109 protein-coding genes and 1 riboswitch (2 of these 110 running past the window's edge) are annotated in these 110,955 nt (G+C 72.8%); of the genes, 57 read left to right on the forward strand and 52 right to left on the reverse strand.

Features of this window, described 5'->3' with window-relative positions:
• A protein-coding gene (locus ACQEU6_RS38830; RefSeq protein WP_499338681.1) for an aminotransferase class V-fold PLP-dependent enzyme crosses the window boundary here: on the reverse strand, positions 1-976 show its 5' portion. 284 nt of this gene lie to the left of the window's left edge; only the first 976 of its 1,260 coding nucleotides appear in the window; it begins with the start codon at positions 974-976; its stop codon lies off the left edge, out of view.
• A gap of 41 nt (positions 977-1,017) precedes the next feature.
• Positions 1,018-1,134: riboswitch (SAM riboswitch) on the reverse strand.
• 49 nt (positions 1,135-1,183) lie between these two features.
• On the opposite strand from ACQEU6_RS38830, the gene ACQEU6_RS38835 reads away from it, so the two are divergent.
• Positions 1,184-1,558, forward strand: coding sequence for a DUF8711 family protein (locus ACQEU6_RS38835; protein ID WP_499338682.1), 375 nt, complete (start codon positions 1,184-1,186; stop codon positions 1,556-1,558).
• 81 nt (positions 1,559-1,639) lie between these two features.
• Here ACQEU6_RS38835 and ACQEU6_RS38840 read toward each other — a convergent pair whose 3' ends face one another.
• The 3 genes from ACQEU6_RS38840 to ACQEU6_RS38850 all read right to left on the reverse strand — a co-directional run bounded on the left by ACQEU6_RS38840 (position 1,640) and on the right by ACQEU6_RS38850 (position 7,031).
• On the reverse strand, positions 1,640-4,636 hold the full coding sequence (locus ACQEU6_RS38840) for a transglycosylase domain-containing protein (protein WP_499338683.1): 2,997 nt from the start codon (positions 4,634-4,636) through the stop codon (positions 1,640-1,642).
• A gap of 214 nt (positions 4,637-4,850) precedes the next feature.
• Positions 4,851-6,002: an FKBP-type peptidyl-prolyl cis-trans isomerase gene (locus ACQEU6_RS38845; RefSeq protein WP_499338684.1), complete on the reverse strand. Its 1,152-nt coding sequence runs from the start codon at positions 6,000-6,002 to the stop codon at positions 4,851-4,853.
• A 222-nt stretch (positions 6,003-6,224) separates the two neighbouring features.
• The gene (locus ACQEU6_RS38850; protein ID WP_499338685.1) at positions 6,225-7,031 is read right to left on the reverse strand and encodes a hypothetical protein; all 807 of its coding nucleotides are present in this window, start codon (positions 7,029-7,031) and stop codon (positions 6,225-6,227) included.
• 147 nt (positions 7,032-7,178) lie between these two features.
• On the opposite strand from ACQEU6_RS38850, the gene ACQEU6_RS38855 reads away from it, so the two are divergent.
• The 4 genes from ACQEU6_RS38855 to ACQEU6_RS38870 all read left to right on the forward strand — a co-directional run bounded on the left by ACQEU6_RS38855 (position 7,179) and on the right by ACQEU6_RS38870 (position 9,544).
• Positions 7,179-7,586, forward strand: coding sequence for a hypothetical protein (locus tag ACQEU6_RS38855; RefSeq protein WP_499338686.1), 408 nt, complete (start codon positions 7,179-7,181; stop codon positions 7,584-7,586).
• Between the two features lie 50 nt (positions 7,587-7,636).
• Positions 7,637-8,356, forward strand: coding sequence for a hypothetical protein (locus ACQEU6_RS38860; protein ID WP_499338687.1), 720 nt, complete (start codon positions 7,637-7,639; stop codon positions 8,354-8,356).
• A gap of 20 nt (positions 8,357-8,376) precedes the next feature.
• Positions 8,377-9,210 carry an exodeoxyribonuclease III gene (locus tag ACQEU6_RS38865; protein WP_499338688.1) on the forward strand — a complete coding sequence of 278 codons (834 nt, stop codon included), beginning with the start codon at positions 8,377-8,379 and terminating at the stop codon, positions 9,208-9,210.
• A gap of 103 nt (positions 9,211-9,313) precedes the next feature.
• A complete protein-coding gene (locus tag ACQEU6_RS38870; protein ID WP_499338689.1) occupies positions 9,314-9,544 on the forward strand; it encodes a hypothetical protein in 231 nt (76 codons plus the stop codon).
• Positions 9,545-9,655: 111 nt separating this feature from the next.
• On the opposite strand, the gene ACQEU6_RS38875 is transcribed toward ACQEU6_RS38870, so the two are convergent.
• The 8 genes from ACQEU6_RS38875 to ACQEU6_RS38910 all read right to left on the reverse strand — a co-directional run bounded on the left by ACQEU6_RS38875 (position 9,656) and on the right by ACQEU6_RS38910 (position 17,109).
• Positions 9,656-10,237 (reverse strand): methyltransferase domain-containing protein, encoded by a 582-nt coding sequence (locus ACQEU6_RS38875; RefSeq protein WP_499338690.1) that lies wholly within the window; start codon positions 10,235-10,237, stop codon positions 9,656-9,658.
• 10 nt (positions 10,238-10,247) lie between these two features.
• Positions 10,248-11,009, reverse strand: coding sequence for a class I SAM-dependent methyltransferase (locus tag ACQEU6_RS38880; RefSeq protein WP_499338691.1), 762 nt, complete (start codon positions 11,007-11,009; stop codon positions 10,248-10,250).
• 26 nt (positions 11,010-11,035) lie between these two features.
• Positions 11,036-12,082: a hypothetical protein gene (locus ACQEU6_RS38885; protein WP_499338692.1), complete on the reverse strand. Its 1,047-nt coding sequence runs from the start codon at positions 12,080-12,082 to the stop codon at positions 11,036-11,038.
• A 112-nt stretch (positions 12,083-12,194) separates the two neighbouring features.
• Entirely contained in the window at positions 12,195-13,028 is an 834-nt protein-coding gene (locus ACQEU6_RS38890) for an SAM-dependent methyltransferase (RefSeq protein ID WP_499338693.1), read from the reverse strand.
• The gene (locus ACQEU6_RS38895) at positions 13,013-13,516 is read right to left on the reverse strand and encodes an ATP-binding protein (protein WP_499338694.1); all 504 of its coding nucleotides are present in this window, start codon (positions 13,514-13,516) and stop codon (positions 13,013-13,015) included. The genes ACQEU6_RS38890 and ACQEU6_RS38895 overlap by 16 nt, the downstream gene beginning before the upstream one ends.
• Before the next feature lie 275 nt (positions 13,517-13,791).
• On the reverse strand, positions 13,792-14,589 hold the full coding sequence (locus ACQEU6_RS38900) for a methyltransferase domain-containing protein (RefSeq protein ID WP_499338695.1): 798 nt from the start codon (positions 14,587-14,589) through the stop codon (positions 13,792-13,794).
• Positions 14,590-14,621: 32 nt separating this feature from the next.
• Positions 14,622-15,659, reverse strand: a complete 1,038-nt coding sequence (locus ACQEU6_RS38905; RefSeq protein WP_499338696.1) for a restriction endonuclease subunit S — start codon at positions 15,657-15,659, stop codon at positions 14,622-14,624.
• On the reverse strand, positions 15,652-17,109 hold the full coding sequence (locus ACQEU6_RS38910; protein ID WP_499338697.1) for a type I restriction-modification system subunit M: 1,458 nt from the start codon (positions 17,107-17,109) through the stop codon (positions 15,652-15,654). The genes ACQEU6_RS38905 and ACQEU6_RS38910 overlap by 8 nt, the downstream gene beginning before the upstream one ends.
• 87 nt (positions 17,110-17,196) lie before the next feature.
• On the opposite strand from ACQEU6_RS38910, the gene ACQEU6_RS38915 reads away from it, so the two are divergent.
• From ACQEU6_RS38915 to ACQEU6_RS38925, 3 genes are all read left to right on the forward strand, one after another.
• A complete protein-coding gene (locus ACQEU6_RS38915) occupies positions 17,197-18,402 on the forward strand; it encodes a glycosyltransferase (RefSeq protein WP_499340494.1) in 1,206 nt (401 codons plus the stop codon).
• Between the two features lie 84 nt (positions 18,403-18,486).
• Complete coding sequence (locus tag ACQEU6_RS38920) at positions 18,487-19,740, forward strand: lipase family protein (RefSeq protein WP_499338698.1); 1,254 nt, start codon at positions 18,487-18,489, stop codon at positions 19,738-19,740.
• 58 nt (positions 19,741-19,798) lie between these two features.
• On the forward strand, positions 19,799-20,188 hold the full coding sequence (locus tag ACQEU6_RS38925; RefSeq protein ID WP_499338699.1) for a DUF6221 family protein: 390 nt from the start codon (positions 19,799-19,801) through the stop codon (positions 20,186-20,188).
• Here ACQEU6_RS38925 and ACQEU6_RS38930 read toward each other — a convergent pair.
• Positions 20,185-20,814, reverse strand: a complete 630-nt coding sequence (locus tag ACQEU6_RS38930) for a nucleoside/nucleotide kinase family protein (protein WP_499338700.1) — start codon at positions 20,812-20,814, stop codon at positions 20,185-20,187. The genes ACQEU6_RS38925 and ACQEU6_RS38930 overlap by 4 nt on opposite strands.
• A gap of 169 nt (positions 20,815-20,983) precedes the next feature.
• Between ACQEU6_RS38930 and metH the strand changes: the two genes are divergently transcribed.
• From metH to ACQEU6_RS38960, 6 genes are all read left to right on the forward strand, one after another.
• Positions 20,984-24,589, forward strand: a complete 3,606-nt coding sequence (metH, locus tag ACQEU6_RS38935; protein WP_499338701.1) for a methionine synthase — start codon at positions 20,984-20,986, stop codon at positions 24,587-24,589.
• A gap of 96 nt (positions 24,590-24,685) precedes the next feature.
• Positions 24,686-26,005, forward strand: coding sequence for a HEAT repeat domain-containing protein (locus ACQEU6_RS38940; protein ID WP_499338702.1), 1,320 nt, complete (start codon positions 24,686-24,688; stop codon positions 26,003-26,005).
• A gap of 42 nt (positions 26,006-26,047) precedes the next feature.
• A complete protein-coding gene (locus ACQEU6_RS38945) occupies positions 26,048-26,692 on the forward strand; it encodes a formylglycine-generating enzyme family protein (protein WP_499340495.1) in 645 nt (214 codons plus the stop codon).
• Positions 26,693-26,851: 159 nt separating this feature from the next.
• Positions 26,852-27,835 carry an SRPBCC family protein gene (locus tag ACQEU6_RS38950; protein ID WP_499338703.1) on the forward strand — a complete coding sequence of 328 codons (984 nt, stop codon included), beginning with the start codon at positions 26,852-26,854 and terminating at the stop codon, positions 27,833-27,835.
• Positions 27,836-27,911: 76 nt separating this feature from the next.
• Positions 27,912-28,766 carry a hypothetical protein gene (locus tag ACQEU6_RS38955; protein ID WP_499338704.1) on the forward strand — a complete coding sequence of 285 codons (855 nt, stop codon included), beginning with the start codon at positions 27,912-27,914 and terminating at the stop codon, positions 28,764-28,766.
• Entirely contained in the window at positions 28,763-29,020 is a 258-nt protein-coding gene (locus ACQEU6_RS38960) for a hypothetical protein (RefSeq protein ID WP_499338705.1), read from the forward strand. The genes ACQEU6_RS38955 and ACQEU6_RS38960 overlap by 4 nt, the downstream gene beginning before the upstream one ends.
• A 162-nt stretch (positions 29,021-29,182) precedes the next feature.
• Here ACQEU6_RS38960 and ACQEU6_RS38965 read toward each other — a convergent pair whose 3' ends face one another.
• Both ACQEU6_RS38965 and ACQEU6_RS38970 read right to left on the reverse strand, forming a co-directional pair.
• Positions 29,183-29,737 carry a hypothetical protein gene (locus ACQEU6_RS38965; protein WP_499338706.1) on the reverse strand — a complete coding sequence of 185 codons (555 nt, stop codon included), beginning with the start codon at positions 29,735-29,737 and terminating at the stop codon, positions 29,183-29,185.
• Between the two features lie 250 nt (positions 29,738-29,987).
• Entirely contained in the window at positions 29,988-30,887 is a 900-nt protein-coding gene (locus tag ACQEU6_RS38970) for a transposase (RefSeq protein ID WP_499328793.1), read from the reverse strand.
• A gap of 74 nt (positions 30,888-30,961) precedes the next feature.
• Here ACQEU6_RS38970 and ACQEU6_RS38975 point away from each other — a divergent pair, with 74 nt between their 5' ends.
• Positions 30,962-31,759 (forward strand): NUDIX domain-containing protein, encoded by a 798-nt coding sequence (locus ACQEU6_RS38975; protein WP_499338707.1) that lies wholly within the window; start codon positions 30,962-30,964, stop codon positions 31,757-31,759.
• A gap of 191 nt (positions 31,760-31,950) precedes the next feature.
• Here ACQEU6_RS38975 and ACQEU6_RS38980 read toward each other — a convergent pair whose 3' ends face one another.
• Complete coding sequence (locus tag ACQEU6_RS38980) at positions 31,951-32,379, reverse strand: ATP-binding protein (RefSeq protein ID WP_499338708.1); 429 nt, start codon at positions 32,377-32,379, stop codon at positions 31,951-31,953.
• Between the two features lie 102 nt (positions 32,380-32,481).
• On the opposite strand from ACQEU6_RS38980, the gene ACQEU6_RS38985 reads away from it, so the two are divergent.
• Together ACQEU6_RS38985 and ACQEU6_RS38990 are read left to right on the forward strand one after the other, a co-directional pair.
• Positions 32,482-33,297 carry a helix-turn-helix domain-containing protein gene (locus ACQEU6_RS38985; protein WP_499338709.1) on the forward strand — a complete coding sequence of 272 codons (816 nt, stop codon included), beginning with the start codon at positions 32,482-32,484 and terminating at the stop codon, positions 33,295-33,297.
• Entirely contained in the window at positions 33,294-33,488 is a 195-nt protein-coding gene (locus ACQEU6_RS38990) for a DUF397 domain-containing protein (RefSeq protein WP_499338710.1), read from the forward strand. The genes ACQEU6_RS38985 and ACQEU6_RS38990 overlap by 4 nt, the downstream gene beginning before the upstream one ends.
• A gap of 246 nt (positions 33,489-33,734) precedes the next feature.
• Here ACQEU6_RS38990 and ACQEU6_RS38995 read toward each other — a convergent pair whose 3' ends face one another.
• On the reverse strand, positions 33,735-34,295 hold the full coding sequence (locus tag ACQEU6_RS38995) for a hypothetical protein (protein ID WP_499338711.1): 561 nt from the start codon (positions 34,293-34,295) through the stop codon (positions 33,735-33,737).
• Between the two features lie 275 nt (positions 34,296-34,570).
• Here ACQEU6_RS38995 and ACQEU6_RS39000 point away from each other — a divergent pair, with 275 nt between their 5' ends.
• Entirely contained in the window at positions 34,571-34,933 is a 363-nt protein-coding gene (locus tag ACQEU6_RS39000) for a metalloregulator ArsR/SmtB family transcription factor (RefSeq protein ID WP_499338712.1), read from the forward strand.
• The gene (locus tag ACQEU6_RS39005; RefSeq protein WP_499338713.1) at positions 34,930-35,448 is read left to right on the forward strand and encodes an SRPBCC family protein; all 519 of its coding nucleotides are present in this window, start codon (positions 34,930-34,932) and stop codon (positions 35,446-35,448) included. Before ACQEU6_RS39000 ends, ACQEU6_RS39005 begins: the two co-directional genes overlap by 4 nt.
• Before the next feature lie 119 nt (positions 35,449-35,567).
• On the opposite strand, the gene ACQEU6_RS39010 is transcribed toward ACQEU6_RS39005, so the two are convergent.
• Positions 35,568-36,107, reverse strand: coding sequence for a hypothetical protein (locus ACQEU6_RS39010; RefSeq protein WP_499338714.1), 540 nt, complete (start codon positions 36,105-36,107; stop codon positions 35,568-35,570).
• A gap of 283 nt (positions 36,108-36,390) precedes the next feature.
• On the reverse strand, positions 36,391-36,789 hold the full coding sequence (locus ACQEU6_RS39015; RefSeq protein WP_499338715.1) for a hypothetical protein: 399 nt from the start codon (positions 36,787-36,789) through the stop codon (positions 36,391-36,393).
• Positions 36,790-36,936: 147 nt separating this feature from the next.
• Between ACQEU6_RS39015 and ACQEU6_RS39020 the strand changes: the two genes are divergently transcribed.
• Positions 36,937-37,854 carry a LamG domain-containing protein gene (locus ACQEU6_RS39020; RefSeq protein ID WP_499338716.1) on the forward strand — a complete coding sequence of 306 codons (918 nt, stop codon included), beginning with the start codon at positions 36,937-36,939 and terminating at the stop codon, positions 37,852-37,854.
• Positions 37,855-37,990: 136 nt separating this feature from the next.
• Here ACQEU6_RS39020 and ACQEU6_RS39025 read toward each other — a convergent pair whose 3' ends face one another.
• A complete protein-coding gene (locus tag ACQEU6_RS39025) occupies positions 37,991-38,371 on the reverse strand; it encodes a nuclear transport factor 2 family protein (protein ID WP_499338717.1) in 381 nt (126 codons plus the stop codon).
• A 111-nt stretch (positions 38,372-38,482) separates the two neighbouring features.
• Here ACQEU6_RS39025 and ACQEU6_RS39030 point away from each other — a divergent pair, with 111 nt between their 5' ends.
• The 3 genes from ACQEU6_RS39030 (at position 38,483) to ACQEU6_RS39040 (ending at position 40,897) form a co-directional block, all read left to right on the forward strand.
• On the forward strand, positions 38,483-39,118 hold the full coding sequence (locus ACQEU6_RS39030) for a TetR/AcrR family transcriptional regulator (RefSeq protein ID WP_499338718.1): 636 nt from the start codon (positions 38,483-38,485) through the stop codon (positions 39,116-39,118).
• Between the two features lie 77 nt (positions 39,119-39,195).
• Positions 39,196-39,681, forward strand: coding sequence for a peptidase inhibitor family I36 protein (locus tag ACQEU6_RS39035; RefSeq protein WP_499338719.1), 486 nt, complete (start codon positions 39,196-39,198; stop codon positions 39,679-39,681).
• A gap of 247 nt (positions 39,682-39,928) precedes the next feature.
• A complete protein-coding gene (locus tag ACQEU6_RS39040) occupies positions 39,929-40,897 on the forward strand; it encodes a suppressor of fused domain protein (protein ID WP_499338720.1) in 969 nt (322 codons plus the stop codon).
• Here ACQEU6_RS39040 and ACQEU6_RS39045 read toward each other — a convergent pair.
• Positions 40,894-42,846 carry a SpoIIE family protein phosphatase gene (locus ACQEU6_RS39045; RefSeq protein WP_499338721.1) on the reverse strand — a complete coding sequence of 651 codons (1,953 nt, stop codon included), beginning with the start codon at positions 42,844-42,846 and terminating at the stop codon, positions 40,894-40,896. The two genes, ACQEU6_RS39040 and ACQEU6_RS39045, sit on opposite strands and share 4 nt — an antisense overlap.
• A 272-nt stretch (positions 42,847-43,118) precedes the next feature.
• On the opposite strand from ACQEU6_RS39045, the gene ACQEU6_RS39050 reads away from it, so the two are divergent.
• Positions 43,119-44,543: an MFS transporter gene (locus ACQEU6_RS39050; protein WP_499338722.1), complete on the forward strand. Its 1,425-nt coding sequence runs from the start codon at positions 43,119-43,121 to the stop codon at positions 44,541-44,543.
• Positions 44,544-44,690: 147 nt separating this feature from the next.
• On the opposite strand, the gene ACQEU6_RS39055 is transcribed toward ACQEU6_RS39050, so the two are convergent.
• Together ACQEU6_RS39055 and ACQEU6_RS39060 are read right to left on the reverse strand one after the other, a co-directional pair.
• Positions 44,691-46,847: a TerD family protein gene (locus tag ACQEU6_RS39055; protein ID WP_499338723.1), complete on the reverse strand. Its 2,157-nt coding sequence runs from the start codon at positions 46,845-46,847 to the stop codon at positions 44,691-44,693.
• Between the two features lie 69 nt (positions 46,848-46,916).
• A complete protein-coding gene (locus ACQEU6_RS39060) occupies positions 46,917-48,188 on the reverse strand; it encodes an acyltransferase family protein (RefSeq protein WP_499338724.1) in 1,272 nt (423 codons plus the stop codon).
• Between the two features lie 131 nt (positions 48,189-48,319).
• On the opposite strand from ACQEU6_RS39060, the gene ACQEU6_RS39065 reads away from it, so the two are divergent.
• Both ACQEU6_RS39065 and ACQEU6_RS39070 read left to right on the forward strand, forming a co-directional pair.
• Entirely contained in the window at positions 48,320-48,847 is a 528-nt protein-coding gene (locus ACQEU6_RS39065) for a VOC family protein (RefSeq protein ID WP_499338725.1), read from the forward strand.
• A gap of 57 nt (positions 48,848-48,904) precedes the next feature.
• Positions 48,905-49,573 carry a nitroreductase family protein gene (locus ACQEU6_RS39070; protein WP_499338726.1) on the forward strand — a complete coding sequence of 223 codons (669 nt, stop codon included), beginning with the start codon at positions 48,905-48,907 and terminating at the stop codon, positions 49,571-49,573.
• Between the two features lie 279 nt (positions 49,574-49,852).
• Here ACQEU6_RS39070 and ACQEU6_RS39075 read toward each other — a convergent pair whose 3' ends face one another.
• Complete coding sequence (locus tag ACQEU6_RS39075) at positions 49,853-50,944, reverse strand: cellulose binding domain-containing protein (protein ID WP_499338727.1); 1,092 nt, start codon at positions 50,942-50,944, stop codon at positions 49,853-49,855.
• Positions 50,945-51,357: 413 nt separating this feature from the next.
• Between ACQEU6_RS39075 and ACQEU6_RS39080 the strand changes: the two genes are divergently transcribed.
• Complete coding sequence (locus ACQEU6_RS39080) at positions 51,358-51,762, forward strand: Fur family transcriptional regulator (protein ID WP_499340496.1); 405 nt, start codon at positions 51,358-51,360, stop codon at positions 51,760-51,762.
• 30 nt (positions 51,763-51,792) lie between these two features.
• Positions 51,793-54,009 (forward strand): catalase/peroxidase HPI, encoded by a 2,217-nt coding sequence (gene katG / locus ACQEU6_RS39085; RefSeq protein ID WP_499338728.1) that lies wholly within the window; start codon positions 51,793-51,795, stop codon positions 54,007-54,009.
• An 83-nt stretch (positions 54,010-54,092) separates the two neighbouring features.
• Here the strand turns inward: katG and ACQEU6_RS39090 are convergent, their stop codons facing one another.
• Entirely contained in the window at positions 54,093-54,527 is a 435-nt protein-coding gene (locus tag ACQEU6_RS39090; RefSeq protein WP_499338729.1) for a Fur family transcriptional regulator, read from the reverse strand.
• 126 nt (positions 54,528-54,653) lie between these two features.
• Complete coding sequence (locus tag ACQEU6_RS39095) at positions 54,654-56,222, reverse strand: cellulose binding domain-containing protein (RefSeq protein ID WP_499338730.1); 1,569 nt, start codon at positions 56,220-56,222, stop codon at positions 54,654-54,656.
• Positions 56,223-56,465: 243 nt separating this feature from the next.
• Here ACQEU6_RS39095 and ACQEU6_RS39100 point away from each other — a divergent pair, with 243 nt between their 5' ends.
• From ACQEU6_RS39100 to ACQEU6_RS39110, 3 genes are all read left to right on the forward strand, one after another.
• Positions 56,466-57,230, forward strand: a complete 765-nt coding sequence (locus ACQEU6_RS39100; protein WP_499338731.1) for a hypothetical protein — start codon at positions 56,466-56,468, stop codon at positions 57,228-57,230.
• 110 nt (positions 57,231-57,340) lie between these two features.
• Positions 57,341-58,267, forward strand: coding sequence for an NAD-dependent epimerase/dehydratase family protein (locus tag ACQEU6_RS39105; RefSeq protein WP_499338732.1), 927 nt, complete (start codon positions 57,341-57,343; stop codon positions 58,265-58,267).
• Between the two features lie 451 nt (positions 58,268-58,718).
• A complete protein-coding gene (locus ACQEU6_RS39110; RefSeq protein ID WP_499338733.1) occupies positions 58,719-60,263 on the forward strand; it encodes a class I adenylate-forming enzyme family protein in 1,545 nt (514 codons plus the stop codon).
• A 110-nt stretch (positions 60,264-60,373) separates the two neighbouring features.
• Here the strand turns inward: ACQEU6_RS39110 and ACQEU6_RS39115 are convergent, their stop codons facing one another.
• Positions 60,374-60,904: a hypothetical protein gene (locus ACQEU6_RS39115; protein ID WP_499338734.1), complete on the reverse strand. Its 531-nt coding sequence runs from the start codon at positions 60,902-60,904 to the stop codon at positions 60,374-60,376.
• Between the two features lie 315 nt (positions 60,905-61,219).
• On the reverse strand, positions 61,220-62,662 hold the full coding sequence (locus ACQEU6_RS39120; RefSeq protein ID WP_499338735.1) for a purine-cytosine permease family protein: 1,443 nt from the start codon (positions 62,660-62,662) through the stop codon (positions 61,220-61,222).
• A gap of 104 nt (positions 62,663-62,766) precedes the next feature.
• On the opposite strand from ACQEU6_RS39120, the gene ACQEU6_RS39125 reads away from it, so the two are divergent.
• Positions 62,767-63,948, forward strand: a complete 1,182-nt coding sequence (locus tag ACQEU6_RS39125; protein WP_499338736.1) for a PucR family transcriptional regulator ligand-binding domain-containing protein — start codon at positions 62,767-62,769, stop codon at positions 63,946-63,948.
• Positions 63,897-64,322: a PucR family transcriptional regulator gene (locus tag ACQEU6_RS39130; protein WP_499338737.1), complete on the forward strand. Its 426-nt coding sequence runs from the start codon at positions 63,897-63,899 to the stop codon at positions 64,320-64,322. Before ACQEU6_RS39125 ends, ACQEU6_RS39130 begins: the two co-directional genes overlap by 52 nt.
• Positions 64,323-64,341: 19 nt before the next feature.
• On the opposite strand, the gene ACQEU6_RS39135 is transcribed toward ACQEU6_RS39130, so the two are convergent.
• Genes ACQEU6_RS39135 through ACQEU6_RS39145 form a run of 3 tightly spaced genes read right to left on the reverse strand, consistent with a single transcriptional unit; the run spans position 64,342 to position 67,014 of the window.
• Complete coding sequence (locus ACQEU6_RS39135; RefSeq protein WP_499338738.1) at positions 64,342-65,208, reverse strand: polysaccharide deacetylase family protein; 867 nt, start codon at positions 65,206-65,208, stop codon at positions 64,342-64,344.
• 34 nt (positions 65,209-65,242) lie between these two features.
• Complete coding sequence (locus ACQEU6_RS39140; protein WP_499338739.1) at positions 65,243-66,373, reverse strand: oxidoreductase; 1,131 nt, start codon at positions 66,371-66,373, stop codon at positions 65,243-65,245.
• A 47-nt stretch (positions 66,374-66,420) separates the two neighbouring features.
• Positions 66,421-67,014 carry a DUF1989 domain-containing protein gene (locus tag ACQEU6_RS39145; protein WP_499338740.1) on the reverse strand — a complete coding sequence of 198 codons (594 nt, stop codon included), beginning with the start codon at positions 67,012-67,014 and terminating at the stop codon, positions 66,421-66,423.
• Between the two features lie 339 nt (positions 67,015-67,353).
• On the opposite strand from ACQEU6_RS39145, the gene ACQEU6_RS39150 reads away from it, so the two are divergent.
• The 17 genes from ACQEU6_RS39150 to ACQEU6_RS39230 all read left to right on the forward strand — a co-directional run bounded on the left by ACQEU6_RS39150 (position 67,354) and on the right by ACQEU6_RS39230 (position 82,905).
• On the forward strand, positions 67,354-68,187 hold the full coding sequence (locus tag ACQEU6_RS39150) for an STAS domain-containing protein (RefSeq protein WP_499338741.1): 834 nt from the start codon (positions 67,354-67,356) through the stop codon (positions 68,185-68,187).
• A complete protein-coding gene (locus ACQEU6_RS39155; RefSeq protein ID WP_499338742.1) occupies positions 68,187-68,573 on the forward strand; it encodes an STAS domain-containing protein in 387 nt (128 codons plus the stop codon). The genes ACQEU6_RS39150 and ACQEU6_RS39155 overlap by 1 nt, the downstream gene beginning before the upstream one ends.
• Positions 68,570-68,980 (forward strand): ATP-binding protein, encoded by a 411-nt coding sequence (locus ACQEU6_RS39160; RefSeq protein WP_499338743.1) that lies wholly within the window; start codon positions 68,570-68,572, stop codon positions 68,978-68,980. The genes ACQEU6_RS39155 and ACQEU6_RS39160 overlap by 4 nt, the downstream gene beginning before the upstream one ends.
• Positions 68,968-70,023, forward strand: coding sequence for an ATP-binding protein (locus tag ACQEU6_RS39165; protein WP_499338744.1), 1,056 nt, complete (start codon positions 68,968-68,970; stop codon positions 70,021-70,023). Before ACQEU6_RS39160 ends, ACQEU6_RS39165 begins: the two co-directional genes overlap by 13 nt.
• 4 nt (positions 70,024-70,027) lie before the next feature.
• Entirely contained in the window at positions 70,028-71,752 is a 1,725-nt protein-coding gene (locus ACQEU6_RS39170) for a sensor histidine kinase (RefSeq protein ID WP_499338745.1), read from the forward strand.
• Positions 71,749-73,329, forward strand: coding sequence for a SpoIIE family protein phosphatase (locus ACQEU6_RS39175; protein WP_499338746.1), 1,581 nt, complete (start codon positions 71,749-71,751; stop codon positions 73,327-73,329). Before ACQEU6_RS39170 ends, ACQEU6_RS39175 begins: the two co-directional genes overlap by 4 nt.
• Before the next feature lie 180 nt (positions 73,330-73,509).
• Positions 73,510-74,454, forward strand: a complete 945-nt coding sequence (locus ACQEU6_RS39180; RefSeq protein ID WP_499338747.1) for an urea transporter — start codon at positions 73,510-73,512, stop codon at positions 74,452-74,454.
• Between the two features lie 34 nt (positions 74,455-74,488).
• Positions 74,489-74,797, forward strand: a complete 309-nt coding sequence (locus ACQEU6_RS39185) for an urease subunit gamma (protein WP_499338748.1) — start codon at positions 74,489-74,491, stop codon at positions 74,795-74,797.
• On the forward strand, positions 74,797-75,627 hold the full coding sequence (locus ACQEU6_RS39190; protein WP_499338749.1) for a sirohydrochlorin chelatase: 831 nt from the start codon (positions 74,797-74,799) through the stop codon (positions 75,625-75,627). The genes ACQEU6_RS39185 and ACQEU6_RS39190 overlap by 1 nt, the downstream gene beginning before the upstream one ends.
• Positions 75,617-76,048: an urease subunit beta gene (gene ureB / locus ACQEU6_RS39195; protein ID WP_499338750.1), complete on the forward strand. Its 432-nt coding sequence runs from the start codon at positions 75,617-75,619 to the stop codon at positions 76,046-76,048. Before ACQEU6_RS39190 ends, ureB begins: the two co-directional genes overlap by 11 nt.
• 6 nt (positions 76,049-76,054) lie before the next feature.
• A complete protein-coding gene (gene ureC / locus ACQEU6_RS39200; RefSeq protein ID WP_499338751.1) occupies positions 76,055-77,776 on the forward strand; it encodes an urease subunit alpha in 1,722 nt (573 codons plus the stop codon).
• The gene (locus ACQEU6_RS39205; protein ID WP_499338752.1) at positions 77,773-78,483 is read left to right on the forward strand and encodes an urease accessory protein UreF; all 711 of its coding nucleotides are present in this window, start codon (positions 77,773-77,775) and stop codon (positions 78,481-78,483) included. The genes ureC and ACQEU6_RS39205 overlap by 4 nt, the downstream gene beginning before the upstream one ends.
• A 24-nt stretch (positions 78,484-78,507) precedes the next feature.
• The gene (gene ureG / locus ACQEU6_RS39210) at positions 78,508-79,143 is read left to right on the forward strand and encodes an urease accessory protein UreG (RefSeq protein WP_499338753.1); all 636 of its coding nucleotides are present in this window, start codon (positions 78,508-78,510) and stop codon (positions 79,141-79,143) included.
• Positions 79,125-80,093 (forward strand): urease accessory protein UreD, encoded by a 969-nt coding sequence (locus ACQEU6_RS39215; RefSeq protein ID WP_499338754.1) that lies wholly within the window; start codon positions 79,125-79,127, stop codon positions 80,091-80,093. The genes ureG and ACQEU6_RS39215 overlap by 19 nt, the downstream gene beginning before the upstream one ends.
• 8 nt (positions 80,094-80,101) lie before the next feature.
• Positions 80,102-80,617, forward strand: coding sequence for a FluC/FEX family fluoride channel (locus ACQEU6_RS39220; protein ID WP_499338755.1), 516 nt, complete (start codon positions 80,102-80,104; stop codon positions 80,615-80,617).
• Complete coding sequence (crcB, locus tag ACQEU6_RS39225) at positions 80,614-80,970, forward strand: fluoride efflux transporter CrcB (protein WP_499338756.1); 357 nt, start codon at positions 80,614-80,616, stop codon at positions 80,968-80,970. The genes ACQEU6_RS39220 and crcB overlap by 4 nt, the downstream gene beginning before the upstream one ends.
• A gap of 3 nt (positions 80,971-80,973) precedes the next feature.
• A complete protein-coding gene (locus ACQEU6_RS39230; RefSeq protein WP_499338757.1) occupies positions 80,974-82,905 on the forward strand; it encodes an FUSC family protein in 1,932 nt (643 codons plus the stop codon).
• A gap of 24 nt (positions 82,906-82,929) precedes the next feature.
• Here ACQEU6_RS39230 and ACQEU6_RS39235 read toward each other — a convergent pair whose 3' ends face one another.
• Entirely contained in the window at positions 82,930-84,144 is a 1,215-nt protein-coding gene (locus ACQEU6_RS39235; RefSeq protein WP_499338758.1) for an ammonium transporter, read from the reverse strand.
• 169 nt (positions 84,145-84,313) lie between these two features.
• Positions 84,314-85,081: a peptidoglycan recognition protein family protein gene (locus tag ACQEU6_RS39240; RefSeq protein ID WP_499338759.1), complete on the reverse strand. Its 768-nt coding sequence runs from the start codon at positions 85,079-85,081 to the stop codon at positions 84,314-84,316.
• Positions 85,082-85,285: 204 nt separating this feature from the next.
• Between ACQEU6_RS39240 and ACQEU6_RS39245 the strand changes: the two genes are divergently transcribed.
• Positions 85,286-86,209, forward strand: coding sequence for an NBR1-Ig-like domain-containing protein (locus ACQEU6_RS39245; protein WP_499338760.1), 924 nt, complete (start codon positions 85,286-85,288; stop codon positions 86,207-86,209).
• A 52-nt stretch (positions 86,210-86,261) separates the two neighbouring features.
• On the opposite strand, the gene ACQEU6_RS39250 is transcribed toward ACQEU6_RS39245, so the two are convergent.
• The 3 genes from ACQEU6_RS39250 to ACQEU6_RS39260 all read right to left on the reverse strand — a co-directional run bounded on the left by ACQEU6_RS39250 (position 86,262) and on the right by ACQEU6_RS39260 (position 89,063).
• Positions 86,262-87,206 (reverse strand): peptidase inhibitor family I36 protein, encoded by a 945-nt coding sequence (locus tag ACQEU6_RS39250; protein ID WP_499338761.1) that lies wholly within the window; start codon positions 87,204-87,206, stop codon positions 86,262-86,264.
• A gap of 34 nt (positions 87,207-87,240) precedes the next feature.
• Positions 87,241-88,131 (reverse strand): peptidase inhibitor family I36 protein, encoded by an 891-nt coding sequence (locus ACQEU6_RS39255; protein WP_499338762.1) that lies wholly within the window; start codon positions 88,129-88,131, stop codon positions 87,241-87,243.
• Positions 88,132-88,202: 71 nt separating this feature from the next.
• Positions 88,203-89,063 (reverse strand): peptidoglycan-binding domain-containing protein, encoded by an 861-nt coding sequence (locus ACQEU6_RS39260; protein ID WP_499338763.1) that lies wholly within the window; start codon positions 89,061-89,063, stop codon positions 88,203-88,205.
• A gap of 222 nt (positions 89,064-89,285) precedes the next feature.
• On the opposite strand from ACQEU6_RS39260, the gene ACQEU6_RS39265 reads away from it, so the two are divergent.
• Entirely contained in the window at positions 89,286-90,062 is a 777-nt protein-coding gene (locus tag ACQEU6_RS39265) for an aldo/keto reductase (RefSeq protein WP_499338764.1), read from the forward strand.
• A gap of 41 nt (positions 90,063-90,103) precedes the next feature.
• Here the strand turns inward: ACQEU6_RS39265 and ACQEU6_RS39270 are convergent, their stop codons facing one another.
• Entirely contained in the window at positions 90,104-90,538 is a 435-nt protein-coding gene (locus ACQEU6_RS39270; protein ID WP_499338765.1) for an NAD-dependent epimerase/dehydratase family protein, read from the reverse strand.
• Between the two features lie 24 nt (positions 90,539-90,562).
• On the opposite strand from ACQEU6_RS39270, the gene ACQEU6_RS39275 reads away from it, so the two are divergent.
• Positions 90,563-91,081 (forward strand): helix-turn-helix transcriptional regulator, encoded by a 519-nt coding sequence (locus tag ACQEU6_RS39275; RefSeq protein WP_499338766.1) that lies wholly within the window; start codon positions 90,563-90,565, stop codon positions 91,079-91,081.
• Between the two features lie 9 nt (positions 91,082-91,090).
• On the opposite strand, the gene ACQEU6_RS39280 is transcribed toward ACQEU6_RS39275, so the two are convergent.
• The 9 genes from ACQEU6_RS39280 to ACQEU6_RS39320 form a co-directional block, all read right to left on the reverse strand.
• The gene (locus ACQEU6_RS39280) at positions 91,091-91,963 is read right to left on the reverse strand and encodes a helix-turn-helix domain-containing protein (protein WP_499338767.1); all 873 of its coding nucleotides are present in this window, start codon (positions 91,961-91,963) and stop codon (positions 91,091-91,093) included.
• Positions 91,964-91,988: 25 nt separating this feature from the next.
• Complete coding sequence (locus ACQEU6_RS39285; protein ID WP_499338768.1) at positions 91,989-92,798, reverse strand: alpha/beta fold hydrolase; 810 nt, start codon at positions 92,796-92,798, stop codon at positions 91,989-91,991.
• A 115-nt stretch (positions 92,799-92,913) separates the two neighbouring features.
• Positions 92,914-93,495, reverse strand: coding sequence for an alkaline shock response membrane anchor protein AmaP (locus ACQEU6_RS39290; RefSeq protein WP_499338769.1), 582 nt, complete (start codon positions 93,493-93,495; stop codon positions 92,914-92,916).
• Positions 93,492-94,100: a DUF6286 domain-containing protein gene (locus ACQEU6_RS39295; protein WP_499338770.1), complete on the reverse strand. Its 609-nt coding sequence runs from the start codon at positions 94,098-94,100 to the stop codon at positions 93,492-93,494. Before ACQEU6_RS39295 ends, ACQEU6_RS39290 begins: the two co-directional genes overlap by 4 nt.
• Positions 94,097-94,450, reverse strand: a complete 354-nt coding sequence (locus ACQEU6_RS39300) for an Asp23/Gls24 family envelope stress response protein (RefSeq protein ID WP_499338771.1) — start codon at positions 94,448-94,450, stop codon at positions 94,097-94,099. The genes ACQEU6_RS39295 and ACQEU6_RS39300 overlap by 4 nt, the downstream gene beginning before the upstream one ends.
• Positions 94,447-94,650: a hypothetical protein gene (locus ACQEU6_RS39305; protein WP_499338772.1), complete on the reverse strand. Its 204-nt coding sequence runs from the start codon at positions 94,648-94,650 to the stop codon at positions 94,447-94,449. The genes ACQEU6_RS39300 and ACQEU6_RS39305 overlap by 4 nt, the downstream gene beginning before the upstream one ends.
• Before the next feature lie 30 nt (positions 94,651-94,680).
• A complete protein-coding gene (locus tag ACQEU6_RS39310; protein ID WP_499338773.1) occupies positions 94,681-95,175 on the reverse strand; it encodes a hypothetical protein in 495 nt (164 codons plus the stop codon).
• Positions 95,172-95,654, reverse strand: coding sequence for an Asp23/Gls24 family envelope stress response protein (locus ACQEU6_RS39315; protein WP_499338774.1), 483 nt, complete (start codon positions 95,652-95,654; stop codon positions 95,172-95,174). Before ACQEU6_RS39315 ends, ACQEU6_RS39310 begins: the two co-directional genes overlap by 4 nt.
• A gap of 96 nt (positions 95,655-95,750) precedes the next feature.
• On the reverse strand, positions 95,751-96,356 hold the full coding sequence (locus ACQEU6_RS39320) for a TetR/AcrR family transcriptional regulator (protein ID WP_499338775.1): 606 nt from the start codon (positions 96,354-96,356) through the stop codon (positions 95,751-95,753).
• 69 nt (positions 96,357-96,425) lie between these two features.
• Here ACQEU6_RS39320 and ACQEU6_RS39325 point away from each other — a divergent pair, with 69 nt between their 5' ends.
• On the forward strand, positions 96,426-97,571 hold the full coding sequence (locus ACQEU6_RS39325; protein WP_499338776.1) for an FAD-dependent monooxygenase: 1,146 nt from the start codon (positions 96,426-96,428) through the stop codon (positions 97,569-97,571).
• A 19-nt stretch (positions 97,572-97,590) separates the two neighbouring features.
• Here ACQEU6_RS39325 and ACQEU6_RS39330 read toward each other — a convergent pair whose 3' ends face one another.
• Positions 97,591-98,766, reverse strand: coding sequence for an FxsB family cyclophane-forming radical SAM/SPASM peptide maturase (locus tag ACQEU6_RS39330; protein WP_499338777.1), 1,176 nt, complete (start codon positions 98,764-98,766; stop codon positions 97,591-97,593).
• The gene (locus tag ACQEU6_RS39335) at positions 98,763-100,145 is read right to left on the reverse strand and encodes an HEXXH motif domain-containing protein (protein ID WP_499338778.1); all 1,383 of its coding nucleotides are present in this window, start codon (positions 100,143-100,145) and stop codon (positions 98,763-98,765) included. The genes ACQEU6_RS39330 and ACQEU6_RS39335 overlap by 4 nt, the downstream gene beginning before the upstream one ends.
• A gap of 195 nt (positions 100,146-100,340) precedes the next feature.
• Between ACQEU6_RS39335 and ACQEU6_RS39340 the strand changes: the two genes are divergently transcribed.
• The 3 genes from ACQEU6_RS39340 to ACQEU6_RS39350 all read left to right on the forward strand — a co-directional run bounded on the left by ACQEU6_RS39340 (position 100,341) and on the right by ACQEU6_RS39350 (position 104,766).
• Positions 100,341-101,297 carry a hypothetical protein gene (locus ACQEU6_RS39340; RefSeq protein WP_499338779.1) on the forward strand — a complete coding sequence of 319 codons (957 nt, stop codon included), beginning with the start codon at positions 100,341-100,343 and terminating at the stop codon, positions 101,295-101,297.
• On the forward strand, positions 101,294-102,304 hold the full coding sequence (locus ACQEU6_RS39345; protein WP_499338780.1) for a hypothetical protein: 1,011 nt from the start codon (positions 101,294-101,296) through the stop codon (positions 102,302-102,304). The genes ACQEU6_RS39340 and ACQEU6_RS39345 overlap by 4 nt, the downstream gene beginning before the upstream one ends.
• A 62-nt stretch (positions 102,305-102,366) precedes the next feature.
• On the forward strand, positions 102,367-104,766 hold the full coding sequence (locus ACQEU6_RS39350; protein WP_499338781.1) for a hypothetical protein: 2,400 nt from the start codon (positions 102,367-102,369) through the stop codon (positions 104,764-104,766).
• Positions 104,767-104,783: 17 nt separating this feature from the next.
• Here the strand turns inward: ACQEU6_RS39350 and ACQEU6_RS39355 are convergent, their stop codons facing one another.
• The 4 genes from ACQEU6_RS39355 to ACQEU6_RS39370 form a co-directional block, all read right to left on the reverse strand.
• Positions 104,784-105,722 (reverse strand): hypothetical protein, encoded by a 939-nt coding sequence (locus ACQEU6_RS39355; protein ID WP_499338782.1) that lies wholly within the window; start codon positions 105,720-105,722, stop codon positions 104,784-104,786.
• Between the two features lie 27 nt (positions 105,723-105,749).
• Positions 105,750-109,643, reverse strand: coding sequence for an FxSxx-COOH system tetratricopeptide repeat protein (gene fxsT, locus ACQEU6_RS39360; RefSeq protein ID WP_499338783.1), 3,894 nt, complete (start codon positions 109,641-109,643; stop codon positions 105,750-105,752).
• Positions 109,644-109,741: 98 nt separating this feature from the next.
• The gene (locus ACQEU6_RS39365) at positions 109,742-109,912 is read right to left on the reverse strand and encodes an FxSxx-COOH-like cyclophane-containing RiPP peptide (RefSeq protein ID WP_499338784.1); all 171 of its coding nucleotides are present in this window, start codon (positions 109,910-109,912) and stop codon (positions 109,742-109,744) included.
• A gap of 203 nt (positions 109,913-110,115) precedes the next feature.
• Positions 110,116-110,955, reverse strand: partial view of a hypothetical protein gene (locus ACQEU6_RS39370; protein WP_499338785.1) — the 3' portion only. It continues 423 nt past the right edge of the window; 840 of the gene's 1,263 nt are visible here — the last part of the coding sequence; its start codon lies off the right edge, out of view; it ends in the stop codon at positions 110,116-110,118.

The raw sequence follows: 110,955 nt of genomic DNA on the forward strand, positions 1-110,955 counted from the left end.
CCAGACCCGACCGCAGCCGTCCGACCAGCGCTTCCTCGCGGACGGCCAGGTCGTCCCAGACCGGGGACAGCGTCGCGCACGCGGCGGCCAGCGCGAGGGCGCCGAGGACGTTCGGGGAGCCCGCCTCGTGCCGCTGCTCGGCGGAGGGCGCCCACCGGGTCGTCTCCCCGACCGAGGCGCTGGCGCCGCCGCCCCTGAGGTAGGGCTCGGCGGCGCGCAGCCAGTCGGCGCGCCCGGCGAGCACGCCCGCGCCGAACGGCGCGTACAGCTTGTGCCCGGAGAACGCGACGTAGTCGAGGCCCAGCGCGGTCATGTCGAGGGGGCGGTGCGGGACGAGCTGCGCCGCGTCCACCGCGATGCGGGCGCCGTTGCGGTGCGCGACGTTCGCGAGCTCCTCGATCGGCCACAGCTCGCCGGTGACGTTGGACGCGGCGGTGACGACGAGCAGCCGCGACCCGATCGGGCACGCGCGCAGCGCGCGGTCGGCCGCCGCGAGGGCCTCGGCCGGGGTGGCGGGCGCCGGGAGGCGCACGGCGCGCTTCCACGGCAGGAGCGACGCGTGGTGCTCGCTCTCGAAGACGACGACGCTCGTCCCGGCGGGGACGGCGTGCGCGAGCAGGTTCATCGAGTCGGTGGTGTTGCGCGTGAACACCACGGCCGACCGCCGCCACGCGCCGAGGAAGGACCGCACGGTCTCCCGCGCGTCCTCGTAGGCGGACGTCGTGACCTGGGACGCGTACCCCGCGCCGCGGTGGACGCTGCTGTAGTACGGCAGCGCGCGGGCGACGGCCTCCTGCGCCGCCTCCAGACAGGGCGCGCTGGCCGCGTAGTCGAAGTTGGCGTAGGGGACGTGGCGGCCGTCCCGCACCGGAACCGGGACGCCGGCCCCGATGACGCGGGGAAGCGGCCGAACCCGGACCCCCTCGGGGCGCGTCACAGCAGGAGTGATGGGGGAGCGGGCGAGCAGCGTGGGCATGCGTGGACCTTCCGGGTCAGGGACCCCGGGACGTCCGTCGGGATCCGCGCTTGCCGGAACGCGGTTCCGCGTCCGGCCAGGTCCTCACCCAGGGCACCCCATCGCGGACGAAGGGTTGCCGGCCAGCAAGCCGGGGCTTTGCGCTGGCGCTCATGACCTCATGCGGAAGTATATGCGGAGCCGATCGGGGATCAAGGGGAGGGTGCGATGCGGTACCGGGTGGTTCGGACGCTGGCCGGCGGCGCGCTGGTGCTCGGCGCCCTCAGCGGGTGCGGGGCGATGGGCGGCGGAAACTCCGGCCAGGTGTGCGCCGACACGAAGAAGGCGTTCCAGCAGTACGTCACCCAGGTGCGGGGGCTTCCGGCGGCGGAGCCGTCGCCGTGGCGGCAGGCGACCGAGCAGCTCGCCGGGCGCGTCGACGGGCTCGCGAAGCAGGCCGACGACGCCGACCTGGGCAAGGCGCTGAAGGCCGAGGCGGGGCGGCTCCGCGCCGCCGCGACCGGGGTCGGCGACGGCGACGTCTCCCAGCTCGACAGCGTGATCAGGGAGACGCCGGCCGCCATCGGCAAGGCCTGCGACTGACCGGCCGCCCGGGTCCAGGGCCCGTCCCGAAGCGGCCTCGGCCACGTGCGCGAACGCGTGACCTGCCCGGTGCGCCGCGGCCTACCCGCCGGTTCCGGGGCGGCCGAGCGGTCCGTCGCCCGTTCCGCCCCCGGGGCCGCCGGTCCCGCCGTCGCCGTTGCCGTCGCCCCCGTCGCCGCCGCCGGGCTGCTGCGGCGGGATGATGGTCGGCAGGTCGGTGGGGGGCGTCGGGACGTCGGGCCGCTTCGTGGACGGCGGCGGCTCGACCGGGCCGCCCGTGTCCGGCGGCTGGGTGTCGCCCGGGGGGACGTCCTGCGTCGGCCCGCTCCAACCGCCGCCGGGCGTCATCGACGGCTCGCCGAACGACTCCGGCTCGTAGCCCTTGATGTTCACCGCCTCCGACATGTACGAGCGCCACATCTGTGCGGGCAGCTGCCCGCCGTACGCGCCGTAGCCGGGGATGTTCAGCGGTTTGCCGTCGCTGCGGAACATCGAGACCGTCGTCGCCATCTGCGGGATGAAGCCGTTGAACCAGATCGCGCGGCCCGCGTCGGTGGTGCCCGTCTTGCCGGCGACGTCGCGGCCGTCGGGCAGCTGCGCGCCGGTGCCGGTGCCGCCCTGCACGACCTTCTGCATGGCGTAGGTGGCGTCACGGGCGACCTGCTGGCTGAACGCCCGCTCGCCCTTCTCGGTGAAGGTGCGCTTGTGGTTCTCGTTGTCGGTGACGGTCTTCACCACGAACGGCGTCCGGTGCACGCCCTCGGAGGCGAACGTCGAGTACACGCCCGCCTGCTGGACGGGGTGCAGCGACACGATGCCGAGGGGGAAGGTGGCGGCGTCCCGCTGCTCGGGTTTCATCTGCGAGGCGGGGATGCCCATCTTCTCGGCCATCGCGGCGATCTTCTTGTTGCCGATGTCCTGGCCGAGGTTGATGTAGGCCGTGTTGATCGAGTGCTCGGTGGCGGTCACGAGGTTGACCGTTCCGAAGTTCTCGTTGCTGTCGTTGCGGATGGGCGCGCCGTGGAAGTACTGCGGGGAGCTGCCGTCGTAGCTGGTGGACAGCGTCTTGCCGTCGTCCAGCGCGGCCGCCAGCGCGATCGGCTTGAACCCCGACCCGGCCTGCGCCCAGTCGCCGAAGGCGCTGCTCAGCGCCTCCTCCAGGTAGCCGCGGCCGCCGTAGAAGGCGAGCACCTGCCCGGTCTTCGGGTCGACCGACACCGCGCCGGTGCGGATCTTCTTGCTCATCCCGTTCGGGGCGTTGTTCGCGACGGCCTGCTTCATCGCGTCCATCAGCCGCTTGTCGAACGTCGTGGTGATCTTCAGCCCGCTGCGGTTGATCTCGTCCTCGCTGTAGCCGCGGCGCTCGGTGAGCTCCTTCTTGGCCACGTTCACCATGTAGCCGCGCTGGCCCTTGAGGACGTCGGTGATCTTCTCCTTGCCGGGGGCCGGGAAGGTCAGCGAGGCCGCCTCGGACGGGGTGAGCGCCCCGTCCCGGACCATGTTGTTGACGATCGCGCGCCACCGCTGCTCGGAGTAGGCGCGGCGGGAGCCGGTCGGGTCGGAGAAGTTGCTCGGCTGCTGGATCGCGGCGGCGAGGTAGGCGCCCTCCGCGGGCGTCAGCTTCGAGACGTCCTTGTTGTAGTAGGCGTGCGCGGCGGCCTGCACCCCGTAGGCGTCCCGGCCGAAGTAGATGGTGTTGAGGTACTGCTCCAGGATCCAGTCCTTGTCCTTCTCCCGGCCCACCTTCAGGGAGACCATGATCTCCTTGAGCTTCCGGGTGACCGAGCGGTCCTTGCCGATGCCGCCGTAGTAGTTGCGGACCATCTGCTGCGTGATCGTCGAGCCGCCCTGCAGCTGCTTGCCGGTGGCGGTGGACCACAGCGCCCGCGCGGTGCCCTGGACCGACACCCCGGGGTCGTCGTAGAAGCTGCGGTTCTCCGCCGCGATCACCGCGGCCCGGGTGCTCTCGGGGATCTTGTCGAGCTTGACCGCGTCCCGGTTCACACCGGTCTTGGCGATCTGCGTCTTGCCGTCGGAGTAGTAGAACGTCGGCCCCTGCGCGATCGCCTGCTCCTGCGCGGACGGCACCGGCGTGAACAGGTAGGCGACGCCGAACGCGGCGATGCAGAAGCCGATGAAGCCGAGCATCAGGAACAGCGTCCGCCGCAGGAACCGCGCCCTGCGGCTGCGCGGCGGCTTGCCGGGCCCCTTGCCCCTGCCGCTCCCACCGCGCCCGGGCCCGGACCCTGGCGGCGGGCCCCCGGCGCGGGAGCCGCGCTGGGTCGAGTCGAGCTTGGAGGCGGCGGCCATGCTCTTGGTATCTCCGGTCCCCGCCGTCTCGACACCATCAACCGCACTGACATCGCCGGACGCGCCGGCCCCGTCTACCGCGCCACTCCCGACAGAACCGACAACCCCCCCGGTAACACCAGCCTCATCGGACGCACCGCCACCGTCCGCCGGCTCGCCCTTGCCGGCCTCGCCGTTCGACGCGACGTCCGCGTCAGTCGCGACGGCCAGGTCGCGGGCGGTGGCCTGGTCGGTCGGGGTGGCTTGCTCGGACGTGCCGTCTTCGCCGGGCGCGGCCTCATCGCCGGGCGCGGCCTCATCGCTTGGCGCGACGTCCTCGTCGGGCGTGCCGGTCTCGCTGGGGGCGGTCGGCTGGCCGGCGGCGGTCGCTTCGTCGGACGTGCCGACGTCGTCCGAGGGGGTGGTCTCGGTCGAGGGGGCGGCTTCGGCGGGCGCGTCGCCGCCGTCGGCGGTGGAATCCGCGGGGGTGTCGGTGGAGGTCGTGGCGTTATCGGCGCCGACGGCCTTATCCGCGGGCCGCGATTCGGCACGGTCGTCCGCGTCGTCGACCTCTTCGCGATCCTTATCTTCGTTTCGAGATATGTCGCCCTCGTCGACGAATTCGGCGTCCCCGGCGGATTCTCCGGCGGCGGATTCGGCGTCCGCGGTCAGCGTGGCGGTCGCGGGACCGTCCTTGCCGGCCGGCTCCCCGGCCTCGGTTTCGTGCCGGTCCGCCTGGCCCGTCCCGGAGCTTTCCTCGCGCTCCGGGATCTTCTCGCTGTCGCTCACAAGCCCCCCGTGATTAATGCGTTACAGACGATACCTGAGGGATTCCGTGCACCGACCGCCAATGCGCGTCCGCGGTCTCCCAAAGGAGGACGGGCAATCCGCCTCCCCGGTTGTCGTGACGGATGTCGCAGCGGGGGACTTTCGGGAAAAGCCGAGCGGCGGGGACCCGACCGGGTGCCCCGCCGCTCTCGCGCACGGCCGCGCCTCGGTCAGCTCACTTGTAGACCTTCGCGAGGATGTCCACCACGAAGACCAGGGTGTCGTCGCCCTTGATCTTGGGCGGACTGCCCTTCTTGCCGTAGCCCTCGTCCGGCGGCAGGACGAGCAGCACGCGGCTGCCGACCTTCGCGCCGGTGAGCCCCTTGTCGAAGCCCGGAATGGTCTGCCCGGTGCCGATGGGGAACGTCGCGGGCTGCTTGTTGTCCCAGCTGGAGTCGAACTTGTCGCCGGACTTCCAGATCTTGCCGGTGTAGTTGACGACCGCCTCGTCGCCCTTGGCCAGCGCGGGCCCGTTGCCCGCGACGAGGGTCTCGGCCTGGAGCTTCTTGGGCGCGTCCTTGTCCGGGACGGTCACCTTGGGCTCCTTGCCGGCGCCCTTGTCCTCGACCTTGGGCAGCGACTTGTCGTCCAGCTTCTGGGCGGCGCCCTGCGGCTGCTGGCTCTTCGGGACGACCGCCTGGACGTCCATGATGAACAGGATCGCGTCCTTGGCGGTGATCTGCTGCGGGCTCAGCTGGGTGAGCTCCTTGGACGGCGGGAGCTGCATGACGAGCCGGCTGCCGGCGGACTTGCCGACGAGGCTCTTGTCGATGTCCTTGAGGCCGCTCTTGCCGATGACGAGGTGCATCGGGCCGCCGCCGCCCTGCTGCTGCTGGCCCTCCTCGTAGGACGAGCGGACCTTCTCGCTGGAGCTCTTCACCCGCGAGTTCTCCTCGTCCTTGTCCTTCGACCACTTGTAGGTGGCGAACTGGACGTAGACGGTGTCGCCCTCGGCGGCGACGGGGCCGCCGCCCTTGATCGGCGTGCTCACCTTGAGCGTCTTGGTCGGCTCCAGCTTCGTCGGGATCTCGACCTTGGGCTCGGCGGCGAACTTGCCGGTCACCTGGACCTTCGGGCCGGGGCGGCTGACCCACCAGAACACCCCGCCGGAGACGGCGAGCGCCGCGACCACGATGCCGGCGATGACCATCAGCCGGCGCTTCTTGGCCTCCTTGGCGGTCAGCGCGGACGGCCGGTTCAGCCCGCTGCCGCGCCCGGCGCTGATCCCGTGCGGGGTGAACTCGGGGCTGCGGATGCTCTGGGCGTTCGGGATCTTCGCCTTCGCCTTGACCGCCGGCTTGCCCCGGGGCTTGTCATCCTCGGACATGTTTCCTCACTTGCTCCGGGTTCGACGACACCACGAACGTGACCACCCTTCCAGGGCCGGCCTAAGCACAGCGTGAAAACCGGGTAAAGGAGGCCGACCCGCAATCTACCGGTCACGCACAAGGAGCGGTGTCGTCTGGCAGGGGACAGGGGAAGGCGTCAGGATATCCCTGCCGGACGCGTGACTCACGCCTCCACGCCGCCGGGAACGGCCAGGGGACGCTCAGATCCATCCGCGGCGCCCGGCGGTGATCGCGGCTTGGAAACGGCTCGTGGCGCCGAGGAGGGCGAGCAGTTCACTGACCCGGCGGGCGTAGGTGCGCGCCGACAGGCCGAGGCGTGCGGCGGCGGCGTGGTCGGGCAGGCCGTCCCGCATGCAGACCAGTACCGCGGCCAGGTGGGCCGGCGGCCGGTCCGGGTCGCCGTCGGCGGCGAGGGCGTCGCCGGACCCCCACGAACCGCGGTGCAGGCGGGTCAGCGCCTGGACCACCGCCGGGTCGCGGATGACGAGCATGCCGTTGTAGAACACGTCCAGGTCGAGCGGGATGACCGCCGTCGCGCGGTCGAAGACGGCCAGGCGGACGGGGATCTCCTCGATCAGGCGTACCTGGCCGCCGTTGCGCCACTGGATGGTGTCGAGATCGGTGTCGTGGGCCAGACCCTGGGGAGAGGTGATCTGGCGGAGGGTGGGGACCTGGGTGGCCGCCCGGCGAACGCAGTCGGCCGCGTGCCGGAGCATGCGCTCGGGCACGCCCTGCCTGACGCAGCCCGAAGGGTCGTCGAAGGTCAGCAGTTCCTGGCGGGTGGCGGCGGTCAGGCGTGCGACCACGGCCCCCACCCTGGGCGGATCCACTCGCTGGGCCGCGGGCCGCAGGCCCCGGGCGGCGTAGAAACCGGCTTCCTCCAAGGTCTGGCTCACGGCCTCGCGCGCCTCGGCGCGCCGCAGGGGTCCCGCCCTGTCGTCGCCCGACCGTGTCATCTGGCGGCCCTCCACCTTCGGCATCGCGTTGAGGGCGGCCCCGCGGCTCACCGGCCTTGACCCTTCAACCACTGGCATCTCCACGCCATGAGATTGCCTGTTCACTCTATGTAGTCGCAAAGTGGGAGTGCAAGGCGCTCCCGCCCGTCCGCGCGACGGGCCGGGCGCGTCCCGGACCGGCTCCAGTGGGGGACGCCCATGTTGAAGATCGTTAGTGCTCTGGCCGCCGCGGTCGCCGCGATCCCGGCCACGCCCGCCGCGGCCGCCGGGCCGCAGGCCGCTCCGGTCGTCCGGCGGGCCGACGCCCCGGCACGCGTCGCCGACATCGGCGGCGACTTCACCGAGCCCGGCGTCAGGATCCGCGCGACCCCCCGGCTCGACGGACGCGTCCGCGGGCTCGGCAACCCCGGCGACGGCTACACCTGGAACGGCGGCCAGAGTTTCGCCGACCCGGTGACCTGCTCGAACGGCGACGTCAAGGACCACTGGACCTATGTGATCAACAACAGGACCAGGGTGGAGGGCTACGTCTCGGACTGCTTCGTCAGGGAGAACCGGCGCCAGGCGTGGCCTCCCGCCTCCCCGCGGACACGGCCCGCCAAGTGACGGCCCAGACCTTTCACCACGAACCTCACCACGAACCCGAAGGAGCGCTCATGCGCCTGTTCGGCAAGATCGTTCTCGTTGGGCCCCCGGTCGCCGCCGTCGCGGCCTGCGTGGCTCTGGCAGGACCGGCCACGGCATCGGCAGGACGGGAACACCCGCCGGTTCCGTCCGCCCGTGGCAAGTCGACGAACACCGGCACGAAGGCCAGCCCATGGTGGGCGCTGCGCACGGTGAAGCAGGAAGACGCGACCGGCACGCTCTGGTACCGGCCCGGCGACAGATCATGGCACGCCGACATCCGCGACGCCCCGGTCGGCTCCGAGGTGTCGGGCCAGGAGGAGTACGGCTCCCGGGGGTCGCGCGCGACCGTCCCCATGGGGGCGTCGTCGGTCAACACCGGGGACTGGTTCGGCGGCGGCTCGTTCCGAGTATGCGTCCAACTGCCGGCCCGGCCCCCGGCGTGCTCGACCTACGCCAACCCCGAGGCCGAGAAGCGGACCGCGGGGCCCTCCCGACAACAACCGAAGGGGATTGACAAGCGGTACGCCGATTTCCGGGTTGCCGGAGTGGTCATCTGGGACAACCCCCTGAACACCGCCAACCGTGTCGGGCTCGGCTATCCGGGCCAGAAGTTCGACGCGATCCGCGGCAGCGGCCCCTGGGACTACTACCGCTGCGACAACGGGGTGACCAGCAACTTCTGGATCTACGGGCGGAACGTGGCCACCGGCGTCGTCGGCTGGGTCCCCGACTGCAACCTGACGGGGTAGCCGGATGGCAGGCTTGGGGGATGCGCCTCGCGACGTGGAACGTCAATTCCGTCAAGGCACGCCTTCCGCGCCTTCTCGCCTGGCTGGACGAGACGAAACCGGACGTGGTCTGCCTCCAGGAGACCAAGTGCCGCGCCGATCTCTTCCCTGCCGCGGAGGTCGGGGAACTCGGCTACGCCACCGCCGCGCACGGCGACGGGCGGTGGAACGGCGTGGCCGTTCTCTCGCGGGTCGGCATCGAGGACGTCTCGCACGGCTTCCCCGGCCAGCCCTCCTACGCGGGGGAGGCTGGAGTCGAGGGCGAGGACGAGCAGATGGAGCTGAGCGAGCCCGTCCTGCTGGCGCCCGAGGCCCGCGCGCTCGGCGCCACGTGCGGCGGCGTGCGGGTCTGGTCGCTGTACGCGCCGAACGGCCGCACCCCGGAATCGGCCCACTACACCTACAAGCTCGCGTGGTTCGCGGCCCTCCGCGACGCCCTCGCGGAGGAACTGGCCGCGGGCACGCCGCTGGTGGCCTGCGGCGACTACAACGTCGCCCCCACCGACGAGGACGTCTGGGACCCGGCCGTCTTCGCCGGTTCCACCCACGTCACGCCCCCCGAGCGGCAGGCCCTCGCCGACCTGCGGGCCCTCGGCCTCCGCGACGTCGTCCCGACGATCACGAAGGGCCCCCATCCCTACACGTACTGGGATTACCGGGCGGGCGCCTTCCACAAGAACATGGGCATGCGCATCGACCTGTTCTACGCGAGCGAAAACGTCGCCGGACGGGTCGCCTCCGCCTACGTGGACCGCGAGGCCCGCAAGGGCAAGGGCCCGTCCGACCACGCCCCGGTCGTCGTCGACCTCGATTGACCCGGCCCGCCCCTTGCGGATGGCGCCGAACGCCGCACGGTCCACGGCAAGGTTCTGCTGATCATTTCCAGCAGGACGCAACCGAGATGGAAGGAAGTTGATCATGGCGGTCAACAACGCCCCGCACAGCGGCGGCTACAGCAACACCCCCCATAGCGGCGGCTACAGCAGCGTCCCCCACAGCGGCGGGTACAGCAACGTCCCGCACGGCAGCGGGTCGTCCGGTTCGTCCGGTTCGTCCGGAGCGGCCGAGTCGCCCGCGACGGCCGAGTCCGACACCCCGGACCCGCTGGTCGAGGCCTTCAAGAAGGCCGGCGAGCTGCCCGAGGACTGACGTCTGAAGGGCTGATGCCTCGCGGCAGGTGAACCAGTGTTCCGGCGGGTGGGAGCGGCTTCGTGCCGCCCCCGCTCGCCGGGACATCTTTTTTTGAGCCGGCTCGGGGCGCTAGTCGCCGCGGCGGGCGAGGAAGCGGCGTTTGCCTCCGTCGTCGTGCTGGTCGAGGACGGTGAAGCCGTCCGGCAGCAGCGAGGCGGGCTCGCCGGGCCCGAGGCACCATTGCGCGGGGAGCCGCGGCCGGTCCTGGCGGGCGGCCTCGGTGAACGCCTCCCAGGCAAGCAGGCCGCCGGGCAGGACGGCCCCGATCGCGCGCTCGAACACGGCGCGGTCCCAGAACCCGGTGCACAGGACGAGCGCGTACCGGTCCGGGCCGGGCCGCCAGGCGCCCAGGTCGGCCTGGACGAGCGTGACCAGCGGGCCGAGCCCGCGCCGGCGGGCCTCCGCGCCGAGCCGCGCGAGGGCGATCTCGGAGATGTCGACGGCCGTCACGCGGCGTCCCGTCCAGGCGGCCAGCAGGGCGCTCCCGGACGGCCCGGACGCCAGGTCGAGCACGCCGCCGTCCGGCATGCCGAGCGACAGCGCCCGCTCCGCGAGCGGGTGGGCCCGCGAGGGACCGGACGACTCCGCGTACTTCTCGTTCCACCGGAGCCTGTCCGGATGCCCCGTTAACCCCGCCGGCACGTCCTCCATGGGCACGACTCTAACGGCGCTCCGCGATCAGGAGCATGAACATGGCCGTGGGGAAGCCCTTGCGCCACCACGGGTCGTCCCGCAGCTGCTCCTCCGTCGGATGCGGTTCGCGCAGGTCCGCGATGACGAATCCGGCGTCTCGGAGCGTTCCAGCGTAGTACTCCAGCGGCCGGAGCCAGCTTGTGATCATCGAAGGGGATTCCAGGCCGTCCACCATGAACCGCTGGTCGACGCCGCGGGAGGTGAAGTACCGCGACGCCGGGACGCTGCTCGCCGCGCCCTGCTCGGCGTTCTCCACGTAGAAGCAGGGGTGCAGGGTCAGCAGGATCAGCCGCCCGCCGCTGCGCAGGACGCGCGAGAACTCGCCGATGGCGCGGGTCGGGTCCTGGAGGTGGCTGAACAGGTGGTTGCACAGGACGAGGTCGAACCGGTCGTCCTCCAGCGGCAGGTCCTCCACGCTGGCGCGGGTGAAGGTCGCCTTGCCCTCCTGCTCCGGGTGCGACGAGGCCGCGTCGATCAGGCCCTGCGCCGCGTCCACCCCCGTGACCTCGGCGCCCATGGAGGCGAGCTTGCGCGCCAGGTAGCCCTCGCCGCATCCGGCGTCCAGGACGCGCCGGCCGGAGCAGTCGCCGACGGCGTCCAGGACGGCGGCGTCGGTCAGCTCGGTCCGGTACCGGTCGCGGCGCTCCCGGATGATCTTGACCCAGTACTGCGCGTTCGCCTCCCATCGCGCGCGCGTCAGTTTCGCGATGGCTTGCGCCGTGTCCTCCACCGGCTCCCCATTCTCCAAAGCCTGGTTCAGGCAAGGCCCTTGAGCCGCCGCACCAGCGTGTTGCAGGTCTGTCTGATCCTTCTGTCCCGGCAGTCGGCCCCGCGCAGTTCCAGCGCCTGGACCAGCTCGGGGAGCCGCCCGCCGAACGCCGGGTCGCGCTTGAGCGCCAGCGGAATGTAGGTGGACGCCAGGTAGTAGAGGTAGGCGTCGTTGTAGACCGCGATCTCGCGGAGTACCTCGGTCGCCGTGTTGCGCAGCGACAGGGAGCTCGGGAGGGTGAAGTCGCTGCTGATGCGGCCGTCCCGCGTGTAGGTCGGGAACGACCATTCCTCCAGCGCCGCGTAGACGGGGGTGGCGTCGAGCTCCAGGCGGTAGCGCTCGGCCAGGTCGAAGTCGTTGGAGCTGATCAGCGAGCCCATCACCACGCCGCGCATCATGAAGGCGGTCTGCCGGCCGGGCACCTCGAAGCCGAGGTCGGCCTCCAGTGCCCCGGTCACCTTGCTGACCTGGTGCGTGAGGATGTTGAGCGCGAGGATCGAGTGGAACGAGTAGGTCTTGCGGTTCAGCCGCGGGGCCAGGTCGACGGACGAGTCGAAGAGCTTCCGGGGGTCCTCCAGGAGGCCCTGCCCGGCCTCGGTGGAGTAGAGCGCCTCCAACGCGGTGTCCTGCTCGCGCCCCCAGAAGCGGGCGATGAACGAGGACGTCTTCTGCGTCGCCTGGCCGCGCATGATGTGCAGGCCGGCCTCCAGCGCGTTCAGCAGGTGCTGCTGCGCGACGGCCGAGTTCTGCAGGGCGTCCAGGTTGACGGCGAGCCCTTCGCGGTGCAGGTCGGCGACGAGCCCGTCGCGCCTCTTCCGGACGGCGTGCGCCATCGAGTACTCGGCGATTCCCGGCACGGACGACATGAGGCTCTGCAGCGACCGCCCGCTGACCCGGTCGAGCCATTCCGCGTTGTCCCACAACCGGAAGACCGTGCTCTCGTCGAGTCCCGAGAAGGCCGCCACGTCGGACATGTTGAGTCCCATGTCCTTGGTGATGTCGGAGAGAGACTTCGGCTCGCCGTCCGCTGTCATCACGCGCCCTAGATGTGGCAGTTGCTGGCGCTTCGATCGTAGCGAAGCGCCGCGCGCGGGGGGCGTTCGATCAGCGGAAGTCCTGGCGAGTACCGCGGGGCTCATGCCGCCGTCACCCCGCCACGCGGCCGACGCAGCCGATGAGCGGCAGCGGGCGCGGGTCGGCCACGGCCGACGCGGGCAGCCGGGCGGGGTAGGGGTCGAGCATCCGCAGGCTCGCGCACATGCGGGCGATCTCGTCCGCGCTCCGCGGCCGGAACGGGGTGTCGACGCCCTCGCACGGCCCGGAGATCGGGTCGAGTTCCGGCGACCGCTCGGCGTGGCTGATCACCAGGTGGCTGCCCGGAGGCAGGCCCGCGGCCAGCGCGCCGACGATCCCCGCCGGGTCGTCCTCGTCGGCGAGGAAGTCCAGGACGCCGAGCAGGAACACCGCGACGGGCTCGGAGAAGTCGATCAGGCGGCGCAGGCCGGGGTCGGCGAGCAGCGCGGCCGGGTCGCGGACGTCCCCGGCGAAGGCGCCCGTGCCGGCGTCCACGGCGAGCAGCGCTCGCGCGTGCGTGAGCACCATCGCGTCGTTGTCGACGTAGGCGACGCGGCACGCCGGGTCGGCCCGCCGGACGAGGTCGCCGAGGTTCTCGGCGGCGGGCAGCCCGCAGCCGACGTCGACGAACTGCCGCAGCCCCGCCTCCCGGGCGAGCAGTGTGGCGGCGTGGTCCAGGAAGCCCCTGTTCGCCTGGACGAGCCGCGGCACCACCGGGCTGCCGCGCAGCGCGCGCTCGGCGGACTCGCGGTCCGCCGCGTAGTTGTCCTTGCCGCCGAGGAGGTAGTTGCACATGCGGGCGACACTGGCCGTGGCCGTGCTGAGCGCGGGCCCGTCCCCGGGAGGGGAGGACTCGGCCCGGCGGGCCGGGCTCAGCGCCGCCCCGGACGTCACGGCAGCCGCCATCCGTCCCGGACGCCGACGCCGAACCAGAAGGTGGAGGTCCCGCTCTTGCCGCGGCAGGTGCCGTAGTCGGTGGCGAGGGCCTTCATCAGGGCGAGCCCGCGCCCGCCCGTCGGCAGCGGGTCGTCCACCGCCCGGTCCACCGCCCGCGGCTGCGCCGGGGCGGCTCCGCCGTCGGTGATCTCGACGCGCACGTACCGGTCGACGTGCAGCACGGTCAGCGTGATCGTGCCGTCCCGGCGCGGCAGCGCGTGCAGCACCGAGTTGGTCATGGCCTCGCTGGTCAGCAGTTCCAGGTCGCCGAGCTCGGACCGGTCGGCGCCGAAGTGCTGCCCGACGAGCTCGCGGACGTAGGAGCGGCCGAGCCGCACGGCGGGCGGCGTGGCGGCGAGGTCGACCTCGCCGATGAGCCGCCCCGACGACTTGCCGTTGTGGTTCCAGGCGGACGGGATCCCGACTTCCAGCGAGGGAGCGGGTGCGGGCACCAGCATGGGCGCCCCGGACCATGTGTCTGATGCGTTCATGGCGTTGTCGGCTTCACGTCTCCGGGTCGGGCTGTAAGCGAACATGTGCTTCTCGGCCAGGTCGATGTCGGACGTGGAAGTGAAACAACACACACTCTTACGCAGCCCCCGCGAGGCAGTCACCAACGCTTGCGCGCGCGCAAGGACCCTGCCGCACCCTGCGGGACGTCACCCGCCGTCCAAGATCCGCCACATGGCGGCGCATCACCGGTCCCGCAGGGGTCGCGCGAACCGGACGGGCGTCAACCCCCGGGCCTGCGGCCCCAGACGGAGATCAGCGGTGCGAGGGTCAGGTCGAGGCGCCCCGCGGCGATGGCGGCCAGCAGGTGGCGGATCTCCTCGGCGGTGGCGTGCCCGCCCTCGATGAGCCGCTCGTGCACCTGGAGGATGGACGCGGTCTCCAGGACGCCGCAGGCCGGGGCCGAGAGGGGGAAGAACGCGTCGGCGCGGACGTCGTCCAGCCCGGCGTCGCGCAGGAGCCGGGGGAGCCGGCGGCCGTAGGCGAGGTCGGCGCCGCGCTCGGCGAGCAGCGCGCGGAAGCCGCGCCGGACGGCGTTGGCGAGGCGTTCGTCCGGGCCGCGCTCGTCGGGGCAGGCCAGCGGCTGGAGCCCCGGGTCGGCGTCCTCGACGAGCAGGACGCCGCCGGGCCGCAGGGAGTCGGCCAGCGTCCGCAGGGCCCGGTCGCGGTCGGCGAGGTGGACCAGCAGCAGCCGGGCGTGGACGAGGTCGAACGGCCCCTCGGGCGGGGCGTCGCGCACCAGGTCGTGGCGCCGGACCTCGACCGGGGCCCCGGCGAGTTCCGGCGCGTCCGCCAGCCAGGACACGTCGATGTCGGTCGCCAGCACGCGCCCGGCGGCGCCGACGCGGCCCGCGATCCAGGACGCGACGGACGGCCCGCCGGCGCCGGCCTCCCAGACGCGCCATCCCTCGCCGAGCCCCGCGTCCTCCAGGTGGCGGAACGTCCACCGGTCGAACAGTTCGGAGATCGCCTCGAAGCGGGTGCCCGCCTCGACCTGCCGGTTGTCCAGGAGATAGTCCACCTCTCCGATGATGCCGCCGTCCGGTCGCGCGGTCACGGGACCAGTTCCGGCAGGAGGGCGTCGCGGAGCCGCGCGAGGGCCTCGCTCTCCGACGCGGCGGCCTCCACCCGCCGCGCCAGCGCGGCGGCGAAACCGCCGAACGCGCGGGCCTCGCCGTCGCCGGGCCAGGGGACGGTGAAGGCGGCGATGTCCCGCCACTGGACGCGCGGCATCCGCGTGCCGTCGCCGACGGCGCGGGCGTGCGCCGCGACCTCGTCGCTCGCCAGGGCGGCGAGGAGCCAGCCCCGCCGGGCGCCGTCGGCCGGGCGGACGACGAGGATGTCGGTCGAGGCGACGCCGTCCACGAAGGCGAGCCCCGCCTTGTGGAAGGCGGGGCGGAGCTTGCCGAACAGGACGTCGCCGGCCGAGAAGCGCCGCTTCGCGCTGGTGACGCCGGACGCGTCGGTCCAGGTCGAGAGCCACATGTGCCGTTTCGGCATGTGCTCCAGGGCGATGTAGTTCTCGTCCCGCCCGATCCGCTGCGGCGCGACGTTGCGGCGCACCAGCTCCCCGAGCTCGCCGATCGCGATGGCGGACCCGGCCGTGGCCGCCGACTCGTCGTAGCGGGCGCGGACCAGCGCGTCCCCGCAGGCCGCGATGCGCCCGTTCACCTCGATCTTGTCGTCGAGCGCCCCCAGCACGGCCGCCGCCGCGTCCTGCTCCGCCCTGCCCGGGCGCCGGACGGCGAGGCCGTTCAGGATCGCGTGGGTGAGGAGCGGCTGCCCCGAGCCGATGCGGTACCTGTTCAGGCCGAGCCGCTTGAGCAGGTAGTGGACGTAGCGCGGGTTCACCCCGTCCCTGGCCGTGGCGATGATGGCGTTGTCGGTCACCCAGCACCGGTCGGGGCTGTAACGGACGGTTCCGCAGTAGCTCCCGACGCGCCCCACGATGGTGGAACCCGGCCCGGCGTTGAACCCGCCGGACGTCCCGATGGCGCCGTTGGCGCCGTACGTCCGGTAGCGGGTGCCCGCGACGGGGCGCGACCGGCCGTTCGAGAACGCGACGAGGTCGCCCAGCGCCACGTCAGCCACCGAGGCGCCCCAGTTCGTCCCGGACGACCTGGTCGAGCCGCGCCGACTCCTCCAGGTGCGCGAGGAGTTCCCCGGTGAGCCGCTCGACCCGGTCGGCGGCGGGCTCGTCGCCGCGGTCCGCCTGGGCGGCGCCGACGTAGCGTCCCGGCGTGAGGACGTGGCCGTGCGACCTGATCTCGTCCGGTCCCGCCGCGTGGCAGAAGCCGGGGACGTCGCGATGGCCGCCGCCGCGCCACGCCCGGTACGCGCCGGCGATCCGGGCGACGTCGCCGGCGGTGAGGACCCGCTCGGTGCGGTCGACCATCGTCCCCATGTCCCGGGCGTCGACGAACAGCACCTCGCCGGGGACGCTCTTGCGCCGGTCGAGGAACCAGAGGCAGGCGGGGATCGGGGTGGTGCGGAAGAGCCGGTCCGGCAGCGCGACGACGCACGAGACGAGATCGGCCTCCACCAGCGCCGCGCGGATCTCGCCCTCGCCCGACTGCCGGGACGACATCGACCCGTTCGCCATCACCACGCCGGCGCGGCCCCGCGGCCCGAGCCTGGCCACGATGTGCTGGATCCAGGCGAAGTTGGCGTTCCCCGCGGGCGGCACCCCGTAGCGCCAGCGCGCGTCGCCGGGGTCCCGGTACCAGTCCGACATGTTGAACGGCGGGTTGGCGAGGACGTGGTCGGCGGCGAGGTCCGGATGCGCGTCCTCGTAGAAGGCGTCGGAGCGGCGGACGTCGCCCGCGATCCCGTGCACGGCCAGGTTCATCCTGGCCAGCCGCCACGTCCGCTCGTTCGCCTCCTGCCCGTACACCGCGATGTCGTCCGGCCGGCCCCGGTGGCTCAGGACGAACTTCTCCGCCTGCACGAACATGCCGCCGGAGCCGCAGCACGGGTCGTACACCCGTCCCCGGAAGGGCTCCAGGACCTCCACCAGCAGCCGGACCACGCCCGCCGGAGTGTAGAACTCGCCGCCGCGCTTGCCCTCGGCCCGCGCGAACTTCTCCAGGAAGTACTCGTAGACCTCGCCGAGCACGTCCCGCGCGGGCCGCGCCCCCGCCCCGAACCGCACCCCGCCGATCAGGTCGACCAGCTCGCCGAGCCGCCGCTGGTCGACCCGCGTGAAGATCTGCGGGAGGGCGCCGTCCAGCGACGGGTTGGCGCGCATGACGGCGCCCATCGCCGCGTCGATCCGCTCGCCGATGTCCTCGGCGGTGTCGTCGGCGGTGTCCTCGCCGGCGGGGGAGAGGTCCGCCCACCGCGCTCCGTCCGGTACCCGGAACGCCCCTTCACCGGAGGAGTCGGACACGTACTTGAGGAACACGAGCCCGAGGACGAAGTCCCTGTACTGCGCCGCGTCGACGGATCCGCGCAGCTTGTCGGCGGCCTTCCAGAGAACGTCCCCTTTCCAGAGGACGTCGTCTTTCCGGAGGACATCGCCTTTCCGGGGGACATCGTCCATCCGCGTGACTCTAGCGTTCGGCCCGCCACGCCGGAGGGACGCCGTCGATGGACGGGCGGCGGGCGCGGTGCGAGGCTGCGGAACGTGATGGTCGTGGGCGTCCCGGCGTTGGCGGCGCTGGCCGCATGGCTGTACCTGGCGTTCGCGCACGGCGGCTTCTGGAGGACGGGGCCGGGGCTGCCCGACGCGCCGGAGCCGGACGCGTGGCCCGAGGTCGTGGCCGTCGTCCCCGCCCGCGACGAGGCCGCCGTCCTCCCGGAGACGCTCCCGACGCTGCTCGCCCAGCGGTACCCGGGCGCCTTCCGCGTGGTGCTGGTCGACGACGGGAGCGGCGACGGCACCGCCGGGACCGCCGCCTCCCTGGCGGACGGAGACCCGGCCCTGACGGTCGTGCGCGCGAGGGAGCGCCCGCGGGGATGGGCGGGCAAGGTCTGGGCGATGTCGGAGGGCGTCCGGGCGGCGGGGGAGCCCGGCTTCCTCCTCTTCACCGACGCCGACATCGCCTACGCCCCCGGCGCCGTGGAGCGGCTGGTGCGCGCCGCCGTGGCCGGACGCCGGGACCTGCTGTCGCAGATGGCGACGCTCAGCACCCGCACGGGCTGGGAGCGGGTGGTCGTCCCCGCCTTCGTGTACTTCTTCGCCCAGCTCTACCCGTTCCGCCGCGTCGGCCGCGACGGGTCGCGCACGGCCGCCGCCGCGGGCGGCTGCATGCTCGTCCGCCGCGAGGCCCTCACCGGGGCGGGCGGCCTCGCCCGGATCCGCGGCGCGCTGATCGACGACGTGGCGCTCGGACGGCTGCTCAAGCGCGCGGGCGGGCGCTGCCGCCTCGACCTCAGCCGCGACGTGGTCAGCCGCCGCCCCTACCCCCGCCTCGCCGACCTCTGGGCGATGGTCGCCCGCAGCGCCTACCACCAGCTGCGCTACTCGCCCGCCCTGCTCGCCGGGACCGTCGCCGGCCTGCTGCTCCTCTACGCGGTCCCGCCGGCCGCGACGGTCGCGGGCCTGGTCGCGGGCCCGGTCCGCGGCGCGCCCGTCCTCGCGGCGGGCGCGCTCGCCTGGGCGCTCATGGCGGCCACCTACGCGCCGATGCTGCGCTTCTACGGCCTGTCGCCCGTGCGCGCCCCGGCCCTGCCGCTCGTGGCCCTGCTGTACGCGGCGATGACCGTCGACTCCGCCCGCAGGCACCGCGCCGGCCGGGGCGGTGCGTGGAAGGGGCGGACCGCGCCGGGACGGACTTTGTCAGGACGGCACAAATCCGGTGCCGCCGATGCGTCCCGCGCGACATTGGAGTAAATGTCCAATTACGTTACGGTCGGGAGGCCGTCACGCCGACGGCAGGCGCGCAGACGCCGCCGCCACGTCGAAGGGTTGCCCGCCATGTCCATCACCGTTCGCCGGGCCGTGCGCGCCGCGGTGGCGTCGTGCCTCGGCCTCGCCATGACGGCGGCCGCCCTCCAGGGCACCGCCGCCGCGGTGCCGCGGGACCCGAGGCCCCCGGCCGAGGATCCGTTCTACCAGCCGCCCTCCCCGCTCCCGGCGGGCGCGCCCGGTGACGTCATCCGGTCGCGTCCCGCGGTGTTCACCGTGGACCCGGTCGGCCACTCGCCGTACGAGGGCGTCAGGTCCTGGCAGGTGCTGTACCGGTCGGAGACGGTGCAGGGGCAGCCGGCCGCCGTGTCGGGCATGGTCCTCGTCCCCACCAAGGAGTGGACGGGCCAGGGCGAGCGGCCGCTCGTCGCCTACGCCGTCGGGACGCGCGGGCTCGGCGACGCCTGCGCGCCGTCCTACACCCTCACCCAGGGCATGGACTACGAGGAGCTGTTCATCGCCGACGCGCTCAGCCGCGGCTGGGCCGTCGCCGTCACCGACATGGAGGGCCTCGGCACCCCCGGCCGGCACACCTACGAGGTCGGCGGCTCCCAGGGGCGGGCCCTGCTGAACGTCGCCCGCGCCGCGCAGCGCCTCCCGGACGCCGGGCTCGGCGGCTCGCCGGTCGGCCTCTGGGGCTACTCGCAGGGCGGCACCACCGCGGGCTGGGCGGCCGAGCTGGCCAGGACCTACGCCCCCGAGCTGGCCGTCAAGGGCGTGTTCGCGGGCGGCGTCCCGGCCGACCTCCAGGCCGTCGCCAAGGGCCTGGACGGCTCCCCGTTCGTCGCGCTCATGTTCATGGCCGCCGTCGGCTACGACGCCGCCTACCCCGAGCTCGACCTGGCCGAGTACCTCAACGACGACGGCCGCGCGCTGCTGGCCAAGGCCCAGGAGATGTGCCTGGTCAGCTTCGACGGGCCCCTCACGGTCGTCCAGACCGCCTTCAAGCACATCAGCGACTACACGACCAGCGACCCGCTGGCCACGCCCGAGTGGCGGCGGCGCCTGGACGCCAACAAGCTCGGCTCCACCGCCCCGAGCGCCCCGGTGCTCCAGACGCAGGCCGTCTACGACGAGATCATCCCCGCCGGGCAGGCCGACGCCCTCCACAAGGCGTGGTGCGCGAAGGGCGCCAACGTCACCTGGAAGACCTACACCTTCGCCGAGCACGCCACCGGCATGCTCTGGAGCGAGCCCGACGCGATGGCGTTCCTCGGCGACCGCTTCGCGGGCAAGCCGGTCACCGGCAACTGCGCCGCCTGAACCCCCTGAACCCCTTGGCCCTGGGGCCATCCCGCTCCGCAAGGGGCAGGATGGCCCTATGGATTTGGTGGAGTTCCTCCGCGCCCGGCTGGACAGGGACGAGCAGATGGCCCGCGCCTGCTCCGGCGTCCCCTGGAAGGCGACCCCCTCCGGCACGGTCAGCACCGACACCGGCGATCCCGGCACGGACGGTCCCGCCTACGTGGCGATGGCGGAGAACGACGCGTACGCCGAGCACATCGCCCGCCACGACCCGTCCCGCGCGCTCGCCGAGGTCGCCGCCAAGCGCCAGATCGTCGACGACTACGAGAAGCAGGCCTGGATCCTCGGCCAGGGCCACCGCACCCCCGAGCTCGACGCGGCCCAGTCCGTCCGCGGGACGGTGCTGCGCCTCCTCGCGCTCCCCCACGCCCACCACCCCGCCTACCAGGAGGAATGGCGGCCCTAGGCTTCGGTGATCAGGGCCGGGTGGCCGGGGTCGTCCACCTTCAGGACGACGTCGGCGGCGCGCAGGGGCCCGACCTCGGCGTCGTAGCGCGCGTAGGCGGGAAGCGTCCACGCCTCGTCATCGGCCGTGCGGCGGGCCAGCGCCCCGCGCGACAGGAACAGGTGGACGGTCAGCTCGAACGGCAGCCCCCGGCCGAGCAGCAGCGATCCGTCGAGCAGCAGGACCCCGCCGGGCTGGACGCGCACGTAGTCCGCCCTGGTCGCCCGGTCGCGCGCCGCGTCCCAGAGGCTCGGCAGGACCCTGCCCGTGCCGGACGGCTCCAGCGGCCCCAGCACCTCGCGGACGAGCCCGCCCAGGTCGAGCCACTCGTCGTAGAGGACGTCCGGGTCGTCCCGCCCGCGCTCGTAGCGCAGCGACGCCGGGCGCAGGAAGTCGCGCGCCGACACCCGCACGACGTCCCGTCCGAGAGCGCGCAGCGGCGAGACGAGCGCGTCGGCCAGGTCCGAGGGCGCCGCGGGCGGCGCCCCGTCGACCGCCACCCGCGACCAGGAGCCCTTCCCGGACGCCGTGATCCGGTCGGCCAGCTCCTCGACCACCAGGGACGGCGAGATCGGTCGTGCGCGCATCACCTCATCCTGCCCGCAACCCCCATGCGCGCCTGACACACCGGCCCTCGGAATGTAACCTCGGTACCGGGCCGAGAGGCGCTGCAACGGGCGAGAGCCCGCCACGCTCGGCCCGAGACACCCGACCCCGCAAGGGCGCCTCCCAGATTCATGGGAGGTGCTCGAAAACATGACTCAGACTCCATTGCGCGAACTTCTTGAGCAGCGGATCGCGGTACTGGACGGCGCGTGGGGCACGATGCTCCAGGGCGCGGGCCTGACCCCCGGCGACTACCGCGGCGACCTCATCGGCGACGACCATTCCAAGGACGTCACCGGCGACCCCGACCTGCTGAACCTGACCCGCCCCGACGTGATCCTGGACGTCCACCGCCAGTACCTGCGGGCCGGCGCCGACATCACGACCACCAACACCTTCACCGCGACCAGCATCGGGCAGGCCGACTACGGCCTGGAGGGCCTGGTCCGGGAGATGAACGTGCAGGGCGCCCGGCTGGCCCGGCAGGCCGCCGAGGAGTTCGGCGGCCGCTACGTCGCCGGGTCCATCGGCCCGCTGAACGTCACGCTCTCGCTGTCCCCGCGGGTCGACGACCCGGCCTACCGCGCCGTCACGTTCGACCAGGTCAAGGACGCCTACGCCGAGCAGATCGCCGCGCTCGCCGAGGGCGGCGTCGACCTGCTGCTGATCGAGACGATCTTCGACACGCTGAACGCGAAGGCCGCGATCGCCGCCGCCCGCGAGGTCGCCCCGCACCTGCCGCTGTGGATCTCGGTGACCATCGTCGACCTGTCCGGCCGGACGCTGTCCGGGCAGACCGTCGAGGCGTTCTGGCGGTCGATCGAGCACGCCGAGCCGCTGGTCGTGGGCGTGAACTGCTCGCTCGGCGCCGACGAGATGCGCCCGCACGTGGAGGAGCTGGCGCGCCTGGCCGGCACCTACACGGCCTGCCACCCGAACGCGGGCCTGCCGAACGCCTTCGGCGGCTACGACGAGACCCCGGAGGAGACGAGCGGCAAGGTCGGCGAGTTCGCCGCGTCCGGCATGGTCAACGCCGTCGGCGGCTGCTGCGGGACGGGCCCGGACCACATCGCGAGGATCGCCGAGGCCGTGCGGGGGCTGGCCCCCCGCGAGCTCGCCGCTCCCGGCGCGGCCAGCCGGTTCAGCGGCCTGGAGCCGTTCGCGATCGGCGCCGACACCGGCTTCGTCATGATCGGCGAGCGCACCAACGTCACCGGCTCCAAGAAGTTCCGCAGGCTCATCGAGGCGGGCGACCACCAGGCCGCCGTGGACGTGGCGCTCGACCAGGTGCGCGGCGGCGCGAACCTGCTCGACGTCAACATGGACGCCGACCTGCTCGACAGCGAGCGGGAGATGACGACGTTCCTCAACCTCATCGCCACCGAGCCCGAGGTCGCCCGCATCCCGATCATGGTGGACAGCTCGCGCTGGAGCGTGCTGGAGGCGGGGCTGAAGACCGTCCAGGGCAAGGGCGTCGTCAACTCCATCAGCCTCAAGGAGGGCGAGGGCCCGTTCCTGGAGCAGGCGCGCCGCATCCGCGACTTCGGCGCCGGCGTCGTCGTCATGGCCTTCGACGAGACGGGCCAGGCCGACACCACCGAGCGCAAGGTCTCGATCTGCGGCCGCGCCTACGACCTGCTCACGCGGGAGGTCGGGTTCCCGGCCGAGGACATCATCTTCGACCCGAACGTCCTCGCCGTCGCGACCGGCATCTCCGAGCACAACGGCTACGCCAAGGCGTTCATCGACGCGCTGCCCCTCATCAAGGAGCGCTGCCCGGGCGCCCGCACCAGCGGCGGCATCTCCAACCTGTCGTTCTCCTTCCGGGGCAACGACGTCGTCCGCGAGGCGATGCACTCGGCGTTCCTGTTCCACGCCGTCCGGGCCGGGCTCGACATGGGCATCGTCAACGCCGGGCAGCTCGCCGTCTACGAGGACATCCCCGCCGACCTGCTCGAACTGGTCGAGGACGTGCTGTTCGACCGGCGCCCCGACGCCACCGACCGGCTCGTGTCGTTCGCCGAGAACGTCAAGGGCGAGGGGAAGAAACGGGAGATCGACCTGTCGTGGCGGGACGCGCCGGTCGCCGCCCGCCTCTCCCACGCCCTCGTCCACGGCATCATCGACTTCATCGAGGCCGACACCGAGGAGGCCCGCCAGGAGGCCGAGCGCCCCCTCGACGTCATCGAGGGCCCGCTGATGGACGGCATGAAGGTCGTCGGCGACCTGTTCGGCTCCGGCAAGATGTTCCTCCCCCAGGTGGTCAAGAGCGCCCGCGTGATGAAGCGGTCGGTCGCCTACCTGGAGCCCTTCATGGAGAAGGAGAAGCAGGAGGCGCTCGCCGCCGGCCGCGTCCTCGGCGACCGCGGCCAGGGCAAGATCGTCCTCGCGACGGTCAAGGGCGACGTGCACGACATCGGCAAGAACATCGTCGGCGTCGTCCTCGGCTGCAACAACTACGACGTCGTCGACCTCGGCGTGATGGTCCCCGCGGCCAAGATCCTGGAGACCGCCGTCCAGGAGGGCGCCGACGCCATCGGCCTGTCCGGGCTGATCACCCCGTCCCTGGACGAGATGGTCTCCGTCGCGGCGGAGATGGAGCGCCGCGGCATGCGGCTGCCGCTGCTGATCGGCGGCGCCACCACGTCCCGGCAGCACACCGCCGTGAAGATCGCTCCCGCCTACGACGCGACGACCGTGCACGTGCTGGACGCCTCCCGCGTCGTCGGCGTCGTCTCCGACCTGCTCGACGGCAAGCGCGCCGCGGCGCTCGATGCCGCCAACCGCGAGGAGCAGGCGCGGCTGCGCGAGCAGCACGAGAACAAGCAGCGCCGCCCCCTGCTCACCGTGGGGCGGGCCCGCGAGAACCGGGAGGGGGTCGACTTCGGCGACCTGCCCGCGCCCGGCTTCACCGGCGTGCGGATCGTCCGTCCCGAGATCTCCGCGATCCGCGAGATGATCGACTGGCAGTTCTTCTTCCTGGCCTGGGAGCTCAAGGGCAAGTACCCGGCGATCCTCGACCAGCCCGTCGCGCGCGAGCTGTTCGACGAGGGCAACGAGCTGCTCGACCAGATCATCGCCGACGGCGCGTTCGAGGCCCACGGCGCCTACGGCTTCTGGCCCGCGCACTCCGACGGCGACGACATCGTCCTGCCCGGCGCCGCGCGCTTCCCGATGCTGCGCCAGCAGACGTCCAAGCCGGCGGGACGCCCCAACCGCTGCCTCGCCGACTACATCGCCCCGTCCGGCGACCACCTCGGCGGCTTCGCCGTGACGATCCTCGGCGCCGAGGACCTCGCCGCGAAGTACGAGCAGGACAACGACGACTACAAGTCGATCATGGTGAAGGCCCTCGCGGACCGCCTCGCCGAGGCGTTCGCCGAGTACGTCCACCTGGAGGCCCGCCGCGCCTGGTTCGAGCCGGACGCCGACCCCGCCCTGGAGGACCTGCACGCCGAGCGGTTCCGCGGCATCCGTCCCGCCCTCGGCTACCCGGCGAGCCCCGACCACAGCCTCAAGCAGACCCTGTTCGACCTGCTGGACGCGGGCCGCCTCGGCATGAAGCTCACCGAGTCGTACGCGATGGCCCCCGCCGCCAGCGTCAGCGGCCTGATCTTCGCCCACCCGGCGTCGCGCTACTTCACGGTCGGGCGCGTCGGCAAGGACCAGATCGAGGACTACGCCCGCCGCTGCGAACTCCCGGTCGCCGAGGTCGAGCGCTGGCTCGCCCCCAACCTCGCCTACGACCCGTCCTGACGGCCTCCGCCGTCGCGGGGAGGCCCGGCACGCGCCCGCCCCCCTCCGGTGACACCCGCGGGACCGTGGATGTCACCGGGGTGGGAGCATCCTCGCGTGGAGATACAGGCACTGATCGATCAGCTGGCCGGACCCGACCACAAGGCGGCGGGGGACGCCCTCGCGGCCGTCGGCGAGCCCGCCGTCCGGCCCGTCCTGGCCGTCCTGTGCGACGAGGACTCCCCGGTCGACTGGACCACCGGCGCGACCGTCCTGCGGCGCCTCGGGCTCCCCGCCCTGGAACCGCTGCGCGAGGCCATGGCGGCCGCGCCCACCGCCGAGGTCGCCCGCCGCTGCGGCTGGGCCCACAGCGGTCTGGAGATCGCCGACCCGGCGGCCTTCGTCCCCGGCCTGAGCCATCCGAGCGCCAAGGTCCGCGCGGACACCGCCTACGTCCTCCAACTCAGAGGGGAGGCGGCGCTGCCGCACGCCTCCGCCCTGCTCGCCCTCCTCGACGACCCTGACCCCGACGTCCGGCAACGCGTCGTCTGGGCCCTTGAGGAGCTCGGCCCCGGCGTCGTCCCTCTCCTGCGCGGGATCCGCCGCTCCCGGGGCGCCGCCCGCCGCCGCGCCCTGGAAGCCCTCGCCGCGGTCGGCGGCCCGTCCGCGCTGGACGACCGCGACCAGGCCCTCGTCCGGCGGCTGATCCGCGCCAAGATCGCAACGGAGACGCCCGGGCCCATGCACCTGTGCGGCACCTGGTACGCCGTCCCCACCGGCGACCGCGACGCCGTCCTCGACGCCTTCGGGCTCACCGGGCCCGAGCCCGTCACGATGCGGCTCGGCGCGTCCGCCTGGAACCACGACCAGCACGCCTGGCGCGGGGACCACCGCTCCTGCCGCCGCGCCTACGTCACCCCATGCCTGGACGGCTGGACCCTCGTCTTCGGCGATCCCTTCTTCGACCACGAGGAGGAGGAGATCGACGCCGCCGCGGTCCAGGAGCACTGCCGCGGCCTGAGCCGCCGCTTCGGCGCGGCCCACTGGTACGGCGCGAGCTGCGGCGACGACTGGACGGCCTGGTGCGTCGCCGAGGACGGCGACATCGTCCGCTACTACGACGTCTTCGACCCGGACGAACAGATCGGCTCCCACCCCGCCGAGGACGGCCTCGTCCTCCCGCATGACGACGCCTTCCCCGACGACGCCTTCGACGACGTCGACCTCCACGACAGCGCCGCCTTCCAGGCCCGCTACGCCCAGGTCAAGAAGGAGCTCGGCATCCCCGACGAGTGCCACGCCACCACGTTCGCGGCCCGCGCCTCGGTCGACCCGTCCGCTCTGGGCCCGCGCACGTCCGTCCAGGGTCACGGCGTCCTGGCGCTGACCTCCTGCGGCCGCCGCCACGGCCATCCGCCCGGCGTGCTGGAGATCTGACCCGGCGGGTGTCAGTAGGATGACCTGCCGATGGGCATCGAGATGGTCGCCGTCCCTCCGGGCACGGTGACGTTGTCGGACCGGCGGACGCGCCGCAGCTGGCCGGTCGACCTCGCGCCGTACCGGTTGGCGGCGCTCCCCGTCACGCAGGCGGAGTACGCGCGGGTCACCGCTGAGCGGCCGAGCACCGCCCGGGGAGACCGGCTGCCCGTCGAGGGCGTCTCGTGGCTGGACGCGGTCCGGTTCTGCAACGCCCTTTCCGGGAGTGAGGGGCTGGCGCCCGCCTATCGCCTCCATGCCGACGGCGCCGAGTGGGACGCCTCCGCCGACGGGTACCGGCTGCCGACCGAGGCCGAATGGGAGCACGCCTGCCGCGCCGGCACGACCGGCCCCCGGTACGGCCCGCTCGACGAGATCGCCTGGTATCGCGGCAACGCCGAGGAGCACGTCCACGAGGTGGGCGGCAGGCGGCCCAACGCGTGGGGCCTGCACGACATGCTCGGCAACGTCTGGGAGTGGTGCTGGGACCTCTACGACGCCGAGGTCTACGGCGCCTACCGGGTGCTCCGGGGCGGCGGCTGGTCCGACGAGCACTGGAGTTGCCGGGCGTCGGTGCGGCGCCGCAGCCACCCGACGTTCCGGATCGACGACGTGGGCTTCCGCGTGGCGCGTTCCGCCGCCGGCTGACCGCTCTTCACGCTGTCCGGAAGGGCCGGCCGTCCGCGCTCACAGGGATGGTAGATCGTTCGTTTTTGCTGGCCAGTGGCGCTTTTGCCGTTTTAGTCCCGATTCCTCGGGCTATGCCGTGAGAGACGGGGGAAGTCGGCAAGGAAGCGAAGGCTGATCATGGCGGAAGCGGACACGGGGAACGGCGGCAAGGCGCAGGACCTCCCCGTCGGGGAGCTCAAGGACGCCGGCCGCGCCCTGGTCCAGGCGCTCATGGTGCGGGCGCTGGAGAAGGCGAGCGGCCGGATCGAGGGTCTGACCGAGCGGTTGGACGCCCGGAACGGCGGGGGAGCCGCCGGGAAGGCGGCGGCCACCGGCGCGAAGAAGATCGTCGAGGGCGAGTCCCCGATCAAGGCGGGCCTCAGCGCCGGCGCCGGCGGGGCGAAGGAACTGGTGAAGGACAAGGTGAAGAGCGCCGTCGGCGGTGGCGGCAAGGACGGCAAGGGCGGCGGCCAGGGCAAGATGAAGGTCACCGACATCATGGAGGAGTTCGACGTCGGACTCCCGCGCCGCGTGGCCTACGACCAGTGGACGCAGTTCGCCGACTACCCGAGCTTCACCAAGAAGGTGGAGAGCGTCGAGCAGGAGTCCGACGAGAAGATCAACTGGCGGGCGCAGATCTTCCTGTCCCACCGCACCTGGGAATCGACGATCACCGAGCAGGTCCCCGACGAGCGGATCGTCTGGAAGTCCAAGGGCCCCAAGGGCTACGTCGACGGCGCCGTGACGTTCCACGAGCTGGCGCCGTCCATGACGCGGGTCCTGCTGGTGGCCGAGTACCACCCGGACGGCTTCCTCGAGAAGACCGCGAACATGTGGCGCGCCCAGGGCCGCCGCCTGCGTCTGGACTTCAAGCACATCAAGCGCCACATGATGACCAGGACGCTGCTGGAGCAGGAGGAGGTCGAGGGCTGGCGCGGCGAGATCCGCGACGGCGAGGTCGTCAAGACCCACGAGGACGCCCTCAAGGAGGAGCGGGAAGCCGGGGAGCGCGAAGAGGAGCAGGAGAAGCCGGAGGCGAAGCAGGACGAGACGGACGAGCCGAAGGCGGAGGACGAGGGGAAGAAGCAGGAGGAGAAAGAGGCCGAGAGCGCCCGCGCCTGACGTCTCCGCTGGTGGAAGGCGGCGCTGAGGGGGCAAGGAGACCCCCGGGGACCAGGAACGAGCATCGGGGGGAACGATGAGCGACGGCGCGTCCGGCAAGGCGGATCGCGAGGAGAACGGGTCCCGCGATGACTCCGAGGGCCTGACCGGCAGGACGCTGCAACCGGACAGGCGGGCGCAGCCCCCGGAGGGGCCGGACGTCCACCTCGACGTCCCGCAGCTCAAGGTGGAGGAGATCTCGCTGGAGGTCGACAACCTCGAGGCGCACGTCTCGCTCGTCGCCGAGGTCCTCGACCTGCTCAAGCTGAACGTCGGCGCGGACGTGTTCCTCGGCCGGGTCAAGCTGGAGATCAAGGGGGTCGAGGCGGAGGCGGAGCTCCAGGTCCGGCTGGACAACGTGGCCGTCATCGTCGACCGCGTCCTGACCACCCTCGACCGCAACCCGGAGATCCTCCAGCACATCGGCCGCGGCCTGGAGCCGGCGGTGAGCGACATCGGCTCCGGGACCGGCAGCGCCGTGGGCGAGGTCGGCAAGGGCGCCAGGGGCGCCGTGGAGGACGTCGGCCGCGGAGCCGGCGGCGCCGTCGAGAGCGTCGGCGAGGGCGCGGGCGGAGCGGTGAAGGACGTCGGCGAAGGCGCGGGCGGCGCCGTCAAGGACGTCGGCAAGGGCGCGGGCGAGGGCGTCAGCGAGGTGGGCCGAGGCGCCGGCCGAGCCGCCGAGGAGGTGGGCGAGGGCGCGGGCGAGGTGTCCGACGACGAGGACGAGCCGGAGGGAGAGAAGGACACGAAGGACGGAGCCGAGACGTCCGACCAGGAGCAGGATGTCACCGCACTCCAGGGAGCCCTGCGCGAGACCGAGGATTCCGTCCGCGAACTGGGCAGGGCCCTCCTGAGGATGGTCTCCCAGCAACGAGGAGGCACGCGCTCATGAGCCCCGGCGACCTCCCGGACGAAGGCCTCCAGCGCACGGCGGACATCCTCTTCACCGCCAAGGTGAAAGCCGACGAACTCCGCTTCGACGTGGTCCCCGACGTCTCGGTGACGTTCACCGAGGGCTCGTCGGACGAGTCCGCCTCCGGAAGCGCCCGAACCAACCTCCCGGACAAGGCCGAAGCCCGAACCACCTACCAGGACATCCAGATCGACTACGCCGTAGCCGCCAAACTCACCCCGCCTGAAGAGTGACCGTCGGAGGCTGATCCAGCATCGGGGTCGCGGGCGAGGACGGCGCGGTGCTGATGCCGCGTCACTGCCTCGGGCCGCTGGGGGGTGAAAGGGTGAGGGGCCTGGCGTGCGCCAGACCCCCCGGGGATCAGGGCCCGGTGACTTCCGGGCCCCGCGAGTGGGTCAGTCCTCGGCGCGGACAGCGCCGACGATGAAACCCGCGGCGACGGGGCAGGCGCAGAAGAGAACGCTTGCGACGACGCGCGCGAGGGTGCCGACGGCGGTTCCGGAGATGGAAACGACGGTGACGCCGAAGGCGGCCATAGGGACGCACACGATGCTGAACGCGATCATCGTGATCACCCAGATGTGGGCGACACGGATGGCCTTCACCCGCTCGGGCTTGTCGAGGTTGCCCGCGATGCGGCCGGCGACGGCGCCGCCGAAGCCGGCGATGGCGCCGGCGGTGGCGCCGGTGAGGAGGTTGCGGCCGAAGCCGCCCCAGTCACCGTAGGTGAAGAAGCCGGCTCCGTCGTGCCAGTTGTCGGCGAGCTGGACGGCGTAGCCCAGAGTCCCGATGACGACTCCGAAGAGGACGCCGACGATGGTTCCCGCGGCGACGGAGATCAGCGTGCGCTTCATGGTCGCGACCAGCCGACGCGCGTCCGTCCAGATCTCCTGGAGCCTGACCCCGAAGGCCTGCTGCCGGCTCTTGGAAAGCGGCTGAAGCTTTTTCATGGTGCTTCCTTTGTCTGGGGTGCGCGTGCCTGGCACGTGCACCGGTTGTTTGTTGAGCGGCCGTGGTCTCATCGCGGCCTCGGGGACTACCGTGCCGAGTACGGCCGTCCCGGCAAACGATCAGTTGGCGTTCTCGCCTGGCGGCGGCACCCGGCCCACCCGGTCCAAGGCTCGATCAAATGTTCGAGATTCTCGGGTCTGCGGTCGCTCCGGGGGCTAGATCGTTGATGGGGGTTGTTGAGTGCTCTGGTTAGTGGTCGTAGGCGGTAAGTGATCGCTTGGTTGGGGCGTCGATGAGCCAGTTGTGCCAGATCGCGGCGTTGAGGGCGCAGATGCGCTGGCACAGGCGCGTCCACAGGCCTTCGGTGGTGCGGGCGGCGTGGCGTTCCAGCCCGAGTTGGTTCTTCAGTGTCCAGATCACCGCCTCGATACGCTGGCGCAGCCAGCTGGGGAACACCTTCACGGCGGGTTCGGGCTCGTCGTCGCGGACGGGGCGGATCAGGATATGGCCCAGGTCGGCGGCGGCCTTTTCCACCCCGGCTCCGGCGAATCCCTTGTCGCACACGATCGGGCACGGTCCCGGCGCGGCCTGCTGGACGTGCAGCAGGTGCACGGCCTGTTTGCGTTCGTCCAGCTCTTTGGGGTGGGCCAGGCTGAAGGAGCACACCGCGCCTTCGGCGGTGGTGATCAGCATCAGTTTGGCGCCCCAGTAGAAGGCGTGGTGGGACTTGTCCATGCCGTAGCCGGCGATCTCGCCCAGGGCCGAGCGGTGCACGGTGGTGCGTGAGGCGCCGCAGCGCAGCGGAGTGCCGTCCATCAGCCGCAGCCGCTCCTGCCAGGAGGGCGTCTGGCGGACCAGCCACATCGAAGCGGCGAACAGAGCGGGCGCGGCATCGCGCAGGTGCCGGTTGTACTCGGACTGACCGGGCAGCCGCGGGAACAGGTGCCCGATCCTGCCGGGCGCGGTCCGCAGCCACCGCCGCTCGGAATCGCAGCCGAGCAGGACCTGGGCCACAGCGACGCACACCAGTTCAGCGTCGTTGAGGGTGCGGTCGGGGCCGCGTCTGCGGGTGCGGTCGGCCGACCGCAGGACGTGATCGTCCAGATGGACGTAGAGTGCGGTCAGAAGGGCGTCCAGGTTTGTCTTCACACACTGATCATGGGCGCCCTTCGTCATGCCCGCAGCGGTTCAGCAAACCCCCATCAACGATCTAGGGTCGCGGCGTGGCGAACTCCGAGAGTGCCGAGCCCTGCGACGGCTTCTGGGCCGACACCGCCAGGATCCGGGCCGGTTACCTGGCCGAGGTGCCCGCGCACCTGCTGGTGATGAAGCTCGCCGAGGAGGTCGGCGAGGTCGCCGAGGCCTACATCGGGATGACCGGCGGCAACCCGCGCAAGGGCGTCCACAAGACGGCCGCGGACGTCCTGGACGAGCTGGCCGACGTGATCCTCGCCGCCGCCGTCCCCATGGTCGACCTGGCCGGGGGCCCCGAACAGGCCGCACGGCACCTGGCCGGACGGCTCGGCGTCGTCTCCGCCCGCGCCACCGCCCCGGCCGCGAACGGCTGGCACGGATCCTTCATCGCGCCCCACGTCCTGCTGCGGCGCGAGGACGGCGCCGTGCTGATGCTGCGCCGCCACAACACCGGATACCGCGACGGATGGCTGTGCCCGCCCGCAGGACGGATCGAGCCCGGCGAGGACGTCCTGGCCGCGGCGATCCGCGAGGCCGGGGAGGAGACCGGCGTGACGCTCCACCGCGACGACGCCGAGTTCTCCCACGTCCTGCACCGCACCGCCGAGTCGTTGCCGGGCCCCTGCCAAGCGGTCAGCGACTACTGGTTCACGTTCCGGACCTGGGGAGGCGAGCCGCACGCGGCCGAGCCCGACAAGGCTTCGGAGGCGCTGTGGATCGATCCGGCGGCTCCACCGGCCGACGTGATCCCCCACTGCGCACAGGTCCTCGCCGCCATCGGCCGCGGGGAGACGTTCAGCGTCCACGGCTGGACACCGGACGCCTGAGTCGCGGCGCGCCGTCCGTCACGACCCCTCCCCATGACGGCGGACACGCCGCGACCACCTGTCATTCGTCGCAACGGCCGTCGGCGGATGCCGCACAAGATCGCTGATCTCCATCCCGGAGGGAGCGACGCCACAGGAGTGGGCAACGCTCATCGGCAAGCGTTGCCCGCGAGCGCGAGTGGGGCGGTCGGTCATGGACGGATACGGCACCAGATCCACTTGCCGCCGGCCGGGTCGCCTGTGACGCCGCACCTGGTCGACAGCGCCTGGACGATGTGGAGGCCCCAGCCGCCGTTGTCGTCGAACGCCTCCTCGGACAGGTCCAGGTCTTCGAGGGTGAGTTCCTTCGTCGGCCTGCTCTGGGGAAGGGCGTAGTCCGCGTCCCAGACGGCGATGACGACGCCGTGCGCGTCCCGGCTGAGCTGGAGGCGGATCTCCTTGTGAGGCGTCTGCCGCGCCGCGTTCGTGACGAGCTCCGACACGACCAGAAGCGCATTGTCGAGAATGTGGAAATAGTCCCAGTTGCGGATTCGTGCGTCCACAAGAGTGCGCGCCAGCCCCACTGCGGACGGTGTTCCCACAAGGGGCATAAGTAGATCTCCGCTCGCCGTCATCGCCATCGTCCCCACCCTTGTCAGAGATTCCGATTCCTGCGACAAGGGTCACCCGAACGACTTATGGTCTGCCTGTAGTCATCCGAGCTGAATACAGGGAGAGTGAAAATGCCCATCGTCCGCGATCCCCTCAACCCCAAGCTCTCGATGTGGTACTTCTTGGCCTTCTACCTGCGGTTTTTGCGCGAGAAGACAGGTCTCTCCCTCACGCAGTGCGGGGAGATCATGGGGGTTCAGCGCGGCACTGTTTCCAACTTCGAAGCGGGACGGCGGCGGCCACAAGAAGATCACATGCGGGCGCTCGACAAGTACTATGAAACTGGATGGCTTTTTCAGCTATTGCTCTGGTTTGCCCGAATGGCTCATGATCCTAACTGGGGGAGGCAACTCGTCAAGTACGAGCAGGAGACAACGCTGATCAAGGCCTACCACGGTCAGGTGATCCCGCTGGCACTCCAGACGGACGAATACACCTGGGCTTACGTCCAGGCCGGGACTCCGAAGGACTTCGAGGCGGAGATGGCCGAGCGCGTTGCTCGGAAGAAGTCCTTTTTCAGCCGGGGAACCGAGGTCGAGATGTGGGCCACGATCGATGAGAGCGTCCTGGCCCGTGAAGTCGGCGGTCCGGAGGTGCAGAAGGCCCAGTTGGAGCACCTACTCGCCATGGCGGACTTGCCGCAGGTCAGCCTCCGTATCGTTCCGTTCAAGTCGGGGGCTCACCTGGGGGTTGACGGCTCGCTCCAGATCCTCAGCCTGGGAAGCCGTGACATCGCCTATTCGGGTGCCCAGAACGGCGGCCGCTTGATCGAAACGCCTGGCGAAGTCCGAGAATTGTCGGTTAAGTTCGACCGTATCGGCGCGAAGGCGGCCTCCCTGGAAGACTCGCGCGAGATCATCAAGCGGTACTTGGAGAGTTACGAATGAGCGTCCAGTGGCGTAAGAGCACTCACAGCGGTGGAGCAGATGACCAGCATTGCGTTGAGCTGGGACGACTTGCGCCGGGGGGCGGGATCGGGGTTCGGGACAGCAAGGACCCGAACGGGGGACACCTCACCCTCTCCGGGGCCCGGTTCGCCGGTCTGATCGAGCAGATCAAGCATGTCTCGGCCCGCTGACCGTCCTCGCCGATGAGGCGCGGTGGATCGTCGCGGGACGCCCCTCCGGGGCGAGCAAGGCCTGGTGGGTACCAGGCCCCGCGAGTGGGGCCGGAATCGGTGAGGGCGACGCAGACGGCGATCCCGACGATGACAAGCACCCCCTGACGTCCGATCCGGATGGGGGAAGAAAAGAGAACGGGGAGCCTGGCGGTGCCAGGCTCCCCGTTGAACGAGGCCCGATGGGTGCCGGGCTTCGCAGGTGGGTCAGTTGTCGGCGCGGAGTTCGCCGACGACGACACCCGCGGCGTAGCCGCAGGCGGTGATGAGGAGGCTCCCGGGGTAGCGGTCGAGGAAGCTGCCCCCGATGGGCCCGGTGATGGACACGGCGGTGACGCCGAAGGCGGCCAGAGCGACGAACGCGAAGCAGGCCACGATCGCCACGACGACGGCCACGCAGGCGACACGGGCGAAGATCATCCGCGTGCGCGCGTCGCCGCCTTTGGTGAAGGCGTTGCCGAAGCCGACGCAGATGGCGCCGATGGCGCCGGTGATGGCGCCGACGGCGGCCTTGGTGCCCATGTAGCCGAAGTCGCCGAACTCGAACGGGTCGACGCCGTGGTTCCAGAGGTCAGCGAGATAGACGGAGTAGTCCAGGCTCTCGATGAGGCCTCCGATGACGGCGCCGACGACGGCGCCGATGGCGACCGAGATCAGCCGCCGCCTGTGCGCCGAGAGCAGCCGGCGCGTGGTCGTCCCGATCTGCCGGAGCCAGTTCGGCGCCTTCAGCGGACGCTTGGTGAACGAGTCCAGTCGAAACCTGTTCATTTTGGTTCCCCTCTTTGGGTCAGGGTGCGTGTGCCTTGCACGCGCAACCGGGTTGTTTGTCGAGCGCTCGTGGTTCGTCCACGGCCTCGGGTCCTACCGTGCCGAGTTCGGTCCGTCCGGCAAACACCGGGTGCCCGCCGCCGGACATCGAGGGCTCTCCGCTGCCCCGCGCAGGAGGGCGCCGAGGCGCTACAGGCCGTTCTTCGGGTGCGGCCCGGCCATCGCATCTGCGCCGCCGTTCGGCGAAAGCGTAACCTCTAGGTTACGCTTTCGGTGTGGACGACGTGGTGAGAGCGATCGTGGACCCGGTGCGCCGGGAGATCTTGGTCATGCTGCACGGCGGCCGGCTCACGGCGGGGCAGATCGCCGGACACTTCGAGATCAGCAGGCCGGCCGTGAGCCGCCACCTGCGCGTGCTCCGGGAGAGCGGGCTGGTACGCGACGAACTCGTCGGCAGGGAACGGCTCTACGAGATGGACCCGGAGCGGCTGACCGGCCTCGTCGCGTGGCTCGCGCGGTTCGACCGGCCGCTCGGCTGGGAGCACCGCTTCGACGCGCTGGAGACGGAGGTCCACCGGACCCGTCGCGAACGCCGTCCCCGCAGGACCTCCGACGAGGCGAAGGAGAACACCGCGTGAACCCTCGACCCACCGGCAGGCTGGTTCGTACCCCCACTGGAAGCGATCTCGTCCTGACCCGGACGTTCCGGGCGTCCGCCGAGGACGTCTGGGCCAGCGTCACCGAGCCCGAGCGAACGGCCCGCTGGTTCGGCCCCTGGAAGGGCGACGCCGCGCCGGGCGGGACGATCCAGGTGCAGATGGCGTTCGAAGACCAGGCGCCCTGGTGCGACATGCGCATCGACGCATGCGACCCTCCGCGGCGGCTGGCCCTCACGGCGACGGACGAGTTCGGCACCTGGCGCATCGAGTTGCTGCTGTCCGAGGCCGAAGGTTCGACCCGGCTCCGGTTCGTGCAGCATCTCGACACCGAGGAGCAGGTCGGCGAGAACGGTCCGGGCTGGGAGTACTACCTGGACAGGCTCGTGGCCGCGCGCGACGGCTCACCCGAACCGGACTTCGACGCCTACCACCCCGCCATGAAGCCGTACTTCACCGAGCAGATCGAGCAGATCGAGCAGGACACGGCCCGCTGACCTGCGGCGTCTCCGAGCGTTCGGCCGGGGGCAGGGAGCAGGGACGGAAACGGGGGGACCTGGCAGAGCCAGGTCCCCCCGGGGAGCAGGGCCCGGCGGTGCCAGGTCCCGCGGGTGAGTCAGTCACCGCTGCGGACGGCGCCGACGATGAGCCCCGCAGCGTTGCTGCAGCAGCCGATGAGGAAGGCGCCGGGCGAGGTGCAGCCCTGAGGGCCGACCGGGCCGTGGACGGCGACGCCGAAGGCGGCCAGGACGACGAACGCGACGCAGGCGACGACCCCGACGATGACGATGACGCCGGCGATGCGGACGGCGAGGCGGACGTCCTTCTTCTCCGCGCCGAATTTCTTGGAGGCGCCGAAGACGCCGGCGAGGACGCCGAGGACGCCGAAGAGAGCACCCAAGGCCGCTCCGTCGATGACCCTCGCCATGAGGTGGCCGAGGTAGTGGAACGCGAAGGCGTCGATCTCGTGGCGGTGGTGGAGGTCGGCGATGAAGGCGACGTAGTCCAGGCCCCCGATGAGGCCTCCGACGACCGCGGCGAAGAGGATGCCCGCGGCGACCGGGATCAGCCGGGGCCTGCTCGCCTTGAGCAGCCGACGCGCTTTCGCCGAGATCCGCCGGAACCGGTCAGGCATGATCAGCTGAAGCTTGTTCATATTGTTTTTTCCTTTGGTCGTGGTGCGTGTGCCTGGCACGTGCACCGGGGTTGTTTGACGGGCGTTCGTGGCTTCACCACAGCCCCTCGGGTCCTACCGTGCCGAATGCGGCCCTCCTGGCAAACGATCGGCTGTGCCGTCCGCCTTGACCGGCGGGCTCAGGGCTTGACCCCGGGGTCCGCTTCCCGGACCGTCGGCAGGGATGTGGTTCGGGTGGACGCCGCACACCTGAGCGCGGCTCGCCCCCGGGTGCCGTGCTCCACTCCTGTGGGCGGCCGGACCGTCAGGAGTGACGGCGGGCTTCGACGATCCAGGCACACGAGTCGAAGTACACGCCGCTGCCGGTGCTGTGGGCGTCGAGAGCGGCGCGTAGCCGCGTGCGTGCCCGCTCGACCGTCGCCGCGTCGAGACCGGCGAGCCGGTCCTCGTCCCAGAGGCGGGTCACGTTGTCGAACGCGGCGGCGCCGTCCGGGCCGGGATCCCGGGGCGGGCTGATCGCGGAGTCCCATCCGTTGCGGTCGCGTCCCTGCCAGACCAGCAGCACCAGACGCGCCGCGGGGCGCGGAGCGGGCCCGATGTCGAGCACGCGGTCGCGGGGGCCGACACGGGCGGCGGCGCGGAAGATCTCGTTGTGCGGGCGCAGTTCCGCGTCGTGGTCGAACGGGCGGGCGTGGTCGGCCATGGTCGGCGGTTCCTCTCGAACAAGAGTTGCTGTGAACGGGGGATATGCGCCGCACCTGGGCCGCCGGAAACGTTTCCGAGGTGGCATTTCTCGTCTTTCTGCCGAGCGCCCGGGACATGTGATCATCGGGCTTATACAGTGGGCCGGATGACCCCCACTCTGAAGGCGCGAAAGGCCGTCGCCGTACTGGCGGCGGCTTTCGTATGTGTGCCACTGGCCGCGGAGAGCTCCTCGGCGGACGACACATTCCCCTCGCAGGACGCCTGTGCGGTGACGAACAACAACACCCCCTCCGGCGACTGCGGACCCTTCGTCCAGGTCTACGCGGAGAACTTCAACAACGGCGACGTGCCCGTGGGCGCGTTCAAGACGTGCGCCGGTGACGGAGACTTCCGCTGCGCCGGGCTGAAGGCCGGCTACTCCCACTACTACGACACGCTGGGCGCGTACCCCTCGGGCTGGCCGGACACCGCCACGAGCGGGGCCGACGGGAACGGCGGCCGGACGTTCGGCGGGTACTACCGGCCGGAGAAGGCCGTGAGCGTCCACACGGCGTCCAACGGGGACGGTCAGATGCGGGTCCGCATGACCTCCGACGGCTCCGTCAACTCCGTCGCCGCCGTGGTCCCCCGCAAGTGCATGAACCTGCGCTACGGGAAGTTCACCGAGCGGTTCATCGTCCGCACCCGCACCCCCGGCTTCAAGATGGCCCACCTGCGCTACACGCCGAACGAGGTGGACTACCCGGAGGCGGGCGGCAACTTCTCCGCCGACCCCGTGAGCGTCTTCACGCACGGCTTCAAGGAGTCCAACGCCGACGTGGCGCCCGGCACCGCGTGGACCTCGTGGCACACCTACTCCACGGAGATCGTGCCGGGTTCCCTGCGGTTCTACCTGGACGGCAAGCTGGTCAAGACCGTGAACGCCGACTTCCCCGAGGCGGCCGACTGGGTCCTGCAGAACGAGAGCGCGCTCGCCGGCGCCTACGCGGCCGCCGGGGCGTCGGTGGACATCGACACGACGTGGCTCACCTGCTACAAGTACGTGGCTCCCGCCTCCAGCTGATCTGCGGAGGGGCCGGTCTCGGCGACCTCGGAAGGACGGGTTCGGCTTCCGGGGAGAGCCCGGCCCCTCCCGCACACGTGCAAGGGGTGAGCGCGGTGGTGTGTCGTTCGCCCCGTGGACGTTCGCAGACGCCCCGCTAGCCGAGCAGTTCCTCCGGGCTGATCGACGTCGGGAAGCCTGTGCTGGCGCCCCACATCTCCGCGAACCGGCCGTCCTCGAAGCGGAAGATCTCGAACAGTTCGGGCTGCGCGTCGCCGTCCGGAAGGGCGAGCCCCTCGACGGTCGAGCGGACGGCGGCCCTGTCGCCGTCGACCAGGATGTCCCGGGCGACGACCCGCACCTCCGGGAACCGGGAGACGAGCACGCGCCAGGCCGCCTTGCCCGCCTCGAAACCGGCGCCGAGGGGATGGCTGAAGAAGTCGGGCGTGTGCAGAGCGGCCGCTGCATCGAACCGCCTGCTGTTGAAGCACTCCTGCATGCGTCGCACCAGGGTGCTCGCGTCCTCGCGGGTGGTCATCGGCGCGATCTCCTCGTGGCCGGTACGCGGTGGGCGGCGAACCTAAGCGGTGCGCCGCCCCGGTTATCTCCAGAGTATCCGGTGCGGCGCCCCGGTTACACTGGGACGGACATGTCCAGTCGGCCACCTGATCCCGACCCGGCGACGGCCACCCGGCGCGACCGGGGGATGCGGGCCGATGCGCGCCGCAATCGCGAGCGGGTCCTGCGGACCGCTCGGCGGCTGTTCGCGACGGAAGGACTGGGCGTCTCGCTCGACGAGATCGCCCGCCGCGCCGGCGTCGGCCCCGGCACCGTCCACCGGCACTTCCCGGCCAAGGAGGAGCTGTACCTCGCCGTCGCGATCGACATGCTGGAAGGGCTGATAGCCGAGGCGGAGGAACTCGCCGCCACCGGCGACCCCGAGGCCGTGTTCACGCTGCTGGCCCGAATGGTGGCCGCGGGGGCCGAGAACGAGGCCGTGAAGAGCGCGCTCGCGGCCGCCGAGTTCGACCTGCGCACCGCCGCCCCCGACGTCGCGGCGGACATCACCCGCCACGTGGCGGACCTGCTCGACCGGGCGCACGCGGCCGGAACAGTGCGCGACGACGTCACCGCCGACGAGGTGATGGCCCTGGTCGCCGGCGCCTTCGCCGCGATCCGCCACGCCGGAGCGGAAACCGACCGGGACCGATCAGCCCGCATCGCCCAGCTGATCCTGGACGGCCTGCGCCCCCGACCACGGGTGGGCCCCCGGCTCCGTTCCTAGGGCCCTAGGGCCCTGAAGGGGATGGCTGTCTCTTTCCTACCTTCGGAGTGCAACGTAATCCACACAATGGAGGCGGAATGGCGAAGACGGCAAGATTCGTCGCTGCGGGTGTCATCGCCACAGCCCTCGGGGGCGGTGTGCTCGGGGTAGTGGGAGGACAGGAGAACTCCACCGGTGCGGCGCCGGTCGGCGCTCTCTCCAGCACCAAGGCGATCGCCGGCTCGTCCGGGGCGCCGGAAAGCGGCGCCCCTGCCGGCGCCACCACGGGAACCCGCCAGAAGTCGGGCAGCCTGAGCGCGCGTGTTCCGCTCAAGTGCACCAAGGGTCGCGTCTGCACCTGGACCCAGTACAACTTCAAGGGAGACCCCGGCCGCAGCCTGGCCAAGCGCGGGGCCTGCTACCACGGCAGCCCGTTCAGATCGATGAAGAACCGCTCCAGCAGGCGCCTTCACGTGTACGTCGATATGAAGTGCAGGGGCGACAGCTACCAGGTCGTCCGGCCCGGCGCTTCTGTCAAGAAGTTCCGCCGGGGCGGGAACAGGTGGAGCTACAAGGTCAAGTGAGCCTCGTCTGGCAGAAGGCCGCCGCCATGCGGTGGCCTTCCGCCCTGAGGGCGGCGCGGCAGGCGTTCTCCCTGAAGGCGGGACCTTTCGCATTGGCGTCACAGACGCTTTTCACTCCCGATTCTCGTTCGCATGAGAGCTGCGTTCCCGGAACGGTGCATCGGCGAAAGGAACGATCCGGTGACCGGTTGAACCTTGGGCGAGGTTGGCGCGTCGGTAGGGGACGTAGATCAACGGAAGGAGCGGGATGCTCAATCTGGACGGGTGGAACGCGATCGACGGGGTGCTCAAGGCGCACTACGGGGACGCGGCGCGGCTGGAGTGGGACGCGCCCGTGCCGTACCGGCCGGCGGGGCCGATGCCGATGGGGCGGTTCGTCACCAACACGATCGCGATCTATCCGCGGGACGAGCCCGTGCCGCACTGGCATCTCGTCGGGTACGCGCTGACGGCGCCCTACGAGGAGCGCGGGTACGAGTTCACGCTGCGGGTGCCGCGGCGGCCGGAGGAGACGGAGGCGCCGAACTGGGCGCCGGCGCACCTGGAGCATCTGGCGTCGTACGTGGTGAAGAGCGGCAACGACTTCGAGGTGGGGCACTACATCGAGTTCCCCGACCCGCTCGACCCCGAGCGCCCCGACTCCGACGTCCGGGCCGGGGGGCTGGTGCTGGACCCGGAGCTCGGGCGGGCGCGGACCGACCGGGGGGACATCGCGTTCCTGCAGTTCGTCGGCCTCACCACCGACGAGCTGCACGCGGCGCAGTCGTGGCATGTGGACGGGCTCGTCGAGGCGATGGCCCCGCACCTGCCGATGCTGGTCACCGACCTCGACCGGATGTCGCTGGCGGATCTGCCCGACGTCGCCCGGACGGTCCGCGAGGGCTCGGCGCGGGAGGGGGCCGGCACCGGGTTCCTGTTCTTCCAGCGGCTGGCCGCCGACACCTCCGACGGCGTCACGCTGGAGATCGGCGTCCAGCACGTCTCGCAGTTCACCAAGGTGCTGCCGGCCCGGGTGCCGCACGGGAACCCGCTGATCCTGCGCGGTCCCGGAGAGCCCGTCGTGCTGCTCCCGGGCCGGGAGTTCCGGCACACCCGCACCGGCGAGGCCCTGGAGATCACGATGCCGGACGGGGTGACCCGCGCCGTCGCCGAGGCCGTCCGGCCCTCGCCCGGGACGTACCGGATCGGGCCGCTGACGGTGAACGTGGTCGCCTAGCCGGGTTCGGACGTCGTGTGCGGCAGGGCGACCATGGCCATGACGTGCTGCGCGGGGCTGCCCGGCGGGGCGTAGAGGAGGAACGGGCGGCCCGGGGAGTCGGTGCGGGTCTCGGCCTCGTAGAGGACGGCGACGCCCGCGCTGGACAGGTGGGTGACGCCGGTCAGGTCGACGGTGAGGGGCGTGGTGCCGCCGCGGGTGCGCACCACGAGCTCCTCGCGCAGCTGCTCGGCGGTGGCGGCGTCGATCGGGCCGTCCAGCCGGATCCGCGGGTGCCCCTCCGAGGGCTGGTCGAGGATCAGCAGCAGGTTCGGCAGGTCCGAGGGGGCCGGCGACGGCGTGACCTCGCCGGGGCTCAGCAGCCGCGCGGGGCGGGTCAGCCGGTGCCGGACGGTCGCCGTCGTCCCGCGCGGGCCCGTCTCGACGTGCAGGTCGTCGGCGAAGTCGCTCGCCATGGCCAGGCCGCGGCCGCGGTCCTCGGTGGGCTGCCAGGGCTCGCGCCAGTGGCCGTCGTCGGCGACCTCGATCTCGACGACGCCGCGTCCGGTGCACTCGGCCCGGATCCGGACGGCGCCGGGCGTGCCCTCGTAGGCGTGCTCGACCCCGTTGGTGACGAGCTCGCCGATCGCGTGGCGCAGGAGGATGACGTCCTCGGCGCGGGCCCCGAGGTCGTAGAGCCACTCGTCGAGGGCCTTGCGGGCGGCGGGGATCGCCTCCGACTCGGCCGGCAGGTCCAGCAGCAGCGGCGCGGTCAGGACCGTCCGCTGCGCGGCCAGCAGCGCGATGTCGTCGTCGTGCCCGGACGTCCTGATCAGCAGTTCCAGCGTCTGCGTGGTGAGGCGGTCGACGGCGGCGAGCCAGTCCTCGCGCAGCGCCCTTCCGGCGGCGACGTCCGCGGCGACCTTCGCCAGCTCGACGGTGCCCTCCGCGACCTCCCGGCCGGGCCGCCGCACGATGCCGTCGCTGTAGAGGAGGAGCTGGTCGCCGACGACGAGGCGGTCCTCGGCGAGCGGGAAGCCCTTCCCGGTGCCGAGCGGCCCGCCGCCGGTCGAGCGCAGGTAGCGGGCGGGGCCCGCGGACGGGAGCAGCAGCGGCGGCGGGTGCCCGGCCGTGCAGTACGTCAGCCGCCCGTCGGCCGGGTCCACGGCCGCGACGCACAGGGTCGCCGCCCGCGCGGCGGGGAGGCGTTCCGCCAGCCGGTCGGCGGCGGCGAGCGCCTCGGCGATGTCGCCGGTGTGGTCGAGCCGGTCCTCCAGGACGGCGCGGATCCGTCCCATCGCCGCCGACGCCTCGACGCCGTGCCCGGCCACGTCGCCGACGACGAGCGCCGTCCGGCCGTCCGGGAGGGGGACGGCGTCGAACCAGTCGCCGCCCGCGGCCGCGCCGCCGCCGGCGGGCAGGTAGCTGCCGCCGATCTGCAGGCCCGGCAGGATCGGCAGGCCCGCGGGCAGGAGCCGCCGCTGCAGGATCCCGACGACGTCACCGGGACCGTCCTCGGCGTCCTCGGCGGCGCGGCGGGCCGCCTGCCGCTCCCGCACCCGCTCGGTGACGTCCTGCGCGAACGCCACGAGCCGGACGACCTCTCCGGTCGCGGACTTCTGCGGGACGACCGTGCAGTCGATGTAGACGTCCTCGCCGGGGCCGGTCTCGCGGGGGAGCTGGATCCGCCACTCGCGCGCCGTCACGGTCTGGCCGGTGCGGAACGGGCGGTCGAGCAGGTCGAACAGCTGCTGGGCGACGAGCTCGGGGAACAGCTCGGACGCGGAGCGGCCGAGCATGTCGTCCCGCTCCACCAGGGCCCGGTAGGCGGCGTTCACCGCGACCAGGCGGTACTCGCCGGGGCTCTCGACTCCGGCGACCGCGGCCGGGATCGCCTCGAACACCTGCCGGACGGTCCGGGCGTCGCCGGTGAGCCTGTCCATGTCCTCGTCGCGTGCGGACTCTTGCATCAACCCTCCGGATGGTCACCTCCGTGCGTCCCTTTGTTTCCGACTCATCCGGGTTAACACCTTGTGACGCACTCGTTGCGCAAGCATCCGGTACCCGCTTGCGTCGAGGAGATTCATCTCATACCCGGGGCGTCCCGCGCCAGGCCCGCGCGTCCGCCCGGACGCGCCGCACCGCCGCCGGCGCGGCCCGCCTGGTCCTAGGCCGATCGGACCCCGCGGGTCGGGACCGCGGACCGACGCGGCCGGCCCGCTCCGGCGACCAGCATGAACGCATGACAGCAGACCTCACCGCCGAGGCGGCGGCGCGGCCGGCCAGGGCGACGACCCCGGGCTGGGCCGCGCTGCTCGCCGCGTCGATCGGCCAGTTCCTCGTCGTCCTCGACATCTCCGTCGTCAACGTCGCCCTGCCGCACATCCGCGAGGGCCTCGGCCTCGGCGCGACGGGCCTGCAGTGGGTCGTCAACGCCTACTCGCTGACCTTCGCCGGGTTCCTCCTGCTCGGCGGCCGCGCCGCGGACCTCTTCGGCCGCAAGCGCGTCTTCATCACCGGCCTCGGCCTGTTCACCGTCGCCAGCCTCGCCGGCGGGTTCTCGCAGGACGGCGCCATGCTGGTCGGAGCCCGCGCGTTCCAGGGCCTCGGCGCGGCGATCCTCGCCCCCGTCACGCTGTCGCTCGTCACCGGGACGTTCCCCGAGGGCCCGGCCCGGACCAAGGCGATCGCCATGTGGACGGCCGTCGGCACCGCGGGCGGCGCGACCGGCGGCCTCGTCGGCGGTCTGCTGACCGACTACCTGAGCTGGCGCTGGGTGCTGCTGATCAACGTCCCGGTCGGCGCGGTCGTCGCGGTGATCGCCGCCCGCTGGCTGCGGGGCGACGGCGACGCGGCCGGGCGCCGCCGCCTCGACCTGCCCGGCGCGGTCCTCGTCACCGCGGGCGTGGGCCTGCTCGCGTTCGGCATCGGCGAGACGGGGGACCACGGCTGGCGCGGCGCGGTCCCGCTCGCCGCCGGCCTCGTCCTGCTCGCCGGGTTCGTGGCCGTCGAGGCGCGCACCGCCGAGCCGCTGGTCCAGCTGCGGCTGTTCCGGCTGCGCAGCGTCGCGGTCGGCAACCTCGCGACGCTCGTCGGGACGATGGCGGGGTTCGCGCTCTGGTACTTCCTGTCGCTCTACATGCAGAACGTCCTGCACTACAGCGCGGTCCGGACCGGCCTGTCGTTCCTGCCGCACACGGCGGGGATCATCATCGGCTCGCGGCTCGCGCCGCCCCTGACGGCGCGGCTGGGCGTCCGGCGCCTCGCCGGCATCGGCGGGCTCATGGCCGCGGCCGGGTTCGCCTGGCAGAGCCTCGTGCTGGACGCCGACGGGACGTTCCTCACCGCGATCCTCGGGCCGGGCGCGACCATGGCCCTCGGCTTCGGCCTCCTGATGACCCCGCTGGTGGAGGCGTCGACCAGCGGCGCGGACTCCTCCGAGGCGGGCGCGGTCGCGGGCGTCGTCAACACCTCCCGCACGATCGGCGGCGCGATCGGGCTCACCGTCCTCGGCACCGCCGCGGCGCACACGGGGCCCTCCCTGGCGGACGGCTACGCGGCCGCCTTCCTGGTCGCGGCCGTCGTCACCCTCGCGGGCACGGCCATCGTCCCGTTCCTGCCGCGGCCCCGGCAGTGGCCTCAGCCGGGGGCGGACGCGACGGCGTGACGCACGGCCCCGGCCGGCCGAGAAACAGAACGGGCGCGCCGGAAGGCGCGCCCGTCTCTGTCGGAAGCGAGGAAAGCGAAAGGGCTGGTTACCTTTGCAAGAGTGAGAAGGAAGCCCCTTCATGGCCTCGCACGCCGACGTTATCAGTCAGGCCGGGATCAGGTCACTCAGGTTTTCCGGAGTGTAGACGGCGGAGTCCGCGTGCAGACCGTCCGGGCGTTCCAGGCCGACGAACGTGACCGGTTCCCCGGGCGCGGCGCCGTCCCAGAGGGTGGTCTTCCCGGCGTCGAGCAGGTCCACCAGGTGGCGGACGGTCAGGTGGCGGCGCTCGACGATCCCGCGCAGCAGTTCCGCCGTCGTCACGCGGTTGTCCTCCACCCGGTTGAACTCCGGCGCGCCCCGCAGGTGCAGGTGCAGCCACTTGGCCCGCCACCGGCCGTCGTCACCGCGCAGGAACGCCATCGGCAGCGCGACCCGGCCCGGCCCGCGCAGGTCCGACTTCATCCGGACGGTCCGCGCCTCGAACGGGCGCCCCTTCTGCTCCCCGTCGCGCAGCATGAACCCGAAGAACGACTCCTCGACCTGGTCGAACCCTTCCCCGGAGTAGATGTCCACCTGCGGGACGATGAACCGCGCGTCGACCTTGGACAGGGTCAGGTTGATGAACTCCGACGCGCCTTCGGGGGCGTTGGTGATGTCGCCGGAATGCTCTCCCGCCACGGTCTTGAGATTGGTGTAGGAAATCCATTCGGGGTCGCCGTAGTCCTCGCCGAGCATGAGCACGGAAAGGTCGAAGTCCGTCCTGAGCTCGCGCTGCCGCCAGTAGACGAAGAACCGCAGCAGCTCGCCGTCGACGGGCGTCACCGAGCCGCGCGGCAGGACGCCGAGCCCCTTCCCGGCGGCCTTCCCGCTGAGCGGGAGCGCGACGTCGAGCACGTCGGGGTCGACCACCAGACGGCCGACCGACGGGAGGCGGCCCCGGATCTCCCCGTCCAGCAGCGCCGCGAGCCGCTCCACCGCGCCGGGGTCCAGGGGCGGGCGGGTGTCGGGCACGGTGACGCCGCGGCCGAGCCGGTTGGCGAACAGGCGCGTCCCCTCGGTCTCGGCGGCACGGTTGAGCAGGTGCTCCCGCACCGACAGCAGCACCCGGCCCGAGACGCGGTCCACCACCGACTCGGCGGTGTCGAGCACCGCGTCCCGGGCGTCCGGCGCGAGGCGCAGCAGCCGGTCCAGGGACCGGAACAGCGTGCCGGGCGCGCCCGCCGCCGTGCGCGCGGCGCCCGCGACGTCCCCGGACGCCAGCCGCGCCTCGAAGCGCGCCGCGAACGACGGGGCCTTCTTCTCGCCGCGCGCGACCGCGAACACGTCCGCCGCGCCCGCCCACTTCGGGTACTCGTGCGGGTGGAGGCGCTCGCCGAGCCGCTTCCACGGCTCGCGCCGGGCGGCGACGTCGCCGAGCTTGCCGGGGTCGTCGCGGACCACGCCGTCGAGCGCGGCGAGCAGCGCGCGGCGCACCGCACGCGGCATCGACGCGAACCGGGTGGGCTCCTGGAGGGTCACGTCGCCGTCCGACAGCGCGCACGCCAGGCGCAGCACGTCGGTGACCGTGTCGACGAGCGGCGGGGCGCCCAGCGTCAGGCGGACCCGGTTGATGACGGCGCGGTTCTCCCGGACGGGGATCCGCTCCGGGTGCGGGCCGGCGGTGTGGTGCGCGGCCAGCTTCTCCAGCGTCTCCAGGTCCTCCTCGCCCAGCGGCGTCGTGCTCTCCGCGAGGCGCACGTACAGCTCCGCCGCCTCCTCGGCGAGGGCGCGCCCGAGGTGCAGGACGGTCACCCGGTCGCCCGCGGCGGCGACCAGTTCGTCCTGCGCCGCCAGCATCTCCTCGAAGGTGTGCTGGTAGCGGCCGTAGCCCTTGAGCGTGAGCAGGTCGAGGACGCCGCCCCGCTGCGCCTCGCGGGCCGCCGGCGCGAGCTTCGCGTCCTGCAGCGTCTCGTGGAGGAGCCCGAGCCAGAAGTCCAGGGTGTCGGGCACGTTGTGGGGGAAGGCGCGGAAGTAGACGTTGTGCTGGACGTGGTCGCCCGCCATCTCGCGGACGGTCGCGAGCGTGCGCACCGCGACCTTCCGGACGGTCCGCCCGGGTAGCCCCGACAGCGCGCGCAGGACGTCCCCGGACAGCTTGAAGCCCACCGACATCAGCGCGGCGTCGAACTGCCGCGCCACCGCCGCCCCGTCTCCGGACGGACCGGACGGCGCGGGAATGCGGTGCGTGTGCCGGACGACCAGTGCCTCAAGCCAGATGTTCACCGCGCCATGGTGACAGAGCAGCACAAATCACTGCACTCGATTAAGGGAGGGAGCGGCGACCCGTTGCGGTCAGGAGGCGAGGGCGTGGCGTTCCAGGCGCGGGTCCGGTGCGGGCGGGCGGGTGAGGCGCTTTCCCAGCCGTTGCGCGGGCGCCTCGATCCAGCGCTGCGAGGCCCAGCTCGCCGCGATCAGAACGAGGAGGAAGAAGGCGAGGCCGACCATGTCCTCGCGTCCGGAGATGTCGAGGAACTGCGCGGCCACCATGAGCAGCAGCGGGTGGAGCAGGTACACCGAGAAACTGATGGTGCCGAGACCGGTCGCCCAGGCGGGGAAGCGCCGGTGCCGCAGCCGCCAGCCCGCCGCGAAGGTCGCGGCGGCGGCCAGCACCGCGCCGCACCAGACGAACTGGGCGTTGCGCCCGTAGGGGGCCGCGTTCCACGTCCCGGCGGCGAGCGCGCCCGTCAGGACCGCCGCGCCCGTCGCCCCGGCGGCGCGCCGCGAGATCTGGCCGTGCTCGGCCCGGTGCACGGCGGTGCCCATGAACATGGCCGCCAGCATGAGCAGGCCCTCCCACGCGCCGACGCGGCCGTTGACCGCGACCAGCGCGAGGGCGAGCAGGCCGCCGAGAAGCCCGCCCGCGACGCGCGGCCCGGGACGCCGGGACGACGCCGCCGGGATCGCCACCGCCAGGGCGGCCACCGTCACCGCGACCACCGGGCCCGTCCCCGCCGTGCGCGACAGCAGGGCGGCCGGGGCGTACGCGCCCGCCAGCAGCCCGCAGGCCGTCAGCGCGACCGCCGCCAGCGCGACCACCGTGAGGACGACGGCGGCGGTGGCCGAGCGGCGGTGCCCGCCGACGACGAACAGCGCGACGACCAGCAGGTAGAAGGCCATCTCGTAGGAGAGCGTCCACAGCACGTTCATCGCGTTCGGGACGTTCAGGACGTCCTGCAGCATCGTCATGTGCGCCAGGACGGCCGTCGCGGGGGAGTACTGCTCCAGCCCCGCGCGGAGCCCGAGCACGCCCAGCAGGAACGGCAGGACGGCGAGGAGGCACGTCACCGCCAGCAGCGGGTAGATGCGGAAGAACCGGCCGGCCCAGAACCCGCGCACGCTGCCGCGCCGCTCCAGCGAGGCGGGCACGATGTACCCGCTGACCAGGAAGAACACCAGCACGCCGAACAGGCCGGGGTCGAACCGGTCGGCGAGCCGCACCCGGAGGTCGGGCAGGTACACGTAGCTCGCGTGGTGCAGCGCCACCGCCAGGGCCGCGGCCCCCCGCAGCGCATCGAGCCACCCAAGTCTGGACGATGCGGAGGAAACACCCAAAGCGGGAAGCATCCCGACAGACTAGTAGCTCCTACCTCATCCCCACCATCGACCGCAGGTCTTCCCTGAATCGCCTATCTGCCGTGAAATGGGTGAGAAAGGTTTCTCGCTCGCCGTAGAGAATGCGGCGAATTGGAGGGGTAATGCCGGGAATCACGCATCGCTCGACCAGGGAACCCGCGATCAAGTCGCGTTTCCTTTCGCACGGCACGCTGAAGATCACTGATGTGGCGGCGACCCGGCGCTTCTACGAGGAGGTGCTCGGGCTGGAGGTCGTCCAGCCGATGACGGCGGTCCTCTACGCCCGGCTCGGCGGCGACCACACCTACGTGTGCGTGGAGTCCAGGCCCGACCGCCCCGACATGCCGCTGCTCTACCACAACGGAATCGACGTGGGCGGCGACGAGGACGTGGACGAGGCGTACCGCGCGACAGCGGAGGTCGGCGAGGAGTACGGGGTCAGGGAGCTCAACAAGCCCGTCCGCCAGCACGGCGTCTACTCCTTCTACCTCAAGGACCTCGACGGCAACTGGTGGGAGATCGGCCACCTGCCGCCCGGCGGCTACCGGTTCCGCTTCACCGACGCGCGCAACGACCTCACCGGCCGCACCGACCTCACCCCGCAGGAGGCGAAGGAAGTCTTCCTCAACCCGGTCGTCGACGCCGGCTGACGCCGCCCGGCGCCGATCCGGCGGGTGACCCCGGGGACGCCCGGGGACGATGGGGGCATGACGACTGACGAGGGCAGGACGACGCTGCCGCTGAGCCCGGATGAGCTGCTGACGACGACCCGCACCGTGCGCAGGCGCCTCGACCTCGACCGGCCCGTCCCCCCGGAGCTGGTCCGCGAGTGCCTGGAGATCGCCTTGCAGACGCCGAGCGGCAGCAACCGGCAGGGCTGGCAGTGGGTCGTCGTCACCGACCCCGGGACGCGTGCCGCGATCGGCGAGCACTACCGGCACGCGTTCGCCGCCTACGCGCGGGCGGGCGGCGCCGGCGGCGCGCAGTACGAGGGCGACCCGGAGCGGGCCGAGGTGCAGCGCCGCGTCGGGGAGAGCGCCGCCTACCTGGCCGACCGCATGGGCGACGTGCCGGTGCTGGTGATCCCGTGCCTGCGCGTCCCCGGCGGGCGGCTGCCGGAGGGCAACCAGGCGGGCCTGTGGGGTTCGCTGCTGCCCGCCGTCTGGAACTACGCCCTCGCGGCGCGCGCCCGCGGGCTCGGCACCGCGTGGACGTCCCTGCACCTGACGCGCGAGCGGGAGGTCGCCGAGCTGCTCGGCCTGCCCGAGGACGTCCGCCAGGGCGCGCTCATCCCGACCGCCTACTACACCGGCGACACCTTCCGCCCGGCTCCGCGGGTCCCGCTGGAGGAGGTCCTCCACCTCGACCGATGGTGACCGCATCGGACGAAGGCTTATTGGCGTATCGCCAACAAGTTATTGTCACAGCGCCAATAAGGCTCTAGGATCCGGTGTACGCCCCCGGAGACACCGGCGGCCCCGCGTGATCCCCGTCTACGCGCCAGACGCACGTGGGACCGCCGGCTCCGGAGCGGAGGGCGCACCGGCCGCAGGACGGTCTCCGGGCATGGAACAGGGCCGGCGCCGCGAGCGGGGCGGCGACGCCGGCCCTGGGATCGGGGACGGGACGGGCTCAGGCCGTCATGTCGGGCCCGTTCACTTCAGGCCGTCGTCGAGGGCCTTGGTCAGGACGCCCGGGTCGCCGGACATCTCCCAGATCATGGCGCCGAGCAGGTTCTTGCTCCGCAGCCAGGCGGTCTTCTTCTGGATGGACCAGGCGTCGTCGAACGTCCACCACTGGCCGTTGTCGCCGGTGTAGCAGGACGTCGCCACCGCCTGCTCGTCGTGGACGACCTTGCAGCCCGGCACGCCGGCGATCAGGTTGCCGTAGCCGCGCGTCCCGGCCTCCTCCTGGAACTGGCCGGGCGCCGCGCCCTTGGCGGCCTGCCACTCACCGCTCCTGCCGCCGTCGGTCACGTTCTGCCAGCCCCGGCCGTAGTAGGCGAGGCCGAGCGTCAGCTGCGCCGGGTTGACGAAGTCGTGCCAGTAGCCGGTCAGGAAGTGCCTGGGCAGCGGGCCGGTCGCGCACCCGCTGGTGGTGCCGGTGACGGCGGCGCTGGCGGGGGACTCGCCCTTGCCGTCGTAGGCCTTGACCGTGTAGCCGTGCGTCGAGCACTCGGCGAGCCCGCCGATGGTGGCGGTGGTGCCGCCGACGGTCGCCTTCAGGTCCGCGCCCTCGTAGACGCGGTACCCGGTGGGCGTCCCGCTTCCGGCCTGCCAGGCCAGCGTCAGCGAGGTGTCGGTCCGTCCGGTGACGGTGGGCGCGCCGGGGGCGCCGAGCCCGCCCGGGGGATCGGTCGGCCCGCCGTCGCAGGGCCCGCCGTTGAACGTGCAGTTCTGCGGGGCGCCGGGACCGTTCCCGAGGAACCCGAACGTGACGGACCCCCCGGGCGGGACGACGGCGTTGTACTCGCGGTTCTGGAACGTGCTGCGCTGGCCGTTCTTCGTCAGGAGCGCGTCCCAGTAGGACCCGACGGACGTTCCGGACGGCAGGTCGAACTCGACCCGCCACCCGTTGATCGCGGCGTCGGTGCCGTTGGTGAGCGTGAAGCGTCCCTCCCACCCCGAGCCCCAGTCGGAGGGCTTGGTGAAGGTCGCGGCCGCGGCGCCGGCGGCGTGCGCGCGGGGCGCGAGGGCGAGGACGAGGAGCAGGGCGGTGAGGACGCTGAGAGCTGAGCGGGGGCGCAAGGGCTCACTCCATCGCTTCGGAAGGCTGGCGGATTCCCCCGAACCCCGAGATCGTTCACGCATTAGACAGGAAGGTTTCCTATCTATTTAGAGTCAAGGTAGCCAGCGCCCGGGGCGTCGGCAAGACCCCGGCGCGGGCGCCGTGCGACCCCCGGGCAACCACCCCGGCTCGCGCGCCGAACCAGCCTCGGCGATCTTCGAAATCGGCAACTCTCGCCGGAACGGGCGGCGATCGACGGCGAATATCGCCAGGTGACCGGCCGTGCCGCCGGATCTAGGCTCGCGAGAGCCCCCTCCCCCCGGCCGCGCGGGTAAAGAAACGATCTTCCTGAACATGGTCAATTCAATATCTTGACTGATTCCAGAAAATGGGTCACTCTGGAGACGTGGCCAGCTCCTTGGACTTCCACTCGATGCTGCGCGCGGCCGCCCTGAGCGTGACCCGCCCGCGGCTGGCGGTGCTGAGCGCCGTCCACGCGCACCCGCACGCCGACACCGAGTCGGTGATCGGCGCCGTGCGCGGGGAACTTCCGAAGGTGTCCCACCAGGCCGTCTACGACTCGCTGCGCGCGCTGACGGCGGCGGGCCTGCTGCGGCGCATCCAGCCGTCCGGTTCCGTGGCCCGCTACGAGTCGCGGATCGGGGACAACCACCACCACGTCGTCTGCCGTTCGTGCGGGGCCATCGCCGACGTCGACTGCGTCGTGGGCGATGCGCCCTGCCTGGCGGCCTCCGACGACCGCGGCTACCTGATCGACGAGGCCGAGGTCGTCTACTGGGGGCTCTGCCCCGACTGCTCAACCGCCCACAGTTCCTGATTCACCCACGGTCGCCCTGGAAGGAATCACATGTCTGAGAAGAACGAAGCCGCCGCCGGTGGCGGCTGCCCGGTCGCGCACGAGCGCGCTCCCCACCCGACCCAGGGGGGCGGCAACCGCGGCTGGTGGCCGGAACGGCTCAACCTGAAGCTGCTCGCCAAGAACCCGCCCATGGCCAACCCGCTGGGCGAGGACTTCGACTACTCCGAGGCGTTCGGCAGCCTCGACCTTCCCGCGGTGAAGCAGGACATCGCGCACGTGCTCACGGACTCGCAGGACTGGTGGCCCGCCGACTTCGGCAACTACGGGCCGCTGATCATCCGCATGGCGTGGCACAGCGCGGGCACCTACCGCGTCAGCGACGGCCGCGGCGGCGCCGGCGCGGGCCAGCAGCGCTTCGCGCCCCTCAACAGCTGGCCGGACAACGCGAGCCTCGACAAGGCCCGCCGCGTGCTGTGGCCGGTCAAGAAGAAGTACGGCCGCAAGATCTCGTGGGCCGACCTGATGATCCTGGCCGGGAACGTCGCCCTGGAGACGATGGGCCTGAAGACCTTCGGCTTCGCCGGCGGCCGCCGCGACGCCTGGGAGGCCGAGGAGGACGTCTTCTGGGGCCCCGAGACCGCCTGGCTCGACGACGAGCGCTACAGCGGCGAGCGCGATCTGGAGAAGCCCCTCGCCGCGGTGCAGATGGGCCTCATCTACGTCAACCCGGAGGGCCCGAACGGCAACCCGGACCCGGTCGCCGCGGCGCGCGACATCCGCGAGACGTTCGGCCGCATGGCGATGAACGACGAGGAGACCGTCGCGCTGATCGCCGGCGGCCACACCTTCGGCAAGACGCACGGCGCGGCGCCGTCCGACAGCATCGGCGTCGAGCCCGAGGCCGCCCCGCTGGAGGACATGGGCCTCGGCTGGAAGGGCACCCACGGCACCGGCAAGGGCCGCGACTCCTACACCAGCGGCCTCGAGGTCACCTGGACGCCCACCCCGACCGAGTGGGACAACAGCTTCTTCGAGAACCTCTTCGGGTACGAGTGGGAGCTGACCAAGAGCCCCGCCGGGGCGAACCAGTGGCGGCCGAAGGACGGGGCCGGGGCGAACACGGTGCCCGACCCCGAGGACGGCACGCTGAACCGCCAGCCGATGATGCTGACGACCGACCTGTCGCTGCGCTTCGACCCGATCTACGAGCCGATCTCGCGCCGCTTCAAGGAGAACCCGGAGGAGTTCGCGGACGCGTTCGCCCGCGCCTGGTTCAAGCTGACCCACCGCGACATGGGCCCGGTCACGCGCTACCTCGGCCCCGAGATCCCGTCCGAGACGCTGGTCTGGCAGGACCCGGTCCCGGCCGTGGACCACGAGCTCGTCAACGCGCAGGACGTCGCGGAGCTGAAGCGCCGCCTGCTGGACTCCGGGCTGTCGGTCGCCCAGCTCGTCACCACCGCGTGGGCGTCGGCCGCCTCGTTCCGCGGCACCGACAAGCGCGGCGGGGCCAACGGCGCCCGCATCCGGCTGGAGCCGCAGCGCAGCTGGGAGCTCAACAACCCCGACGGGCTGCGGAGCGTGCTGCGCACCCTGGAGCAGGTCCAGGAGGCGTTCAACGCCGAGCAGACCGGCGGCAAGCGGATCTCCATCGCCGACCTGATCGTGCTCGGCGGGTGCGCCGGGGTCGAGCAGGCCGCCAGGGCCGCCGGGCACGACGTCGAGGTGCCCTTCGCGCCGGGGCGCACCGACGCCTCCCAGGAGGAGACCGACGTCGAGTCCTTCGAGGTGATGGAGCCGACGCACGACGGGTTCCGCAACTTCCTCCAGAAGGGCAACGCCCTGCCGGGCGAGTTCCTCCTGGTCGACAGGGCGAACCTGCTCACGCTGACCACGCCGGAGATGACCGTCCTCGTCGGCGGCCTGCGCGTCATCGGCGCGAACTACGACGGCTCGTCCCTCGGCGTCCTCACCGACGACCCCGGGGCGCTGACCACCGACTTCTTCGTGAACCTGCTCGACATGGGCACGGTGTGGAAGGGGACGGGCGAGGACCCGATGACCTCCGAGGCATTCGAGGGGCGCGACGCCTCGGGGGCGCTGAAGTGGACCGGGAGCCGCGCCGACCTCGTCTTCGGCGCGAACTCCGAGCTGCGCGCCGTCACGGAGGTCTACGCGAGCGACGACGCGGGCGAGAAGTTCGTCCGGGACTTCGTCGCCGCGTGGGACAAGGTGATGAACCTCGACCGGTACGACCTCGCCTGATCGAGAACGTCCGGGACGTCCGGGCCGGCCGCCGCGGCGGCCGGCCCGGACGCCGTCTCAGGGGACGTGCGGGCGCGGCCGGGTCAGCCGGCGCCCGTCCGGCACGCCGGGCACAGGCCCCAGAACGTGACGTCGGCCTCGTCGATCAGGTACCCGGCGTCGTCCACCGGGTCCAGGCAGGGCGGGTGCCCCACGGCGCAGTCGACGTCCTTGATCGCGCCGCAGGACCGGCACACGAGGTGGTGGTGGTTGTCGCCGACGCGCCCCTCGAACCGGGCCGGGCTCCCGGCCGGTTCGATCCGGCGGACGAGCCCCGCCGCGGTGAGCGCGTGGAGCGCCTCGTACACCGCCTGGAGGGAGATGTGGCCCACGCGGTCGCGCACGCCCGCGGCGAGCGCCTCGACGCCGAGGTGGTCACCGGCCCGGACGGTGTCCAGCAGGGCCACCCGGGCGGCCGTCACCCGCAGGCCGGCGCCGCGCAGCTCCTCGGCGGTGGACGGGGTCTGGGACGCGGTCATGGCGCCGAATCCTCCCTTGCAAACGCGAATCGTTTAAGACAACAAATGAGGCAAGTCTAGCCGGGCAGGCCGGAAGCGGGCGCGGCCCGCGCCCCGGGCCGGGACGCGGGCCGCCGGCGGGTCCGGTCAGAAACCAGCCGTGATCTTGGTGAACTCCCAGGGCTGCTGGTCGGTGCCGCTGCAGTTCTCCGCGACGCCGCCGCCGGGGCAGGGCCGGTCCCGGTTGACCGACCAGAACGCCAGCCTGGCCAGGCTCTTGGACTTCGCCCAGTCGCGGATCTTCGTCCACGTCGCGGTCGAGGTGAGCTCCTGCTGGTCGGACAGGCCGTTCATGCCGGAGATCCCCATGTGCGTGTAGGCGGTGGCGTCCGACCATCCGAACGCCGACTTCAGCGCGGTCTTCAGGCCCTCGGACGCGTTGACGGTGCTGCCGTACATGTCCGCGCCGCCGCCGAAGTCGAACGGCATGATCGTGAACACGTCCACGTTCGCCTGCAGCGCCGCGGCCTGGTCGACGAGCCGCTTGCCCCAGTAGTTCGGCCCGGTGGTGGTCGTGCCGAACGTCAGGATCGTCTGCAGGCCCGGATTCCTCTGCTTGAGGATCTTCAGGGCGCCGAGGACGCGGTCCTGGACCGCCGCGTTCTCGAACTCGTCGCTGTTCTCGATGTCGACGTCGATGGCCTTCAGCCCGTAGGCGTCGATGACCTTCTGGTACGCGCCGGCCAGCGCCTCGGGCGTGGAGCAGTTCGGGCCGAGCTTGTCGCCCGACCAGCCGCCGACGGACGGCAGCACGTCACCGCCGGCCGCGCGGATCTGCGAGATCGCCTGCTCGTCCACGCCGCCCTTGAGCGGGCGCTGCCCGTCCCACCCGGGGTTGCAGCCGCCGCTGGACAGGATGAACGCCATCGTGAACCACTTGATCCCGGACGCGTTCATGACGGTGGAGGGGCTCGGCGGGTCTCCCCAGCCCATGTACAGGTAGGGCGCGGCGCGCCGGATCCCGGTCGGCGGCTCGGCGCAGCCGGTCGTCGTGGCCGTGACCGGGCCGCTCGCCGCCGACTCGCCGGCGGTGTTGTACGCCCTCACCGTGTAGGTGTGGTCCGAGCAGGCGGTCAGCCCGCCGACGGTGGCGCTCGTCCCGGTGGCGGTGGCCTTGACCGCCGTGCCCTCGTAGACGCGGTAGCCGGTGACCGTGCCGGTCGAGGCCGGCCACGACAGGGTCAGCGAGGTGTCGGTCCTGGCGGTCACGGCCGGCGCCCCGGGAGCGGAGGGCGTGCCGGGCGGAGGCGTGTCGCCGCCCGTACAGGAGGCGCCGTTGATCGTGCAGTTCTGCGGCGCCCCGGCGCCGCTGACGATGAAGCCGAACGTGACGCTGGCGCCCGCGGCGACGCTCCCGTTGTACTCGCGGTTGGCGAACGCGGCGTGCTGCCCGGACCTGGTGAGCAGGGCGTCCCAGTAGGTCCCGACCGACGAGCCGGACGGCAGGTCGAACTCCACCTTCCAGCCGCTGACCGCGGACGCGGTGTCGTTCTTGATCGTGTATCTGCCCTCGTAGCCCGAGCCCCAGTCGGAGGCCTTGGCGAAGGTCGCCGTCACCGAGGCGGCGGCGCCGGCCTGGACGGGGACGAGCAGGGCGAGCAGGAGGGAGCAGAGGGCGGTGAGCAGGAAACCGGGGAGAAGCCTTCTTCTTCGCAATGTCACTCCCGGGTAGGAGACGTGGACGAGCGGTAATCCCCCGAACCCCGAGTCGGTCGCGCGCGCACTGGTGGACGTGCGGTGATCTAATAGGAAACTTTCCTATAAAACACGAGTGCACCGTAACCATCCGCCCGCCGCCCCGCAAGACCCTGGAACGCGCCGGTTGCGGCCCGCCCGGCCGCCCGTCCGACCACTCCTGTTCCCGCACCGAACCAGTCCGGCGGAGCCCGGAGAACTGGCATGATCGTTCGCGTCGAGACCAGACAGGACGGTACGTCGATGCCTCCCAGAATCGTTTCCGGCGCCCTCGCGCTGGGCCTGGCCGCCGGCGTCCTCGCCGGCGGCGCCACCGCCGCCCGAGCCGAGCCGCTGGAGTTCCATATCAAGGTGCCGAAGCACCTTTCCGTAGGAAAGGGGGAGTACAACAAAGCCTGCGCCATGGACGTGTGGGTGTGGGGCACCGAAGGCTCCGCGGTCGCCTATTCCAATGCCTATCTGATCGATCCCGACGGGCGGACCCCGTCGGCGCTCGTCTACAAGAAGGTCCTGCCCGGCCGCCAGGTCGGCTGGGGCGTCGGTTGCCCGCCCAAGGTGGAGGACCTCGGGAAATGGCGCGTCCGGGTGACCGCCTATGACAGGAGCGGCAAGGCGCTGGGAAGCCGTGAGGACTACTGGTACGAGAAGTTCGACACGGCGATCCAGAATCACAGCGCCGCGCCCGAACCCGTGCGCAAGGGCCGCCCGATCACCGTGTCCGGCCGCCTGAAGCGGCTCAACGACCTCGGCACCGGGTACACGGCGTATCCGGGCAAGGCGATCCGCGTCTATTTCCTTCCCAAGGGCTCCACGTCCTGGACGTACAAGGGAACGGCGAAGACCGCCCGCGACGGCCGTTTCCGCAAGGCGTTCACGGCTGAGGTCGACGGCTACTGGCGCGCCTACTTCCCCGGCACGAGCAACTTCGACCGCCAGAGATCCCTCGACGACTTCGTCGACGTGCGCTGAACACCGGGGGCGTCCCGCCCGTTCGCGGGACGCCCCTCAGACGGGATGTCACAGACCCGGGGGACCGGGCGTCTTAGGGGGGAGAGGCACCGCAGGGAAGGAAGAGGCACATGCGAGTCTTCGTCACGGGAGCGACCGGAGCGCTGGGGCGGCATCTCGTCCCCGGGCTCGTCGCGGCGGGCCACGAGGTCACCGCCACCACGAGGTCGCCCGCGAAGACGGCGGGCCTGCGCGAGGCGGGCGCCGAACCGGTGGTGCTGGACGGCCTGGACCGCGAGGCGGTGATCGCGGCGGTGCGGGCCGCGGCGCCGGAGGTGATCGTCCACCAGATGACGGCGCTGGCGGACATGCGGAGCCTGCGCAGGGTCGACCGGGTGTTCGCCGCGACCAACGAGCTCCGCACGCGCGGCACCGACAACCTGCTGGCGGCCGCGGAGCGGGCGGGCGCCCGCCGCGTGGTCGCGCAGGGCCACAGCTTCCTGTACGAGCAGTCGGGCGGCCCGGTGAAGACCGAGGACGACCCGGCCGAGCGGCGGCCCGTCCCGTCCGCCGCCCGGACGGTCGAGGCGATCAGGTACGTGGACGAGACGGTGCGGCTCAGGGCGCCGGAGGGCATCGTGCTGCGCTACGGCACCTTCTACGGGGCGGGCGCCTCGGATCCCATGGTGGAGATGGTGCGCAAGCGGCAGATGCCGGTGGTCGGCGGCGGAGGCGGGGTCTGGTCGTTCATCGAGATCGCCGACGCCGCGTCCGCGACGCTCGCGGCGATCGAGCGCGGCGAGCCGGGCGCCTACAACGTCGCGGACGGCGATCCCGCGCCGGTCGCGGAGTGGCTGCCCTACCTCGCCGAGGTGGCGGGCGCGAAGCCGCCGCTGCGGGTGCCCGCCTGGCTCGGACGGCTGCTGGCCGGGGAGTTCGCCGTGGCCCAGATGACCGGCGCGCGGGGCGTCTCCAACGAGAAGGCGAAGAAGGAGCTCGGCTGGGAGCCGCGGTACGCGAGCTGGCGGGAGGGCTTCCGCGCCTGGGTCGACGGTTAGGCGTGTTTCAAAAGTCCCGGCCCGCTTCGCTCGCCTGGCGGCTGTGTTCATTCAGTCCCGGCCCGCTTCGCTCGCCTGGCGGCTCGCTGCGCGACCGGGCCTGGGCGAACGCGGCATCGCTTCGCGATCCGCCCGGTTCCGCTCGCCTCCGGCTCCGCTCCACCGGCCAGGTCACGCGTTCGCGTGCGGGGTCGAGGCCACTTCGAGACGGGCCTGGGCGCGGATGTGGCCGATGACGAGGTCGGCGTTTTCCTCGAACCGCCGGATCTGGACGTCCAGCAGCGCGCGCCACCGGCGGTTCCCTCCGAAACGCGACCTTGTAAGCGACCCCTTATTCGGGTTTAGCTTACAGGAGTCGTTTCGTCAGGAGGTCGCGCCGATGACGGTGACCGATGGGCCGGCGCGCCCTGGCGCACCGGCCCATGTGAATCCCCCCGCAGGAGGTCGATCCATGCCCGCCGAAGACCCGCTGGCGACGATGGCCGCCGCCGACCCCTCCAGGATCGCGATCGTCGAGGACGATCGGCGCCTGACCTACGCCGAGTTCAACGCCCTGGTGAACCGGTACGCCAACCTGCTGGTCGAGCACGGCGTCCGGGCCGGCACCAAGGTCGTGTGGTGCGGCCGCAACAGCACCGAGGTCGTCGCGCTGATCTCGGCCCTGCGCAAGTGCGGAGCCGTCGGCGTCCCGCTGAACTACCGCCTCGCGCCGGAGGAGACGGCCTACGTCGTCGAGAACGCCGACGCCGCGCTGGTGGTGTTCGACGCCGAGCAGGCCCCCCAGCTCGCGGCGGCCCGCGCCGAGGCGGCCGGCGTCCGCGCCTGGCTCGCCTGGGGTTCGGCGCCGCCGGACTGGGCCTCCTCGCTCGACGCCCTGGCCGGGGAGAGCCCCGAGACCGAGCCCGCCGCCCGGGGCGCCGACCCCGCGGCCGGCACCTCGATGTTCTACACCTCCGGGACGACCGGCAGGCCGAAGGGCGTCGTGCGGGGCGAGCTCGACCCGGCCCTGGTCCTCGGGCTGGTCGGCGAGATCGGCTTCGAACCCGGCGACGTCTACCTCACCACCGGCCCGCTGTACCACTCGGGCCCGATGAGCTTCATGCTCATCGTCCAGCTCATGGGCGGGACCGTGGTCGTGATGCGCGACTTCGACCCCGAGCGCTGGCTGGAGCTGGTCGAGCGGCACCGGGTGACCACCACGTTCTCCGCGCCGACCCCGATCCGCCGCGTGGTGGACCTGCCGGAGGAGACGATCCGCCGCAGGGACCTCTCCTCGCTGCGGCGCGTGATCGCCAACGCCGCCCCGTGGCCCTTCGAGCTGAAGCGCCGGTACGTCGACCGGATCGGCGACGGCTCCCTGTTCGAGGTGTACGGCTCCACCGAGCTCGGCGTGGACACCGTCCTGCGCCCCGAGGACCAGATGCGCAAGCCCGGAAGCTGCGGCCGCGCGGCCCCCGGCGTCGAGATCGCCCTCTTCGGGGAGGACGGCCGCCCCGTCGAGGAGCCCCACGTGCCCGGCGACCTCTACGTGCGCGGCGCCGCCACCTTCAACGCCTACTACAAGGCCGAGGGCAAGTTCCGGGACGCCGGCCGCGGCGAGTGGCTGACCGTCGGCGACATCGCCTACCGCGACGAGGAGGGCTTCTACTACATCTGCGACCGCCGCACCGACATGATCATCTCGGGCGGGGTGAACATCTACCCGGCCGAGATCGAGGCCGTCCTCACGGCCCACCCGGCGGTGGCCGACGCGGCCGTGTTCGGCGTCCCGTCCGACGAATGGGGCGAGTCCGTACACGCCGCCATCGTCCTGGCGCCGGACGGCGCCGCCACCGACGGCGAGCTCCGCGACCACTGCCGCGAGCACCTGGCCTCCTACAAGACCCCCAGGGGCTTCGACCGGCTCACCGAGATCCCGCGTAACCCCTCGGGCAAAACCCTGAAACGCCAGCTCCGCGCCCCCTACTGGGAGGCCCGCACCTCCAACCTCACCTGAGCGACGCCGGACGGCGTGGGGCCGTCATTCGAACAGGCGGCGGTTCGAACGGCTCCAGGCGAGCCGGCGGTCGAGTTCTGCACCCCCGGCGGCGGGTGGACGTCACCGGGTCACGGGTGGGCGCGCTCGGTGCGGCGGTGGTCGGGCTTCGTGTCGGGCTCCTGAGGGCGGGCCCAGGGGGAGCGTTGGGCGGCGTGCCGATGGCGGGTCCCGGCCTGCCTCGGGGAGCGCTGCGTCAGGTACTCGGTGGTGTCGTCGGCGTCCCGGGCGGGGGGCAGGTCCGGCGCGGTGCCGCGGTCGGCCAGGCGCGCCGAGGTGATCGTCAGCTCGTAGTGGGCCCACACCATGGCGGCGTTCTCCAGGCGGCGGGGCTCGGCGTGGACGAGGTAGACGTCGGACAGGGCGGTGGCGATCAGCAGGACGGGCGTGCCGCGGTCCAGGTCGGCCGCGGTGGGGCCGGACGGCCAGACCGCCACGCGCAGGCGCCGGTCGTCGAGGACGCGGAGCTCACCCCAGTCCGGCACGCAGATCCGGGGCCGTCCGTCGGGGGCGCAAGTGATCATGACGACGGGGTGCTGGCGGGAGGGGGCGCTGCCGATCGCTTGGACGGCGGCTGGGAGCACCTCGGGAGAGAACGCCATCGGCTTGTCCGCCTTACGTCGAAGGTCCGGCCGGCCCGGCGGGCGACCCGGGCCGGTCCCCGCTCGAAGAGACTCCTTCTCGTCCACTCGATCATATGTTCGATTTCAGAGGCGGGCGAGCGATATTTCCACGAGCGGGGTCGCCTGCATCATTCCCGTCCCCGGGGGTGGGCCATGCGCCAACCTGTCGCGCAGGAGACATGGTTGGGCCGTTCGGGATGCGTCGGGCTCGGCGGTCCGCGTTCGGGCGGACGCGCAGGGTGAGCCGCCGGCGCGAGGGCGTCGGCGGCTCACGGTGAGGGGGCGCGATTCTCGTCAGGAGACCTTCGCGCTCGGGGCGGTCTGGGGGGCTCTGCCGCGCGCTCGGCGTTCCAGCGCGTAGTACAGCCCTCCCGCGACCAGGCCGCCCGAGAGCCACGAGAAGTCCGTGTGCCCCAGCGTCCGCGCGATGGGACCCTGGAGTGCGGGCACGGTGCCGAACTGCCACGCCCACGCCGCCAGAAGTCCGAGCGCCAGGCCGGCCAGGGCCCGGACGTTCGCTCCGCCGTCCCGGTACAGGGCGGCCACGTCGATCCGGCCGCGCCGCAGGACGAAGAAGTCCACCAGGACGATGGCCGCCCAGGGGCTGATCCACACCAGGATGGACGCCATCCAGTGGTCGAACGCCTGGGCGAAGCTGTCGGCCCGCAGGAACACCGCCAGCACCAGGGACGCGACCGCTCCGGCGACCAGCGTCACCTTCCACCGGGCGACCCTGATGCCGACCGACAGCGCGGCGAGCGAGCACGAGTACAGGTTCAGGATGTTGGTCGCCACGGGCCCGTGCATGATCAGCAGCAGCACCGGCACGGCCATGACCCCGAACGCGCCGGTCACGAGGCTGGACGGGTCGCCGCCGTCACCCGCGCTGGCCAGGCAGGCGCCGAGCGCGGCCAGCCACACGGTGGGGACGTACATCCCGAGCGCGGTGGACCAGAACACCGACCTGTCCGAGGCCCGCGGGCGCACGAAGCGGCTGTAGTCGGCGGAGTAGGGCAGCCAGCTGATGCCCCAGCCGATGCCGATGGCGGTGAGCAGCTGGGTCACGGCGGTGAACTTGTCGCCCGCGGTGGTGGCGGTGGCGGTCGTCCAGTGGAGGTCGGCCTGCCCGAGGGCCAGCCCGGTCATGACCACCATGACCAGCACGGTGGCCGGGACGGTGTACTTCTCGAACGTGCGGATCGCGTAGAACCCGTAGAGCGCCAGGACGAGTTGGGCGGCCATGATGAGCCCAGCAACGACGTAGCGCAGCACGGCGCCGCCGTGCACCCCCGCCTGGGCGAGGATCTCGATCACGAGGTCCAGCACCACCCAGGTGTTGACGCCGACCCAGCCCATGGTCAGCAGCCCCTGCACCAGGCCGGGGACGAGCGCGCCGCGCCGGCCGAACGGCCCGCGGCCGAGGACCATCTGGTTGACACCGGTGCGGTGGCCGATGACGTTGAACAGCCCGAAGACCGCGCAGCCGGCCAGGTTGCCGAGGATGACCACCACCAGGGTCTCCACCAGGCTCAGGCCGAGCGTGACGCCGAGCGCCCCGAGCACCCAGTTGATCGGCGCGATGTTGGCCCCGCACCAGATCCAGAACTGCTGCCACGGCGTGGAGTCGCGGGCGGAGGCCGGGATGGGCTCGATGCCGTGTTCGTCGAAACGAACCGGCTCCTCCAAGTGGACCGGTTGTGCTGTAAAGCTCTGGTGTGCGGATTCGTTGCTGGACATGGTTCCTCCGTCCGTGACGTACAGCACACCAAAGCATCGTGACGTTCCGTCCAGAAGTAGAGAAACCTCTATCATCGGCGGGATCGGCTGGATAGATTCACAGGGTGTTCACGCTGGCGTCCCTGGTGAAGGACGAGTCGCTGGGCCTCAGGGTCCTGGTTCCGGGCCCGCACGGTGCCCTGGAGGAGCCGGTCGCCTGGGTCCACAACACCGAGCTGCCCGACCCCTCCGGCTACGTGCGGCGGCGCGAGCTGGTGCTGACCAACGGCCTGTGGGACGACCGGATCGCGGCCTCGGGGTTCGTCGCCAACGTCCAGCGGGCGCAGGCGGCGGGCATCGTCTTCGGGCTGCGCGCGGAGCGCCCCACCACGCCGGAGGACCTGGTCGCCGCCTGCCGGGACGCGGGCGTGCCCCTGCTGGAGATCGCGGCGGCGGTGCCGTTCACCGCGATCTCCGAGGCGGTCGCCACGCGCTACACCGAGGAGCGCCAGGGCGCGCTGGTCGGCATGGTGCGCCGGGGCGACGCGCTGGCCACCGCGATCTCGCGGGGCGCGGGAGCGTCCGGCGTCCTGCGGGTGCTGCGCCGCGACCACGAGCTGCCGCTCGCGGTCGTCGACCGGATGGGCCGGCCGCTGGCCTCGGCGGGGACGGAACTGGACGCCGCCCAGCTCCACGCGGTCGCCACCGGGCTGACCCGGCGCCCGCCGCCCCTGGAGCTCGACCTCGGCGCGGCCGGGCGGGCCGCGCTGTACCTGGTCGGCGCGGTCGGCGACGTGGACGCGGCGCTGATCTGCCTGCGCCCGGTGAGCGAGCTGACGCGCGTCGAGCAGGACGCGCTGGACCAGGCGGCGCGCTTCCTCAGCCTGGAGGTCGCCAAGCAGCAGGCCGTGCAGGCGATCGAGCTGCGGTTCGCCAGCGAGCTGCTGGAGATGGTGCTGTCGGGCGGCAGCCGCGACGCCGAGGTCCCGGGCCGGCTGCGCGCGTTCGGCGTCGACCCCGAGGGGCCGCTCGCGGTGTGGACGACGGCGTTCGCGGGCCCGGAGGCCGCCCTGCCCGGGCTCGCGGAGGTGGTCGGCGAGTTCTTCGCCGCCGCCGGCGTCCCGGTCGTGGTGGCGGCCGGATCGCAGGACGTGGTGGCGGTCCTGTCGTGGCGGCACGGCGAGGAGGAGGCGGCGCCCTCGCCGAGCGCCTCGCCGCCGCCGTGGCGGAGCGGTTCCCCGGCCACCGCGCCGTCGTGGGCCTCGGCGGGACCGCCCGGGGGCCGGCGGGGCTGCGCGAACCGCTGATCAGGGCGCGCGAGGTCTGCCGCACCCTGCGGCGGGGCGGCGCCGGGCCCGCCGTCCGGACCTTCGCCGAGCTCGGCCCTCACCGGATCCTTCTCGGGACGCAGGACGCCGCCGCCCTGCGCACCCTGGCCGACGGCGTGCTCGCGCCGATCCGCGAGCACGACGCGAGGCGGGACGGCGAGCTGGAGGCCACGCTGCGCTCGTTCCTGGACCACGACGGGCACTGGCAGGCCACCGCCGCCGCCCTCCGGGTGCACGTCAACACGCTGCGGAACCGGCTCGCCAAGATCGGTGAGCTGACCGGCCGCGACACGTCCCGCACCGCCGACCGCGTCGACCTCTTCCTGGCCCTGCGGGCCGCCGACATGGCCTGACCCCCGACCCCGGGCGCGGTCAGCCCGGGTGGACGTCGGGGTCCACCCGCGGCGGGCGGTGGGGACGCGGCCGGACGTCCGGATCGGCGAACGCCGCCTCCGCCACGTCCCGGCACCGGGCGAACGCCACGTCGCCGCACTCCCGCGCGTACTCGATGAAGCGGCGCAGGGCCAGCGCCCGGCCCGGACGCCCGGACAGGAACGGGTGCACGCAGAGGTTGAACAGGCACCGGTAGTGCCGCATGCCGTCCAGCTCCGCGCGCCACAGCTCCAGCACCTTGCGCGGCGACTCGATGACCGAGCCGACGTGCGGCGCGGGGAGGTAGGCGTACTGCTCCCAGTCGTCCAGCGACCAGTGCACCGGCAGCTCGACGATCTCGCCCGCCGCGGTGGGCACCCGGTACGGCCGGTCGTCGCCCATCAGGGACGAGTCGTAGCGCAGCCCGTGCTCGGCCACCAGCTCCGCCGTCGTCCAGGACGCCTCCCACAGCGCCGCCCGGTGCCCGGTGATCTCGATGCCCTGCCCGTCGAAGACCTCCAGGGCGCGCTCGAAGTCCGCGCGCTCCTGCGCCGGGGACATCGACGTGGGCGGGCGGTGGGAGTAGGAGTGGTGCGCCACCTCGTGCCCGCGCTCGACGACCGAGGCGGCCAGCCCCGGCCGCCGCTCGGCCACCCAGCCCGGGACGAAGAACGTCGCCGGGACCTCCATCTCGTCCAGCAGATCCAGGATCCGGGGCAGGCCCACGTCCGGCCCGTAGGCCTGGTGGGACATGGTGCTCGCGTGCGCGGCGTACCGGCCGCCCTGGGCGAGGACCGGCGTCTCGGCGTCCACGTCGAAGCCCAGGGCCACCACCGCGGCGGCCCCGCCGTGCCAGCTTCCGGCCATGTCCCCGTCCCCCTCCTCGCCCCCGGCCGCCGGATCAGGCGCCCGCACCGGCCGCCAGCCGCCAGCGCCGGACGTTGTCCAGGGTGACCATCGGCGACAGCATCGCATGGTCGAAGGGCTCGTTCGCCCGGCCCTCGGCGAGGCGGCGCGGCAGGTCGGGGTTCACCAGCGCGGCCCTGGCCACCGAGACCAGGTCGGCGTGGCCGTCCGCCAGGACCTGCGACGACAGGTCCGCGTCGTGCATCCCGCCGTTGGCGATCACGGGCAGGCCGCTCACCCGGCGGGCCAGGCCGGTGACGGTGAGCCCCCGGTCCAGCCGCGCGGAGTCGAGCCAGTTCCGCCCCTCGCTCGCGACGTGCAGGTAGCTCGCGCCCGCCTCGGCCAGCGCGGCGAAGATCACCTCGGCGTCGTGGGCGCCGCCGGGCCAGCGGTACCGGAAGTCGTTCACCTTGGTCTGCGACACCCGGACGCCGACGCACCAGTCGGGCCCGACCTCCGCGCGGATGGCCGCGACGACCTCGGCCGTCAGGCGCGCCCGGGCCGCGACCGGCCCGCCGTAGGAGTCCTCGCGCAGGTTGGTGTAGTCGGTGAGGAACTGGTCCAGCAGGTAGCCGTTGGCGGCGTGGACCTCCACGCCGTCGAACCCGGCGCGCCTGGCGTTCGCCGCCGAGGCGACGAAACCGTCCACGGCCTGCCCGATGTCGTCCAGGCTCATCTCCCTGGGCGCCGACCACGGGCCGTGCCCGCCGTACTCGGGCATCTTGACGCCCTGCGGCACCACCGCCGACGGCCCCGCGGTGTCGTCACGGTGAGGGTTGCCCTGCGACAGCGCGCCCGCGTGCATCAGCTGGGCCACGATGGCGCCTCCGGCCTCGCGCACGCCGGCCGTGGCCTCCCGCCAGGCGGACACGTGGCGCTCCGACACCAGGCCCGGCTGGTTGAGATAGCCCTGGCTGTAGGCGGCGTCGGTGTAGACCCCCTCGGTGATCACCAGGCCGAAGCCGCCGCGCGCGAAGTCCGCGTAGTACTCGGCCATCTCGGGCGTCGCCGTGCCGTCCGGCGCGGCCGAGACCCGGGTCATCGGCGACACCGCCAGCCGGTTGGACGTGCGCAGCGCGCCGACTCGTCCCGGCTCCAGCGCCGGGTGTGCGACCGTGACGTTCATCTTCGCTCTCCTCACTCGTTCCCGGACCGGGTCGGGCCCGGTCCGCCTCACAGGACCTCGATCGCCATCGGGGTCGGGCCGTCGCCGTTGATCCCGGCCAGGTCCTGCGGGCAGGCCGACAGCACGACCACGCAGTCCATGGCCGCCTCGAAGGTGACCGCGTCCCCGGCCCGGCTCTCGGCGGCCAGCCACCGCAGCCGTCCGGACCCCTCCACCGGGATCCGCATGAACACGTTGACCGGCTGCGGGACGACGGCGGACGACAGCCCCATCTGCGCCAGCGCCGACTCCAGGTTCCGCGCGCACGAGGCGTGCCCCGGCGCTCCGAGCCCCTCGTACCGGGCGGGGTCGCACGCGGCGATCAGCATGTCGTGCGAGCCCGGCGAGGTGTCGCCGGCCAGGGTCAGGATCGGCCTGCGCCGATCGGTGACGAACGGCTCGCCCACCAGCGGGAACAGCCGGCTCGTCACGCTGCGGGTGTGCGCGGCGCTCAGATGCTCGCGCGGGTCGTCCGCGGCGAACGCGAACAGGTCGCCGACCTGGCCGCCCTCCACGTCCACCACCCGCACCCGCCGCCCGGCGCCCACCCGCACCGCCCGGCCTTCTCCGGCGGGCACCATCGTCCGTTCCATCGTCACCATGCCGGTCAGCACACCACCGGCCGGACCGTCCGGGCCATAGAGCTTCGTCCAGGCTCGTAGGGAGACAATGGACTTTCATCCAGGGGCGGCCGTTCCGGGCGAGGCCGATGGTGGACACGCACTCTCGGTCACCGTCGGTGACCGGCAGAGTCGGTTACCGGTCAGTCGCTTCTTGGCCCTCCGGCCCGTCCGCCGGGCGCGGGGCGCGGCGGAGCCACCACGCGCCGCGCTGTTGATGATCATGACGCTGAGTCCGGTTCTCCCTGCTATGGGCGGTACTCTTCCCGCAGCGTTCTTGCGTGATGACGGTGGCCGGCGGGCAGTGAGGGAGCACGGCAGTTGAGCGAGGGAACAGGCGGCGCGCATCTTCCGGAGCTGATGCGCTCCCGGCGGGATGTCATCCTTGACCGGTGGGTCAAGCTGGTCGCCGCGGGGGTGCGCGGCCGGATCACGGAGAGTGAGCTGAGGGGCGAGCTCTCCGAGCTGTACGGGCTGATCGAGAAGGCGGCCGCCGGAGAGAAGGAGGCGGCCGGGGAACTGCGGGCCGCGCTGACCGAGATCTCCCGCACCCGCGCGCGGGCGGGGTTCAGCCCCAGCGAGACCGCGGTCAGCGTGTTCGCGCTCAAGCAGGCGGTGCTGGAGCAGGTCGGCGCCATCGGCGACGTGGCGGCGTACGCCGAGTTCGTGGCCTTCTCCTCCGAGATCGACGATCTGGGGCTGGTGACCTTCGAGACCTATGCCGCCGCGCGCGAGCAGGTCATCGCCGACCAGACGGAGCAGCTGCTCGAACTGTCCACGCCGGTGGTGAAGCTGTGGGAGGGGATCCTCGGGGTCCCGCTGGTGGGCACGCTCGACTCCGCGCGCACGCAGGTCGTGATGGAGACCCTGCTGGAGCGCCTGGTCGAGACGGGCTCGGAGTTCGCCGTGATCGACATCACCGGGGTCCCGGCCGTGGACACCGAGGTCGCCCAGCACCTGCTGAAGACGGTGATGGCGGCCCGGCTGATGGGCACCGAGTGCGTGATCTCCGGCATCCGCCCGCAGATCGCCCAGACCATCGTCGCGCTCGGGATCGAGTTCGGCGACATCCCGACGAAGGCGTCGCTGGCCGACGCCCTGGAGTGGGCGCTGGAGCGCAACGGGACCCGGGTGGTCGGCGGGACGGGGGCCTGATGGAGCGCGTGCCGATTCTGAAGATCGGCCAGGTCCTGCTGGTGTCGATCCAGGTCGACCTCCAGGACCAGACCGTCCTCGCGCTCCAGGAGGACCTGGCCGACCGCATCGTCAGGACGGGGGCCCGCGGCGTGATCATCGACATCACCGCGGTGGACATCGTGGACTCCTTCATCGGCAGGATGTTCGCCACCATCGCCTCGATGTCGCGGCTGATGGACGCCGAGACGGTCGTGGTGGGCATGCGGCCCGCCGTGGCGATCACCCTGGTCGAGCTGGGCCTGTCGCTGGGCGGCGTCCGCACCGCCCTGGATCTGGAGAAGGGCATGCGGGTCCTCGGCGCGCCGCTGCCGGCGGTCGGCCCCGCCGCCGTGGAAGGCCCGTGACGACTCCGGCGGGCGACTCCGTCCCCATCGCCTCCAACGACGACGTGGTCCGGGTGCGGCAGCTCGTGCGGACCGCGGCGGCCGCGGCGGGCATGTCGCTGGTCGACCAGACCAAGATCGTCACAGCGGCCAGCGAGCTGGCCCGCAACACCTTCGTGCACGGCGGAGGCGGCACCGCGCGCGTGGAGAGGGTCGTCAACGCGCGGGGACGCGCCGGCGTGCGGCTGGTGTTCACCGACACGGGCGGCGGAATTCCCGACGTGCCGCAGGCGCTGACCGAGGGGTGGACGAGCGGGGGCGGCCTCGGCCTCGGCCTGCCCGGAGCCCGGCGCCTGGCCGACGAGTTCGAGCTGGAGTCCGAGGTCGGGAGGGGCACCACGGTGACGGTGACCAAGTGGATCCGCTGACCGGCACCGGATGGATGACGAGCCCGCCCGCCGGCGACGCGGTCTGGCTGCGGGCCGAGGAGCCCAGCGCGGCGGCCGGCGCCCGGCGCCAGGCGGCCCGCCTGGCCGGGCGGCTCGGCTTCGCGGGGGAGCGCCTCGGGCAGATCCAGCTCGCGGTGACCGAGGCGGCCACCAACCTGGCCAAGCACGCGGTGCGGGGAGAGATCCTGGTGCGGATCGTCCGGATGGGCGAGGAGGCCGCGCTGGAGCTCGTGTGCATGGACCGGGGACCCGGCATCACCGACGTCCCCGCGTCCCGCCTGGACGGCCACTCCACGTCCGGGACGCTCGGCCTCGGGCTCGGCTCGATCGAACGGCTCGCCGACCGCACCGGGATGCACTCGCTCCCGGGCGCCGGCACCGTCCTGTTCGCCGGGTTCTCGCGGCCCGCCGACGCGGCGGGCCCCGCGGAACCGGGGCCGCCGTTCGCCGGCCTGACCCGGCCGATCGACGGCGAGGAGGAGTGCGGCGACGCCTACGCCGCGCGGCTGGACGGCGGGACGGTCTACGCGATGGTCTGCGACGGCCTCGGGCACGGGCCGATGGCGGCGCGGGCCGCCCAGGAGGCCGTCACGGCGATGCGCGAGGCCGTGCTGCCGGCGCGCCCCGTCGACCTGCTGCGGCGGGTGCACCAGCGGCTCGGGGCGACCCGGGGCGGAGCGGTCGCGGTGGCGGCGGTCGACCCGGCGGCGGGCGTGGTGCGGTTCGCCGGGCTGGGCAACATCGCCGGATGGATCGTCGACCTCGACCGCCGGCGCGGCATGGTCTCGGTTCCGGGCATCGCCGGCGCGAAGACCAGGACGCTGCGCGAGCACGACTACGACCTGCCCCGCGGCGCCATGGTGGTGCTGCACTCCGACGGGCTGACCGACAAGTGGGACGCCGCCGGCCGCCCCGGGCCCGCCCGCGAGCCGCTGCTGATCGCCGCGGACCTGCTGCGCTCCGCCGGGGTGCGGCACGACGACCGCTGCGTCCTCGCCGTGACGACCGCCGGGCGGAGGTGAGCCGGTGGCGGAGGAACTGCTGCGGTTGCGGCTGGCCGACGAAGAGGGGGTCTTCGCCCTCCGCCAGGCCGGCCGGCACGTCGCCGCGGCGGTCGGCCTGGAGACCCAGGACCAGGTGCGGGTCGCCACCGCGCTCAGCGAGGTCGGCCGGGAGCTGGTCTCCCACGCGGGCACGGTCGCGGTGGCCTTCCACCTCGACCCGCGGGCGCGGCCGCGGCTGCTGATCGAGATGGAGTACGCGCCCGCGGGGGCCGCCCGCCGTCCGAAGGAGGGCGACGCCGCGGCCGCGCGCCTCATGGACCTGCTGGAGGAGACGGGAACCGGGTCGCGGCGGACCGTCCGGCTCGCCAAGGACCTGCCCGCGGACGTCTCCGCGCTGGACGGTGCGGCGCTGGCCGACCTCCGCGAGCGGCTGGGACGCCTGCGACCCGCCACCGTCCTGGAGGAGCTGCGCATCCAGAACGCCGAACTGGTCGAGGCGCTGGAGGACGTCCGGCGGCAGCGCGAGGAACTCCGCGCGCTCAACGCCGAACTGGAGGAGACCAACCAGGGTGTGATGGCGCTCTACAACGAGCTGTCCACCGAGTTGGAGGAGACCAACCGGGGGGTGGTGGCGCTGTACGCCGAGCTGGAGGAGAAGTCCGACCAGCTCCGCGAGGCGGGCGAGGCCAAGAACCGCTTCTGGGCCAACATCAGCCACGAGCTGCGCACGCCCCTCAACGGCGTCATCGGGCTCACCCGGCTGCTCCTCGACCCCGTCGCCGATCCCCTGACCGAGGAGCAGCGGCACCAGGTCTCGCTGGTCGCCGGCGCCGGCGAGACCCTGCTGTCCCTGGTGAACGAGCTGCTGGACATGGCCAAGGCCGAACAGGGGCGGCTCGCGCCGCGCCGCACCTTCGTCGAGGTGTCCTCGATGCTGCGGCAGCTCGCGGACCTGATGACGCCCATGGCCGAGCAGGCGGGGGTGGGGCTCCGGGTGGACGCGGCCGAGGCGGGTGCCCTCATCCTCGTCACCGACGAGGTGATGCTGACCCGCATCCTGCGCAACCTGGTGGCCAACGGGCTCAAGTTCACCGACGAGGGCGAGGTGCGCCTGACGGTCCGGCGCACCCCCGGCCACCTGGAGTTCGCCGTCGCCGACACCGGGATCGGCATCCCGCCCGGCGACCGGGAGCGCGTCTTCGAGGAGTTCTACCAGGTGCCGGGCGGCGGGCCGGGAGGGACGGGGCTCGGGCTGACCTACTCCCGCCGCCTCGCCCGCGCCCTCGGCGGCGACCTGGCGCTGGAGAGCGAGGTCGGCGCGGGCACGACGGTGACGCTGCGCCTCCCGCCGTACCGCGGCCTGGCGGAACTCGGCCTCGCGCACGTGCTGGTCGCCGACGTGCACGAGGCCGCGCGCCGGGTCCTGCGCGACATGCTCGGCGACGCCGCCGAACGCCTCAGCGAGGCCGGCGACCCGCGCGCCGTCCGCGAGCTGGCGGCCTCCGCGGACCCGCCCGAGCTGATCCTGCTCGGTCCCGACATCGACGCCGCCGACGCGGTCGGCGGGCCGGGCGGGCCTCCGCCCGGGACCGCCGTCGTGCTGATCGCCCCGTCGGACGCGGCCGCCTCGGACGAGGCACGGCCGGGGCGCGTCGACGCCGTCCTCGACCAGGCCCAGCTCGCGCCGGTCATGCTCGCCGACGCGGTGTCGCGGGCCCGGACCAGGCGAACGGCGCGGACGCCGTGACCGACGCGATACCGACCGCGACCACCCTGGTCGTCGACGACAACGAGACCAAGCGCTACATCATCGGCAGCTGGCTGCGCCGCGCCGGGCACACCGTGGTGGAGGCCGCCACCGCCGCGCAGTGCTGGGAGCGGCTCGCCGAGCACCAGGTCGACCTGGTCGTCCTGGACGTCCAGCTGCCCGACGCGAACGGCATGGAGGTCTGCGAGCAGATCAAGGCCGCCCCCGCCACGGCGTCGCTGCCCGTCGTCCACATCTCCGCCGCGGCCGTCGAGGCCACCGACCGCACCCACGGGCTGCGGCGCGGCGCCGACGCCTACATGACCGACCCCATCGACCCGGGCGAGTTCATCGCCACCGCCGAGGCGGTCCTGCGCTACTACCGGGCCCGGCGCCGCGCCGAGCGGATCGCCGAGCGGATGGCGGCCTTCACCCGCACCTCGCTGGCCATCAACGCCGCCACGACCTTCGACGGGCTCGCGGCGGTGGCGGCGCGCGGCGCCCTCGACATCTTCTCGGTGCCCGCGGCGGTGTTCATCCATCCCCCGGACGGCCAGGTGAGGCGGACCGTCCATCTGGGCGGCGAGCCGTGGAACCGGCCCTGCCCTTCCGAGGTGCCCGCGCGGCTCGCCGCGATGACCGGCCTCGGCGACGACACCGGCACCCGCTTCGTCGCGGTGCCGGAGGCGGGCTGGCGGGACCTGCTGCCCGACAGCGCCTCCGAGGGCGACGTCCTGCTGGTGACCTCGCGGGCCAAGCGCGGCCGCCCCGCGATCGGCGTGGCGATCGAGGCCCGCGGCGCGTCCGACGAGGACTCCACCCACCTCCTGCGGCAGCTGGGGCAGGCGGTGGCCCTGGCGATGGAGGCGCTGCGCTCCTACGCCGAGGAGCACCTGATCTCCCTGACGCTCCAGCGCAGCCTGCTGCCGGCCGCCCACCCCGCCATGCCCGGCTGGGCGTTCAGCGTCCGCTACGAGCCGGCCAGCGACCAGGCCGAGGTGGGCGGCGACTTCTACGAGGTCATCGACCGGGGCGAGGACGTCCTCGTGGCCATCGGCGACGTGCAGGGGCACTCCCTGCACGCGGCCACCGTCATGGCGGAACTGCGGCACGCGCTGCGCGCCTTCGCCGCGGAGGGCCACGACATCGCCGGCATCCTCCGGCTGCTGAACAACGTGATGCAGCGCTACCACGACGACCAGACCGCCACGATGTGCCTGATGTCGCTGGACCCGCGCACGGGACGGCTCCAGGTCGCGAACGCGGGCCACCTCCCGCCCCTGCACATCTCCGGCGGAAGGGCCGAGTACGGCTCCAGGGGCGGCCTGCTGCTCGGCTTCCCCGCCGAGCGGCTCGGCCTGGAGGACGCGAGCGTCCCGCCGGGCGGCACCGTCGTCCTCATCACCGACGGCCTGATCGAGGACCGCGCGGTCTCCCTGACCGCCAACCTCGAACGCCTCAGGACCATCGCCGCGGACGTGGACGACGACCTGGAGGCCTACAGCGACCGCATCCTCGCCGAGTTCGGCGCCCGCGAGGACGACGTCGCCCTCATCGTCCTGCGCCGCGAACCCTGAGCGGTCCGGTCTCGCGCGCATGCCGTGATTGACCCAAAGCGTGAACTCCCTTGAGCTAGTTGATCGAGGCAGCGGGAATCAGCCGAGGCGTACGGGATCCGCATTCCCGCGCTCATCCGCGCGGCACTAAGGAGTCGGCACTTGTCCTCGGCACCCGCGCAACCGGATCAGTCGGAACCGGTGGCGGAAACGGAGCGGCGACGAGGAGTCGACCAACTGCTCACCATTCCGAGGGGCATCGCCCAGGTCGAGTTCCAGCCGAATCCCTGGACCGGGCTGATCTTCCTCGCGGCGCTGTTCGCGGGCGGCTGGCAGTTCGGGGTCTTCGGGCTGCTGGGGACGGTGGTCGCCACGCTCACCGCCCGCCTTTTCGGCGTCTCCTGGCGGGACCGGATCTCGCTGGGGCTGGAGGGCTTCTGCGGCACGCTGATCGGCGTCAGCCTGGTGCTCTATCTGGACGCCCGGTGGATGACGGCCCTGCTCGTCGTCGGCGGCGCCATCGCCGGCAGCGTGCTCACGTCGGCGCTGAGGGCGGTCCTCGGCCTGTACGACCTGCCCACGTTCACCGCGCCCTTCTGCGTGATCACGTCCGTGATGGTGATCGGCGGGCCGTCCTTCGGCCGGGTGTGGGCGGAGCACGCGGGCTCGGCCCCGCCGTCCGAGACCGCTCCCGGCACGGCGATGACCTGGTCCTACTTCTGGAAGGGCACCTTCAACGGCGTCGGCCAGGTGTTCTTCCAGGACCAGTGGTACGTCGGACTGATCTTCCTGGCCGGCCTGGTCGTCGCCGGATGGGCGACGGGCCTGGTGGCCCTGGTCTCCAGCCTGGTCGGCCTGCTCACCGGCTGGGTGCTGGGGGCGCAGGCCGCGGACATCGGTGCCGGGCTGTACGGCTACAACTCCGTGCTGACCGGGCTCGCCCTGTTCGGCACGTTCGTCGCGGTCACCCCGGTCAGCGCCGTCTACGCCGTGATCGGCACCGTGGCGGCGGCGGGCCTGACGGCCGGCGTCGGCACCCTGTTCGAGGTGGTCGGAGGCCACACCCTCACCTGGCCGTTCGTGCTGGTGACCTGGGTGTTCCTCGCCGCCGTCCCGATGCTCAACAAGATCGAGCGCGCTGGGTGACCGTCGATGGCAGCCGGGCGCGGAAGGGAAAACGATGAACCTCACCCCGCGGGAGATGGACAAGCTGGTCCTCTTCACCGCCGCCCAGATGGCGCAGCAGCGCCGGGACCGGGGCCTCAGGCTGAACTACGCCGAGACGGTGGCGCTGATCAGCTCGGCGATCGTGGAGGCGGCCCGGGACGGCCGGACCGTCGCCGAGTGCATGGAGCTCGGCAAGCAGGTGGTCGGGCCGCGCGACGTGCTGCCCGGCGTGCGCGCGATGCTGACGCTCATCCAGGTCGAGGCCGCCTTCGACGACGGCACCAAGCTCGTCTCCTGCCACGACCCGGTCGGCGGCAAGTAGTGTCCGGCGGCCGGCGGGTCGTCCTGGTCGGCGGGCACGAGAGCCGGCAGGGCCGGTGCCTCGCGGAGCCGGCCGGGCCCGGGGACCCGCGCGTCCGCGCCCCGGGACGGGATCTGCACGCCGCGCTGCGGACGCGGGACCGGCTCGTGGCGGTGCCGATGACGCTCGGGCGCGACCCGGACCTGCCGGTCGTCACCGCGCAGACCCTGAGGTGGGCGGCCCGGGACCGCGCGCCGGGGGACCTGCTGCTGGCCGGGCCCCTGGGCACGACCCGGCACCTGGTCGGGTGGATCAGGGGCGCGGTGACCCGGGCGCTGCGCGACGGGCCGGGGAGGCGGGCGGTCCTGCTCGTGGCGCCCGCCGCGGGGCCCGAGCCGGACGCCGAACTCTTCCGGGTGGCGCGGCTGGTGTGGCAGTACACGCCCGTCCGCTGGGTGGAGGTCGCGCTGCCCGGCGGCGAGCCGGACGTGGACGAGGGCGTCGAGCGCTGCCGGCGGCTCGGGGCGGACGACGTCGTCCTGGTGCCCGCCTCCTTCGTCCCCGCGCCGGAGCGGGCCGATGCCCGGACCGCGGGCCCGCTTCTCGGGCCGGCCTCGCTCGCCGCGCTGGTCCGCGAACGGGCGGCCGAGGCGGAGCGCCGGTGGAGCCGGGACGGCGACGACGGGCTCGCACCCACGGCGCACGGCCACGGCCATGGCCACGGCCACGAGAACGGCCGCGAAAACGGCCGCGAACACGGTCATGGCCACGGACACGACCACGGTCGTCCCCAGGAAATTCCACGGCGGGCGATGGCGGACATGAAAGGGCAGGAATCCCATGTCGGATGACGTTTACATGTATGGCAAGGGTGATATCGAACTGAACGCCGGTCAGCCCAGGGAGACCATCCTGGTGCAGAACACGGGGGACCGCGCCGTCCAGGTCGGCTCGCACTTCCATTTCTTCGAGACCAATCGGGCGCTGAAGTTCGAACGCGACAAGGCGTTCGGGAAACGGCTGGACATCCCCTCGGGGACCGCGGTGCGGTTCGAGCCCGGGGACACCAAGGAGGTGACCCTGGTCGAGTACGGCGGCGGGCTGCGGCTGGTGGGGTTCGGGGGCCTGCTCAACGGCAGCGTCCGGTCGGGCGAGGCGCACCGCACGGCGCTGCGGCGGATGCACAAGCGCGGCTATCTCGACGAGCCGGTCGAGCCGCCGAAGAAGCCGTCAAGGAAGACGAAGTCGTCCCGTTCCGGAAAGAGGGGCTGAGCCGCCATGGCCACGATGAGCCGGCAGCAGTACGCGTCCATGTACGGCCCGACGGTGGGCGACCGGCTTCGCCTCGGGGACACCAACCTCGTCGTCGAGGTGGAGAAGGACCACACCGAGGGGCACTACGGGGACGAGGCCCAGTACGGCGGCGGCAAGACCGCCCGCGACGGCATGTCGGCCGACCCTGCGTCGGGGCGGTCGGTCGCCCTGGACCTGGTGATCACGAACGCGCTGGTCCTCGACCCGGTGCTGGGCGTCGTCAAGGGCGACATCGGCATCAAGGACGGGAGGATCGCCGGGATCGGCAAGTCGGGCAACCCGCACACCCAGAACGGCGTCGACCGGCGCCTCATCATCAGCGCGACGACCGAGGTGATCTCCGGCGAGAACCTCATCGCCACGCCCGGGGCGATCGACACCCACGTCCACTTCATCACCCCGCAGCAGGCCCAGCACGCGCTGAGCAACGGGATCACCACCCTGGTCGGCGGCGGCACCGGCCCGGCGGACGGCAGCCGCGGCTGCACCACCACCCCGGGCCCGTGGAACATCTCCCGCATCCTCCAGGCCTACGAGGACATCCCGATCAACATCGCCGTCTACGGCAAGGGCAACAGCAGCCTGCCGGGCCCGCTGGAGGAGCAGATCCTCGCCGGCGCCGCCGGGCTGAAGGTGCACGAGGACTGGGGCGCCACCCCGGCCGTCATCGACTGCGCGCTGTCGGTGGCCGACGAGCTGGACATCCAGATCAACATCCACACCGACACCCTGAACGAGGCCGGCTTCGTCGAGGACACCATCAACGCGATCAACGGCCGCGCGATCCACACCTACCACTCCGAGGGCGCGGGCGGCGGTCACGCCCCCGACATCCTGCGGGTGACCGGCGAGCCCAACGTGCTCCCCGCCTCCACGAACCCGACGTTGCCCTACACCGCCAACTCGGTCGACGAGCTGCTGGACATGACGATGGTCTGCCACCACCTCAGCTACGACGTGCCCGAGGACGTGGCGTTCGCCGACAGCCGGGTGCGCGCCGAGACCATCTCGGCCGAGACGGTGCTGCACGACCTCGGCGTCATCAGCATCATCGGCTCGGACTCCCAGGCGATGGGCCGCGTGGGCGAGTCGTTCACCCGCGCCTTCCAGGTCGCCCACCACAACAAGGACAAGAGGGGCGCACTGCCCGAGGACTCGTCCCGCAACGACAACTACCGCGTCCTGCGCTACCTGGCCAAGCTGACCATCAACCCGGCCCGCGTCTCCGGGATCGCGGACACGATCGGCTCCCTGGAGGACGGCAAGCTCGCCGACGTCGTGCTGTGGCCCATCCACTCCTTCGGAGCCAAGCCCACCATGGTCGTCAAGGGCGGCATGGTGAGCTGGGCGCAGATGGGCGACCCGAACGCCTCGCTGCCGACGCCGCAGCCCGTCTACTACCGGCCCACGTACGGGGCGTTCGGCAAGGCGCTGTCGAGCACCTGCGCGACCTTCATGTCCGGCGCCGCGATCGAGGCGGGCGTGCCCGAGCGACTCGAACTGAAGCGGCTGATCCGGCCGGTGCGCCAGTGCCGGACGGTCGACAAGCGCCACATGCTCCGCAACTCGACGCTCGCCGAGATCAAGGTCGATCCGGAGACCTACCGGGTGACCGTGGACGGGGAGCCCGCGCACATCGAGCCGGCCACGGAACTGCCGCTGAACCGGCTGTTCTTCCTGGCATGAGCGCGCGTCCCGGCACCGCGGACCTGGACCCGCTGCTGGCCCAGCTCCAGCTCACCGACTCCGGCTTCCCGAGCGGGATGTACACGCTGTCGCACGGGCTGGAGGGGTACGTCCAGCTCCGGATCACCGGGCCGGAGACGCTGCGCGAGCTGCTGACCGACCTGCTGTACAACGCGGTGGGCCCCGCGGACGCGACCGCCCTGGCGCTGGCGCACCGCGCGGCCCGCGCGGCCGACTGGGACGGGCTGGTCCGCGTCGACCGGCGGCTGCACGCGATCAAGCTCAACCGCGAGCAGCGCGGCGCCTCGGCCCGGACCGGCCGGCAGGTGCTGGACACGGCGGCCTTCGCCTTTCCGGTGCCCGAGACCGCCCGGCTGGCGGGTCTGGTGGCGGACAGGACCACGCCGGGCAACCACGCGGTCGTGGTCGGCGCGCTCTACGCGGGGCTCGGCGTGCCGGTGGCGCAGGCGGTCGCCGCCGACCTGTACGCCTTCGCCGCGAGCTGGACGGCGGCGGCGGTGCGGCTGGCCCGCACCGACTTCCGCCGCGCCCAGAGGCTGCTGTGCGAGGTCCGCCCGGACCTCGCACGGGTCGCGCGGTCGGCGCTCGCCGCCCGCGACCCGCGGGAGCTGCACGGCTCGGTTCCCGTCGCCGACGTCGTGTCGGCCGCGCACGAGCGGGCGGAGGCCCGCATGTTCGTCACCTGATCCGTTCGATGCGAAGGAGGCGGGATGGAGCTGGAGAAGACCTTCAAGGTGGGCGTCGGCGGCCCGGTCGGAAGCGGCAAGACCGCGCTGATCGAGGCGCTGGTGCCGCGGCTGCGCGCGCTCGGCCACGAGGTCGGCGTGATCACCAATGACATCTACACCCAGGAGGACGCCGAGCACGTCCGCCGCACCCTGGCCGGGACGCTCGACCCCGAGCGGATCGTGGGGGTCGAGACGGGCGCGTGCCCGCACACCGCCGTCCGCGACGACCCGACCATGAACCTGGCGGCGGCGGCGGAGCTGCTCGACCGCTTCCCCGAGATCGACCTCCTGCTGTTCGAGAGCGGCGGCGACAACCTCACGCTCACCTTCAGCCCGGCGCTGGCCGACGTGTACATCTTCGTCCTGGACACCGCCGAGGGCGAGAAGATGCCCCGCAAGCGCGGCCCCGGCACGACCGACTCCGACCTGCTGGTCATCAACAAGATCGACATCGCCCCGTACGTCCGCACCGACCTGGCGGTCATGGAGCGGGACGCCCGGGCGGTGCGCGGCGCGGGCCCGGTCGCGCTGACCGACTGCCTCGCCGGCACCGGCGTCGCGGAGGTCGTCGACTTCATCGAGGCGCGGGCGGGAGCGGCGTGTACCTCGCCGGTGTAGGGGCGGCGGGCGGCTCCGGGGGGACCGACCGCCTCGCGCCCGAGCGGTACCTTCCCGGCTGGGTCCCCGAGCCGGTGCGGCGGCACGCCGGCGCCGTGGACATGCTCCCGGCCGGCAGCCCCGGCAAGGTCGGCGTCCTCGACCTGGAGTTCGAGCTGGTCGGCGACCGGACGGAGCTGACCGGCCGCTACCAGAAGGCGCCGCTGCACATCACCCGGCCCCTCCACCCCGACCCGGGGGCGCCGGACCTTCCGTACGTCATGCTGATGTCGTCCGGAGGCGGAGTCCTCCAGGGGGACCGCTACCGCGTCGACGTCTCCTGCGGCGCGGGCGCGTCCGTGCACGTGACCACCCAGGGCGCCACCCGGCTCTACCGGATGGAGCAGGACTACGCCACGCAGCTCGTCGGCCTCTCCGTGGGCCCCGGCGGCTACCTGGAGTACATGCCGGACACGACGATCCCCTTCGGCGGCACCCGCTTCTACCAGCGGCTCGACGTCACCGCCCACCCGGACTCCACCGTCCTGCTGGGCGAGACGCTTCTGGCCGGCCGCCTCGCCCGCGGGGAACGGCACGCCTACACGGCGTACTGCAGCGACGTCGAGGTGCACGACGCCGCGGGACGGCTGCTGTTCGCCGACCCGCTCCACCTGGTGCCGGAGGAACGGGCGGTGACGGGCCCCGCGGTGATGGACGACTTCGGGGTTCTGACGTCGCTGTACGTCGTCACGGGCCGCAGACCCGCGCAGGCCGTGGCCGACACGATGCACGAGGCGCTCGCCGGCACGGGACTGCGGGCGGGAGCCAGCGTCCTGCCGGGGGACCGCGGCGCCTGGGCGCGCGTCCTTGGGGAGCGGTCGCCCGAGGTCGAGGCCGCCTTCATGCGGGTCTGGGACGCCGTCCGCCGTCTGCTGCTGGGCGTGCCCGCCCCCGGCCGGCGCCGGTGGTGACACCGGCCATGGGCGACGAGGGGAGGCCGGGAAGGCATCTCCTCCACCGCGAGGCGGCCGAGGCCACCGTCCTGGACCGGCGCCGGAGGGGGCGGCCCCGCCATCCCGGGATCAAGCCTCGCGCGCTCCTGGACGTCGCCGTCGGAGGAGCGCTCGGGGCCCTGGCGCGTGATCTGCTCATCAAGGCGATGCCCGGCGCCCGGCACGGCTTCCCCTGGGGGACGCTGCTGGTGAACCTGCTGGGCTGCCTGTTCATCGGCATCCTGACGTCGTACCTGCTCAAGGGCAGGCCGCACCCCGTCGCCCGGCCGCTGCTGGTGACCGGCTACCTGGGCGGTTTCACGACGTTCTCCCACCTCATCGACGGGGTCCACGCCCTCGGCCGCGCCGGGAGCTGGGACCAGAGCGCCGTCTACGCGGTGGTCAGCGTGGTGGGCGGCTGGATCGCGGTCGCCGTCGGCCTCTGGGGCGGGCGGCTCCTGCCGTACCGCCCGGCCCGGCCGGAGGGCGGCGCCCCGGCATGATCGCCTTGCTGGTGCTCGCCGGAGGGGCGTGCGGCGCCATGCTGCGCTTCGTCCTCGACACGATGGTCAAGAACAGGTTCGGGAAGGCGTTCCCCTGGGGGACGCTGACGGTCAACCTCCTCGGCACGGGCATCCTGGGCGCTCTGCACGGCCTGACCACGAGCGCCGTCCCCGACGGTCTCGTCGGCACCGGGCTCTGCGGCGCGCTCACCACGTTCAGCACCTTCGAACTGGACACCGTCCACCTCTTCCAGGACGGGAAGTACGCCAGGGGCGCGGCGAACGTGCTCCTGTCCCTGGGGTTGGGCATCGGGGTCTTCACGCTCCTGTACGCCGCGTTCCAAGCGGTCTGACGCGTGCCGTCCACGCCGACGGGCGCCACGCGGGTCGCCGCGGGGAACTGGCTGAGCCGGGCGCTCTCGCTCTCCAGGGGGCCCGTGCCCTGGCTCGGCGCGGTCCGGGCGGCGGTCGCGTTCGGCGCGGTGATCGCGGTGGCGCTGGCCCTGGGCGAGCCCCGCGCCGGACTGCTCGCGTCGGCCGGCATGGTGCTGGCGACGATGCGGCCCGACACCGGCCCGTACCGGTCGCGGGCGCTCGGGCTCGTCGTCTCGCAACTGGCGGGCGCCGCGGGCCTGGTGATCGGCCAGCCCGCCCACGGGCACGGCTGGTGGACGGTGTCGACGACCACGGCGGTCGCGCTGCTGTCCGGCCTGGCCAGCTCCATCGGCAACGTCGTGTCGGGGGCCGCGCTGGCGCTGCTGTTCATGAACGTGATCGGCACCGGCCTGCCCCGGCTCGGCCCGTGGTGGCTCCCTCCGCTCTGCCAGCTCGCGGGCGGTGCCTTCTACCTCGCCCTCGCGGTGCTGAGCTGGCGGCTGTGGATCCGGCGTCCGGGCCCCGAGCACCGGGCCGTCGCCGACGTCTACGACCGGGCCGCCGACCTGGTCGACGCCGCCCGCCCGGGTGACGCCCGCCTCGCGCTCAGCATGGCGGTGGACGCCGCCCAGGACGCGCTGATGTGCCATCGCGTCCGGCGGATGCCGAACTGGAGCGAGGAGGCGCGGTGGCTGGTCGCCATGCTCAACGCGGCCTCGCCGCTGCTGGAGGCGCTCACCCTGCTCGTCCGCTCCGCGCGTCCCGCGCCGCCGGGGCTGTCGGAGGAGGTGCGGCGGATCGCTGACGCCGTCCGGAGCGGGGACCGGGCCGCGGGGATCCCGCCGCCGCGGGGCGACCCGGTGTTCGCCCGGCCCGTCGAGTTCGCCCGGCGGCGGCTGTCGGAGCCGCACCCGGAGGACCCCGACTGGCTCGGGCTGCCGAGACCCCTGCCCGTCCGGGCGTACCGGGCCGTCCAGATGGCCCTCACCTCGGCGGCGGCCTGGCGGTACGGGCTCCGGCTGGCCCTGTGCATGGCGATCGCCTCGGCGTTCGTCGAGTTCCCGGGCGTGCTCCACGACCTCTGGATCCCCACGGTGCACTCCGTCTGGCTTCCGCTGACGGTCGCCGTGGTCCTGAAGCCCGACTTCGGCTCGGTCTTCGTCCGGTCCCTGCTGCGGGCGGTCGGCACGGTCGCCGCCGCCGTCCCCACCCTGCTGGTGCTGGTGGTCGTCCCGCGCGGCTGGGCCGCGGTCCCGCTCGCGGCGTTCTTCGGCGGGCTGATCCCGGTGCTCAAGGCCAGGTCCTACGCGATGCGGACGGTCGCGGTCACCCCTCTGATGCTCTTCCTGTTCGACATGACCTCGCCGAGGCCCTCCGACGAGCTCGTGCTGGCCCGGCTGTCCGACACCCTCCTCGGCTGCCTGATCGTGCTGGTCTTCGGCTACGCCCTCTGGCCGTGGAGCCGCCGGGCACGGATCGGCGAGCGGTTCACCGCAGGCCTCCGGGCGCTCGCCGACTATCTCGACGAGGCCTTCACCGGCCCCCGGGACGTCCGTGCCCGGGACCGCCGGGCGCTCCACCGCAGGCTCGACGCGGCGAGAGCCGACCTGCGGCAGGTCCAGGCCGAACCCCCGCCCGCGAGCCGCACGGGCGCCGCGTGGTGGCCCGTCCTGGGCGCGCTCGACGCGCTCGTGGACAGCGTCACCGCGGCGTCCGTCAAGGTCCGGGGAGGCGCCGAGCCGCCGCCGGAGCAGGCGGTCGGGGCCATCTCGGCGGATCTCCGGGAGATGGCGGCCGCGATCCGCGACGGACGGGCGCCGCGGACGAGGGACGCTTCGGGACCTTCCCCGGCGGGCGTCCTCGGCCAGGCGGCCGCCCAGACCCGCCGGCTGCGCAGAACGCTTCCGCTGTGACGGCCGCCTCCTCGCCGGACGCGGTCACCCGATGCGCAGCTCCGTGTCGAGCCCCGCGGCCTCCTCGCGGGCGCTCGGGCGGAAGGCCAGCAGGACGTCCACGATCTTGCCGATGGCGAAGGTGAGCACGAAGCTGTAGCAGCCGACGGCGAGGATGGCGACGACCTGCTTGCCCAGCAGGGAGACCGAGCCGCCGTAGAAGAGACCGGCGATGGGGCTGCCGTACCTGCCGGTGGCGAAGAAGCCCAGCAGGACCACGCCGACGATCCCGCCGGCCCCGTGGATGCCCACGACGTCCAGGGTGTCGTCGTACCCGACGGACGTCTTGAACTCGACGGCGTAGGTGCAGACGACGGCGACGACGATGCCGAGGACCGTCGCGCCCAGCAGGTTGACGTACCCGCAGGCCGGGGTGATGGCCACCAGGCCGGCGAGCGCGCCGGTCGTGCCGCCCAGCCTGGAGAACCGCCCGAACCGGGCCCGCTCCAGCAGCATCCAGGCCAGCATCGCGACGCACCCGCACATCATGGTGTTGACCACCGCGTTCGCCGCGAGGGCGCCGTCCGTCAGCGCCGATCCGCCGTTGAACCCGAACCAGCCGAACCACAGCAGCCCCATGCCGGCCATCACCAGCGGGATGTTCTTCGGCTCGGGCGGGCCCTCCCGGCGGAAGCGCAGGCCCGGTCCGAGCACCAGCGCCAGCGCCAGGCCCGCGATGCCGGAGTTCAGCTCGACGACCAGGCCGCCCGCGAAGTCCAGCGCGCCCCACCGGTTGATCCAGCCGCCCTTGGAGAACACCCAGTGGGCGATCGGGAGGTAGACGACGGTGACCCAGACCACCCCGAAGACCATCCAGGGGCCGAGCCTGACGCGGTTGGCGACCGAGCCGCTGATCAGCGCGAGCGTGATGATCGCGAAGACGAGCTGGAACACCGAGAACACGTACTCCGGGATGACGCCCCGCAGGACCGACGGGGTGGTCCGGAGGAACTGCCACCGGCCCCAGCCGATGAGGCCGGCCCCTCCCACGTCGTCACCGAACGCCAGGCCGTACCCGTAGGCGAACCAGACGACGGTCACCACGGCGATCGAGACGAAGCTCATGTACAGGACGCTGACGAGGTTCTTCGCCCGGACCATTCCGCCGTAGAAGAGGGCGAGGCCCGGCGTCATGAGCAGCACCATGGCGAAGCTGACGAGCACCCATGCCGAATCGCCGGTATTCAACCCAAATCTCATGCCCCACTCCTGGCTTCAGGCGACACCATTGAGGTATGGGCATGCGATGAGCACGTGAAACGCCGGGGCGGAGGGCACTGGACAAAATTACGCCCATCGGGCTTTGCCCCCGGCCGACCTGGCCGGACTTTTCTTTCCTTTCGATTCTGTGACGTTTCTGTAAGGCCGGTCAGCGGGTGGGGTCCCCGGGGCCGACCGCCGGTCCGTGGTCGAAGGTGAAGCGCGGCCCGGGCAGCCCCCCGCGCCGCGCCGCGGGCGCCTCCGGCGGGCGCCGCCCGCCCAGGCTCTCGGCGACCTGGTTCCGCAGGCGCGGCAGCAGGGCGTACAGGGCGTCGCCGGGGCAGGCCGTGGCGTTGTAGTCGCGGTGCCCGACGATCGCCGCGTGCGGCTCCAGGCCGTAGACCTCGCACAGCCACGCGCAGGTCGCGACGAGCTTCGCCCACAGCGCGCCGGTGGGCTCCACCGTCATGTAGGTGCCCTCGTTCTCGATGCCGATCGTGTGGTCGTTCTCGCCGAGGGTGTGGGCCCCGACGACGTGGGTTCCGGCGCCGATGGCCTCCAGGGCGCGGTTGCGGCCCTCCATGAGGTGGCCGCCGCGGCTGATGGTGAGCTGCTGCCCGGTGTCGTCCCAGCCGTTGGTGTCCATGTGGAAGTCCTGGATCGCCCGGGACAGGGCGAGGGCGTGCTCCAGCGACTGGTCCGCGGCGTTCGCCGAGGCGGTGTGATGGACCACGATGTGGTCGGGGGCCCTGTTCAGAACGGTCGCCGGCGCCTTGGGAGGCCGGGCCAGCCACTCGGCGCGTGGGTGGACGAGGGGCGGGGCCTGCGCCGAGGCCGCGCGCGGGGGCCAGGCCGCCGGGCCCAGCAACGCGCCGCCCATGATGACGGCGGTTCCGGCGAGCAGGTTGCGGCGGGGGAGATGTGCGTCTGCGGACATGAGCGATCCCTCCGGATGTTGATCAGCTCAAAAGGGCGACCTCATCGGAAGATAACCGATGAAATCCTGTGCTTGAGGGGAGCACGCGGGCGCTGTTAGCTTCACCCGGTGGACCACATGCGTGCACAGGCGGAGGCGATCGAGGACTTCGCGGCGGTTCTGCGAGAACTGCGGGAAACGGTTGGCAACCCGCCATTCCGGGAGATGTCCGGTAGATCCGGGGCGATCTCGCACACGACGCTGCACGAGGCCACGAAGGGAAACCGCCTCCCGAGTTGGGGGACCACCGTCGAGTTCGTCAAGGCGTGCGGCGCCGACCCGGCCGCGTACCGCGAACGCTGGGGGCGGGCGAACGCGGCGGTCAGGTCGGCGAGCGCCGGGAGGCCCGAGGCCGCCGCGCTCGAAGCCCCCGTCGCGAGCGCCGTGGACGCCGGTGCCGTGCGCCTCGCCGTCGAGGCGCAGGAGCCCTCCGGGGGCGGCGAGACCCCGCCGTCCGGTTCCGACCCGCCGTCGCCGCACGTGCGGATGGCGGGCGACGTCCAGGCGACCTTTCCCGTCCCCAAGCGCCGGAGGCGGTTCCGGCTGAGCAGTCCGGGCGCGGTCGCGCTGGCGGCGGCGGTCATCGGCACGTGGGCGGTGGTCCTCATCGTGGTCGACCGCGACTCCGGCAAGGACGCGCTGGAGGAGTACGGCAATCGTTCGAAGGCCGCGCTGTCCCCGGCCGACTGCCCGGTGCAGCCGACCAACCCGGCGGCGGCCCCGCCGAGGCACAAGGGCGACGCCGCCGCGTTCGTCGCGGACGTCACGCTGCCCGACTGCACGCGCGTCGGCGCCGGCCGGAGCGTCACCAAGGTGTGGAGGTTCAAGAACTCCGGAACGGTCCCGTGGGACGGCTACTCCCTGCGCCGCCTGGACCTCCCGCAGAAGGCCGGCGACTGCCAGACGATCTCGGAGGTCCCGATCGCCGACACCGGACCGGGCCGCGCGGTCGACGTCCGCACCGAGATCACCACGCCCAGGAGGCCCGGCTTATGCTACGTGCGGTTCAAGATGGTGGACGGCGCGGGGAAGGTCGCGTTCCCGGGGAGCCGGCCCGTCAACTTCCAGGTCATCGTCGTCGGGCCGTAGCCCCCGCCGTGGAGGGGCACGGCGGGGGCTCGGGTCGGACGGCCGGGGGGGATCAGGAGAGGACGATCCCGCTGTAGTAGGCGTTGAGGATCCTGGCGTAGCCCCAGCCCGCGTCGGCCTTGTCCCGGGAGCCGTACTGCGACATCCAGTCCCCGGTGACCCAGCCGCCGCACGTCGTCGTCGTGGAGCAGTAGTGGGCCTCAAGGATCTTTCCGCCGCGGGTCATGCGGGTTCCCCACGTCGCGTCCACCGCGGAGCTCGTCGAGGCCTGGGCGGAGCCGGGCCGGTAGACCTGGCTGGACGTGGTGTCGTAGACGTCGAAGCACTGGCCGCCCGACGTCGTGCGGGTCGAGTGCAGCGCCCAGTACCAGCCGTAGCCCTTGACGGCCATCGCCCCGGCCTTGAGGGACTCCGCGGGCCAGCTCGACACCCATTCGTTGGGCAGGACGTCCTTGACGTAGGTCTTGAACGCCACCCGGTCCACCCGGCCGAGGGACACCCGGTACACGAGGATCGTGGAGGGGAGCTTGCTGTCGGTGCCGTCGGTCTTGCAGCCGGTCGGCGGCGTCGACGGCGAGAACTCGTGGGAGGCGTTCTGGTTCTTGAGGGTGGCGTTGAGGTTGCCTTTGGCGCCGGCTGCGAAGTCCTGGTAGCTGCCGCCGTAGTTGCTGTTGTAGTAGACGCGGACGGTTTTGGTGCTGTTGTTCCAGACCGAGGCGGCGTTGTTCTTGACGCAGGTGCCCTTGCCGTTGCCGTCGCCCTTGAAGTCGTAGCAGGAGGGCTGGGTGGTGCCGTAGTCGGCGACCGATCCGGTGAAGTCCGAGATGGAGCCCTGGTTGTCGCTGTTGAAGTAGTAGCAGAACTCGCCGCTGTCGCACTTGCCGTCCCGGGCCGCCGCGGAGGCGGGGGAGGCCGGGGCGAGAGCGGCTCCGCCGAGCGCCATCGCGGCGGTCGTCGCGGTGAGCCGCGGGAGCTGCCGCGCGCATCGTGTCGACACAGTCGTCATCCCCTCTGGTGGAGGTCGCTGCGCTCTACCGGACGTTGTAGCCCTGGGAGTTCCAGAACGTGGTCGGGTTCGGGTTGTCCAGGGTCGGGTCGTTCACGCTCTTGGCCGCGTGCGTCTGCTCCCCGAGACGCATCTCGACGTGGGTGTGGGCGGACGCGCTGGACGACACCCCGTGCCACGACTCGTCGGCGATGACCTGGCCGCGGCTGATCGACTGCCCCACGGCCAGCGAGGACCGCGGAGCGGAGTGCAGGTAGATCACCGTCTTGTTCAGCGAGGCGTTGTAGACGGAGATCGTGGACAGCCCCGAACTGCCGGTGGCACCGGGCGCGATGTAGATGATCTTACCGGCCACCAGGGCGTGGACGTCGGAGCCGATGCCGCGCGCGATGTCGATGCCCTCGTGCCGGCCGGGCGTCGTGGTGTAGCCGTCGAAGCCGCAGGTGATGCTCCCGCCGCTCGCCGAGTACAGCCCGTACGACATGTTCGTGCGCGTCGACGGCGAGAACTCGTGGGAGGCGTTCTGGTTCTTGAGGGTGGCGTTGAGGTTGCCTTTGGCGCCGGCTGTGAAGTCCTGGTAGCTGCCGCCGTAGTTGCTGTTGTAGTAGACGCGGACGGTTTTGGTGCTGTTGTTCCAGACCGAGGCGGCGTTGTTCTTGACGCAGGTGCCCTTGCCGTTGCCGTCGCCCTTGAAGTCGTAGCAGGAGGGCTGGGTGGTGCCGTAGTCGGCGACCGATCCGGTGAAGTCCGAGATGGAGCCCTGGTTGTCGCTGTTGAAGTAGTAGCAGAACTCGCCGCTGTCGCACTTGCCGTCCCGGGCCGCCGCGGAGGCGGGCGACACGTAGACGGCCGCCACCCCGCCGATCGCGACGGCGGCGGACGCCGTGGTGGTCAGGGTCTTGGTGACCTTGTTCATACCGTTGTCTCCTTCTGTGCTCGTTCCTGTCGTCGTTGCCTGTCGATCTCGTTGCCTGGTGTACGGACGGGTCAGCTGCGCTGGTACTCCTCCCAGGTGCGGATGGTCACCTTCGGGCCGTCGTCGGGGCCGCGGCCGGAAAGGCCGTTCAGACCGAGGTAGTAGTCACCGGTCTGGTGCTGGGCCTGGCTGGAGAGGTCGGTGTCGTTGATGGCGGCGGCGTGGACGTGCCACGGCCAGTCGCCCTGGGCGGGGCTGCGCACCCATGCCGCGAAGCCGACACGGCGCAGCGCGCGGGCGACCTCGGTGCGGGTGGCGGAGTCCATCCCCTCCGCCGAGACGTCCACGACGCCTCCGCCGTCGTGGGTGCCCGCGGACGTGGGGTCGCCGCCGGGGTTGTAGGAGCCCTGGTCCAGCACGAGGTCGCGGCCGAGCAGCCGCTTCGCCTCGGCCAGCATGCTCTGCGTCCGGGTGTTGACGACGACCCCGCCCGTGGTGACGCGGGCGCCCGGCTCGATGACGCCGGCGACGGTGAAGCGTCCGGCTCCGAGCTTGGCGAGCGACGTCCTGCCCGGCAGCCCGCTGGCGGCCAGACCGGTGTAGCCGAGCGACTTCTGGTACTTCGCGTAGGCGGCGATCGTGGTGGTGCCGAAGTAGCCGTCCACCCACGTGGCGTCGAGCAGGCTGCGGTCCCGCAGCGCCTGCTCGACCAGGAGCACGCTGGCCTTCGCGCCGGGGGTCAGCGTGTCGTCGGCCCGCCGCGGGTCGATCTGGGCGGCCTTGACGGTGGCCTCCATGTTCACGCTCGGCAGGGCGCGGGCGCCGGGCGCCCGGCCGCCGGCCGCCAGGGCCGCCGGCGTCCCGGCGGGTCCGGTGAACGAGGTGAGCAGGGTCGCCGTCACGACGGCGGCGGCGTACGAGGGCAGCTTCATCGGGTCTCCTGGTAGGGGACTGGGCGCGAAGCCCGCGGCGGAGACCACGGTGACCCGGCCGGTCACGTGTTCACAAGAAGATCGTTGTTGTCAGACTGTCCGTTAGCCGATTCCGTACAGAAGTGCACGCGATCTGACAGACGGGACACTCGCCTCCCGGAGGCGGCCGGGACGGAAGCGGACCTGGTTGGCGAGGCGGCGCGCGCGGGCAGAATGCGAGACATGACGCGCACTGTGAATCTGCCCGGCGGCACCCCGCTGCCGCTGATCGGTTTCGGGACCTGGCAGCTGCGGCCCAAGGCGGCGTACGCGTCGGTGCGCGCGGCACTGGAGATCGGTTACCGGCATGTCGACACCGCGACCCTGTACCGCAACGAGGCGGACGTCGGCCGGGCCCTGAAGGACAGCGGCGTGGACCGGGAGCAGGTCTTCGTCACCACCAAGCTGCGCCCGCAGGACGCGCGGCACGCCCGCCGCACGCTGGAGTCGAGCCTCCGCCTGCTCGACACCGGATACGTGGACCTCTGGCTGCTCCACTGGCCGACCGCCCAGGACGAGCTCGTCCCGACATGGCGGGCGCTGCTGGAGGCGAGAGACGCGGGACTGGCCCGCAACGTCGGGGTGAGCAATCACAGCCCGGCGCAGATCGACCGGCTGGCCGAGGCGACCGGGCGCCGGCCGGCGGTCAACCAGATCTCGTGGAGCCCGGCGCGGCACGATCCGGCCCTGCTGGACGAGCACCGGCGCCGGGGGGTCGTGGTCGAGGGCTACAGCGGCCTGAAGAACACCGACCTGCGCGACCCGGTCCTCACCGGGATCGCCCGGCGGCTCGGCGCCACGCCCGCCCAGGTCGTCCTGCGCTGGCACCTGGAGCACGACATCGTGATCCTGCCGAGGTCGTCGCGCCGGGAGCACATCGCCGCCAACTTCGACCTCGGCGGCCTCGCCCTGACCGGCGAGGACGTCGCCGCCGTCGACGCCCTCGCCCGCAACGGCTGACCCGGCCCGCCCCGCGGGCGGGGCGGGCCGGGAGACCTCGGTCAGCGGGGGTTGCCGGCGCGCCAGGCGACGTTGTCGGCGACCGCCCCGGCCACGTCGAACTCCGGCGTGAATCCGGTGTCGCGGGTGAGGCGGGCGATGTCGAGGTAGGGGTCCTCGCCGGGGCCGTTCCACCGTCCGGGCAGGAGGTCGAGCCGCAGTCCCGGCCTGATCGCCTCCAGGGCCTCCGCGAACTCGCGGTTGGCGACCGCGCGCCCGCTGGAGACGTTGTAGGTGTCGTGCTCCAGCGTCTTCGCGGCCATCAGGAGGGCGATCGCGCGCCCGGCGTCGGGCGCGTAGCAGCAGTCGCCGCCGTCGTCGGCGTGCGGCTTCGGCGGCTCCTCGCCGCGGAGCACCGCGCCGATGCAGGGCGGGATGTGGAAGAACGGGGACTCCGGGTCGACGAGCGGCCCCCAGATCGTTCCGATCCGGAGCACGACCGGCTGGACGCCGCCACCCCGGTGATCGACGCCTTCCGCCTCACGTTCCGGGCCCTGACGGGGAGCGGCGAGCTGCCCGCCTGGGACGAGGCGGCCGCGGCCTGGCGCGCTCTCGGCAATCGCCACGAGACCGCCGTGGTGCTGACGGAGGCCGCCGCCGCGGCGCTCGCGTCCAACAACCGTCCCTGGGCGGGGTCCCGGCTGCGCGAGGCGCGCGCCATCGCCGCCGACCTGGGGGCCGCGCCCCTGGTGGCGCGCATCGACGACCTCGCGGCCCGCGGACGCGTCAGCGAGGAGGCGACCTCCTCCGGCAGGTCCGGCGCGTCCGGACGTGCCCACGGTCTGACCGGCCGCGAACTCGACGTCCTGCGCCTCCTCGCGGACGGACGGACGAACCAGCAGATCGCCACGGATCTCTTCGTCTCCGCCAACACCGTCGCCACCCACGTGACCCGGATCCTCACCAAGCTCGGCGCCGCGTCCCGCACCCGGGCCGCGGCCAAGGCCCGCGCGTCCGGCATCCTGGACGCCCCGCCCTGACGCCCGCGCTCAGCGGAGGGCGGGCCCGCCGATCCGCGCGGGGACCCGGGTCGGCCAGGAGGCCGGCCAGGCGATGTCGTCGATCGCGAGCCACGGCGCCGCGGCCACGCCCGCGGGCGTCAGCCCGGCGAACGTCCTGACCTCGCGGTGCAGGTGGGACTGGTCGACGTAGCCGCTCTCGGCGGCGACCCCGGCCGCCGCATGCCCCGCCGCGAGGAGGTAGGCGGCTCGGTCGAACCGGACGAGCCGGGCGGCGCGTTTGGGCGTGATGCCGAGCTGGGCGCGGAAGCGCGACCAGAGGCGTTTGCGGCTCCAGCCGACCTCGCCGGCCAGGCCGTCGATCCGGACCCGTCCCCGGCCGGCGAGCGTCCGCCGCCAGGTGTGGGCGACCTCGGGGTCGACCCTCCGGCCGCCCAGCCGCCGGCCGAGGACGTCCGCCGCGATCGCGAACCGCTCGTCCCATGACGCGGCGGCGCGCAGCCTGTCCTCGAACCGGGCGGCGTCGCGGCCCCAGACGTCCTCCAGGGGCGTCACCGTCCCGGTGAGGTCGGCCGCCGCGGCGAGGACCGCGGCCGCCGCGACGGGCTCCAACCGGATCTGGAGGCACGCGCCCGCCTGCCCGCCCGTCCGGAGGTCGCCCGGAAGGAGCCCGGCGGCGAAGCTGCCGCGCCGGCGCCGGCCCTGGGCGTCGTAGACGATGCCCTCCCCGCCGCTCAGGTCGAGGAGCAGGGTGACGGAGGGGTGCGCGACCATCGCGATGTCCACGGGTACGGGGAGGCGCTGGCTGAACCCGGCCATGCCGACCCCCGGCAGCCGGACCGAAGGGGCCGGGACGGCGATCTCCACCGCCGCCCAGTCGGGCGGCGTCCTGGTCGGCGGCACGTGACGAGTCTAGGCCCGGGGGGCGTCAGCGGACCGCGGACGTGAAGTCCAGCAGCAGTGCGCTGGTCGCGTCGGGCGCTTCGAGGACGGGCAGGTGCCCCGCGCCGGGCAGCATCTCGACCCGCGCGCCCGGCACCGCCTCGTACCGGTGCGCCGACGCGGGGTCCCAGCGGGGGTCGGCGTCGCCGAAGACCACGAGCAGCGGGAGCCCGAGGGCGGCGAGGCGCTCGGGCACGCTCCGCTCGGCGACGTAGGCGGCGTTCTCGCGCAGCACCTCCCGCATGGAGCGGTACGTGATCGCCCGGACCCCGGAGACCAGGTCGTCCGGGATGTCCACGGGGCCCGCGGCCGTCGCGCCGATCCCGCGGCGGATCACCGCGTCCGAGCGCCTCGCCCACAGGAGCGGCCCGAGCGGCGGGGACAGCAGGGCCCGGATGAGCAGGGGCTGCCGGAGCAGGTCGCCGAGGCTCGGGCCGGTGCTGATGAGCGCGAGCGAACCCACGAGGTCGGGGCGCTGCTCGGCGAGCGCGGTGGCGACGTAGCCGCCGCTGGAGTGCCCGGCCACGCAGGCGCGGCCGATCCCGAGACCGTCCAGCAGCGCGGCCACGCGGCGCGCCTGGTCGGGCACGGCGTACGACGGCCCGGGCGGAGACTGGCCGCAGCCCGGCAGGTCGACCCGGACGACGCGGCGGCGGGCGGCGAGCGCGGGGATCATCGGATTCCAGGTGCCGCCCGAGGCCCCCGACCCGTGGAGGAGCAGCAGCGGCGGCGCCTGCCGCGATCCGTCGTGGACCACGTGGATCCCGTGCGAGCGCTCAACGTCGGACTCGGTCATGGGGAGATCGTGCGCGGCCGGCCGCCCACCGGTCTTGGACAAATGTTCCCGGCGGTCGTCCCCGGGCCGACCGGAGGAAGGGCGGCCGGCGGCCCGCGTGGAGGCGCCGGGGGGATCAGACGACGGTCGCGGGCTGCTCGCGGGGTGTCAGCCGCAGCCGCACCACGGTGGGAATCGACTCGCGTTCGAGCGCGGCGCAGAGCCGCGGGAGCGCCTCGTCCTGGATGCGGCGCCGCAGTTCGGCGGGGTCCGCCTCCTGCCCGTAGACGATGCTCAGCCGCAGCCCGGCCCCCTTGGGCGCGCGGATCAGCCGGGCCCGCACCCTGCGCACGCCCGGGTACTCGCCGATCTCGCCCTCCAGCGCGTCCGTGACGGCCCCGGCCTCCACACGCGTCGCGCCGGCCCTGATGTCCGGCTCCAGCGAGAGGCCCCGCAGCCGGCTCGAACGGAGTTGCGCGAGCATCCAGGACAGCCCCAGCAGTGCCAGGACGACGGCCACCGCGGCGACGGCGGGCCAGAACCAGCCGTGGCCGTCGGCGAAGCGGCGCGCCTGCGCGGTGAGCACGGGGCCGGAGGCCCGGGCGCTCCCGAAGGCGCCGAAGCCGCGGGCGAGGCCGAGCCCCCCGGCGGCGACGAGGACGGCGCCGAGGACGAGCAGGCCGGTGCGGTTGATGTGAGCGCGGCGGCGGTCCATCATCCCTCCCGCTGCTTCATCCGCACCGTGACGGAACGGGCGGGCACCGGACCGAGCCGGTCGAGCCGGTCCCGCACCGCCTCGGCGATCCCCGCGTCCAGGCCCGCGGGCTCGCGCACGGGGGTCCGGGCGACCACCCGCACCTTCCGGGGGCCCAGCCGGACGCCGCTGACGCCCGACACCCCCGGCGCCCCTTCGGCCGCGGCGGCGACGCTGCGCTTGAGCCCCCGCCTGCTCACGCCCATCATCAGGTTCGGATCCCTCCCGTGCAGCGGAACGATCCGGGACTTGCCCGGCAACACGGCGGCCAGCACGAACCAGGCGCCGACCAGTGCCAGCGCCGCGAAGATCGCACGGGCCTGCACCCCGTCCCAGTCGACGCTCCGCACCCAGCCGTAGGGGAAGACGCGCGCCGGGTCGCCCAGCTCCGCCGAGATGACCTCGATCGCCGTCAGCACGCCGGCCGCCGTCATCAGCAGCGCGGCGGCGAGGGCCGGCAGCGCCCGCTGCGAGCGGAACGTGTGCCTGGCCGCCCGGTCGGCCTTCCGGTCGTCGACCGGGCGCGCGCTCGGCCCGGTGGCGGCCCGCGCCCCGGCCTGCGCGGTCACAGCACGGTCCTCTCGCCCGTGCCGGGGCGTTCCAGTTCGGCCACCTCGACGTCGACCTGGCCGACGGTGAGACCGGTCAGCTCCGCCACCCGCTCGCGCACTCGCCGGCGCACCTGGCGGGCGACCGAGCGGACCGGCATCGGGTAGGCCACCGACACCGCCACCTTGGCCGTGACGATGTCGCCGTGCACCCGCACCTCCGTGCGGGCGGGTCCCCGGCCGGGGATCGGCACTCCGGCGATGCTCCGGCCGAGCCCGCCGGACGCGTCGACGTCCTGCGCGGCTTCGGCGACGATGCGCGCGACGGTCCGCTCCCGGATCGTCGTCCTGCCCCGCTCGGCGTCCGTCATCGCGGCCGCCGTCCCGTGCGGCCCGTGGAGAAGATCTGCCCGAGGTCGATGCTGCCCTCGATGACGCGCCCGACCACGAAGCCGAGCGCGCCGAGGAACAGGACCAGGAAGAACGCGCCGGCGCCGCCGAACGCCGCGGCGAACCCCAATGCCAGCCCGACCGCCAGGCCGACCACGGGCCACGGCACTCTCACATCCATCCCGATCACCTTCTCGCCTCGGCGGGGCCCTCAGCCGCCATCGGCCACGTCCCCGATCACCACGTCCACCGCCCGCCGGCCGGCCAGCGGTCGCACCAGGCGCCGCACGTCCTCGGCGATCTCGGCGAAGGGCCGGCCGTACCGGACGACCACCCCCACCTCGACCACCGCGTCGTGCACCGCGACCCCCGCGTACGGGGGCCCGGCGCGGTAGGTCGCGATCCAGCCGCGCGGACCGGCCGTCAGCCCCAGCACGTCCGGGCACCTCGTGGCCGTCGCGCCGATCCGCTCCGCCAGTTCGGCGAGCGGCTCCCGCCGGCCGGGCTCCGCGCTCGGCCGGACGCCCGCCGCTCCGGCCCCGATGGGCTGTTCTCCGCCCGGCGGGGCCTCCGGCCGCGCCGCCCGGGGCCCCTCGGCGGCGAACTCCGGCCCGCCCGGCCCCGTGCCGCCCGCCGGATCCGGCCGGCCCGCCGGGACGGGCCGGGGCCGGTGGGACGCGGCCACCACGTCCGCCCGGGAGATCATTGGACTCGGGACTCCTCGCGGCGCGGCTCCGGAGGCTCCTCGTCGGCCACGTGGACGTCGTCCACGGTGATGTTCACCTCGACGACCTCCAGGCCGCACATGTGCTCGATCTCGTTGGAGACGTTGGTGCGCACGGCGGCGGCCAGGTCCGGGATGGACAGCCCGTACTCCACGACGAGATCGATGTCGACGGCCGCCTGCCGCTCGCCGACCTGCACGTCGACGCCCTGGGTGCTGTCGCCCCCCACGCCCGGCAGGCGGTCCCGGACCGTCCCGAGCGTCCGGGACATGCCCGCGCCCATCTCGTAGACGCCGCCGACCTGGCGGGCCGCCATGGTAGCGATCTTCGCCACGACGTCGTCGGCGATCCTGGTGCTGCCGCTGGACGTGACGAGTTCGCTCGACCCTCCGTCGGCGCCCCGCTTGCGCCTCGTCCCTGCCGCGGCCTGCTCGGCTCCTCGCCTGTCGTCCTGACTCACGATGCCCCCCATGCCATGCGTCGGCTGACCTGCGGATGATGCTCACGGGCGGTCACCTGAAACAGTCATACTGTCAAAAGGTGGATCAATGTCGGACTAAGTTCGTCGGCGGGGTTCGGTCGGGCGCGGGCCCATGGGGAGGACGCCGGTCAGGTACTCGCGGACGGTGAGGCGGAGGTCGTCCAGGCCGGGTTCGCGTCCCGCGCCCACGATGACGTCGAACATCACCCCTTCCAGGAAGGCGACCAGGGCGGGCCCGTGCCGGTCGGGGTCGGCCGAGCCGGCGGCGGCCATGAGCGAGACGGCTGCGCGGCGGAGGTCGCGCCCGATGGCGTCGTAGATCGCGCGCAGTTCCGGCCGGCGGGTGGCTTCGAGCGCCAGTTCGTAGCGGGCCACCGTGCGGCGCCGGTCGTCGTGCAGTTGGCCGTGGAGGAAGCGCGCCAGCGCCCCGGCGAGATCGTCGCCGGCCGGTCCGAGGCCGGCCAGAGCGCGCCTCTCCAGCTCGGTGAGGTGGACGAGGGCGAGTTCGAGGAGGGCCGCGCGGCTCCGGGCGACGTTGGACGTGGAGCCGGACGGGAGCCCGGCCGCCTCGTCGACCGCGCGGTGGGTGAGGCCGCGCATCCCGCGCTCCGCGAGCAGGGTGACGGCGGTGTCGGCGACGAGCGTCGCGCGGGTGGAGGGCACGCTCCGCACACTACTCATGTAGTGCAGACTACGAATGTAGTGGCACTATGGCCGTAGCGGCCCTGGACGCGGCGAGGAGGGACGGCGATGGCGAACGCGATCGTGGTCGGCGGGGGGATCGGCGGCCTGACGGCGGCGGCCGCCCTGAGCGGGAAGGGGTGGGCGGTGACCCTGCACGAGCGGGCCTCCTCCCTGGAGCCGGTCGGGTCCGGCCTGGCGCTCGGGCCCAACGCCCTGCGCGCGCTCGACACGATCGGAGCGGGCGACGGGGTACGGCGGCTCGCGGCGATGCACGGGGACGGCGGCGTGCGCACGGCGGGCGGGGCCTGGCTGAGCCGCACCAGCGCCGAGGCCCTGGTGGCCCGGCACGGCGACCCCACGGTGGTGCTCATGCGCAGCGCGCTCGTCGACCTTCTGACCGGGCTGCTGCCCGAGGGCGCCCTCAGGCTGGGATCGACGGTGAGATCGGTGTCGCCGGAGGACGGCGTCGTGGTCACCGGGGACGGCGAGGAGCGCGCGGACCTGGTCGTCGCGGCGGACGGCCTCCACTCGGGCGTCCGGTCGGCGCTGTTCCCGGGGCCGTCCCCCGTCCGGTACACGGGGCTGACGGCCTGGCGGGCCGTCACGTCCGGATCCGTGGGCGACGTCGCGGGGAGCGAGTCGTGGGGCCGCGGCCGGGTGTTCGGCATGACCCGGCTGGCCGACGGGCACGCCTACGTCTACGCCACCGCGAAGGCCCCGGAGGGCGCCGTCGCCGGGGACGAGCGCGCCGAACTGCTCCGGCTGTTCGGGGACTGGCACGATCCGATCCCCGCGCTGCTGGCGTCGCTGTCCCCGGACCGCCTGATCCGCAACGACGTCTACGCGATGAGGCGCCCCCTGCCGTCCTTCCACCGGGGCCGGGTGGCGCTGCTGGGCGACGCCGCCCACCCGATGACCCCGAACCTCGGACAGGGCGCCTGCCAGGCCGTCGAGGACGCCGTGGTCCTGGCGCACGAGGCGTCGGCGGGCGGGGGAGGGCTGCCCGCCTACACCGCGGCGAGGCTGCCCCGCACCACCGCGGTGATGCGCCGCTCGTTCCAGCTCGCCCGGCTCACGGCCCTCTCGGGGACCGTGCCCGTCGCGGTCCGCGACGCGACGGTGCGGCTGGCAGGCCGGCTCGGCCCCACGGCGGTGATGCGCCAGGCGGACGAGCTCTACCGCTGGCGCCCGCCGGGAACCTCCGCTCCCTGACGCCGGAGCGCGGTTCCGGTCAGGGGGCGGGGCCGCGCTCGGAGGGGCGGGCCGCGGCGGCGAGGTCTTCGGCGACGCGGCCGCGCACGTGCTCGATGAGACGGATCATGTCCGGGCAGTAGACCGTCGGGTTGTCGAAGCCCGTCGCGTGCCGGTAGCGGTGGGCCTGGAGGCCGGCTCCGCACACGGCGACGAACCGGCAGGCCCGGCACTTCTCGCACAGGGCCGCCGCGCCGCGCTGCCGCTCGACGGCGGCCGGCAGCGCGAGCGCCGCGTCCAGGGTGTCGCGCAGGATGTTCAGGCCGGTGCCGGCGGGGGCGGCGGTCATGGGTCTGAGCAGGTCGGAGTGCTCGATCGCGCCGTCGGTCTCGATGACCGCGTACCGCACCGGGCCGAGGCCGAGCCCCTCGTTGCCGACGCTCCCGCCGAGCAGCAGGGTGAGCAGGTCGCTGAACGTCCGGACGTCCGCCGGCGGCTCCGCCGCGCCGTACCAGCGGTCGAAGATCTCGATGAGCCAGTCGGCGTACGGCGTGGCGGGCGACCCCTCGGCGCGTCCCGGGGGAGGCGCCGACCAGTTCCCGTGGGGCAGGAGGAAGTCGACGCGGGGCGGGCGGTGGCGCAGCAGCGCCTCGTAGGTCGCGACCGGGTCGTTGCGCAGGTCGATCGTGCAGAGGACGCCCGAGAACAGGTGCCGGTACGGGCCGGCGGACAGGGCGTCCAGCGCCGCCGCCACCGAGGCGTGGCTTCCCCGGCCGTCCGGCAGGCGGCGGTGCCGGTCCTGGGCGGAGGCGTCGCCGTCGACGCTCACCCCGATCCGGACGCCGAGCCGGTCGAGCTGGGCCAGGCGGGCCCCGGTCAGGCGGGTGCCGTTCGTCTGGACGAAGAACGACGCGGACACGCCCTCGGCGGCGACCGACCGGACGACCCGCTCGATCAGGGACGGCGCCGCCAGCAGCGGCTCGCCCCCGTGCAGCACGACGTCGACCGCGGGGACCGCGTGCTCGCGGGCGTGGTCCCCGATGCGCCGGGCGGCGGCGTCGACCACCTCGGGCGGCATCGTGACCGGCCGGTCCCGCCAGCTCTGGTCGCCCATCTCGTACACGTAGCAGTAGTCGCAGGCCAGGTTGCAGCGGCTGTGGATCTTGAGGATGAACTCCCGGAAGGGCAGCGCCCCCCGGGCGGCGGGCGGCCTCACGCGACCGGATCCGGCAGGTCGCGGACCGTCCGCAGGCAGCCGGGCAGCGGCCCGTTCGCGGCGATCCAGCTCTCGCGGTGCGTGCTGAAACGCTCCGCCGCCAGGGCGGCCGCGGGCCCCGGAACCGGCTCGGCCCGCCACTGGTCCAGCACGTCCCGCATGCCCTGGACGAACCGCACGGTGAGCGCGGGCAGGCGGTCGTGCGAGCGGAGCTGGACGAGCCCGAGCCGCACCGCCTCGCGCCAGTGCGCGTACTCCAGGTGGGCCGCCAGGGCGTGCTCGCCCGGCTCCAGCCAGCGCTGCCGCCGCCAGAACCGCACGACGCCGAAGAAGGCGTAGGTGCCGTGCAGAAGGCCCGAGAACGGCCGCGGGTCAGGGCGCCAGGGCGCGTAGTACCGGCGTTCGTCCTCCCCGGGCAGCAGCTTCACCGCGTCCATGACCGCCGCCAGCTTGCCGTGCTGGGCCTCGTGGACGAGCGTGACCGCCAGCTGCGTCGGGTCGACCGGCAGGGAGAGCGCGACGCAGCCGAAGTGCTCCCGTGAGGTGGCGCTGCGGAACGAGCCGCTCGGAGCCCGCAGGGGCGTGAGGGTGGACACCATGCCGGAGAGTTCGCGGGCGCTGGCGCCGTGGTGGCGCGACAGGAGGCCCCAGGCGTCGCCGAGCGTCCGCTCCAGTTCGGCGACGGCGGCCCCGGGCAGGCGCCCGGCTCCCGCGGACGACGCGCCGGGGAAGCGGAACGGGTCCACATCGTCGAGAAGGAGCGCGAACTCGGCGCTTCCGACCGCGCCTCCGTCAGAGGACGCGCGGAGGGTACGCAGCCCCTGCCAGCCCGGAGCGTCCGGGGCTCCGCCGACGGGGATCGGTGCGCTCGTGCGCCCGGTCGTGGCGACGGCCTTCCGGCCGTCGTGGACGATCCGCACCGTCCCGGCGTCCCCGGGCGCCGTGAGGACGCCCACCGAGGGCAGGGTCGCCACGCCGCCGGAGACGGGGACGGCGAACGTCCCCGCGCGGCCCCCGCGCACCGCCGCGGCCGCGGCCATCCCCGCGAGCTGCGAGGGACGCGCCCCTGGCGAGTCGCCGGGCGGGGCGCCGCCCCGGAGGACGCGCAGCGCGTGCAGGCACCACCCGCCGGTCGAGGGATGCGTGATGACCGCCGAGGCGGCCCCCGGGACCCGCCGCTTCAGCTCCATCAGCTGCTCGAAGCCGTGCCGGGCCGCCGCGGCCTCCGGGTGGCCGGTCCGGCGGGCGGCGTCCACCACGGAGCGCAGCAGCAGCAGGTTTCGGCTGTGCTGGATCGCTCCCAGCGATTCGATCGCACCGGACGTCGCCATTCCCGAGGCGAGCGAGTCGAAATCCGACCCGGAAAAGGAGTGATTCATCAAGGTCATAAAGCCCGGCCTTCCGCCGAACGCCCAATGACAGCAATTTTAGTCCGCATCCCGTGATCGTGGAACGTCGCCGGGACGTCTCGCGCGCCCGTCCGGTGCCGGGAAGGCTTGCCGTCCGGTAGCGAGTCCGTGACTCCTCCCCGGCGGGCGGCGGCCGCGCGCTATTCTGACCGCGGAGGACGATCAATGAGTGTTCGCAGGCTGTTCTTCTGCACGCTCGGTCTGCTGCTCATCGGGTGCCTGAGCCGCCCCTTCGGCGCGGCCGCCGAGATATCGCCCGCGTTATCGAAGGCTCCGCCGCCCTTATCGGCGGCGTCCCCCGGCCCGGGGGACCGGCGGGAGGCCGCCACCGTGTACTGCCTGTCCCGACCCGGCCAGATGGCCACCGCCCTCCTGGCGCTCGGGCTCCCCGTCCCGGCGGGAGCCGCACCCGCGCCGGCGCCCACCGCGTCTCCCACCGCGTCCCCCAACGCCTCGCCCGCCCCTTCCGGCGCGTCGCCGTGGCCGGCAGCGGCCGCGCGCACTCCGGGCCCCGCCGAACTGCAGGCCTGGGCCGTGCGTCACAGAAAGGAATTCGACCGCGCCTGCGACGCCCTGATAGGCGCCCAGACCGTTTCGCGGGAGAAGGAGAAGAAGGGATCGCCGGCGTGGGTGTCCGCCGCAAAGGTCATCGGTCCGCTCCTGGTGGGGGCTCTGCTCACACTCTTCACCACCGAATGGAGGGCGGCCGTGGACCGTGGCCGGAGAGAAGGGCTCGAACTCCGGAGGCTGGGCCGGGAATTCCTCACCGAGGCGAGCGATTACGCCGAGCGGCGCAGGACCGCCGGTCAGCCCTCCGCCCAGGCCATGCGCGACACCGCGCGGAAACTGGCGCTCCGGCTGGAGGAGGTCAGGGCCCGCCGCCCCTGGTGGCACACCCTGTCACCGGTGCTGGCCGCGCTCGCCCCGGACAGGCTGGACGCCGTCGTCGCCGCCGGGTGGAGCGAGCTGGGCGACGAGGGCAGAGAGACCAGGCACGCGACGGTCATGGACTTCGTCCACCGGATCGACGCCCAGGTCGGCGGCACCGCGCGCGCCCTGGAGCACCCGTGGCGACCGCCGGTCCTCCGCTGGTTCACGCTCTGGCAGAAGGTCCCCTCGTGACGGCCGACCCCAGGCCGGGAAACGGGCGTCTCTCGGTGGGGAACCCGCTGCGTCTGGCGCGTTACGCCGACCGGCCGCCCCTGGCGCTGGAGCCCCATCGCGTCGGCAGGCACGCGGGCTACTACGTGGAGACCCACTCGTTCACCGCGTGCTACTCGGCGTTCAAGAGCGAACTCGACGACATCGAAATGATCCGCGACCGGGGCCATCTCGTCTTCGTCCACGGGATGCAGGGCACCGGAAAGACGTCCCTGATCTGCAGGTGCGCCCATTTCCTCAAGGAACTCGCCGGCCAGGTCGAGTTGCGGGTCATCGACGAGAGAGCGCTGACCGGGACGGCCAGGACGCCGCAGCGGCGGTTGCTGGGACTGGTGTTCAAGATCTGCTGGGAGTTGATGCAGAGCCGGCACTTCTCGGAGAACCGGAGCCGGCTGGACCGCCTCCAGAGCGTCATCGGGGAGGTCAACCGGCTCAAGGAGCGCGAGGGCCTCACCGCGGCGAAGGCGAAGGCCGAGGCCGCCGCCGTCCTCTCCGAGATCGGCCTCGGCTCCGAGGGCGACGAGCCGCTGGTCATGGTCCTCCTCCCGCGTTCCACGAGCCTTCAGGACGTGCAGCTCTACGCCGCGGTCGTCCAGCCCTGCATGCTGTTCTTCGCGGAGCTCGAAGACGAGGACGCCGGCCAGGCGCACCCGCCGTTCGAGAGCGACATGATCTCCGTCATCCCGTTGCGCCCCCGCCCGCTGGTGATCGAGGACGGCTGGGAATTCGTCCGGCGGCGCCTCTACCCGGAAACGGCCTGCCGTGAATCTCTGAATATTCAGGAAGACCATATCAAGGCCATTATGACGGCATATGACGGGCGCATGACCATAAGGCTGCTGGTGGACGGGTTGGCGGAGGTCTTCGAAGAGATCATTAGGGCTGACAGTCCGCGCGATGTGGGTTACAGTGATCTGGCGTCCCAGTTCATCCTGGCCCCGCCGAGCGAAGAAACGGGCTCCTCATGACTGCTGATCATGAGCCGTCACCGGCGGCACGGCGCAATCCCTTCCCTCCCGGGGCGTCCGCGATGCTGGGTGAACTGCCGGGCGAGGTGGTCAGCCTCGACACCCCGGCGATCCTCACCGTGCGGCGCGTGGTCGACGACTACCTCGCGCGGAGCCTGATCCTCTGGCGGGACGTGCGCTCCCGGCAGGCCCCCGGCCCGCGCGGCGGCGAGGCCGGCGAGGACGGCCGGCCGGAACTCACCGACGACGAGGCGGTGCGCGCGTCGTCCACGGGCGCGAACGGCGAGGTCATCGCCGTCTCCGGTGAGGCGGGCACCGGTAAGACGCACCTGCTCAACACCCTGATCCACCGGTTACGCCATCCACCGCCCGGCGCCGCGATCCCCCGCAAGATCATCTATTTGTCGGCGCAGGCCTCCGACTTCGGCACGCTCTACCGGGCCTCCTTCATCACCAGGCTGCACCCCGACGAGCTCAAGGACGTCGCCCTCGGCTACTACGCCGACGTGGTCGCCGAGCGGCTCCGGATCGACTTCCCCCACCTGGCCGAGCAGGCGTCGGCGCTGGAGAGGCGCGAGGCCGGGCTCGACCCCCGCACCCTCGCGCGGCAGGCGGGGCTGGCGGCCCGGGTGCCGAGGCAGCTCCAGGAACGGCTCTGGCAGGTGACCGGGAACAAGCAGTTCGGCACCGCCTTCGCCCTGCTGGCCGACGTGCAGCTCGCCCTCGCGGTGATGGACTGGCTGGCGAGCGGCGCGCCGCCCGACGCCCGCCTCCAGGAGCAGGGGATCACCGGGAGCCTGTCGACCGACGCCCAGATGCTCGACTGCATCGGCGCGGTCACCAGCCTCTACGGGCGGCAGGGGCTGCACTTCGCCCTCGTCGTCGACGACATCGAGAAGCTTCTCGGGCGCCCCGACCCGCTCCTGCCGGACATGACGAACACGGCGGAGACGCTGAAGTCGTTCCACAAGCTGCTGCGCACCTTCGTGGAGAGCGGCGGGCTGCTCGTCCTCGGCGGCCTGCCCGAGTACCTCGACCAGCTCCCCGGTGACGTCAAGTCCCGGATCCGCACGCGCATCTCGCCGTCCCCCCTCGACGGCGGGCAGATCGCCGAGTACGTGCGGCTCCGCCAGGGCGGCGTGCTCGAACCGTTCGACCAGTCGGCCTGCGACGCGATCCACCGGCTCACCGGCGGCATGCCCCGCCAGGTCGTCCGGCTCTGCTACCGCAGCTTCCAGCTCACCGTGCCCCCCGCGCGGGTGGACGCGCCCGCCGTCCGCACGGCGGCGCGGCAGGAGAACCTCGGCTACGTGGTGCCGCTGGACGACATCCTCTCGAACGTCTCGGAGATCCTCAACGGCCGGGGCTGGATGGCCGAGACCAGCTACCCCCTGCTGCCGGAGCGCGAGCGGCCCGACTTCTGGATCCCGATGCCCCCCGGGCAGGACCGCGCGGGCTGCGCGATCGTGGTGAGCACGCCGCTGGTGCAGGCCGACGAGGCCGAGCCGCTGATCCGGCGCGTGGAGGCCATCCGCCGCGACAGCCCGAAGCGCCGGGTGGTCGTGGTGACGGGATTCCTGAGCGAGGAGATCCGCCCCTCCCTCACGCAGGCGTGCGGGGCGCCGCCGATCGTCTACCTCGCCGACCGGTTCCACGACGCCCTCACCGCCCGCCTGGACGACCTGAACCGGGAGATCATCGGTCACCGGCCCGGCCCCCCGGCCCCGGGCGACGACCTCGCGATGATGCACGACTCGATGGAGCGGATCAGGCGGCAGGTGACCGCCTCGCACGACCACCTGCTCAACCTGCAGAGCCAGGTCGAGCAGATCCGCCAGCAGGCCGACCGGCAGCTCCAGGCGATCCGGAGGGACCTGGCGCACCCGCCCGCGGGGCCCGCCGCCGCCGAGCCGGAGCGGCCCGGCCGGGACCTGCCGGACGCCGTGGTCCGGCTCTTCACCCGCGCGCTCGACTCCCTCGCCGCGATCGACGACGTCGACGCCTACATCGGGCGCTCCTTCGACCTGTCCCGCGACGACGCGGCCACCGCCGGCGCCATGCTCAGCTACCGGCTGCGCCGCTACGAGATCTTCGAGGCGATCGGGGTGAGCATGGTGCTGCGGCGCCTGGTGACCTCGTTCGAGGAGTCGGTCGCCGGCTGGCTGTCCGGCGTGCGGTCCCGGCCGGGCCCCACCGCCGAGGACCGGGCACGGCTGGACCGGCTGTGCGAGGCCTTCGAGGCCAGCTACGACGCCGTCCCGCTGTCGGCGCTGAGCCAGCTCGGCAGCCTGTCCGACGACGCCGTCCCCGGACTGAGCGGCTCGGTCGCCCAGGTCGCGATCGTGGACAGCCTGGACGGGTTGGGCGGCCGCGTCAGGCGCAACGTCCTCAGCGCGGCCGAGGACGCGGACGTCGGCGCGGACCCGCCGTCCGGCACCGCGCCGGCTCCCCCTCCCCTCTGAGCGGCGCCCGCGGGTGCTCACGGCGCGGAGCGGCCGCCGGTGTACTCGTCAATGATCGTTTCCAGGCGGCGGTCGGCGTCCCACACGTTCTTCTGCTCCAGCGTGACACCGAAGAGCACCAGGTCGTCCGGCAGGCACCGGTAGTACAGCGCCCCCTGCTCGACGTCCATGACGAGCCGGGTCAGCCGCCCCCGCAGAACGGGTCTGAGCCGGTACGACAGGGACCGCACGAGCTGCCGAGAGGCGAGGAAGATCTCCTCGTAGCGCTTGCGGTGCTCGGCGACCGACACCTTGCGGAAGAACTTCTCCAGGCTGCCGGCGGGGAGGACGTCGGTGCTGAAGAGGTGCTCGCCGCCGCGGTGGCCGGAGACGTAGTGCAGGTCGAGCGGAGAGACCCGCCACCGGCTGATCTCCATCAGGCGGACGTCGGCCCCCGGGGCCTCGAACAGGACGGGCGCCGGTTCGGGGACGTCCGGGAGCGCCGGGGCGGAGGTGCTGTAGCCGCCGAGGTTCTCGGGACCCAGCGAGAAGAGCCCGCGCAGCCGGTCGGAGATCTGCGCCATCTGCCGGTCGCCGGGCTCCACCGCCGCGCCGTCCCGCGCGACGCCGAACTGGGTCTCTCCCGGGCGGAGCGAGATGTAGTAGACGCCGCCGCCGGCGCAGGACAGGACCAGGCGGATGAGCCGCCCGCTGTCCAGCGGCGACGTCCATGAGTCGATCTTGGCGAACGTCGGGCCCAGGCTGCCGCTGACCTGGGCGTGGAGCTTCCTGTCCTGCTGCGTCAGAGCGGCGTCCTCCACCGCGAACTGGAACATGCCGTCGATGAAGTTCGCGGTGTGCGCCAGCCCGGCGGCGCCCTCGAAGACCTCCCTCACCGTGTTCTCCAGCAGCAGCGTTCCGGGGCTCGCGTCGATGTGCGCCGCACGCCGCGTGGTGGTCCTCGGGGTCTCGCTCACTCGGTCTCCTCTCCGGGCCGGCCGGTCTCAGATCTGCGGCGCGTCCCACTGGAACGCGCGGCGCTCGGTGCCCGGCGCCTCGTGACGCAGCCGCGCCCGGGTGTGGGCGAGGTTCCCGCGCACGGCGATGGCCCACGGATGCGCGTCGTCGGGATAGCAGGACGCGAGACGCTCCTCGGCCTGCTCGTCGAGGTCGAGGGCCTCGTCGAAGCGGCCGAGCGCCATCAGGGCGTTGGCGTGGTCGACCAGCGCCCCCACCACGTACGGATGGTCGTCGTCCAGCCTCTCGCGCAGCAGGTCGAGGGCGGTGCCGCTCTGCTCCCCGGCGAGGTCCGCTTCGCCGAGGGCGAGGGTGTGGACCGACAGGTTGCAGCGGGCGAGCTGGACGAACGGATGCCTCTCGTCGTACAGGCCGAGGTAGCCCATGACGGCCCGGCTCGCCTCGTCGCGCGCGGCCTCGTGCGCGCCGCAGGCGTGCTCGGCCGCGGCGACGGCCACCCGGCAGGCCAGCGTCTCGTAGTTCTCGCCCGGATGGAAGTCCAGATGGATCTTCAGCAGCCTGCGCAGCTCGTCCCTGTCGTCACCGCGCGCCTCGGGGTCGCCGGGCCGGTGCCGGCGGGTGATGCGCTGCTGGCGCTGGGCGCACAGCAGGTGGAGGTCGGCGGCGTCGTCCCGGTGGAGCTCGCGGAGGATGACGACCGAGTGGGTCAGCTCCCGCGCCGAGTCGTCGTACAGGCCGAGCCGGCGCAGGAGCGCGCCGATCTTGTAGGCGGAGATCGCGAGGGCCTCCTGGTCGCCGGGATCCACCCGGCGCTGCCGCCGCCGGTTGAGCCGCTCGATCGCCAGCGCCTCCCGGACGGAGGCGTCCTGCCCGTCCAGCGTCAGCGACAGCGTGAGGTTCGTGGCGGCGGTCCGGGTCAGCTCGTGGTCGTCGCCCAGCTCGCGGCGCAGCCCGATCAGCGTCGCGCGGTCGCGGACGAGCGCGGCGGTGAAGTCGCCCGCCTGGCGCAGGTCGGCGCCGTACCCGCGCGCGCTCATCAGCGTCCGGGTGTCGGCGTAGCCGAGGCGCATCTGGCGGTTGAGCGCGTCCTCGGAGATCTCCGCCGCCTCGTCGAAACGGCCGAGCGCCCTCAGCAGGTTGGCGCGCTGCACCTCGACGCGCAGCAGCAGCGGATCGTCGCCGTGCAGGCGCGCGCGCCAGTCGGCCGACAGCCGCTCGGCGACGTCGAGGCCGAGCGCACGGTCGTTCATGTCCCCGGCCAGGTACAGGTGGCGCACGTGGCAGGCCAGCCAGCGGCGGACGGGCCGGTCCCCGCTCGCGAGCGCCTCGCTGACGAACAGGTGCCGCTGGAGCTCGGCGAACGTCGCGGCGTGGTAGGGCCTGTCGACCTCGGCGTCGGCGGGCGCGAACGCGGCGAGGACGCGGTGCACCTCGGCGGTGACCCGGTCCCGCTCGCCGTCCCGCAGCGAATCCCGGACGATCTTCTGGACCATCCGGTGGACGCGCAGCTCCCCGCCGAGCTCGTAGTCCACCTCGGCCAGGCCGTACCGGGTCAGCCGGACGAGCAGCGCCTCCAGCCGCACGGAGTCCTCGGCGAGGTCGGGCCAGTGCGCCTCCAGCGCGGCGAGCATCGCGGGGGAGAACAGCAGCCTGCGCCCCACGCCGTCGGGCGACAGGAAGGCCGCCATCCGCATGAGGTGCACGGCGGCCCCGCCGGAGCCGATCTGGCGCAGGGCGTCGAGGGTCAGCCCGAGGACGACCCGGGCGGTCAGCAGGTCGGCCTCGTCCCGGTGGGCGCCGTCGTCGCGCGCGACCGCGCCTTCCCCCGCGGCCGCGAAGCCCTCGGCGAACAGGCTCGTGAACGTCTCGACGGCGTCCTCGACCGCCTCCATCTCGCGGAAGGCGCCCGCGGACGTCGCCGTCCCGAGGCCGGCCGCCGCGGGACGGGCGGCGCCGCGCTGCCTCCAGTCGGCGTGGCGTTCCACCCACGCCGCGGCCAGCGCCACGTTCAGGGGGAGGTCGCGCATGCGGCGCGCGAGCCGGTCGACGTGCTCGTCGGAGAGCGCGGGGACCCTCCTGCGGAACAGCTCCCGGCTCTCGGCCCTGGTGAACGGCCCCGCCCGGGTGGCCTTCTCGACCCGGCGGACCAGCGCCCCGGTCCTGAGGGTCTCGACGTCTCCGCCCGTGATGATGACGTGGTTCCCGCGGGTGGTCTCCGGCACGAGGCCGGCCAGGTCCCCGGCCCGCTCGACGTTGTCGTAGATCAGCAGCCAGGATCCGGCGCGGTTGACCTCCTCCCGGACGAACTGCGCGACGGGGTCGCCCGCGGCGGACGCGGGCCGGCGCCGGCCGCGGGCCTCGACCGCCTCGTGCATGGCGGTGAGGCCGGCCCGCACGCTCCCGGCCGACGCCGCGGTGATCCACCAGATCGCGTCGTAGTCGCCCGAGAACCGGAGGGCGTACTCCAGGGCGAGCCTGCTCTTCCCGGTGCCGGCCGCGCCGTTGATCAGGTAGATGCCGTCGCGGTCCGAGGCGAGCAGCGCGTCGCGCATGCGCTCGATCTCCTCGCCCCGCTCGACGAAGCCGCCCGCGGACGGCGGCAGGCGGCGGTACCGGGGCGCCCGGCCCGGGAACCGGGGATCGCCCATGACCGCCCTGGGGGCGGGCGGCGTCAGCGAGGGCATCAGCCGCTGGAACAGCTCGTCGCGGGCGGCCCGCTCGCCCAGGGCGAACAGGTCGATCCGCGCGGACGGCGGGACGCCCTCGGCCGGATCGTCGAAGGACAGCCGCAGGTACCAGTGGCAGCCGGGCGCCGGCGTCCCGGCCGGGGCGGCGCCGACCGCCTCGGGGCCGATGGCGATGACCACGTCGTCGTCGCGGACCGGGCTCTCCCCGGCGGGACGCAGGTGCGTCGGGCGGAGCTGGACGCCCAGCCAGTCGGCCCAGGCGCGCTGGGCGGGCGCGTAGACCACGCGGTAGTGCCGCGTCCGCAGCACGTCGTCGGCGCCGATGCTGACCCGGTACGCCTCCACCGCCTCGGCCGTGGTCCGCGGCGGTTCGAACCCCTCGTCGTCGAGGATCGTGCGGAGCACGTCGCGGTAGGCGGTCAGGAGCCCGGAGCCCGCCCGGTCCCCGGCGAACACGGCGAGCCTCTCGGCGACGGCGGCGTCGGAGGCCTTCGGGATCGCCATCCGCCCCCAGTAGGCGTTGCGCGCCGAGGGCGGCGCGGTGCCGGGGAAGAGCCACGCGAACGCCACTCCCGCCCCGCGGCGGACGCTGAGGGACGTCGCGTCCTCCACCTGCATGAGCAGCGGGAGGAGCCGGGGAACCGCCGCGGCGTTCAACTCGCGGGCGAGCGCCTCTCCGGCCGCGATGCCGCCGGAGTCGGCCCTGAACCCGACGGCCACGGTGTCGGCGAGCCTCGCCAGGGCCTCCACCGGGAGACCCGCGGCGTCGACGAGCACGTGGTCGTAGGCGGTGCGGCGCAGCCCCTCGCGGAGGGCGGCGGCGAACCCGAGGAGGCCGGGGGCGTCCAGCTCGGTCCAGTGGCCGCGGGCGCCGCCGAGGCCCTGCGCCGGGAGGAAGTCCACCCGCCCGGCGATCGGCGGGCCGGGCGGCTCCCGGTGCCGCAGGACGGGCAGCAGGTCGAGCCCGTGCGAGGCGCTCCGGCCGCCGGACCCGAACCCGCGGGCGAGGTCGAGGAGCCCGACCTCACCGGCGCCGTTGCCGGCGAACGTCCTCGCGTGGTCCTCCAGGGCGGGCGAGGCCAGGTCGCCGTCCACCAGGAGTACGGCGCGGCCGGAGAGGGCGAGCATCCAGGCGAGGTTCGCGAGGGCGGTGGTGCAGCCCGCGCCGCGCTCCGGCGAGGTGAAGGCGATGACGTTCGGCGGGCCGCTGCGCGGCGGAACGTGGGGGACCAACGCGGCTCCTTCGGGACCTCGCGTCCGGCGGCGGGCCGTCGCCCGCGCCGCGGACGCCGCTCACAAGTGACACATTCGCGACCGTTCGCACAATCCTTTCATATTCGCGCATTGAACGTGAGATACAGGGCCGATTCTCGGAGGTTCTCGCAATAGATCCGGTTGAGGGCCCTGCGGAGGGCCTCACTCGGCAGCGCGTCCATTTGATCGAGATCGAAGTCGGTCACATCGATGATGGTGGTGGGGAGTTCTTCGCTGGCATCGTCCATCGATCACTCTATTCGGCTGGTACGGCAGTTCTTTGGGGGTGACCGAATTCGGCCGCAGGTGTTCAAGCCGTTCCGCCATCCCGCGGGGGCATGGACGAGGCTAGCCTCATCGGGCAATGACGACTATGTCCCATGGCGCGTTTTCCGTGTTCTCCCGGGAGCGCGTCATGGGACGTGTCCGCGTCGCGGCCCATCCGGCAGGATCACGTTTCCGATTCGGCGCGGGGAGCGGAGGCGCACGCGTCGAAAGGCGGGCCGGAATCCGGCGGGCCGGGATCGGCGGGGCCGGACGCCGGCGCGCCGAGCCGGGCCGCGCCCGTCCCGGGCTCGTCGGCCGGGGAGGGCGACGGATCGTCCGCGAACCGGTTCAGCGCGCCGTTGGAGGCGTAGTGCAGCACGTTCACGATCAGGATCGCCGGCGCGACGATCCCGACGGTTCCCCGGAAGTCGGGCTCCAGCGCCAGCGCCAGGATGATGGCGGTGATCCCGTTCTGCTGGCCGAGGGCCAGATGGACGCGGTCGCGGCGGCTCAGCCCGTGCTTCAGCACGGGCACCACGACCAGGGAGACGAGCGCCTGCGCGCCGAACGCCGCGACGCCCAGCACCAGCGCGGGCAGCAGGTCGACGCCGTTCACCAGCAGCAGGCCGAGGGCGAAGGAGGCGACCAGGAAGGCGGTCGCCACGGCACGGTCGATCACTTTCGCGTACGTCCCGACCCTGAAGAACAGCCCGGTCAGCGCCACGGCGAGCATCAGCGTCCACTGGGCCGCGACCAGGAAGACCCCCACCAGCGCCGCCAGGGAGAGCAGATCGGCGAGCCGCCCCTGGGGCGCCGCCCGCGCGGGCCTCCGCAGGCTCCGCAACACGACGAACACCGCGAAGGCGGCGGCCACCAGCGCGAGGTTCAACCCCAGATCGGACAGGTAGGCGCCGAGCCCGTCCCCCGCCGGCCCGGCCGTCGGCGACCCCTCCCGCCCGGAGAGCCGGAAGGCGAGTATCGAGAAGTAGAGGGACAGGAGCACCGTCACGGGGTCGTCGAACGA

The organism is Spirillospora sp. CA-108201, from assembly GCF_050936235.1.
Taxonomy (GTDB): Bacteria; Actinomycetota; Actinomycetes; order Streptosporangiales; family Streptosporangiaceae; genus Spirillospora.

Excerpts from the sequence above, each read along its gene's own strand:
- ACQEU6_RS38835 (WP_499338682.1), top strand. The coding sequence starts at position 1,184 with ATGCGGTACCGGGTGGTTCGGACGCTGGCCGGCGGCGCGCTGGTGCTC.
- ACQEU6_RS38845 (WP_499338684.1), bottom strand. The coding sequence starts at position 6,002 with ATGTCCGAGGATGACAAGCCCCGGGGCAAGCCGGCGGTCAAGGCGAAG.
- ACQEU6_RS38855 (WP_499338686.1), top strand. The coding sequence starts at position 7,179 with ATGTTGAAGATCGTTAGTGCTCTGGCCGCCGCGGTCGCCGCGATCCCG.
- ACQEU6_RS38860 (WP_499338687.1), top strand. The coding sequence starts at position 7,637 with ATGCGCCTGTTCGGCAAGATCGTTCTCGTTGGGCCCCCGGTCGCCGCC.
- ACQEU6_RS38865 (WP_499338688.1), top strand. The coding sequence starts at position 8,377 with ATGCGCCTCGCGACGTGGAACGTCAATTCCGTCAAGGCACGCCTTCCG.
- ACQEU6_RS38870 (WP_499338689.1), top strand. The coding sequence starts at position 9,314 with ATGGCGGTCAACAACGCCCCGCACAGCGGCGGCTACAGCAACACCCCC.
- ACQEU6_RS38875 (WP_499338690.1), bottom strand. The coding sequence starts at position 10,237 with ATGGAGGACGTGCCGGCGGGGTTAACGGGGCATCCGGACAGGCTCCGG.
- ACQEU6_RS38885 (WP_499338692.1), bottom strand. The coding sequence starts at position 12,082 with ATGACAGCGGACGGCGAGCCGAAGTCTCTCTCCGACATCACCAAGGAC.
- ACQEU6_RS38890 (WP_499338693.1), bottom strand. The coding sequence starts at position 13,028 with ATGGCGGCTGCCGTGACGTCCGGGGCGGCGCTGAGCCCGGCCCGCCGG.
- ACQEU6_RS38895 (WP_499338694.1), bottom strand. The coding sequence starts at position 13,516 with ATGCTGGTGCCCGCACCCGCTCCCTCGCTGGAAGTCGGGATCCCGTCC.
- ACQEU6_RS38910 (WP_499338697.1), bottom strand. The coding sequence starts at position 17,109 with ATGGACGATGTCCCCCGGAAAGGCGATGTCCTCCGGAAAGACGACGTC.
- ACQEU6_RS38915 (WP_499340494.1), top strand. The coding sequence starts at position 17,197 with ATGGTCGTGGGCGTCCCGGCGTTGGCGGCGCTGGCCGCATGGCTGTAC.
- ACQEU6_RS38920 (WP_499338698.1), top strand. The coding sequence starts at position 18,487 with ATGTCCATCACCGTTCGCCGGGCCGTGCGCGCCGCGGTGGCGTCGTGC.
- ACQEU6_RS38925 (WP_499338699.1), top strand. The coding sequence starts at position 19,799 with ATGGATTTGGTGGAGTTCCTCCGCGCCCGGCTGGACAGGGACGAGCAG.
- ACQEU6_RS38930 (WP_499338700.1), bottom strand. The coding sequence starts at position 20,814 with ATGCGCGCACGACCGATCTCGCCGTCCCTGGTGGTCGAGGAGCTGGCC.
- metH (WP_499338701.1), top strand. The coding sequence starts at position 20,984 with ATGACTCAGACTCCATTGCGCGAACTTCTTGAGCAGCGGATCGCGGTA.
- ACQEU6_RS38945 (WP_499340495.1), top strand. The coding sequence starts at position 26,048 with ATGGTCGCCGTCCCTCCGGGCACGGTGACGTTGTCGGACCGGCGGACG.
- ACQEU6_RS38950 (WP_499338703.1), top strand. The coding sequence starts at position 26,852 with ATGGCGGAAGCGGACACGGGGAACGGCGGCAAGGCGCAGGACCTCCCC.
- ACQEU6_RS38955 (WP_499338704.1), top strand. The coding sequence starts at position 27,912 with ATGAGCGACGGCGCGTCCGGCAAGGCGGATCGCGAGGAGAACGGGTCC.
- ACQEU6_RS38960 (WP_499338705.1), top strand. The coding sequence starts at position 28,763 with ATGAGCCCCGGCGACCTCCCGGACGAAGGCCTCCAGCGCACGGCGGAC.
- ACQEU6_RS38965 (WP_499338706.1), bottom strand. The coding sequence starts at position 29,737 with ATGAAAAAGCTTCAGCCGCTTTCCAAGAGCCGGCAGCAGGCCTTCGGG.
- ACQEU6_RS38980 (WP_499338708.1), bottom strand. The coding sequence starts at position 32,379 with ATGGCGATGACGGCGAGCGGAGATCTACTTATGCCCCTTGTGGGAACA.
- ACQEU6_RS38985 (WP_499338709.1), top strand. The coding sequence starts at position 32,482 with ATGCCCATCGTCCGCGATCCCCTCAACCCCAAGCTCTCGATGTGGTAC.
- ACQEU6_RS38990 (WP_499338710.1), top strand. The coding sequence starts at position 33,294 with ATGAGCGTCCAGTGGCGTAAGAGCACTCACAGCGGTGGAGCAGATGAC.
- ACQEU6_RS38995 (WP_499338711.1), bottom strand. The coding sequence starts at position 34,295 with ATGAACAGGTTTCGACTGGACTCGTTCACCAAGCGTCCGCTGAAGGCG.
- ACQEU6_RS39010 (WP_499338714.1), bottom strand. The coding sequence starts at position 36,107 with ATGAACAAGCTTCAGCTGATCATGCCTGACCGGTTCCGGCGGATCTCG.
- ACQEU6_RS39015 (WP_499338715.1), bottom strand. The coding sequence starts at position 36,789 with ATGGCCGACCACGCCCGCCCGTTCGACCACGACGCGGAACTGCGCCCG.
- ACQEU6_RS39020 (WP_499338716.1), top strand. The coding sequence starts at position 36,937 with ATGACCCCCACTCTGAAGGCGCGAAAGGCCGTCGCCGTACTGGCGGCG.
- ACQEU6_RS39025 (WP_499338717.1), bottom strand. The coding sequence starts at position 38,371 with ATGACCACCCGCGAGGACGCGAGCACCCTGGTGCGACGCATGCAGGAG.
- ACQEU6_RS39030 (WP_499338718.1), top strand. The coding sequence starts at position 38,483 with ATGTCCAGTCGGCCACCTGATCCCGACCCGGCGACGGCCACCCGGCGC.
- ACQEU6_RS39035 (WP_499338719.1), top strand. The coding sequence starts at position 39,196 with ATGGCGAAGACGGCAAGATTCGTCGCTGCGGGTGTCATCGCCACAGCC.
- ACQEU6_RS39040 (WP_499338720.1), top strand. The coding sequence starts at position 39,929 with ATGCTCAATCTGGACGGGTGGAACGCGATCGACGGGGTGCTCAAGGCG.
- ACQEU6_RS39045 (WP_499338721.1), bottom strand. The coding sequence starts at position 42,846 with ATGCAAGAGTCCGCACGCGACGAGGACATGGACAGGCTCACCGGCGAC.
- ACQEU6_RS39050 (WP_499338722.1), top strand. The coding sequence starts at position 43,119 with ATGACAGCAGACCTCACCGCCGAGGCGGCGGCGCGGCCGGCCAGGGCG.
- ACQEU6_RS39060 (WP_499338724.1), bottom strand. The coding sequence starts at position 48,188 with ATGCTTCCCGCTTTGGGTGTTTCCTCCGCATCGTCCAGACTTGGGTGG.
- ACQEU6_RS39065 (WP_499338725.1), top strand. The coding sequence starts at position 48,320 with ATGCCGGGAATCACGCATCGCTCGACCAGGGAACCCGCGATCAAGTCG.
- ACQEU6_RS39070 (WP_499338726.1), top strand. The coding sequence starts at position 48,905 with ATGACGACTGACGAGGGCAGGACGACGCTGCCGCTGAGCCCGGATGAG.
- ACQEU6_RS39080 (WP_499340496.1), top strand. The coding sequence starts at position 51,358 with ATGCTGCGCGCGGCCGCCCTGAGCGTGACCCGCCCGCGGCTGGCGGTG.
- katG (WP_499338728.1), top strand. The coding sequence starts at position 51,793 with ATGTCTGAGAAGAACGAAGCCGCCGCCGGTGGCGGCTGCCCGGTCGCG.
- ACQEU6_RS39090 (WP_499338729.1), bottom strand. The coding sequence starts at position 54,527 with ATGACCGCGTCCCAGACCCCGTCCACCGCCGAGGAGCTGCGCGGCGCC.
- ACQEU6_RS39100 (WP_499338731.1), top strand. The coding sequence starts at position 56,466 with ATGATCGTTCGCGTCGAGACCAGACAGGACGGTACGTCGATGCCTCCC.
- ACQEU6_RS39105 (WP_499338732.1), top strand. The coding sequence starts at position 57,341 with ATGCGAGTCTTCGTCACGGGAGCGACCGGAGCGCTGGGGCGGCATCTC.
- ACQEU6_RS39110 (WP_499338733.1), top strand. The coding sequence starts at position 58,719 with ATGCCCGCCGAAGACCCGCTGGCGACGATGGCCGCCGCCGACCCCTCC.
- ACQEU6_RS39115 (WP_499338734.1), bottom strand. The coding sequence starts at position 60,904 with ATGGCGTTCTCTCCCGAGGTGCTCCCAGCCGCCGTCCAAGCGATCGGC.
- ACQEU6_RS39120 (WP_499338735.1), bottom strand. The coding sequence starts at position 62,662 with ATGTCCAGCAACGAATCCGCACACCAGAGCTTTACAGCACAACCGGTC.
- ACQEU6_RS39135 (WP_499338738.1), bottom strand. The coding sequence starts at position 65,208 with ATGGCCGGAAGCTGGCACGGCGGGGCCGCCGCGGTGGTGGCCCTGGGC.
- ACQEU6_RS39140 (WP_499338739.1), bottom strand. The coding sequence starts at position 66,373 with ATGAACGTCACGGTCGCACACCCGGCGCTGGAGCCGGGACGAGTCGGC.
- ACQEU6_RS39145 (WP_499338740.1), bottom strand. The coding sequence starts at position 67,014 with ATGGTGACGATGGAACGGACGATGGTGCCCGCCGGAGAAGGCCGGGCG.
- ACQEU6_RS39155 (WP_499338742.1), top strand. The coding sequence starts at position 68,187 with ATGGAGCGCGTGCCGATTCTGAAGATCGGCCAGGTCCTGCTGGTGTCG.
- ACQEU6_RS39185 (WP_499338748.1), top strand. The coding sequence starts at position 74,489 with ATGAACCTCACCCCGCGGGAGATGGACAAGCTGGTCCTCTTCACCGCC.
- ureB (WP_499338750.1), top strand. The coding sequence starts at position 75,617 with ATGTCGGATGACGTTTACATGTATGGCAAGGGTGATATCGAACTGAAC.
- ureC (WP_499338751.1), top strand. The coding sequence starts at position 76,055 with ATGGCCACGATGAGCCGGCAGCAGTACGCGTCCATGTACGGCCCGACG.
- ACQEU6_RS39205 (WP_499338752.1), top strand. The coding sequence starts at position 77,773 with ATGAGCGCGCGTCCCGGCACCGCGGACCTGGACCCGCTGCTGGCCCAG.
- ureG (WP_499338753.1), top strand. The coding sequence starts at position 78,508 with ATGGAGCTGGAGAAGACCTTCAAGGTGGGCGTCGGCGGCCCGGTCGGA.
- ACQEU6_RS39220 (WP_499338755.1), top strand. The coding sequence starts at position 80,102 with ATGGGCGACGAGGGGAGGCCGGGAAGGCATCTCCTCCACCGCGAGGCG.
- crcB (WP_499338756.1), top strand. The coding sequence starts at position 80,614 with ATGATCGCCTTGCTGGTGCTCGCCGGAGGGGCGTGCGGCGCCATGCTG.
- ACQEU6_RS39235 (WP_499338758.1), bottom strand. The coding sequence starts at position 84,144 with ATGAGATTTGGGTTGAATACCGGCGATTCGGCATGGGTGCTCGTCAGC.
- ACQEU6_RS39240 (WP_499338759.1), bottom strand. The coding sequence starts at position 85,081 with ATGTCCGCAGACGCACATCTCCCCCGCCGCAACCTGCTCGCCGGAACC.
- ACQEU6_RS39245 (WP_499338760.1), top strand. The coding sequence starts at position 85,286 with ATGTCCGGTAGATCCGGGGCGATCTCGCACACGACGCTGCACGAGGCC.
- ACQEU6_RS39255 (WP_499338762.1), bottom strand. The coding sequence starts at position 88,131 with ATGAACAAGGTCACCAAGACCCTGACCACCACGGCGTCCGCCGCCGTC.
- ACQEU6_RS39260 (WP_499338763.1), bottom strand. The coding sequence starts at position 89,063 with ATGAAGCTGCCCTCGTACGCCGCCGCCGTCGTGACGGCGACCCTGCTC.
- ACQEU6_RS39265 (WP_499338764.1), top strand. The coding sequence starts at position 89,286 with ATGACGCGCACTGTGAATCTGCCCGGCGGCACCCCGCTGCCGCTGATC.
- ACQEU6_RS39285 (WP_499338768.1), bottom strand. The coding sequence starts at position 92,798 with ATGACCGAGTCCGACGTTGAGCGCTCGCACGGGATCCACGTGGTCCAC.
- ACQEU6_RS39290 (WP_499338769.1), bottom strand. The coding sequence starts at position 93,495 with ATGATGGACCGCCGCCGCGCTCACATCAACCGCACCGGCCTGCTCGTC.
- ACQEU6_RS39300 (WP_499338771.1), bottom strand. The coding sequence starts at position 94,450 with ATGACGGACGCCGAGCGGGGCAGGACGACGATCCGGGAGCGGACCGTC.
- ACQEU6_RS39305 (WP_499338772.1), bottom strand. The coding sequence starts at position 94,650 with ATGGATGTGAGAGTGCCGTGGCCCGTGGTCGGCCTGGCGGTCGGGCTG.
- ACQEU6_RS39310 (WP_499338773.1), bottom strand. The coding sequence starts at position 95,175 with ATGATCTCCCGGGCGGACGTGGTGGCCGCGTCCCACCGGCCCCGGCCC.
- ACQEU6_RS39320 (WP_499338775.1), bottom strand. The coding sequence starts at position 96,356 with ATGAGTAGTGTGCGGAGCGTGCCCTCCACCCGCGCGACGCTCGTCGCC.
- ACQEU6_RS39325 (WP_499338776.1), top strand. The coding sequence starts at position 96,426 with ATGGCGAACGCGATCGTGGTCGGCGGGGGGATCGGCGGCCTGACGGCG.
- ACQEU6_RS39335 (WP_499338778.1), bottom strand. The coding sequence starts at position 100,145 with ATGAATCACTCCTTTTCCGGGTCGGATTTCGACTCGCTCGCCTCGGGA.
- ACQEU6_RS39340 (WP_499338779.1), top strand. The coding sequence starts at position 100,341 with ATGAGTGTTCGCAGGCTGTTCTTCTGCACGCTCGGTCTGCTGCTCATC.
- ACQEU6_RS39350 (WP_499338781.1), top strand. The coding sequence starts at position 102,367 with ATGCTGGGTGAACTGCCGGGCGAGGTGGTCAGCCTCGACACCCCGGCG.
- ACQEU6_RS39365 (WP_499338784.1), bottom strand. The coding sequence starts at position 109,912 with ATGGACGATGCCAGCGAAGAACTCCCCACCACCATCATCGATGTGACC.